We start from the raw sequence: 113,479 nt of genomic DNA, 5'->3' as shown, positions 1-113,479 counted from the left end.
AGAGGCAACGCCGTACCAGTAATTGTCCTTGGCAATGGTGAGCGTACCCACCGTTCCGAGGAGAATTTGGACAATCGGAGCGGCGATCAGGAACATGATCAGGCCCGGACGCGGCGGAGCAACGGCGCGGGCACCGGGGCCGTCGTGGCCAACGTGCACCAGGGAATCGGAGCCGAACTCCTCAACTTGGGCCTTGACGCCGGGGAGCAGTTCGTAATCCTTGCGGTTCATGATGCTGGCAACCCAGTAGGACAGGAAACCGAGGGGCACACAGATGATCAGCGAGATGAGCGTGATGAGTCCGATGTCGGCGCCGAATACGCCGGCGCCTGCGACGATGCCAGGATGCGGCGGGACTGCGACGTGGATCGAGAGCATGATGCCGGCCATGGGCAGGCCGAACTTGATCGGGTGGACCTTGGCAATCTTGGCGAAGGCGTAAACGATCGGGACCAGGACGATGACCCCGACCTCGAAGAACACCGGGATCGCAACGAGGAAGCCGACGGCGGTGAGGGCCACAGCTACCCGCTTGGCACCGAGCTTCTCGGTGAAGTGGGTCGCCAGCGACTGCACGCCACCGGAGACCTCAATCATGCGGCCCAGGATGGCGCCAAGGGCGATGAGCAAGGCCACTTTGCCCATGGTGCTGCCGACGCCGTTGGTGACCACGGTGAAGATGTCCTTGAGCGGGATCTGCGCGGCAACACCCACCAGGATACTGACGGCAAGCAAGGCAACAAATGCCTGGATTTTGAAGCGGATGATCAACACCAGCAACAAGGCGATGCCTGCAGCCGCGATGGTCAGGAGCAGCGGAGTACCCAGCTCCACTGCGGGCTTGATGGCGGGGGCATCGGCGGCCCCCACCAGAAGCGGGTTGACGAGGGGATTCATTGGGGCGGTGTCTCCTTTGACAGACCGGTCCACTGAGCAGACCGGCGGGAGGTGGCGGCGACGGCGAAGGGGGGATCGCCGTCGTCGCGCATTCTGGGGTGGGTGGAGTTTTTGTACAGCTAATGCCCTTAAGAGCGCCTCATAAGGGCGTTATCTGTACGAAAACTCCAAGGGGTTAGGCGGTGCGCTTGGCGGGCGCTACTACCTTGATGACGGCGGAGTCGTCAGCGGCGGCGAGGCCTTGGGCCTGCCCGAGGAGGTAAAGCTGTTCTGCGGCAGCGGCAACGGGTGCGGCGAGTCCGGCCGCGCGGGTTGCCTTGCCCACGATTCCCATGTCCTTGACGAAGATATCCAGGCGGCTGAGGACTTCTGCACCTTCCTCGTCGTAGGCCTCAAGGATACGAGGACCGCGGTTTGAGAGCATAAAGGATCCGGCGGCTCCGGCTTCGAGGGCGGCCAGGGTCTTGGCCTGGTCCAGTCCGAGGGCGTCAGCGAGCGCCAGGGCTTCAGCGGCAGCGGCGATGTGGACGCCGCACAGCAGCTGGTTGACGGTCTTGAGGGCTTGGCCGTCACCGGGCTTGTCCCCAACGATGGTCAGGGTGGAGGCCAGCAGTTCAAGGGCGGGACGGGCTTTTTCCAGGGCCTCCGGCTCGGCGCCCACGACGATCAGAAGGTCGCCTTCACCCGCGCGCTTGGGGCCGCCGGACAGCGGAGCGTCAACGAGTGAAACGCCATACTCGGCCAGTTTGGCGACCGTAGCCGGGATGGCTTCCGTACCCACGGTGCTTCCGAGAATCACGACGGCGCCCGGCTTCAGGACCGGGGCCACGCCGTTCTCACCGAAGAGGACGTCATTGAGCTGCTCGCCGTTGCGGACGGCCAGAAGCAGTGCGTCCGCATCCTGGGAGGCCTCGCGGGCCGACGCGAACGTCTTGATGCCGGCTGCGGAGGCGAGATCGAGGCGCGCCTCGGCGATATCGAAGCCGTGGACGGTGACTTCGGACGCGAGCCGCGTGGCCATGGGCAGTCCCATGGCGCCCAGGCCCAGGACGGTGACGGTGTAGTTGCTGCTGGTGGTCATGGTGTTCTCCGTTGAATCTAGAAAGTGGCGCTGAGTTTGCGGGTGACCTGGGTCAGTGATTGGTCGTCGCCGACGTTGCCGGCAAAGACGATGTAGGGAATGCCCTTTGCGGGCCCGTCGACCGGCTCCCACAGCGAGACGATGCCCGGCAGCATGGGTCCGCGGACAATCCCGTGCCGGATTTCCAGGCCGTGCGCTGCTACGTCCGAGGACGTGATGCCGCCCTTGGCAATGACGAACCGTGGCGGGAAGGTCTTGAGCGTACGGTTCACGACAGCGACGACGGCGGCGGAGACGCTGCGGGCGATCTTCAGGCTCGCTGCGGCGTCGTCGGTCTTGATGAGGAGGCGGCTGGTGTGGACGATGACGTCACCCTCGCGGAGGGCGTCGACGACGTCGGACACAACAGTTCCGATGTAGGCCTCGGCTTCCGTCTCGCCGGCCAGGAGCTTCTCGACGTCGATTTCGATGGTCCGGGCCGAGCCGTGCTGGGAGGTGAGGTCGTTGAGCTGGCGGGTGGTCACGCCAACGTGGGAGCCGACCACGATCAAGCCGCCGCCTGAGGACGGCGTGTTGCCTGCAAAGGCTTCCTCTCCCGTCAGGGCCTCGCGGATGTCTTGGCCGATGCGGCCCCGGACGAAGGGCGGACCCACGCGGTACAGGAGCTTCTTGCCGCGGCGTTCTGCCTCTTCCAAGCCGAGGGCAAGGGCCCGGAAGTCGTTTTCCGTGACGATGTCGGCCACGATCGGAGTGGAGTCGGTGGCGGATTCGATGGCGTCGGCGATTGCCTTGGCGGAGATGGCGGGGTCGCCTGCTGCGGCGCCGGCCCGAATGATGTTGAGGTCCAGGACGATGACGTCGCTTGCTGGGAAGCGTCCCTGCGACTTTTCTTCCACGTACAGAGCCAACTCGGAGTTGGCGAAGCCGAAGCTGGCATCCTTGGCGAATTCGGTTTCGGCCACTGGGGTGAGCGTGCCGGCGTCGCCACGCATGTAGTGCACGCCGCCGATGGTGACGCGGCCGGCGTCGGGGAACGCCGGAACGATCACGACGCCGTCGGTGCTTTCGCCGGTTTCAGCGGCCACGGTGGCGGCAATCGTGTCCGGTTCCAGGGGGTAGTGGCCGCGGAGGGTGGAATCGCTCCGGCTGACGAAACCCAGGCGCAGGCCATCCGCGGAAGCCGCGGCGGCAGCGAGCGCGTTGCGGACGATTTCCTCGTTCCGCGCTGCAGCCTCCGCGGGGTCAAGGCTGCGCGTGTTGGTCAGTACGTATACTGCGGGGTCGGTTTTGTTGTCCCGGATGTAGGTGAAGGCCCACGCGAAGTCGGCGACATCCCAACTGGTCAGGACAGCGAGATCGGCAACGGACTGGGTGCCCGTGGGGTCGTCGTCGAGGACCACCAGGATGCGGGGGCTGCTCGCCGAGGAGGCGGCAACGGCGTCGGCCACGAGCTGGGCGGGAATCCGGACTTCCGCCGGGAAGGCGGCCAGTACGTCGGCTTCAAGGATCACTGTGCACTCCATTGTGAAAATCTCTGCTGCGGGTTTGTGAATGTAAGATGTCAGACATCTAACATTTGAATCAGTGTGACACACGCTATGCAGGCCGCGCAAGGAGACCCCGGTCACTAGGCTGGAGGCATGGTTGAGGGCACGGTTCCGCGATTGTTCGTGGACATTCGCGAGCCACGTGTTTCCGCAGGGTCGCTCCCGGCGCTCCTCATCCATGGCTGGGCCTCCACCTCCGCATATTGGGAACCTCTGGCGGAAAAGCTGCTCGACGCCGGGTCGCCGGTATGGATCCCGGACCTGCCCGGGTACCACCCGGGGGAGATTCTGCCGCCGGAGTTTCGATGGAGCCTGGATTCAGCGGCCGCATCCCTGGCAGCGACCCTCGAAGTTAAACGCAGCGGCCCCGTCCATCTGGTGGGACACTCGTTGGGCGGCAGCGTAGCCCTGACGCTGGCTGCCAATCATCCGGAGCTGGCGGCAACGGTGACACTGGTAGGCATGGTCCCGGCGCCGCCCTACGAAGGCTTCCGGGCCATGCTGGAGTCGCAATGGAAACAGGGCTTTATTGATTCCGAAACCAAGGACCGCTGTATGAAGGCTTGGTACGGCACCCTGTCCGAACGCGACAAGAAGCTGCTGGGCCGCGGCTTCGACGTGCCGTTTGAGGTTCTGGGCCCCAGCGGCGAGGCTGCCATGGCCGGCGTCGACCCTTCAACGCCCGGGCGCGTCCACGCGCCGCTGCTGGTGCTGGCTGGAACGGAAGACCGCGTACGGTCGATGGACCAAATGTCCGCCTTTGTGGACGCCGCCCCGGGGCGGACCCTCAGGGCGATTGCGAACGCCGGGCACAGTGTCCACTGGGAGCAAGCCCAACAATGCGCCGAAGCGTTACTGGAGTTTTGGAGAACCAACCGGCCATTGCCAGCGTAAGATGTCTGACATCCATCCCGCCCCGGGCTACGCGGGCACATGATGGGCGGGAATACAGGAGTGGGGATACATGGCACGCAAGTCGCTGGTCGGCGTCGTAGCTGATGAGTTGCTGGACCGGATCATCGCGGGTGAATTTCCGCCCGGCACAGTTGTACCTGGAGAACTGGAGCTCAGCGCCAGGCACGAGGTGAGCCGGATGACGGTGCGTGAAGCCATGAAAACCCTGGAAGCGCAGCGGATCCTCAGTGTCGAGCGTGGCCGTGGAACGTTTGTGAACCCGCTGAACCAGTGGGCGTCGCTTGAAGCGGTGCTTCGCGCAGCATCGGAGGGCACCAAGGACGCCGCCGCGGCGGTCCAGTTGATCGAGCTTCGCCGGATGCTCGAGACCGGCGCGTGCGAACTGGCCGCGGAACGCATCTCGGACGACGAACTCCGCACGCTCAACGAGCACGTGGACAAGATGCAGTCCTCGCATGAAGTCAACGACCTCGCGGGCTTCGTGGAAGCGGACCTTGCCTTCCATGACGTGATTCTCCACGCGTCCGGCAATGTCTTCGTGGCGGTCCTCTTTGAGCCGCTGCACCGGGTGCTCGAAGCGCGCCGGGCGGAGACCTCCGCGTTCCCGGAGATCCAGGCGCACGCCATCGGGCACCACCGGAAGATCGCTGCGGCCCTTGAGTCCCGGAACGCCAACGAAGCACGGCTGGCAATGGACGCGCACATGCAGCAGACGCTGGACGACCTGAAAACGTACGTGCTGGAGGCGTAGCCGTTCCGAGTCACTTAATTGTTGGGGGCAGCGGATTTAAATCCTGCTCGGGGGCGAACGGACTAAAGTGCTGATTTTTAGGGCAGAATCAGCCCATGCACTTAATTGTTACCCACTGTCTCCGAAATTCTGCTCATGAGAACACTTGAGTTCCCAGAGTTCCCATTTAGCTCTCCGCTTGCAAAAGCCATCATCCAACTTGAACGGATTCGTGCAGATTTGGGAGAGGGAACCACCCCTCCGGAGGTCTTTGCGCAGCTCCGCACGCTGTTTCAGTTGCTGTCAACTATCATGAGCGCTCGGACCGCACTCCTGGTGCATACAGACTCGCCGATGTGACTATCAGCGGCTCGTCTCATCGACCTCCGCCGCCAGGGAGCGTGCATGGTGACATGACAGCTCTCCTCGACTTCATCAATGCAGATGTCGATCAGAACTACGAGCTCCTCAAGATTGCGCTCGCCCACCATCGGTTCGTGTGGATTCATCCTTTCGGGAATGGCAACGGTCGCGTTGGCAGACTACTGACATACGCGGCGATGCGACGGCAAGGGTTCTCCGATGTCGGCGGATACCGGGCCCTGAACCCAACGGCGGTTTTTGGCGAGAATCGCGATCTGTACTACGAACGACTTGAAGACGCCGACTCCCTCAAAACCGATTCCCTGATCCGCTGGTCGACGTATGTCCTGGAAGGACTGCTGACAGACCTCAGAAGGTTGGTGAAGCTCGGCAACAGGGATTTCGTCACGGAGGGTCTCCTAATCCCCGCAATCGAAAGAGGGCTCGCGTCATCACGCTTCACGAGCGAAGAAGCCCTTGCATTGAAAATCATTGCCCGGAAAGTTGAAGTGAAGGCCGCAGACCTCAGTTCAGCATTCACGGGTTCAGTCGCGACGCGCAGCCAGGATATCCGCAAACTCTTGGACCGCGGCGTGATTGAACCCGTGGCGGAGGGAAAGAGGTCATATCGGCTCCGGCTCGCACCCAGCGAACTTACACCGCTCTTGGTGCGTGAATTGGATCAGCTGGGATTCTTGCCTCGCATCCTTCGCGACTCAATATGAACTGCGGGTCGTCCAGGAGCATTGTTGTGCATTCAAACGCACAATAGTGCACCTCCACAGCGCCCCTCACCGCCGCAAGCTCTCCGACGGCAGCTCCCCGAAAGTCTTCAGGTACAGGGCCGAGAACCGCCCTTGGTGCGTGAAGCCGCATAACTCGGCGACCGCCGTCACGCTTTGCTCGCGGGGATTTGCTTCGAGCAGCATTTCCCGTGCCCGGTCCAGGCGGATGCTCCTGAGCAGGTCCGACGGCGTCGCTCCGGTTTCGGCCCGAAGCGCGGTTTGCAGGGTGCGGACCGAGACGCCGAGCCGTTCCGCGATATCCGGCACCGTCAGTTCTTCGGAGGCGTGCCGTTCCAGGAGCTCGCGGCACTCCCGGACCAGGCGGCTTTCCTTGTCCCCATCCGGCACCACCTCAGAGGCGGGTTCAAGTGCCATCAGGAGCCGCGACATCATGCTGTCCGCCAGCAAACCCTGAACGAAAGCCGGGGATTCGAACTGCGGCTGGCTGATGAGGTCGTCATGAAGTTCGACGACGGACCTCAGGAATGCGCGGCCGGCCACGGTTGAAAGGTTCATGCCGTAGCCCAACTCACCTGGAGCGGTTCCGTTGAGCTGGTAGGCGACACGCTCAAGCGCCTTCCTGCGGACGTAGACAATCAAGTGCGGGCTGCCGATGTCCCAGCTCATGGAAAACGGCCGGTCGATCGGCGGCACACTGGCAAGCGTCGGGGTGGACTCCACCGTGGTGGATCCCACCTGCATGGAAGCATGGCCGGCCAACGGAATTTGGACCAGGTGGAAGTCCTGCAAACCCTCCGGATTGATCCTGACGTCCCCGCCGTAATCCAGGAATTCGATGCCCACGTCCCCGCGGTGCATCGACCGGAGCTTCATGTTCACGGTTGAGGTGCGACTGCGGGGAGCCAACTCATGCCCGCAAAACAATTCAGCGATCCGGGCATGGGCTTCATCCACGTCGGTTGTGGCCGTAGTTGGGCGACCCCGCAGGACATCCCGGGGAAGAATCCGCATTATCAACCACCTGCTTTACCTGGGTTTTCGCAGCTTTTCGCCTTTCGGATGTTCCCCGCGCCAACTGGATATTCCGGAGTGCAGCGGCTGTCTAGAGTCGCTTTCAGGACCAGTATGACGCAGCTCACACCGCCGAAACAACGCGAAGGGAGGTGGGGACAAGTGAAGAACATCAAGCTCGTGCACGACCGCCAGGACGAATGGGACCGGAACCACTTCGAACTGTGGGCGGCAGAACTGCAGATGAAGGACACTCCGGTGACTCATTCGCCGTGGGCCGGCTGGCACCAGGAGGACGAGGACTCTGCGCACAACGGATAGGCGCTGCGCCAAGTGGATATTCCGGATGGCCTGGAATCCCTAGAGTCGCTTCCAGAGTAAATATGACGCACGTCATATTTACGTAACACACCCCCACGAAAGGAAGGTTTGACCATGTCAGGACTTCACGGCAGGACAGCAATCGTCACAGGCGGCGTCACCAAGGTCGGCCAGGGCGTGGTGACAGCGCTGCGCGACGCGGGTGCCGCCGTCGTTGTTGCCGACATAGACCCCGACGGCGGTTCCGTCACCGCCGGGCTGGGCGATCGCGTCACGTTCTCCCACACTGACATTACCGATGACGACGCAGTCAACGCGCTGATGACCCGTACCGTGGAGGAACACGGCGGCCTGGACATCCTGGTCAACCTGGCCTGCACCTACAAGGATGAAGGCGCAGCATCACCCCGGGCCGACTGGCTGGAGGCCCTCAACGTCAACCTGGTTAGCGCAGTCATGGCCAGCAACGCGGCCCGCCCGTACCTGGCAAAGTCCGGCCACGGCACCATCATCAACTTCACCTCGATCTCCAGCTCTGTAGCCCAAACGGGACGCTGGCTCTACCCCGCCAGCAAGGCCGCCCTGGTCCAGGTCACCCGGAGCATGGCCGTGGACTTCGCTGCCGACGGCATCCGGGTCAATTCGGTCAGCCCGGGCTGGGTCTGGAGCAACATCATGGACTCCCTCAGCAACGGAAACCTGGACAAAACGGACTCCGTCGCGGCTCCCTTCCATGCTTTGGGACGCGTCGGCCGCCCGCACGAGGTGGGTGACGTCGTCGCCTTCCTCGCCAGCGACCAGGCGAGTTTCGTGACGGGCGCCGATTGGGCGGTCGACGGCGGCTATTCCGCCTTGGGCCCGGAGCGCGCCGAAGAAACCATCCCCCTGCTCGCCGCCAACTGACCGCAACGCAACCCGAAAAGGAAAGAGACCACCATGACGCAACGCCACATCACGATCGTGGGCGCCGGGCAATCCGGCCTCCAGCTGGGAATCGGCCTGCTCGACGCGGGCTACCAGGTCACCACCATCTCCAACCGGACGCCGGAGGAAATTGCCGGGGGCAAAGTCGCCTCCAGCCAATGCATCTTCCACAACGCGTTGGAACATGAAAGGGCGCTGGGGCTGGACTTCTGGCCGGACGCACCCACCGTGGATGGCATTTCCTTCACCATCCCCCATCCCGAACTTCCTGGCGAGAAAGCCATCAGCTGGGCATCACGCCTGGACCACCACGCCAAGTCCATCGACCAGCGGGTGAAGTTTCCCCGGTTCATGGAAGAGTTCACCGCCCGTGGAGGCGAGTTGGTGTTCGAGGACGCGGGCGTCGAGGAGCTGGAGAAATACGCCCGCAACTCAGACCTCGTCATCGTTGCCGCCGGCAAGGGTGAAATTGCGCAGCTCTTTACTCGCGACGCCGAACGCAGCACCTATGACGCTCCCCAGCGCGCCCTGGCGCTGACGTATGTAAAGGGCCTCACGCCGCGCGAAGAATACTCGGCGGTCTCCTTCAACCTCATCCCCGGCGTAGGCGAGTACTTCGTCTTCCCCGCCCTGACCACCACCGGCCCCTGCGAGATCATGGTCTTCGAGGGCGTGCCCGGCGGCCCCATGGATTCCTGGAAGGGGCTCTCCCCCGAGGAACACCTGGAGAACTCCAAAAACATCCTCAAGACCTTCCTGCCATGGGAAGCAGAACGCGCCACAGACGTTGAGCTCACCGACCCCAACGGCGTTCTCCAGGGCCGGTTCGCCCCCACGGTCCGCCACCCCATCGCCACGCTGCCGAGCGGTGCCCGCGTACTTGGCCTGGCCGACGTCGTTGTGTTGAACGACCCCATCACCGGTCAGGGCTCGAACAACGCAAGCAAATGCGCGGCGTCGTACCTGGACAGCATCATCCAGCAGGGCGACCGCACCTACGACGCAGAGTTCATGCAGGCCACCTTTGAGCGCTATTGGGACTACGCGCAGCACGTTGCCCACTGGACGAACGCCCTGCTCGCACCGCCACCGCCCCACGTCCTCGAACTCCTGGGCGCTGCCGGAAGCGAGCCGGACATCGCCCACCGCTTCGCCAACGGTTTCAACCACCCACCGGAGTTCCAGGACTGGTTCATGTACCCGGACAAAGCTGCCAACTATCTGGCGGACCTGGCTGCGGCCAAGGTTTCCTAGCACAGCCCTGCTAAAAGGACCCATCATGCGAAAAATAGCAATCATCGGAGCCGGCGAATCCGGCGCCCAGCTGGCTTTGGGCCTGCACAGGGAAGGGTACGCGGTAACGCTGCTGTCCGACCGTTCCGCCGCCCAAATCCGCTCCGGGAAGGTCATGTCCAGCCAGTGCATGTTCTCCACGGCACTGGATGCCGAGGCCCAGCTGGGCACAGCACTCACGGAATACTACGAATCCGGATCGGTACCGGCCATTGGCTCCATCCGGCTTCGGGTGCAGGCCGAACAGCCCATTGAGTGGGAAGCACCACTCGATGGCCCCGCCCGCTCCATCGACCAACGGATCAAGAGCGCCTTGTGGATCGAGACCTTCGTTGCGGCCGGGGGCGACTTCCGCATCGAGAAGGTCACTGCGCGCATGCTTGAGGAACTCGCCCGGGACTACGAACTTGTCATCGTGAGCACCGGTAAGGGCGAAATCGGCCAGATCTTCCCGCGGGACAAGGCCAAGTCGCCGTTCGACCGCCCCCAACGCGTCCTGGCCCTGAACTACGTAAAGCCCGACGCCGCTGCTGCCGCCGGCACCGGCGCGGACGGCACTGCCGGTGACGCCATCCGCATGTCCATGGCCCCCGGCGTCGGCGAATTCTTTACCTTCCCCGGACTGACTGTGTCCGGCCCCTGCCGCATGATGGTGTTCGAGGGCGTGGTGCGCGGCCCCATGGACCGTTGGACCGACGTCGGAAGTCCGCAGGAGCAGCTCGAGCGTTCCTTGGAAATTCTGCGCGAGCATTTCCCGCACGAGGCGGAGAACTTCGCGGGGGCGGAACTGACCGACGACGGCGCCACGCTCCTGGGGCGCATCACGCCAACGGTGAGGTCCGCCGTCGGGGAGCTTGGCAACGGAAAACTGGTGTTCGGCCTGGGCGATGCCGTGGTCCTCAACGATCCGCTCACGGGGCAGGGCTCCAACAACGCAACCCTCGCAGCCAAGTACTACCTTGACTCGATTGTCCGCCGCGGCCAGCAACCGTTCGACCGCCAATGGATGGAGCGCACCTTCGACGAGTTCTGGCGCGGATGGGGGCAATGGGCAGTTGAGTGGACCAACGACTTGCTCAAGCCGCCTCGGGACCACCAGAAGACGCTCCTCAGCGAAGCCGTCGAACATCCCGCATTGGCGGCAAGCATCGTGAACGGGTTCGACGACCCGCGAACCTCGTACCCTTGGTGGTTCGACTCCACCGCAGCCGCCGACTTCATGCAGGCCCGGAAGGAAGAAGACACCTCCTCCTTTGACGTCCGTGATTTCAGGAGTGCCCTGGGTCAGTTCGCCACCGGAGTCACCGTGGTCACCACTGTCTCGGCAGACGGCAGGAAGGTGGGAATGACGGCGAACTCCTTCACCTCGGTGTCCATGGAACCGCCCCTGGTGCTGTGGTGCCCCAGCAAACGCGCACCAAGCCTGGGTGACTTCGAGGACGCCACGCACTTCGCCATCAACATCCTCGCGAGCGACCAGCACGTCCTGTCCCGGCAGTTCGCCACACCGGCAACGGACAAATTCGCCGGCGCCGACACCACCGAAGGCATCGCCGGTATTCCGCTGTTGGACGGCGCGGTCGCGACCTTCCAGTGCCGGACCGTCTCGCGACATGACGCCGGGGATCACGTCATCTACGTGGGTGAGGTGGAAAGCTACAAGCACGACGGCGGTGCTCCCCTGGTGTTCCACGGCGGCAAGTACCACGCCACTGCCAGCCACCCCGACTTCTGAAAGGAACAGCACCGCATGGACTCCGTTGACGTCGCAATCATCGGCTCGGGCATCAACTCGCTGGTCGCAGCAGCCGAGCTCGCCCTGAAGGGAAAGCGGGTGTGCCTCATTGAGCGTGCAGACCGTTTGGGTGGCTTCATCGAATCCTCGGAGCGGACCCTGCCGGGCTTCATCCACGACACCTTCTCTTCATGGCACCCATTGTTTGTATCCGGGGGCGCCTACGGGGTGTTGGGCAAGGAACTGCACGCGAGGGGCTTGGAATACTGCAATACCTCGGGCCCTGTAACCGCTGCGGTGTCGCTGGACCCGGCCACCGGAGAACAGCGTGTGGCCATTGCCCACCGGGATCCGGCGGAGACGGCGGCAGCATTCACTGCGCCCCGTGACCGGGCCGCGTACCTCGCCATGCTGGACGACCTGGGCAAGCATTCGGTAACTGTGTTCGGAGCCTTCGGAGCAGAGCTGCGTTCGTTCCCGGACCTTGCAAAGCTCGCTGCCGTCGCCCTGCGAACCGGCAAGATCAAGGCCAATGAAGCCTTCGTCCGGGACTCACTCATGAGCGGCCGCAACTACCTTCGCAGCCGCTTTGAGGGTTGGGAAACGGACCAGCTGTGGTCTGCGTGGCTCCTGCATGCGGGGTTGGGCCCTGACCAGGCGACAGGTGGCGTGATGCTGCCCGTGATGGCAATGAGCATGCACGGATTTGGGCTGCCCGTAGTGAAGGGTGGTGCCTCACGCTTTGTTGAGGCATTCCAATCCCTGCTGGAAGACAACGGCGCCCGGATCATGTTGGGCACCGAGGCACAGGAAATCCTCTCGGCGTCCGGTTCCGTGACGGGTGTCCGGACCTCCGGGGGCGTTGTTTCAGCGGCCACCGTCTTGGCCAACGTTTCACCCCAAGCCCTCTATACCAGGCTGCTCCCGGACGCTCCCGCACCTCTCGCCGAGGCAGCCCGCAGGTACCAGAACGGCCGCGGGGCAATGCAGATCCACCTCGCTTTGGACAAGCCCGTGGCGTGGTCGGATTCCCGCTTGGACCAGGTCCCGCTGATCCACATCAGCAACGGCTCGGACAGCACGGGCATCGCCTGCGCCCAGGCAGAGGCCGGGTTGCTGCCGGCCGAGCCAACGGTAGTAGTGGGGCAACAATACGTGCTGGATCCTTCCCGAGCTCCGGAGGGCAAAGCCACCCTATGGCTGCAGCTCCAGGAGGCGCCGTTCACGCCAGTGGGCGACGCCGCCGGAGAACTGGACGTGGCCAACGGCTGGGATGAGGCACTGAAAAAGGGCTATCTGAAACGGGTCCTGGCCCGGCTGGAGCAGTTCGCTCCCGGGACCCGCGCGAGTGTCCTGGCCTCTGACATCATCGCTCCGAGCGACCTGGCTTCAATCAATCCCAATGCTGTGAACGGCGATCCCTACGGAGGCTCTGCCGAGCTCTTCCAGAATCTGCTGTGGCGGCCCTTCCCGGAGGCCGCCGGTCATCAAACGGCCATCCAAGGGCTCTGGCACATTGGAGCTTCAACCCACCCGGGCCCCGGACTTTCCGGCGGTTCAGGGCATCTAGTGGCGCAGAGGCTCACAGCACCGCCTTCACGTTTTTCCCGTATTCAAGCAGCACTGACACCACGCAAGCGATAGGAGAACAATGTCTGTTCTGGCCGGGCTCACCGCAGCCCTTTCGAATGGTTCGGTGGAAATCATCGACCTCACCACTCCCCTCAGCTCCGAGACACCAATCCTGAACCTGCCGCAGCCGTTCGCGAACACCGTTGGGCTCTCCGTCTCTCCCGTGAGCAACTTCGACGACGCCGGCCCGGCCTGGGCGTGGAACGACGTCACCGTGGGCGAACACGCCGGGACGCACCTGGATGCCCCCGTGCACTGGATTACCGGCAAGGATGGTAAGTCAGTGGACCAGATCGAGCCACACCGTCTGGTGGGGCCGTTGGTGGTCATCGACAAGACAACCGAAGCCGCCGGGAACCCCGACTTCCTGTTGGAGCCTGATCACTTTGAGCAGTGGCAGGAAGAGCATGGCGCCTTTCCTGAGAACTGTTGGGTCATATTCCGGACTGGTTGGGCGGCCCGCGGCGCGGACGCTGCGGCTTTCGTCAACGCGGACGACGCCGGTCCCCACACTCCCGGGGTCTCTGCGGCAGGTGCCAAGTGGCTTGCCGGAAACGCCTCGATCAGCGGTTTCGGCGTCGAAACCGTGGGCATCGACGCAGGACAGGCTGGATCACTGGATCCCATGTTTCCTGTTCATTCGTTCCTGCTGGGAGCGGACAAGTATGGCGTGACATCGCTGCGGAACGTGGACCGGCTCCCCGTTACGGGTGCCACGCTGGTGGTGGCTCCCCTTCCCATCGTGGGCGGCACGGGCAGTCCAAGCCGCGTATATGCACTGGTGGAAAAGGACGCGGTGGAGGGTTCATGAGTGGGGAAGTGCGCGTTTCCACCCTGGTCGGCAGGACGTTGGCGAAGCTCGGCGTCGGGCATGTCTTTGGTGTGGTGGGATCGGGTAATTTCGATGTCACCGGCACTCTCATGTCAGAAGGCATTCCCTTCACCGCGGCCCGGCACGAGGGCGGCGCAGCAACCATGGCCGATGCCTACGGTCGGATGTCCGGCAGGGTCGGCGTGGTCACCACGCACCAGGGCTGCGGACTCACCAACGCCATCACCGGAGTTGGCGAAGCAGCGAAAAGCCGGACGCCCATGATCGTGCTGACCGCCGACACCCAGGCAGCCGCCACCAGGTCCAACTTCAAGATTGACCAGGACGCCTTGGCCCGCAGCGTGGGGGCAGTCGCAGAACGGATCCACTCGCCCGCGACAGCCATCGCCGACACCGTCCGTGCATTCCGGACGGCGGTGAACGAGCGGCGCACGGTGGTGCTTAGCCTGCCGTTGGACATCCAAGGTGCCACCGCCGCAGACGAGGTGGGGGCCGTCGTCGTGCCTCAACCGTCGGTGACGAGGCCTGATACCGCAGCGGTTGAAAAACTGGTGGCACTGCTGGCCGCAGCGGAGAGGCCCGTGTTCGTCGCTGGACGCGGTGGCCGCGGCGCGCGGGAGGAAATCCTCGCCCTGGCCGATCATGCCGGGGCGTTGGTCGCCACCTCCGCTGTGGCGAGTGGGCTGTTCAACGGAGACCCGCACAACCTCGGAATTTCGGGTGGTTTCTCGTCCCCGCTGACCGCTGAACTGATCAGCGGCGCGGACTTGATCGTGGGATGGGGGTGCACGCTGAACATGTGGACCATGCGGCAGGGGCGACTCATTTCCGCTGGCACAACAGTGGTCCAGGTGGATGTGGAGGACTCCTCGCTCGGTGCCAACCGGCCTATTGCGCTGGGTGTGCTGGGCGATGCGGGGCTGACCGCCGTCGACGCTTTGGCTGTTCTGCGCGGTTCACAGCCTGAGCCCGCGGAGAAGTACCGCACGGAAGCCAACGCCCTCGCCATCAAGGGAGGCTCGCGGTGGCGGGACGTCGAAACGCCCGACCTGTCCACGGCGGGGTCCATTGATCCGCGCGTGCTGACCCGTGAACTGGATACCCTGCTGCCGGCCGAGCGGATCGTGTCCGTCGATTCCGGGAACTTCATGGGTTACCCCAGCCAGTATCTTGCCGTGCCGGACGAATTCGGTTTCTGCTTCACGCAGGCTTTCCAGGCAATCGGGCTGGGGTTGTACACGGCGATCGGCGCCGCTGTTGCACAACCGGGCCGGTTGCCGGTGCTGGGTGCGGGTGATGGCGGGTTCCTCATGGGCATCAGCGAGCTCGAAACCGCCGTCCGGATGAAGCTGCCCCTGGTGTGCATTGTCTACAACGACGCCGCCTACGGAGCCGAAGTGCACCACTTCGCCGGGCAGGACCTCGCGAGCGTCGTCTTCCCGGATACCGACATCGCGGCGGTCGCCCGGGGATTCGGGGCCGATGGAGTGACTGTGCGTTCCGCGACCGACCTCGCCGCCATCAAACCTTGGCTCGAGGCCTACGACGCCGGAACCCAGGACCGCCCCTTGGTCATTGACGCAAAAATCGCCTCCGACGGCGGTTCGTGGTGGCTGGCTGAGGCGTTCCAGGGCCACTAAGTGCCGGGCCCCCCACTAGGGGACAGCACGTGTCGCTACGAGCACGCACTGCGACATGTGCTGTCCCCCAGTTGGGTTCTACGCGTCTACTTCGGTGTTCACGATGTAAACATCGCACGGGGCGCCGTGTGCCACGCTGTTGGCGATGCTGCCCAGTACACGGCCCAGGCCCTTCATGCGCTTGTTGCCCACGACGATCAGGGAGGCGTTGTTGGTCTCCGCGTAGTTGATCAGGGCGTTGGCCGGGTTGCCGCGGGCAGCGAAGTACTTAAGCTTGTCTGCCGGGACGTCGAGTTCTTCGGAGACCTTGCGGGCCACGTATTCCGCGGAGTCGGCCGAAGAGACCGTGATGCGGTCGCTGCCGCTGCCAAATTCCTCGATCCGGTCATCTGAGAAGCCACTGATGACGTGCAGTTCGGCGCCGAGGGCGGTGGCAAGCTTCGCAGCGGCAACGGCTGCCCGCTTGGCAGTTTCACTGTTGTCAACGCCGACGACAATAACTTCTGACATGAGTACTCCTGGTTGTGGGATTCGCTGGGTGGTGCTGCAAGAAATCTACACTCCATAGCCATCCACGGGGATGACCCTTTTGCGCCGGGAGTGTTTGCCGCGGCGACGTGAGGGTAGGGATAGATCATCGGAACCATCACGTCACTGAAAGGCAGGACCATGAGCGACGCACCATTTGCCCCGCAGACCGCCATCGTCACAGGCTCGGATTCAGGGATCGGGCGTGCCACGGCGGTGGCGTTGGCCCAGGCAGGCATGGATGTAGGGATCACCTGGTACTCGGACCAGCAGGGCGCCGAAAAGACGGCGGAGGAGGTCCGTTCCTTGGGCCGGAAGGCAGTTGTCCAGCAGCTGGATACCACTGACGCTCCCGGAACCGCAGCCGCGGTGGACAAGCTCGCCGAAGAGCTTGGCGGCGTGGACGTCTTCGTGAACAACTCCGGAACGGGCGACGGCACCAAGTTCCTGGATCTCGACTACGGGACATGGATGTCCACGTTGAACACCAACCTCAACGGCGCCTTCGTCGCCATGCAAACCGCTGCGAAGCGCATGGTCAAAGCGGGCCGCGGCGGGCGCATCATCGCCGTCACCAGCGTCCACGAATTCCAGCCGCGGGTTGGCGCCTCGGCCTACGACGCCTCCAAACACGGCCTCGGCGGACTCATCAAGACGATGGCCCTGGAACTCGCTGAACACGGCATCACCGCCAACAACGTGGCTCCCGGCGAGATCGCCACCCCGATGACCGGCCAGGAGGACGAGGACCCCACCACCAAAGACCGTCCGGGCGTGCCGTTGGGTCGCCCTGGAGATGCCCGGGAAATAGCCGCCGTCATCGCTTTCCTGGCATCCCCGGCTGCCAGCTACGTCAACGGAGCTTCCTGGCCCGTGGACGGCGGAATGCTGCAAATGGGACCCCAGGCCGGCTCGCATATCACCAGCAACGAGTGGCGCGAAAGCTAAGCCGCACCACCTCTGGCCGCGCGGTGATCCGTGGGCTAGTCTGCATGAACGGCCTGCCTGCGGGCCGGATTTTCCAGAGATTCGTATGACGTTGATGAGGAGCACCATGGCTGGCCACACATATAGCGTTTCCGAAATTGTAGGAACTTCCACAGAGGGCGTTGACGACGCAATCAAGAACGGCATAGCCACCGCGTCCCAAACACTGCGGAACCTCGACTGGTTTGAGGTCAAGGAAATCCGCGGGCACCTGGAGGACGGCGCGGTTGCCGACTGGCAGGTCACCATCAAGCTTGGCTTCCGGCTGGAGCGCTGACTCCCCTTACGCGAGTTGACAGTTAATGCCAATGTTTCAGGCGAACATTGGCATTAACTGTCATCCCGGCGGGCCGGTTCGGGTTGGGGAGCCACCGCTTCCACCGCGCCCAAGCTGAGCAGCATCAAAGCGTCCGACGACGGCGAACCGGCCTTCGCCGAATAGACCCGAAGGTGCTGGTCGGGATCGTCCGGGAGACTCAGTGTCTCGAAGTTCAGTTCCAGGTCCCCCACCACCGGGTGATGCAGCCTGACAGTGCCTGCGGCGCGCGTGGCAACCCTGTGCCCCGCCCACCATTGGCGGAATTGTTCGCTGTGGACTGCGAGCTCGCCTACCAACTGGTTCGTTTCGGGGTCGTTGGGGTGCCGGCCGACGTCCATGCGCAGCGCGCCCACGGCCTCGGCGGCAACAGTCTTCCAGTCACGGAACAATGTACCGGCTGCGGGGTCCAGGATCAGCCAGCGGGTGAGGTTGCGTTCAGCCGCCGGTAACAAGGAGAAGTCCGCGAACAGCAGGTGCGCCATGCGGTTTCCGGCCAGGACATCGGCGCGTCGGCCGAGGACCATGGCAGGAACATCACCCACCGCGTCCAGCAGCTGCCTCAACGCAGGCCGGACCTTCTGAACGGGACCTGGGTTACCGGCGGAACTGGCGCAGTGTTCCAGGAGATCCATCATGTGCGCCTGTTCCCCTGGGTCCAGGCGAAGTGCCCGTGCCACGGAGTCCAGGACAGCCCTGGAGGGGTGGATATTGCGGCCTTGTTCCAAGCGGGTGTAGTAGTCCGTACTCACGCCGGAGAGGCGCGCCACCTCTTCGCGTCGAAGCCCCGGAACCCTTCGTGAACCGCTGGACTCCTGCGCTCCGGCGTCCTCGGGCTGGAGGCGGGCACGCATGACTTTGAGGAATTTACCGAACTCGGCGCTTTGACCCATTCGTCCATTCTGCCGTTCAGGATGTGTGTAAGGCCACCGTTGTGGGTAGGACTACCAGACCTAGGAAAAACAGGATCAGGCTTTGGTGCTGACTCTGCCCCCAAAACTGCATAGGCTCAATACTGAGCCTCCGAAAACGCTTTCTGATGCCCCAGCCAGGCACAGGCGCAACACCGGAGCGCCACGGCCATAACCATCCCGTCGAAGGAGACCGTCATGCCAGAGCTGACACTGAACAACGGCGTCACCATCCCGCAGCTGGGATTTGGTGTCTTCCAAGTGCCCGCGGACGAAACGCAGAAGGTGGTGGAAGATGCCTTGGAAACCGGGTACCGCCACATAGACACCGCAGCCGCCTACCGGAACGAAGCCGGGGTTGGCGCCGCGATCAAGGCATCGGGGATTGCCCGGGAAGACCTCTTCATCACCACCAAGCTTCGCAACGGCGAGCAGGGAGAGGCCTATGACGCTTTCCAGCGCAGCCGCGATGCCTTGGACCTGGAAGTGATCGACCTGTACCTCATCCACTGGCCGGTCCCCTCGCAGGGGCTTTACACGCAGGCCTGGAAGGAGATGGAGAAGCTCTACCAGGACAAGCAGATCCGGGCGATCGGTGTCTCCAACTTCCTCGCCGAGCATGTGGACACGTTGCTGCGGGAAGCCGAAGTGGTTCCTGCCGTGAACCAGATCGAGCTGCACCCCACGTTCCAGCAGGGCGACCTCGCCAACAAGTGCCGCGACCTCACGATTGCCGTTGAGGCGTACAGCCCGCTGGGACAAGGCAAGGACCTCAACGCGGAGCAGGTGGCCCTCATCGCAGCGGCACACGATACTACTCCTGCGCAGGTGATCCTTGCCTGGCACTTGGCTCAGGGAACCATCGTGATCCCCAAATCCGCCGACTCGGCCCGGATGCGGGAGAACTTCGGCGCAGCCGACCTCACCCTCACGGAATCCGAACTCGCGGCCATCACCGCTCTGGAGGCCGGTGCCCGCATCGGTTCCGATCCCGCCGTCGCCGCTTTCACCCAGCTCTAAGACCAGACAAAAGGACCCAACAAATATGCAGTACACGCATCTGGGCCGTTCCGGCCTGAAGGTTTCACGTCTCTGCCTTGGAACCATGAACTTTGGCCCGCAGACCGACGAGGCAACCGCGCACTCCATCATGGATTCGGCGTTGGACTCGGGCATCAACTTCTTCGACACCGCCAATGTCTATGGCGGGGTGGAGCACCGCGGCTGGACCGAGGAAATCATCGGCCGCTGGTTCGCCAAGGGCGGCGAGCGCCGTGAGCGGACCGTGCTTGCCACCAAGCTTTATGGCACCATGACGGACCGTCCCAATGAATCCAAGCTGTCCGCCCTGAACATCCGCCGCGCCCTGGATGCGAGCCTCAAGCGGCTGCAAACGGACTACATCGATATCTACCAGTTCCACCACATCGACCGCGATACTCCGTGGGACGAGATTTGGCAGGCCATTGAGGTGGCCGTCCAGCAGGGGAAGATCCTCTACTCCGGCAGCAGCAACTTCGCGGGCTGGCACATCGCCCAGGCGCAGGAAGCAGCACGTCGGCGGAACTACACCGGCCTGGTGAGCGAGCAGTCCATCTACAACCTCTTCAAGCGTGAGCTGGAGCTTGAAGTCATCCCGGCCGCGCAGCAGTACGGCCTGGGCTTGATCCCGTGGTCACCGCTGCAGGGCGGCCTGTTGGGCGGCGTGCTCAAGAAGGAGGAGCAGGGTGTCCGGCGCACTGAGGGCCGCGCCCTGGAGACCCTCAAGAAGCAAGAGGACCAGATCCGCCAGTACGAGGATTTCGCTGACGAGCTGGGACAGAAGCCCGGCGACGTTGCGCTGGCCTGGCTGCTGCACCAGCCCGCGGTGACCGCACCGATTGTTGGCCCGCGCACGCAGGAGCAACTGGACGCGGCCATCCGCGCGCTGGACGTCTCCCTGAATGAGGACGCCCTCAAGCGGCTGGATGACATCTTCCCGGGTCACCGCCCGGCACCCGAAGACTACGCCTGGTGAGCAGCCTTCTCCCGGACAGCCTCGGCAAAGCGGCGGACACCGTTTCGCCGCGGAACATCCTGTTCATCGGCGGGACCGGGGTCATCAGCGCGGCGGCGGCCGAACGCGCCGTCGCTCTGGGACACCGGCTGACCATCCTCAACAGGGGACGGTCAGCCGGGCGGCCGGTGCCCGAGGGAGCCGAAGTCCTGCACGCGGACATCCGCGATCCCCAGGCCGTGCGTGAGGTACTTCAGGGAAGGGAGTACGACGCCGTAGCGGACTTCATCTCGTTCACCCCGGCTCACGCCCGGGCCGGGTTGGAAATGTTCCGCGGCCGGACAGGTCAGTACGTCTTCATCAGTTCCGCTTCGGCGTACCAAAAGCCGCCCACCACCCTTCCCATCCGTGAGTCCACACCGCTGAAGAACCCCTTCTGGAAGTACTCGCAGGACAAGATCGCCTGCGAGGAACTGCTGTTCGAGGCCTACCGTGAAGTGGATTTTCCGTTGACGGTGGTGCGGCCTTCCCACACCTATGACCGGACCAAGATTGCCATGGTGGGCGGGTGGACTGATATCCACAGGATGCGCGCCGGGATGCCGGTCATGGTGCACGGAGACGGGACCTCTCTTTGGACCCTGACGCACAGCCGTGATTTCGCTAAGGCCTTTGTTGGACTTCTTGGCCGCCCTCAGGCCGTGGGCGAGAGCTACACCATTACCTCGGACGAGTTCCTGCCGTGGAACCAGATCTACCGGCTGTTCGCCCGGGCGGCCGGCGTGGAGGAGCCGGAACTGTTCCACGTTTCCTCGGACACCATCGCCCGGCATAGCCCGGAGCTCGGTCCAAACCTGCTGGGCGACCGTTCGCATTCGGTGGTGTTCGACAACTCCAAGATCAAAGCCCTCGTTCCCGATTACCAGGCCACGATCCCGTTCGCGGATGGGGCCAGGGAAATCGTTGAGTGGCATGACCGGCATCCCGAACTGCAGGTGGTGGGCGGGGACTATATGGAGCTGAGCGACAGGCTCTTTGATTGGTCACGGCGGTAGCTGTTGCCAAGCAGCAAGCGGCCAGCGTAGAAACGTAGAAACCCAGAGGAGACCAGCCCATGGAACTTGCCCCGCTTATCGAACTCAACGATCACCACAAGATCCCGCAAATCGGCCTTGGGACCTGGCCACTGAATGATGCGGAAGTTGCCGATGCCGTCGCGGAAGCTGTTTCCTGCGGCTACCGGCACATTGATACCGCGGTGAAGTACGGCAACGAAAAGGGCGTGGGCAACGGGATCAGGGCGGCCGCAGTGGACCGTTCGGAGCTCTTCATCACCACCAAGCTCGACGGCGAATTCCAAGGTGCAGGCAGGGCGGTGGAAGGCTTGGACGGTTCGTTGGAGCGCCTGGGCCTGGAATACGTTAACTTGCTCCTCATCCACTGGCCCCTGCCCCGCCGGGGTGAGTTCATCTCCACGTGGAAAACCTTTGAGGAGCTCCAGGCATCGGGCAAGGTGCGCTCCATTGGAGTGTCCAACTTCAAACCGGCTCACTTGGACCAGTTGTTCCACGAAACCAATGTTGTTCCCGCTGTCAACCAAATCCAGGTCAGCCCTTCGATCCCCCGTCCCGCTGCACGGGCTTACAACGAGCGGCACGGCATTGTCACCGAGTCCTACAGTCCGTTGGGGGCCAGCAGCGACTTGCTGAACGCCCCGGTGCTGGCTTCCATTGGGGAAAAGTACGGAAAAACTCCGGGCCAAGTGGTGCTCCGCTGGCACGTGCAGCAGGGACTTGTCGCCATTCCCAAAACTGCGAATCCCCAGCGCATGAAGGAGAACCTGGACGTCTTCGACTTCGACCTGGACCAGGACGACCTCAGCAAACTGCAAACCCTCGACGCCGGCCCTGACGCAGGCGTCGACTCGGATGTTCAGGGACACTAGGGAGACTGCCATGGAAACTCTTATCTGGACCGGTTCCTACACCGCTGACCGGAACGCGAAGGGTGAGGGAATCGCTGCCCTCTCCGCCGACTCAGAAGGAAACCTCACTTCACTCGGACTGGCCATTGCCGCCGACTCGCCGTCGTTCCTCGCGGCGCACCCAACACTTCCGGTGCTGTACGCGGTGGCAGAAGAAGCGGGCCAAGTACAGGCGTACCGCCGGACGGGCGACGCCGAGCTGGAAGCCTTTGGCGAGCCATGGCCCACCGGAGAAGCGACCTGCCATGTCGCGGCGGATCCCCAGGGCCGCTTTCTCGTAGCCACCTGTTGGGGCGACGGCCAGGTCATCCTTTTTGAACTGGACGACGACGGCGCCATCACCTCGCGCGCGAGTGCGGCAGCCGCCGTCGACCCCCATGCCGGGACATCTCCGGACGCCAGGCCCAGCCGGGCGCATTCGAGCCTGATGCTTCCTGACGGCCGGGTGATGACGACGGACTTGGGCAATGACCTGGTGCGGGTGTGGCAGTACGTGCCCGGTGAGGGTTTGCAGGCAGATCACCAGCTGGTCCTGCCGATGGGTTCGGGGCCACGGCATATGGCCCGGCACAACAGCGGAACGGTCTTCGTGGACACCGAGTACTCCGTGGAAGTTGCAGCGGTGCGGATGGAACCTGACGGCACGTACGAACTGGCCTCGGTGGTGCCCGCGAGCAGCGCCGGTGCAAAAGATGGCGACGCCGGTGCGGAGATCGCGCTGTCCCCGGACGGTCGCTTCGCCTATGTGGGCGTGCGGGGTACCAACCGTATTTGCGTTCTGGAAGTTTCCCCCGACGGCTCCGGTCTCGAACCCGTTGGCGACGTGCCCTGCGGCGGCGAGTGGCCGCGCCACCACCTGGTCCGCGAGGGCTGGCTGTACGTCGCCAACGAAGGCTCGGACGACGTCGTAAGCCTCCGCCTGGACCCGGAGACCGGACTCCCCGACGGACCCGTGGGCCGCGTGGAAACAGGTGCGCCCAGCATGTTGCTCGTCGCCGGTTAAATGACACCGAGATGGCATCTAATGACAATGATCCGCTCAGACATTGTCATTATGTGCCATCTCGGCGAGCTTTTCAGGCGGACCAGACCTCGACGTCATCCGTGCCGCAGATGAGTTTCCGGCCGGTCGGTTCGAGGACCACCCAGAGCAGTTCCTGGTGCTTGGAGACATCGTCCACGCGGCCCTTGCCGGCGCCCCACGCGACGTCGTAAATCCACACAGGATCGCCGGCGCTGAGGTCTGCCCACTCGGAAGCAGGCACATGGCGGTAGTCGGCCGGGCGGTTCAGGATGGAGCTGGTCATGCCGATACTTCGGCGGAAGTGCGCCGCCTCCACAGAGTCGGGACACCGTTGTAGGCCGGCAGCACGTGGCCCTCAGCGAAAACCTGGACGGTATCCGGTTCGCAGTCCGGGCTCCACAGACCCGACGCCGGGCAGTGGGAACCAGTGGGCATGACGCGGGTGGCTCGTTCGCGCAGGAGGGCGATGCTCTTCATCGTTGAAACTCATCCTTGGGGTAGATCGGGGCACTGTGTGAAGTAGATCTCTCCAACCCTATGTAAGCCGCGGACGCTTCGTTATGGGCAGTTGCACAGCGTTTATCCACCGCGGTATGCAAAGGCACAGTGACCGCTTACCCGTCGCCCAACTTGGGTACAGGAAACGTCGCTCCGGGCTGCCGGAGCGACGTTTACTGATCCCTTGGACGGGCCTAGATGTAGTTGAGGCTGAGCAACATGGACTTCAGCTGGGCATACTGGGTAGTGCCCATCCAGGCCGTGGCAGCTGCCGGGGTGGCAAAGGTAGGCCGCTTCGCCGGGTCAAAGAGCACGTAGGCACTCATGACACCGTTGGGCATTGTGATCTGGTTGGTGCCCGAAGAGCTGATGCCGGCCTTGAGCTCCGAAGTGAGCCGGACATCCATGATGTACGTCGGAGGGCCTTCGACAGGTCCCGATTGGGGTGAGGGCATTCCCTCGTAGGGCGGCCCCTCGTAGGGGATGTACTGGGGCTGGATCGACGAGAAACCGAATTCCACCTGGCTGCCGTTCACGTCCCTCACTCCGGGGACCACGGCCCGGTCAAGGACTGTCCGGTCCACCAACCCGGCCGTACCGTCGCCGTAGAATCCGCTGTAGATGTAGGCAACGGGCGAGCCGGCACTGTCCATGACGGTGGCACCCTGCGAAGCCGCTTTCGTTTCCTCTGACAGGTATGGACCTTGCTCCGTCTTGACGCTCCATCCGACTGGGTAGCTGAAGGAGAGGTGTCCGTCGGGGAACGTGTAGCTCTGGACTTGGCCAGCATGCGGCAGCGTCGTTGTCGAAACGGGCGTTGGCGCCACCACCGGGACAGTAGCGACAGGCGTGGAAGTGGGCTGGGGCGTTGCAACTGCTGTGGGTGTCGCTGTCGGAGCAGGCGTTGGCGTGGCCGTTGTCGACGGCGTGGCGGACGCCGACGGCGCGGCCGTGGCTTCGGCTGAAGTGAACGTCGCCGCCGGGGCCGGGGTGGCACCGACCGGCCCGAAGTTGGCGGCCACCAGAACGCCAGCCGTTACCGCTGCAGCGCCGAGGAACAATCCACCGGCAATCTGGAACTTCCTTGCCCGGCGCTTTTCAAGGGAAGCCACGTTCGAGAGAGTATTCGCGTCGCTGAATACAGTTGTCCCGGACAGGATCCTATGGAGCGCTTCCTCACCCTTGGGTTCCGGAGCGTCATTCATATCCCACGGGTCAATTGCTGAAATCTGGTTCTTGATAGGATCCATGATCTTCAGGCCCCCAACTTCTGTGTAGTAAATTCGGCCGCCGGCATCTGTTTGCGGAAGGCCGTACGTGCGCGGTGCAAGCGGACTTTCGCCGCTGATTCGCTGCACTGGAGGACTCCGGAAATTTCGGCCGTGCCCAAACCGTCCCAATAGGCGAGCTGCAGGATTTCGCGGTCCTGTTCGCGCATCCGCATCAAAGCGTCCTGAACCACGACGTTCTCGGAGTCATCCCCAAAGCGCTGGACCGCCGTCGTCCGGAGCTTTTCCTGCAGGGCGAGTCGCCTGTCGCGGCTCCGGTACGCGTTCCCCACCAGGTTGCGGGCGACTGTCAGAAGGTATGGAAGTTCCGGGGTGGACTCGTCCGTCCACTTCTGCCAGACGACGCGGAAAACGTCCGCGGCGATCTCCTCGGCTATATCCGCCGATTCCACGCGTCGGCGAACAAACTTGAAGACGGACGGATAGCTGTCTTTATGAATGGCGATGAACGCCAATTCGCGCTCGGAAAGCACGATTTTCCCCCTGAAATATAGAGCCCGGACCTGCAGGATACTTGTCTAGTTTCCGGCTCGGGCCCGCCGGTTACAGGGAGCGGAAAATATTTGTGTGCCGTGGGCTACGCGGATCGCCGCAGCGCCCGTCCGCGCCAGGCAGACACACCCCACACGATCACGAACAATGCCACGAGGATCAAACCGGCATCGCCCAAGTCGATTCCGCCGAGCCAGGTTGTCAGAGGATCATTCAGTCCGAAAGCGGCGTTGAGGAAGCCACCCAGCGTAATCACGGAAATAAACAGTGCCGAAACTGCCGAGATGCCTGTAATGACGGCGTTGAAGCCGAGTTTCCGTCGGGGATTGTGAATGGCGGATTTGTACATTTTCATCATCGCAACCCCGTTGATGGAGTCGCACAGGGTCATGGCTGCCGTGAACGCCAGCGGCAGGGCCATCAGGGCGAGCGGCGAAACGCCGGCGAGTGACGCCGTCGTGGTGATGACCAGCAGCCCGATGGTGGTGGCGGTATCGAACCCCAGGCCGAACAGGAAACCGATCACGTAGATGTTCCTGGGCCGCTCCACTTTGGACAGGGGTTTCGCCAGCAGCCGCGCCACGAAACCTTTGGCCTCCAGATCCTCGGGGCGCAACTCACCGCCGGCCTGCACCTTCCGGTAAACCTGCGTGGCACGGATGAACGCCGAGCCGTTGAACAGGCCCATCGCCAACAGGAAGAGCCCGGACACCCCACTGCCGATCAGGCCCAGCACCATATTGCCGGTGGTGCCGTCCTCCATGAACTGCCCAATCAGCGTGGCACCGGCAACCACCAGCAGACCAGCCAGGATCACCACGGAACTGTGCCCCAGGCTGAATGCGAACCCAACGCTCACCGGGTCCTTCCGCTGGGCTACGAACTTGCGCGTCGAGTTGTCGATGGCCGCGATGTGGTCCCAGTCGTAGCTGTGCTTGATGCCCGCAACGTAAGCGGTGACCACCAGCCCGAGCGCCAGCGGTTGAGCGCCTCCCGCGCCTCCCGCAAGCAAAAGCACGACGGCGGCAAGATGCAATGCGGCGACGGCACCGAAGGTGAACAGCATGCGCGTCCGGAGGGACAGAGCGTCCCGTTCGCGGTACATCGTGGCGAACTCGGTCAACGCAGTCATCAGTATTTCCTCAGGTTCAGGGGCTCCTGCCCGTACCAGCGTCCGCGAAGGAAGTTGGTGCAGGCACCCAGCAGTGTGTTGAGTTCTTCGGTGCTGTTCGACAACGATCGCAGCACAAGCCCGGTGGTTCCGGCAATAGTCGCGGTCAAAGAAACTCCGGTGTACGCCTCAAATCCGCGGGTCAGTTCATGCAACTGGTCAGCGAGCCCTTGGTCCACCCGTGGATCCACCACCACCAGCGACCCCAGATGGCTGAAGCCCTCCATGAACCCCAGCCCCGTCACATCGTTGAGGGGAGGCCGGATCAGGAGGTTGTCCAGCGCCAGCAGCTGCGTGACGTTTTCGTCCTCGACCCGGATCTCGTTCCTGAGCCGCACTTCCTCAAAGCGGAACGCCGCACCGTCGGGCGACCAGCCGGGCGTGATGACTTCGGCCATCACGAAGCACGACGTCGGGTGGAGACTGATGTGAGAATTCTGCCGGTAGCTCGCCTCCCTGTAGGCGATCAACTGGTCGGGCACCAACTCCAACCTGGAGCCCTCCCCCAGCCGCAGGCTCATCCGCTGCTCGGCAAAGGACCCGGGCGTCCGATACACCTTGGTGGCCGACTGTGTAGTGAGGAGCAGGTCGGCCCCGTCCTCAACCTCCACATCGATGAGGAACAAATCCGCCCCCAGATACGCCCCACCCGGATTGACCATGACATAACAAACCTGCCCGGAGTCATCGAGATAGTGCGGCCTCAATACCCGCAAGGCCCCCTCATGAAACTGCCGCGAAGCCACAGACCTTCCGGATCTTTGGGCGATACGCAACCGGAGTTCACCCCTCGCCGCCGTCGCAACCAGACTCACGAGGCCAAGTCGAGCATCAGGACATCCCGCCGGATCCAGTTGAGGACGTCTTCCAACCCCTCGTCCGTCTTGAGGTTGGTGAAGCAGAACGGCTTATCACCGCGGAACTCCTTGGAGTCCCGTTCCATGATGGACAGGTCCGCACCGACGTGGGGCGCCAGGTCGGTCTTGTTGATGATGAAGAGGTCGGACTTGATCATGCCCTGCCCGGCCTTGCGGGGGATCTTTTCCCCTTGGGCGACGTCGATGATGTAGATGGAGAAGTCCACCAGTTCCGGGCTGAAAGTGGCTGAAAGATTGTCGCCACCGGATTCAACGAAGATGACCTGCAGATCGGGATGCCGGGCTTTCAACTCTTCGATGGCCGCAGTGTTCATGGAGGTGTCTTCGCGGATGGCAGTGTGGGGGCAGCCGCCCGTTTCGACGCCGATGATCCGGTCCTCGGGCAGGATGCCGTTGGCGGCGAGGATTTTTGCGTCTTCGATGGTGTAGATGTCGTTAGTGATGGCGGCCATTGAGATGTCACGGCTCATGTGCCGGGTGATCCGCTCCACGAGCTGGGTCTTTCCTGCTCCAACGGGTCCGCCGATGCCGATTTTGATGGGTTCAGACATGTGTCCTCCTGCTTTAGCTCATGAACATGCGGGCGCGTTGCCTCTCGTGCCGCATTTGTGAAATTTCCAGTCCAGGGCTGACCGCCCCGAAGTCGTCCCAGCACAGCTGTGCTACATCCTGGATGGCGGCAGCAACGGCGTCGTGCGCCTGGCGTAGTACCCGCTGCCCCGCGTTCTGCCCCAGCGGTATGGCGCGAACGGCATTCTGCGTCAGCGAAGTAACCGTGGCGAACAGATAGGCGCCAAGTGCCTCCTCGAAGGGAACCCCGAGCGACCGCGCAATGACCCCGAAAGCCAAGGGTTGATGCCCGGAAGCCACCCCCTCACGAACCAACCCCCGGTAGCCATCCAACTCCATCGACGGGAACACCTCCCCACCAATTTCAAGCAGTCGTCCGCCCATCTTCACGGAAGCCTCCCGCACCTCCCGGGCCAACAGCTGCCCCGAAAGAACAGAATCCAACAACCCAACATCCACCCCGTCATAAAGAAAGCGCAGAGCCAACCCATCGGAATACGTCAATTGCTGCCCCACAAAAGCGGACAGCCAAACCCCAAACGACCCCTCATCCCGAACAAGCCCACGCTCGATATAGCCCTCAAACCCCAAAGAATGAGCAAACGCCCCCGTAGGCAAAGCCGAATCAGTCAACTGTTGAAGAGCAAGCTGATATCCGGCGCTCAAGGAGTACCGCCCAAGGTGACGGCTGCGCGCTGGAGTGGAGCTGGGAAGGGGGCCGCGGCGTGGCGGGCATCGCGAAGCGGGCACGGCCCCCTTCCCAGCGAAGCGCAAGCGCGCGCACCCAACCTGACGCGGCGCTTGACTTTAGTGCGAGTGCTCAGCATGGCGGAACGGCACCGGCATGACCCGTTCTTGCCTGTCGTAGGGGACGCCGACGCTCTTCAGGTAGTCCTCGACCGTGTGATCGTACTGGCACACCATGACCTGGGCCCCGTACTCGGAATCGGAGCCGAAGAATTGCGCCTGCAGATGACGGTTGCCGAGTGAATGCGCCACGACGCCCATTTCGTGGATGCTTCGCGGCGCGATCACCAAGACGTCGGTGGGCAGCACGGAGATGACGATGACGTTGTGCTCGTCCGCGGCCAGGATGTCGCCGTCGCGAAGGTCCCCGGAACCACTGGGGAGGCGGATGCCGAGTTCCTTGCCGTGGTCCGTGGTGACGCGCTGGATCCGCTTGACCAGCAGCGCACTGGGAAGCACCACTTTTTCCTTGTGGTGGCCGGTGAAGTCCCCGGGTTGCTCGTGCAGGTTGCCCAGGATTTTTTCGATGATCATGCAGGCTCCTAAAACAGGAAGTAGCGCTGCGCCATGGGCAACACGTCGGACGGCTGGGAGGTGACTTCTTCGCCGTCGACCGTCACCTTGTAGGTTTCGGGGTCGACGGCGATGTCCGGCGTCTCACCGTTGAATTTGAGGTCCGCTTTGGTGAGGTCGCGGATGCCGGCTACAGGTTTGATCACGCGTTCGAGGCCGAGCTCGGCTGGAACACCGGCGTCGATGGCTGCCTTGGAGAGGAAGGTGATGGACGTCTGCTGGAGCGCCTTCCCGTAGGTGGCGAACATGGGCCGCATGGTGCGCGGTTGCGGCGTGGGGATGGAAGCGTTGGAGTCCCCCATCAGGGCGTAGGCGATCTGTCCACCCTTGATGACGAGTTCGGGTTTCACGCCGAAAAACGCGGGATCCCACAACACGAGGTCCGCGAATTTGCCTTCTTCCACGGAGCCGATCACGTCAGCCATACCTTGGGCGATGGCAGGGTTGATGGTGTATTTGGCCACGTACCGCTTGAGCCGGAAGTTGTCCGAGTCCGGCGAGCCATGCTCCGCTCCCGAGGGGTCCTGCAACACGCCACGCTGGCGTTTCATGGCGTCGGCTACCTGCCAGGTCCGGGTCACGACTTCGCCTACCCGCCCCATGGCCTGGGAGTCCGAGGACGTGATGGCGAAGATACCGAGGTCGTGCAGGACGTCTTCGGCGGCGATGGTTTCGGCACGGATCCGGGAATCGGCGAATGCCACGTCTTCCGGGATGTCCGGGTTGAGGTGGTGGCACACCATGAGCATGTCCAGGTGCTCTTCAATGGTGTTCTTCGTGTAGGGCAGCGTGGGGTTGGTGGAGGCAGGGAGGACGTTCGGCAGGCCGGCGATCTCGATGATGTCCGGGGCGTGGCCGCCGCCGGCACCTTCGGTGTGGAAGGTGTGGATGACCCGGCCGTCGATGGCCCGGATGGTGTCCTCCACGAAGCCGCACTCATTGAGGGTGTCTGTGTGGATGGCCACCTGGACGTCGTATTCGTCCGCCACGCGTAGGGACATGTCAATCGAGGATGTGGTTGAGCCCCAGTCCTCATGGACTTTCAGCCCTACCGCACCAGCGCGGATCTGCTCAGCGAGGGGCTCGACGGCGGACGCATGGCCCTTTCCGAACAGGCCGATGTTCACGGGCAGTCCCTCAGCAGCGAGCAGCATCCTGGAGATGTGCCACGCGCCGGGCGTGATGGTGGTGGCCTTGGTGCCCTCGGCAGGTCCGGTGCCGCCGCCCACCATGGTGGTGACACCGTTGCACAATGCGGCCGGCACCTGCTCGGGGGAAATGAAGTGGATGTGGGTGTCGATGCCCCCGGCTGTGAGGATCTTCCGTTCACCGGCGATGATCTCGGTGCTGGTGCCGATGATTATGTCCACGCCATCGGCGATCTGCGGATTTCCGGCCTTGCCGATCTTGAAGATGTGCCCGTCTTTCAGGGCAATGTCGGCCTTGTAGATCCCGGTGTAGTCCAGGACCACAACGTTGGTGATGACCGTATCCGGGATGTCCTCCGCGCGGGTCAGCTGGCCGTTCTGGCCCATGCCGTCGCGGATGACTTTGCCCCCGCCGAAGACCACTTCCTCGCCGTGGACCGTGTAGTCCTTCTCGATCTCAAGGAACAGCTCTGTGTCCGCCAGGCGGATGGCGTCACCGGTAGTCGGCCCGTAGAGCTCGGAGTATTGCCTGCGTGGGATGTCAAAGCTCATTGCGCGTCCCCTTCCTGGGCAGAACCGCCAAGGCCGGTGCCGCCGTCGAGCTTTCCGTTGACAGCATTGCTGAGGCCGAAGACTTCGCGGGACCCCGCAAGCTCAATCAGTTGGACCGTCTTCCTGTCCCCTGGTTCAAAGCGCGCGGCTGTGCCCGCCGGGATGTCCAGGCGGCGGCCGTAGGCGGCTTCACGGTCGAACTCCAGGGCACGGTTCGCTTCGGCGAAGTGGTAGTGCGAGCCGATCTGCACGGGACGGTCGCCGCGGTTTACGACCTCGACGGCGATCGCCTCGCGTCCGCTGTTGCAGGTGATGGAACCTGGCCGGAGCCTGTATTCACCGGGGATCATGGGGGCTCCTAACGGATGGGGTTGTGGACGGTGACGAGCTTGGTGCCGTCAGGGAACGTGGCCTCGATCTGGACATCGTGGATCATCTCCGGAACGCCCTCCATCACGTCTTCGCGGCTGAGCAGCGTGGTTCCGTAACTCATAAGTTCCGCCACGGTCTTGCCGTCGCGGGCACCCTCGATGAGCTCGTAGCTGATGATGGCTACGGCTTCGGGGTAGTTCAACTTGAGCCCGCGGCCCTGGCGGCGCCGTGCGAGGTCCGCGGCCACCACGATCATGAGTTTCTCCTGCTCACGCGGCAATAAGTGCACGACATCTCCTTAACGGTGGGCACAGCTGGGCCTGATGTCCCCAGAGTAAGGAGCGGAAGTTTCAAACACGTTTCCGATCTGTCTCAGGCGGCGTCCGGATGGGCCCGAATTGACCTCAACTAATGTTGAGGTTCTAGCATCGTTTACTGTGCGCCCAGCGGCGCCATCTTCGAGCAATTCCCATCAAAGGTATAGCGATGACCCACCACAATCCCCTGCCTTCCCCGGCCGTCGGCGAGCTCTTCAGGGCCGCCTTCCGTGCACACCCGGCGGGAGTCGCGATCGTCACTGCCTCAGGACCGGAGGGACCGGTGGGACTCACTGCTTCCTCGGTGGCCTCGGTGGCCGTGGATCCACCAACCCTTGCGTTCTCAGTAACAGGCGGCCGTTCGGCGTCGGTCGTTGCAGCGGCGGAGTCGATCGTGGTGCATCTCGTCGGGGCGGGGCAGCTCGGACTGGCCCGTACCTTTGCGGACCCCACAGCTCCCCGCTTCACGGAAGACATGGATTGGCAGTGGCTGCCCACCGGCGAACCCCTTCTCCCGGAGGCCCAGTGGGCGCTGCGGTGCACCATCATTCACCGCGCGCCGCTGGGAGGCTCGGTGCTGCTCGCGGCCACGGTTGAGGACATCCGGGCAGCAGATGGCGACTCAGCCCCGCTGGTGTACCACGACCGGGCGTTCCACACCCTGCTTGAGAGCGTGCCGGCTTAGCTGTTCCTGCCCCGCGCCGCCACGGCCCACGTGTCCACCACGGCACCATTGCGCACCACTGAAACCTCATCCACCAGGTTCATGGTGAGGCAGACGTGGTTGGGGATCACCCTGAGCCGGGTGCCCAAGGCCGGAAGCTCCTCCGAATCCGGCCAGACTACCGTGGCGTGGTGCTCCGACAGCGCCGTCACCCGGGCCTCCGGGAACTCAGGCAGCCGGGCGTAACCCGTGGCCCAGTCGGGACGATCGCCGCCCAGGACCTTGCTGCCGGCATCCACCACCACGCGCCGGACGTTGCCGCCGCGTGCTTCGTGGCGGCTGACCACCGTAGCGGCCACCGTAAGGGCGATGTCGTCCCAGGTGCACCGTTCAAGCTCCAGTTGCTGGGCGTCGCCAAAGACGTAGACGCCGGGGCGCAGCTCAGTTGCAGCCGTCGGCCCGTCGAGGAGTGCCGTGGGAGTGGACCCACCGCTGATGGTCCGTGCCTCGAAACCAGCCGAACCGAGGGCCGCAGCCGCCTGCCCCAGGGCCTCGTTTTCGTTGCCGGCCGCACCCGTTGGCATCCCGGGTTTGTAACTGTGGCCGGGGAAGGTGAAGACGCCGGCCACCCTGAGTCCTGCGGCGGCCGCAGCACGGGCCACGTCCACTGCCTCGTCCGGAAGGACACCACTGCGGTGGTGGCCGCTGTCCACCTCGATCAGAACCTCCACGGAACCGGCGTCCGGCCCCAATTGGTGACCCATCGCCGTCGCGCCTTCCGCTGAATCCACGCCGACAGCCAGGCGGGAAACCGCGGCCAGGGCCCGGAGCCGCTCAGCGTTCTCAGCTTCGACCCACAGCGGGTACGCGATGAAGATGTCCTTCACGCCGTCAGCCGAAAAAACCTCAGCCTCGCCGATAGTGGCAACCGTGATACCGACTGCCCCTGCGGCCAGCTGCTTGCGCGCAATCTCCAAGGTCTTGTGCGTCTTGACGTGCGGGCGCAGATTCAGCCCACGGCCCTGCATGCTGTCAGCCATCCGCTGGATGTTGCGGTCAAGGATATCGACGTCGATCATGACGGCGGGGGTACGGAGGGCGGCTGGAATTACGTTCATTCCTCAAAGACTAACCGGCCCGGCACCAACCTCTAAGGCGCGGAATCCCGGACCCTCACCTCGAAGGCGGCTTCCGGCTGGCGGACCCCGGAGGTTTCCTGGTCGCTTTCGATCCTCTCGATCAGGAGTTCGACGGCGCGCTCGGCAATTTCCGCCCGCCCCGGCGCCACGGTGGTCAGCGACGGCGACGCGAACCGCGCCTCCTCAATGTCGTCGAAACCGGCCACGGCGATCTCCTGCGGCACCTTCTTTCCACGGACCAGGAGCTCGTGAAGAGCTCCCAGGGCCAAGGCGTCGTTGAGGCCGAACACGGCGTCAAACTCTGCGCCACTGTCCAACAGCCTGGCGATGGCCCCTGCTCCCCCATCTCGTCGCCACTCACACCGCACCAGCAAGGTGGGGTCGTACTCAACGCCGGCGTCCGCGAGCGCAGCCTTGTACCCGCTGAGCCGCAGGCCGGCGCTGCCTGTTGTGTCGCCGTCGGCCGCCCCCAGGACAGCTATACGACGGCGGCCACCCGCCAGCAGGTGGGTGGTGATGGCGGCGGCGGCTTCCTGGTTCTGGATGAGGACCATGTCCAAGCGCGGGTCCTGCACATATTCCCCCAGGAGGACCAACGGCTTGGTGCCCGCCGCCTGGATAATCTCCTCGGCACCAAGGGCCAGGGGAATGAAAAGAAGGCCGTCGGTGAGGCTGCGGAATTGGCCCTGGATTGCTGCCTTCTCGTGTCCTGCCTCGTTGCCGGACTGTTCCACGAGGACCCGGTAGCCGCGACGCCAGGCTGCTTTCATGATGTCGGACGCCAGCTCCGCGTAATAGGGGATGGAAAGGTCGGCCAGGACGAGGCCCAGCATGTTGGTCTTCCCGGACCGGAGACTGCGGGCCGTGAGGTTGGTCTCATAGCCAAGCTCCTCGATGGCGTCCAGGACACGTTGCCGCGTGGTTGGCCGGATGAATTCGTAGTTGTTGATGACATTGGAAACTGTCTTCAACGAAACCCCTGCGGCTTTCGCGACGTCGTTCATGGTGACGGCCATGCGGGCACTCCTTCAGTGCTGGTGAAATACATCGGTGCAATTAAAGATGCGCACTGACGGCTGTATCTTGTTGCACGTCCTAAGCGTAGTGTCGAAGTATGAGATACCGGATGGTGATGCTCCGGAACTGATTTATCCGGGTTGTGCGCGAATACGAGTGCCCAACCGCCCAGCCGGAAATTCGTGCGGTCCGGCCACGCTGAATCGAGGCCACAATGGCCCGGAACCAAAAAGCGAAATATTCTGCAAAAAAGCAAAATCATCTTTCTGAAAACGTTCCATCCGCAGGATCCGGGCCAGACCTGACCAATTTTCTGGAGCGCATCCAGGATCTGCTGGTGGAAAACGCGGACATTCCCGGCTTTCTCGGCGACCTTGTGGAATTGACCGCGGACGAACTCACAACGTCGGCCAACGCGGTGTCCTGCGGAATGACGGTCATGCGGCAGAAAAAGCCGGTTGCCGTAGCGGACAGTGACCCGCTGGCCCGCCGCCTGGACAAGATTCAAAATGACCTGGGCGACGGCCCCTGCCTCAGCGCCCTCCGGACACGGACCATGACCCATGTCCCCGACATACGGCATGAAAGCCGTTGGCCGGACTACATGCAAGCCGTGGAGGACACGGATATTGGTGCCATCCTGGCGCTGCCCCTGGACTTGAACAGCACCTCTGCCGCCGTCGTCAATCTGTACTCGGCAAATCCACACAGCTTCGGCGAGGAGGACGTTCGTGCAGCCCAGCGGGTGACCACCACTGGAGCGAAGGCACTGCAGCTGGCCCTGAAGATGACCCAGCTGCAGGACGCACGCGCGAACTTGGCAGCGGCACTGGATTCCCGCACCACCATCGACACCGCCGTGGGCATCGTCATGGCGCAAAACAGATGTGGCCGCGATGCTGCCTTCCAGGTCCTGGCGGATGCTTCCAGTCATCGCAACATCAAGCTGCGCGCGGTGGCGGAGGCCGTCGTCGCCCATATCGCGGGAGACCGGCATCTTCCTGCATCCTTTGAAGACTAAGGGCCCCACACAGACTCCTTAAGCCGTCACACGTCGCTCATACCCCTGCAACGCGCCCGCAACATAGTTGCGCAAAGCTGGATCCAAGTAGATGGCGGAGCCAGCTGAGGAGGCAACCATGGGCATTGCAAACAGGGACCTGTTCCAGGCGCTGAAGACACAGGCCACCTTGGCCCAAGCATTCGGCGCAGTACCCGGCAGCCAGGAGGAACAGCACCCCCTGAAACAGGGCGATTACATTGAGGCGTGGCACAACGGCCGCCTCTACCACCAGGGCACCGTGGTCAAGACCGTGGCGGGCACCGACCTGTTCTGGCTCAACGACCAGACAGGGACCCGGCGCCTGCTGGACATGGAATCCATGGAGATCGTGACCGTTGACGGCCCGGCTCCGGAAGCTGCATCGCACCCACCAAAACCGGCCCCCGCCACCGTCACTCCCATCTCCGCCTACCCGACGTTCCACGACGGAACGCAGCAGATCGCTTAGCTGTCGTTGCCCGAATCCAGGGACAGCCTGATCATGGTCCAGCTCACGGCCGGAAGCTCCGCGGTGAGGTTGCCGCCGTCGAGCTTCACACTGACGTTCTCGGACGGCAGGACCGACGTCGAATCGTCGGCTGTCGCCTGCCAGTACGGGTCCTTGTTCGCGTAGGTCACGGCCTCGATAACCTTGCCGGCGTTCAAGCTTCCGACGGCGGCCTCCAGGGTCAGCGCGTCCGTCGCCGAACGGTTCACGGCGAATACGACGGCCTGGTTGGCATCGGCGTCGTAGGTCGCCACGGCCGACAGGGCGCTGAAGCCGGCTGTCTTTTCGCTGTCCAACTGCGGTGACTCGACGGCGAGATTGAGTACTGCGCCCGAGGCATGCTGGGACGTGAGGGCGAACGGGTGGAAGGTTGTCTGCTTCCACGCGCGGCCGCCGGGCTCGGTCATGATCGGCGCGATGACGTTGACCAGCTGGGCAAGGCTCGCTGAATGAACGCGATCGGTGTGGCGCAGCAGCGTGATCAGGAGATCGCCCACCACCACTGCGTCCGCCACCGTGTAACGGTCCTCCAGCAGAACCGGCGCAACCGGCCAGTCGTCACCCGTTGGCGTCTTGGACTCGTCGCGTGTCATGTGCCAGACATTCCACTCATCAAAGGAGATGTTGACCTGCTTCCCGGACTTGGTAGCCGACTTCACATGATCGATGTGGGAAACAATGTCCTTGATGAATGCTTCCATCCTGTGGCCTGCGGACAGGTGTTCCTGCAGGTCGCCGAAGTCCTCGAAGTACTGGTGCGCCGAGATCAGGTCCACCAGCTCATAGGTTTCGTTGAGGACCACGCGTTCCCATTCGCCGAACGTGGGTATGTTGGGCCCGGAACTTCCACAGGCAACGAGTTCCAGATCCGGGTTGACCATGCGCATCGCCCGGGCGGTTTCCGCGGCCAGGCGTCCGTACTCCGTGGCCGTCTTGTGGCCGATCTGCCAGAAGCCGTCCATCTCGTTGCCGAGGCACCACATGGTGATGTTGTGGGGTTCCACGGCACCGTTGGCCTTGCGCTGCTCGGACAACGCCGTGCCGCCCTTGATGTTGGAGTACTCCAGCAGGTCCAGTGCTTCCTGGGTTCCACGGGTGCCGAGGTTCACGGCCATCATGGGCTCCACCCCGGCATTCACGGACCACTTGGCGAACTCATCCACGCCCACCAGGTTGGGGTCGCTCGAGTGCCAGGCGAGGTCAAGACGCGTGGGACGGTTTTCCTTCGGGCCCACCCCGTCCTCCCAGCGGTAGCCGGAAACGAAGTTGCCGCCGGGATAGCGGACCGTGGAGACGCCGAGTTCCTTGGTCAGCTCCAGGACGTCTGTACGGAATCCGTCCTCATCAGCCTTGGGATGCTCCGGCTCGAAAATGCCGGTGTAGACACAGCGGCCGAGGTGCTCGACGAAAGCCCCGAAGGTCTTCCTCCTCACGGGGCCGATGACGAACGCGGGGTCGATGGTGATCTTGGCGGTGTTGTTCTGGGCTCCCAAAGCGTGGGTCCTTGTCTGCTGGTGTGCGGGGCGTACGAGTCAATTTACAACGTTATAGAAACCATGCTGTCGGTGGATGGGGTGGGAGTCAAGAGATTTTTTCGCGCGGCTCTACGCTGGGTTCATGCGATCGCACACCGTTCGTGCCGCCTACGCTGCCCGGGCTGCCGAGTACACGCGCCTTTTCGGGTCCATCAGCAGCATGCATCCTTCCGACAGGGCACTGGTCCGGGAATGGGCCGGCGAACTCGATGGAAAGGTCATCGATGCCGGCTGCGGCCCGGGGCAGTGGGCTAGCTTCCTTCACTCGCTGGGCACTGACGTCGAGGGGGTGGACCTGGTTCCGGAGTTCATCGCCACCGCCCGGGAGAACTACCCGGACATACATTTCTCCTTGGGTTCCCTGGAACAGCTGTCGACGCCGTACGGCTCGCTGGCAGGAATTCTCGCGTGGTACTCGGTGATCCACACGCCGCCGGAGGATCTGGGTGCGGTGTTTACCGAATTCGCCCGACGCCTCAGGCCAGGAGGGAGTCTGCTGCTCGGTTTCTTCGAAGCCGACGCGGTGGAGGAAATTCCCGCACGCCGTAATGCCCGCCTACTTTTGGCCTGCGGAGGAGATGTCCGCCCGGTTGGAGCGTGCAGGTTTCGCCCTGGTCAGCGCGGACTCGCGGACGGATCCCGGAGTCCGCCCCCATGCGGCGGTCGTGGCAGCACGTCGGTAAGACTTTCCGGAGGCCCCGATGCGCTTCAACGGTTTAGTAACTTTGATGGATTTTCAACTAAAATCACCGAATGATCCTTGCATCGGCGCGAGGCGGCAAGCTCTACTACATGGGTGCACTGATGGTGGGAGCAGTGGAAGCACGCGCGCTGGAAAAGAGTCTCGATGCAATTGTCGCAACGGTCACGCAGGACGTACCTGGGTTCGATCCCGCAACTGAGCTCCATGGCTATGAAGTTTTCCACCAAAAGGGAGCATGGGAAGGTGTGCCGGTCTGGCTGTCGGTCAGCGTCTGCAAGCAAGCCGCCGAGGCCATACGGGAGTCCGGGGCTGTCTTTGTCTTTCGAGGCATTGACATCGAGAAACTCAACGGCAACTATGCGGCTCCCCTTCCGGCTCATAGGCTCGCACTCTCTCACGTTCTCGAGTCCGTCCAGCGCGTCCTGAACCTTGATCACACAAACGAAAGCGTTCTGGTTCTCGCCGACGAGCACCACGCCGCGCCGGACAGCAGAACGCGATTTCGAGGGATGCGCGCCGCCGCGCAGTGGGGTTATACAACCATTCCCTTGAGCGACCTTATAGACACGATCTATTTCGGCCCGTCGAACCACAGCCGGCTGCTTCAAGCCGCAGACATGGCCACTTTCCTGACTAACCGCTTCCTCACAATTACGGAAGGCCATCCCGCAGCGAAAAAAGCGATGCGGGAAATCAGAAGCAATCTCGAGAAAGCTACCCGGTTCAGCCTTGTTTGGCCCGACCAGTAGGACTGCTGATTAAAACGCGAAACCCCGCGCTTCTGCATCGGGGTTTCGGTCTATGTGGGAGACGTTTCCGCGTCCTACGTTCACAACCGTAGCAATCGAAGGCAGCCCTCGCAAGAGCCGCCCATCGAAGATTCCGGGCGCCATCCAAAGGTGGCAAAATCCGCGCCGCCCTGAGACAAAAAATCCCCCGGAACCGTGAAGTTCCGGGGGATCTGGAGGGTGGGCCCTGTGGGGATCGAACCCACGACCCACGGATTAAAAGTCCGATGCTCTACCAACTGAGCTAAAGGCCCTCCAGCTGTTGAAACAGCCATAAATACTGTACCCCAAGGTCAAGGCAGGTAAGGAACCCGGGGTGGGGTGCGCCGTCGTGACCTTCTTTGGGCGGAAGCACGACGGCGACGCGCCGCTGAGGGCGGCGTGTCGGCCCACCGGCGGCGGCAAAGTGGGTCGTGGAGGCACGCCCCTCGGCCCCAAGCGCCCGAAACAAGCGTTACTCGACCCCGCCAGAGCACAGGAGTACGGTGAACTCATGAGCGAACAGCCAGGATCACGTGCGTACGGCGGAGCAAACAGGCACCACAAGCCCAAGCCCTTCGCTCCCATCGATTTCGAACCGTTCGCCGGCGGGGCCGATCCCGCAAGAGTTTCCGAGGCCGCCCACCTCGCCGCCCAGGCCTTGGTGAAGCGTGGCCGCGACAGCGACGACCCCAAAGTCACGCGCAGATTGGTGAAGCTAGCCGACGAGCAGGGCCTGGATGCGATCGCCGAGATGTGGGCCGAGAGCCCCGCCCGCAGCCTGCCCGGCGCGCTCTGGCGGCTGTACGCCCTTCGCGCCGCCACCATCCAGAACCCGGAGCGCATCTCGGTGTACTTCAGGGCCGGCCGGGACACGGCACAGGTTTCCAACGTGGTGGCAGGGGCGGCCGAGCCGCCTGGAGCCGAAGAAATGAAGACGATGGCGGACGCTATTTTGTCTGGTGCTTTCGACGGCGAGTTCGACGTCGCGCTGGAACGTTCGGCTGCATTCTGCCGCGTGGTGGCGCTCGGCCAGGCAACGATTGCCGACGGCGCCGAGCACACCAACGAGGGCCACGCCAGCAAGCTCACCCGCAACTCCCACCAGCTGGTGAAGACCGCCGAAGACCTCGAGCACGCGGCTAACGCGTGGCGGCTGGGCGAGCTGGACTAACGCGCAAAACGGGCGAAACGTACCCACGTCCGGCCCGGACTGTCAATGTTGACTTAGCCAGCCAGACGGTGAAAACTAAAACTGGTGTCGAACCGCGAAACCCCCGGGCTTCAACTTATAGCCGCTTCGAGCGGCCTACCGCCGAGAGGCGTATCCGGTTCGGCACCATTTTTATGCCCGAACGCAGTTTGCCCGGGCTCGTCCTGAGACGGCCCGGGCAAACGTGGCAAAGGAACTACTTCAGCGTGACCGTGGTTTCGGCGGTTTCCTTCTTGTCGTGATCGAGGTCGCCGGAGGCATCCTGGGGCGTCATCGTCGCCTTGATCTCCGTCTCCTTGCCAGCGGTATAGGCGAAGTTCTCAGCGATGTTGAACGACTCGCCCGGCTTCAGCACGAACGGGTCCTTCTCCTTCAGCTTGATGCCTGAGCTGGTGAGGCCATATTTCTTGAACCCGTCACTGCTGGAGTCGGACGGCATGCCGCCAAGGTACTTCCAGTCCGTGTACTTGGCGTTGGGCGTCACCAGCGAGTGACTCAGGGGGATGTCGGCCGATGACGTGTTGGTGACCACGTAGTTCACGTAGACGATCGGAGCGCCCTTCTTCAGCAGGTTCTCCTTGGTTTCCTTGTCCACGAACATGCTGTCCTTGGAAGCGACATCCGTGGCCACCTGGAAGACGTCGACGGAGAAGCTGTCACCCTTCATGCTGCCCAGCTTCTCCCCCTCGTCGGAGATGGGGAGCGCCCATGACGCCACCTTGTAGGAACCCGAGGAGGTGCCCTCGGAGGCAGCCGATGATGCTGCGGATGAGGCAGACGACGACGGCGAGGAGGACGAGGACGACGACGGCGATTCGGAACCGCCCGCCGTCGGGCCCGTCGCGGCCGGAGCGCAGGCACTCAGGGCAAGAAGCCCCGCGGCGGCCAGGCCGCTGATCTTCATAAGGTTATTGAGACGCATGGATCCCCCATTGATTGGATTAATTAGCAGACGTCCCAAGTGTTGCATGCATGTGAGGCGGCTTGCGATGGGGACAAGTTCCCGCAGCACTCCTGCTGACCGGTAAAGTTGGGAGCGAAACGGGACGCGTCAAGTCAAGCGGCCCGCGCCCACCCGTCCCCAGCCCGGAAGCGACATGAAGCTGCGCCTTTTCCCCCAGGAACCTGCCGGGCTCGTACTGCTGGCACAGATGGCCGGCGTCATAGTGGCCGCCACCGGAACGCTCTCCGAAATTCTTGGCGCCCCTGCCAGCGAGCACGAACGGCTCGCAGAAGAGCTCCACGAGCACGAGTCCAAGTCGCTGGACCTGCACTTCGCCCTCCTGACGCATATGCGCACCAGTTTCGTGAACCCCCTCCCCCGCGAGGACATGTACACCCTCTCCCGGCACCTCAACGAGGCCATGGAGAAGCTGGATGCCGCCGGTGACCTCGTGGCGATCTACAAGCTGGACCGGCTCCCCAAACGTGCGGCCGACCAGCTGGAGATCATCAGCCGCCAGGCCGAGCTGACGGTGGACGCCATGCGGAAACTCGAAGACCTCGACGAGCTGGAGGACTACTGGATCGAGATACTCCGCCTGGCGAAGCGTGCCGAGCGCACCCACCGGATCTGGGTAGCGGAGATGCTCAAGGACATGAAGTCGACACAGTACGCACGGCACCGGGACATCGCCAACCAGTTGGTGGAAGTAACCAAGGACATGCGGAAGGTCGCCACGCAGGTAGGCAGCATCATCGTCAAGGAATCATGACGTGACCATCGCCGTCCTGGTCCTGGTAGTTGCTTTGGCCTCGGGTTTTGCATTCCTGAACGGCTTCCGGGATGTCTCCAACGCCGTCGCGCTTTCAACGCGAACCCGAGCCCTCACGCCATCGGTCGCCGTGCTCCTGGCTGCTGTCTTCAACTTTGTGGGCGCCATGCTCAGCGGGACGTTCGTCCTGGCCTTCACGCAATCCTGGATCACACTGCCCCAGGGCACCGGGGGCCTCACCATGCTCGCCTCAGCCTTGGCGGCTTCCATACTGTGGGGAGTTTATGCGTGGTGGCGGGGCATTCCCTTGTCCTCCACGAACTCGTTGGTGGGTGGGCTCATAGGTGCGGGCGGCGCCAGCATCCTGGTGGGTGGAAACTCCCTCGGTGGCGTGGACGGCATCGTTCTCACCCAGGTGGTGCTGCCGCTGGTGCTTTCCCCGTTGATAGCTTTCGGCGCGGCGTATTTGCTGGTGTGGCCAGTGACGTGGGCCGCCCGCTACACCCAGCCGAATGTGGTGAACAGGCGCTTCCGGCGGGCCCAGGCCGTGTCCAGTGCGGCTGTCGCGTTCGGTCATGGCCTGCAGGACGGCCAGCGCACAGCAGCGGTCATTTTCCTGGCCGTTGTGGCCGCCGGGTTGTCAGGCGGTGACGAGCTACCCCTATGGATTCTGCTGCTCACGGCCGCCATGCTCACGGCGGGAACATTGCTGGGTGGCTGGAGAATCTCCCACACCCTGGGGCACAAACTGATCCGGGTGGATCCGTTACGGGGATTCGTGGCCCAGACCCTGACGTCCGTCATGCTGTTTGTGGGTGCAATTGGTTTCCAGCTGCCGCTCTCCACTACGCACACGCTCACAGCGTCCGTACTGGGCGGGGGCATCAACCAGCGGTTCCACACCGTGAACCGGCGCCTCGTTCGGAGGATCCTGATGTTCTGGGTAGCCACCCCGCTGATCACTGCGGCCGCGGCGTTCATCCTGGAACTCGCGTTCTCCCCCCTCACCCGCCTATAAACCCAACTGGGGGACAGATACGGGCCCACTGAGCGTTCAGTGGACCCTCACCTGTCCCCCAGTTGGGTAACAAAGAACGACGGCGGCCGTACCCCCAAGGCGACGGCCGCCGTCGTTATGTGCCGGCTCCCCCATGGAAGCCGGAACCCGCGGAACCCTTATCCGAAGCGGCCTGAGACGTAGTCTTCCGTGGCCTTCTGGGACGGGTTGTTGAAAATGGACGCGGTGTCAGCGAATTCGATGAGCTTGCCCGGCTTGCCGGTGCCTGCGATGTTGAAGAACGCGGTCTTGTCGGACACGCGGGCAGCCTGCTGCATGTTGTGGGTAACGATCACCACGGTGTACTGGTCCTTGAGCTCGTTGATGAGGTCTTCGACGGCCAGCGTGGAGATGGGGTCCAGAGCGGAGCACGGCTCGTCCATGAGGATCACCTGGGGTTCAACGGCGATGGCGCGGGCGATGCAGAGCCGCTGCTGCTGGCCACCGGAGAGGCCGGATCCCGGCTTGTCCAGGCGGTCCTTGACCTCGTTCCACAGGTTGGCGCCCACGAGGGACTTCTCCACCAGGGCATCAGCTGCGCCCTTGGAGATCTTCTTGTTGTTCAGCTTAACGCCGGCCAGCACGTTGTCGCGGATGGACATGGTGGGGAACGGGTTGGGGCGCTGGAAGACCATGCCCACCTGCGTGCGAACGGTTACGGGGTCCACGCCGGGACCGTACAGGTTGTCGCCGTCGAGCAGTACTTCGCCTTCGACGCGGGCGCCCGGGAGGACCTCGTGCATGCGGTTAAGGGTGCGGAGGAAGGTGGACTTGCCGCAGCCGGACGGGCCAATGAATGCCGTTACGGACTTGGCCTGGATGTTGATGTTGACGTCCTCGACGGCCAGGAAATTGCCGTAGTAGACATTCAGGTCTTTGACGTCGATGCGCTTGGACATGGTGTTCCTTTGTTCCTTGGGGGTTCTGGAAGTTTAGAGCCGGCGGCCGGCTAACGGCCCGTCTTGGGAGCGAAGATGCGGGCGATGAGGCGTGCTCCGAGGTTCAGGAGCATCACCAGGATGATCAGCACCAGTGCAGCGCCCCAGGCACGCTGGTCGGACGGACCAGGGTTGGACGGCGACGTCGGGTTGAGGATCTGCGTGTAGATGAACGTGGGCAGCGAAGCCATCCAGCCGCTGAACACGTTGTTGTTGATGGTGGTGGCGAAACCGGCGGTCACCAGGATGGGCGCGGTCTCACCGATCACGCGCGCGATCGCCAAGGTGACACCGGAAGCGATACCGGAGATCGCCGTCGGAATAACCACTTTGGTGATGGTGCGCCATTTGCGTACGCCCAGCGCGTAGGAGGCCTCGCGGAGCTCGTTCGGGACGATCTTCAGCATTTCCTCGCTGGAGCGGACCACCACCGGGATCATCAGGACGGAGAGCGCGACGGCGGCCACCGCACCGGTCTTGGTGCCGGGGCCCACGACGGCGAAGAAGAACGCTGCCGCGAAGAGGCCGGCCACGATCGACGGGATGCCGGTCATGACATCGACGAAGAAGGTGATGGCGCGGGCCAGCGGACGGTCGTTGCCGTATTCCACCAGGTAGATCGAGGTGAGCAGGCCAACGGGCACCGAGATGACGGTTGCAAGGAGGGTGATCTGGATGGTGCCGATCAGTGCGTGGTAGATGCCGCCGAGGACCTTCCCGCCCTCTTCGGCTGCCTTGTTGTCGAACGCGCCGGTGACGCCGTTCATGGAGGTGCCAAGGAATCCGGGGGTGATGAGTCCGGGGATGCCGTTGATCAGCACCGTGACGATCACCGAGATCAAAGGCAGCAAAGCGATCAGGAACGCACCCACAACGAGGCAGGTAGCCAGCTTGTCCTTGGCTTTGCGGGAACCCTCTACAACGCCGCTCCAGGAAACCAGGCCGACGGCGAAGAGGATCGCCGAAACGATGCCCCAGCCGAAGGCGTTGAAGCCGATCAATGCCAGGATGGCCGCGCCGACGATGAGCGCGACAGCCAGGACGATGTAGGGCGCGAACTTCGGCAGTTGGCCCTTGGTGAGCGCGGAGCGCTTGCGGACTGCGGTGGCGGTCATTTAGTTGGCTCCCGAGAATTCTTTGTGCTTGGTGATGATCCAGCGGGCGATCATGTTCACGCCAAGGGTGATGACGAACAGCACCAGGCCGGCGGCGATCAGAGTGTTCACCTTCAGGCCACTGGCTTCAGGGAAGTTCAGGGCGATTTCCGCGGCAATGGTCTGGTTGCCGGACTGGATCAGGCTGGCGGTGAGGACGCCGGAGGACAGCACCAGGGCCACGGCCATGGTTTCTCCGAGCGCGCGGCCCAGGCCAAGCATGACGGCGCTGATGATGCCGGGACGGCCAAAGGGCAGCACTGCCATTTTGATCATTTCCCAACGGGTGGCTCCCAGTGCCAGCGCGGCTTCTTCGTGCAGCTTGGGGGTCTGCAGGAAGATTTCGCGGGACAGGGAGGTGATGATGGGCAGGACCATGACTGACAGGACGATGCCCGCAGTGAGGATGGTCTTTCCGGTGGCGGAGGCCGGCCCCTGGAAGATCGGGATCCATCCGAGGTTGTTGGCCAGCCAGTCGTAGGCCGGGGAAATTTCCTTGGCCAGGAAAGCCGCACCCCACGCACCGTAGACAACGGAGGGGATGGCGGCCAGGAGGTCCACCACGTAACCGAGTCCGGCGGCGAGCCGGCGCGGTGCGTAGTGCGAGATGAACAGGGCCACGCCGATGGCCACTGGCGTTGCGATAACCAGTGCGATCACGGCGGCGATCAGGGTGCCCACCACGATCGGAGCAATGTAGGCGAAGAAGCCGTGTCCGCCTTGGATGTCGGCGGGCGCGGCGGTGAGGGCCGGGATGGCCTGCACTACGAGGAACAACGCGACTCCGAAGAGGACCGCGAGAATAAGGCACCCTGCGGCCATGGCGGCCCCGGAGAAAACCTTGTCCCCGGCGCGTCCTGCGCCTCGGGAGGTTGTCAGGGAGTTGGTGGTCACTTCACGATCCTTCAGTCTGGAGTGAACTGGTCTTACACGGCTAAATTCCCTGCCCCGCCCCGGTGGCGTTGCGGCCACCGGCGAGCGGGACAGGGAACTTCAGTGTTCAGCCGTGCTCTTGGCGAAAGCCCTTAGGACTTGGCCTTGATGGTTTCGATGGCGGCCTTGGCCTTGTCCTGCAGCGTCTTGGAGAGCGGTGCGGACTTCGCGGCGTCGGCAGCGGTCTTCTGGCCCTCGTCGGAAACGACGTAGGTCTCGAAGGCCTTGACCAGGTCGGCAACAGCCTTGGTCTCGTACGTGGTGCAGACAACGTGGTACGAGACGAGCACTACCGGGTAGGCGCCCGATGCGGTGGTCTTGCGGTCCAGCTTGATGGCGACGTCGTTGCTGGCGCGGCCGTCAACGGGCTTGCCGGCTTCAACAGCCTTGGCGGCAGCGTCGGCGGAGATCTTCACAAACTCGTCGCCGACCTTGATGGAAGCGGTGCCCAGCTTGCCGGAAACAGCGGAGTCATCGGCGTAAGTCACGGCACCGGGGGTGTCGGTGACGGTCTTGACGACGCCGGAGGTGCCCTTTGCGTTCTCGCCCTTCAGGGAGGCGGGCCAAACGCCGGCAGCCTTGTCGGTCCAGACCTCGGGAGCAGCGGATGCGAGGTAGTCCGTGAAGTTCGAGGTGGTGCCGGAGTCGTCAGAGCGGTTCACCGGGGTGACCTTGAGGTCCGGCAAGGTGACGCCGGAGTTCAGGGCAGCGATGGCGGGATCGTTCCAGTTGGCGATTTCACCGCGGAAGATCTTGGCAACCGTGGTGGCGTCGAGCTTCAGTTCCTTGACGTCGGGGATGTTGAAGGCGACGGCGATCGGGGAGATGTAGACCGGGATGTTGATGGCACCTTCAGGGCCGCACTTGGCCTTGGAGGCGGCAAGCTCGTCGTCCTTCAGGTAGGCGTCGGAACCGGCGAACTGTGCCGAACCGTCGATGATGGCCTTGCGGCCTGCGCCGGAGCCGTCCGGGGAGTACTGGACCGTGGCGCCCTGGTTTGCGGAGGCGAAACCGGCCTTCCAGGCGTCCATGGCTGCGCCGGTGGAGGAGGCGCCAATGCCGGTCAGGGTGCCCGTCACCTTGGTGCCGGCTGCTGCGGACTGGGATCCGCCAGTGGTGCCGGTTGCGTTGTCAGAACCGCAAGCCGTGAGCGCGAGTGCGCCTGCTGCGATGACCGCGAGTGCCGCGTTGCGGCCGAAGCGAGTTGCCTTCACTTGGATGTGCCCCTTCCAGGGATTTCTCAGATGCGTTCCGAACGGAGTTTTCGGCGTGCGCGAGCTGTGGACCGTTTTGTTCCTTTACTGAAGGTAAGGAGCGCAGGTAACGGGATCTGCGGTGGCAGGTGAACGGAAGGTGAACGACGGCGGACCATTGGGTTATGTGTCGCGTGCCACCTTGAGTGGTTCCCCCGTTACGCTCGTCGTTCCTCGGTGGAACGTGGCCGGGCAAATAGACTGAAAGGCATGGCTGCCGCTAAGGGACTCACTGCAAGCAAGAGGTTTCTGCGGGCCAGGGTACGGACCGGCCTGGTCCGAAGCCGGAACTCGTTGACCCCGGCCATCCAAATGACGGTGTGCGCAGTGGGTGCCTACGCTTTCGCCGAATACGTTCTGGGCCATCAAGGGCCCCTGTTCGCGGCCACGTCCTCACTGATTGCCCTTGGCTTCTCGCGCGATCCACGCCTTCGCCGGGTCATTGAGGTAGGGCTGGGCTGCACCCTCGGCATCGTGGTCGGCGACCTCCTGCTCCACTGGCTCGGCGCTGGAATCTGGCAGGCCGCCGTCGTCCTTCTTTTCTCCATCCTGCTGGCCAGGTTCCTGGACAGCGGAACCATCTTCACCACGCAGCTGGGACTGCAGTCGTTGCTGGTGGTGCTGCTTCCTGCGCCGGCCGGCGGGCCGTTCACGCGCAGCCTGGACGCAGTGGTGGGCGGTATTTGTGCGCTGTTGGTGACGATCCTGGTGCCGAAGGATCCGCGCAGGGAACCCCGCAAGGACGTCCAGAAGATCCTGCACGAACTCGCCGAGGTACTGCGGGAGTGTGCCACTGCGATGATCGAGAGCGACTCGACAGCTGCCTGGCACGCTTTGATCCGCGGCCGCAACTGCCAGCCGCTGGTTGACCGTATGCGGCAGACGCTGCGGGCATCCGGGGAGGTTGCCACCCTGGCACCCGCCCATCGCAGGCACCGCGAGGAGCTCGCCAGCCTGGAGCACTCCCTGGAATACATCGACCTCGCACTCCGTAACAGCCGGGTGTTTGCCCGGCGCCTCACCAGCGCCATCAACCACGCCGCGCTGTCCGACCAAGCGATCGACAGTATCTCGGAGGTCCTGCAGGAGACTGCTGCGGCCATCGACGAGTTGACCATAGGCCTCTCCGAGCAAAGCGAAGGCACCCGGAGGGTCCATTTGCGGCGCGCCAGGAACCACCTTTCCGACATCGCGGCCCGGCTGCACCCCAAGATGCTCGACGTGCAAAGGCTCGAGGGTGAAACCGTGGTGATGCTCTTCCGGCCACTCATGGTCGACCTGTTGGAGGCCAGCGGGATGGAGCCGGAGGAGGCCCGGGCAGTGCTTCCGGCCCTCTAGGGAGCATTCAGGATGTTCCCAGCGAAGTCCCATTCCCGCTGTGGATAATGGGCCGATGCTTTCTGCATCTTCACCACGGCTGTCTGTGCGCCCCCGGCCGGCCCCTGCCCTTCGCCTGCCTCAGCGGGTTTTGTTCCTCTGGGCAGGCGCGTTGTTTGTGGCCGGGGACGCGGTCTTCTGGTTGATGTTCGCCGCCGTTCTGTCCACGAGTGGCCTGGCTACCCTGGACGGCGCAGTTCACTCGTTCGTCGTCGACTCCCGCAGCGATCCTGCTACCGGCTTCCTGGCCGGCGTCTCGGCGGTTACCTCGCCGACTGTCATGTCGGTTGCCGGCGGACTGGTGGCGGTGGTGTGGGCCGCGTGGAAGAGGGAACTCTGGCGACCGGCCATTCTCATGGGTGCCATGGTGCTCTCCGTCGTTCTGGCTGCTGTCATCAAGCTGGAGGTTTCCAGATCCCGGCCGCCGTCGTCGGACTTCCTCCTTGGCCCCGACGATGCCCTGTCTTTCCCCTCCGGCCATACCCTCGGTGCCGCAGTCTTCGTTTCCGTCCTGGCTTACCTGCTGGTCTCGCGTTCCGGGACACGCACGACGGCGGTCCTCGCCTACGCCGGCGCTGCCTTGCTCACGTTGCTGGTCGCCTACAGCCGGCTCTACCTGGGCTACCACTGGCTCACTGACGTGGTGGCATCGATGGGGGTGGCGTTGGGAGTGTTCGGCCTGGCGGTGTTCGTCGATGCGGTGCGGTACGGGCGGGCCAATCCTGTCGGTCCCCCCGACTAATCTGGAACGCATGGCCTCAAAGACTTCCCGCGCATCCAAGACACCCGCCTACAAGTGTTCCGAATGTGGCTGGACGGCCATCAAGTGGGTGGGCCGATGCGGCGAATGCCAGGCGTGGGGAACCGTTGAGGAGTACGGCGCCACTGTTGCGCGTACGACGGCGGCCGCTACAGTTCTGGAGCCGGCCCGGCGGATCGCCGAGGTGGACGGGACCACCGCTGCCTTCCTGCCCACGGGAGTGGACGAGCTCGACCGCGTCCTCGGAGGAGGACTGGTTCCGGGTGCCGTCATCCTGCTCGCGGGGGAACCCGGCGTCGGAAAGTCCACGCTGCTGCTGGACGTCGCCGCGAAGTTCGCCCGCACCGGGCAGGACGTCCTGTACATCACGGGCGAGGAATCCGCCGCGCAGGTGAAGCTGCGCGCCGAACGGATCGACGCCGTCGCCCATACCCTTTACCTTTCCGCGGAGACAGACCTTGGCCAGGCCCTTGGCCAAGTGGAGAAGCTCGAGCCGAAACTCCTGATTGTGGACTCCGTGCAGACGCTGAGCAGTGCGGATGTCGAGGGCAGTGCCGGTGGTGTTTCCCAAGTGCGCGAGGTTGCTGCCTCCATCATTGCCGCAGCCAAGAGGCGCAACATGACCACGCTGCTGGTAGGCCATGTCACCAAGGAAGGCACCATCGCGGGCCCGCGCTTGCTGGAGCACCTGGTGGATGTCGTGTGCCAGTTCGAGGGCGAGCGCCACTCCCGGCTCCGTCTGCTGAGGGCGGTCAAGAACCGTTACGGCGCCACGGATGATGTGGGGTGCTTCGACCTCAACGAGGCCGGCATCGAAGGACTGGCCGATCCCAGCGGGCTGTTCGTTTCACGGACCCGGGAGCCGGTTTCGGGAACGTGCATCACGGTAACCATGGAAGGCCGCCGTCCCCTGCTGGCCGAGGTCCAATCACTTCTCGCCGAGAGCCCCAACTCCCAGCCGCGGCGGGCCACAAGCGGCCTGGAGAGCTCCCGTGTGGCCATGCTGCTGGCAGTTCTCCAACAGCGCGCCGGCTGCATGCTGCACAAGGATGACTCGTACGTGGCGACCGTGGGCGGGGTGAAGCTTACGGAACCGGCTACGGACCTCGCCGTTGCACTAGCTGTTGCCTCTGCCAAGTCCCGTAAAGCACTCCCCCAGCGTTTGATTGCCTTTGGTGAAGTGGGCCTCGCAGGCGAGGTCCGACCCGTGCCCGGGATCAACCAACGCATCCAGGAAGCCCACCGCCTCGGGTTCACGCATGCGATCGTTCCCGCCAGTCCGGCCGGAGCGGGAGTCATCCCCGACGGCTTCTCAGTGCGCGAAGTGGGACATTTGGCTGAGGCACTGGAACTGCTCATCACTTAACTCTTTCGGGGTGTCCGTCGGCACCCTGGCTCTGCTTCGGCGAAGATTGGCCCATGACCAAACGGAATGTGCTTATCGGGGGACGCTTCTTCTTTGGGCTTTTGACGTTGGTGGCGGTGGCGACTCAGCTGGCGGTCCACATCGGGCTCGGCTACGACGTCGGAAACTTCTTCAGCTACTTCACCAACCTGTCCAATATCTTTGCTGCCATCGTGCTGCTCATCAGCGGCTACAGGGTGCTGATCCGCAAACGCCCCAGTGAGGCGGACGATGTCACGCGCGGTACGGCCACCATCGCCATGGCAGTGGTGGGGCTGGTCTTCGGTGCCCTGCTTGCCGGCGAGGACCTGGGATCCATGGTTCCTTGGGTGAACTTCGTGGTGCACTACCTGATGCCGGTTGTGATGGTGGCGGACTGGCTGTTCCAACCCCCGCGGGCCACGCTTGAGCTCCGGCACATCTGGTACTGGCTGATCTATCCCATCGCCTACCTGGTCTACAGCCTCATCCGCGGATCCATCGTCAATTGGTATCCGTACTGGTTCATCAACCCCGATCGCGCAGGCGGCTGGGGCGGAGTGGTGATGTTCGCGCTGGCCATCTCCGTCGGGTTCCTCGTGGTCAGCCTGGCGATGCTCTGGCTGGGGAACAGGCTCAAGCGGCAGGTCGACTACTAGCCACTTTGAAGCACCTCCGAACATAACGAAATGGCCCACTTTGGGGCTTGCTGGTGCGGTTAACGGTGCAATGAAGCCCTATCATTGAGCTTGTCGTCACAAGGCCATTTTTGGATGCGCCCGCTGACGCCGGATTCAGCATGTTTGCGAGCCATGGCTTGCACCTTCGAAGGGAAACCCTATGGCCCGGAGCCCGGAAGAATCGCTTAAGGCGACTCTTGCCAGAGTCGCACCCGGAACTCCATTGCGCGACGGCCTTGAGCGCATCCTCCGCGGGCGCACCGGCGCACTGATTGTGTTGGGACACGACCGCACCATTGATTCCATCTGTTCGGGCGGCTTCGACATCGGCATCGACTTCTCCCCCACACGGCTCCGTGAATTGGCCAAAATGGATGGGGCCATCGTTTGCGACAAGGATGCCAGCAACATCATCAAAGCGGCCGTCCAACTCGTCCCGGATGCCAGTATTGAAACCCAGGAATCAGGCACCCGGCACCGCACGGCTGAACGCGTCGCCATCCAGACGGGCGTCCCGGTAATCTCCGTCAGCCAGTCGATGCAGATCATCGCGCTGTACGTGAACGGCCTGCGCCACGTCCTGGAGGGCTCCGAGAAAGTCCTGGCCCGCGCCAACCAGGCCTTGGCAACCCTGGAGCGCTACAGCGCCAGGCTGGACCAGGTCACCAGTTCCCTTTCTGCGCTGGAGATCGAGGCCTTGGTGACGGTGCGGGACGTGGCCGTCACGCTGCAACGCCAGGAAATGGTCCGCCGGATCTCCGAGGAAATTGCCCAATACGTTCTTGAACTCGGCGAGGACGGCCGCTTGCTGTCCCTCCAGGTGGAGGAACTCACCGTGGGGCGTGGTCCGGGCAGCGAAGTGATCATCCGCGATTACTCCGACCCCAACGCAACCCCCGAGGACATCGAGGAAGCCGTCCAGGCGCTGCTGAACCTCGGGCCTACGGAATTGATCGACCTCAGCCGCATTGCCCACATCATCGGCTTCGCCGGTGGAGTCGAGCAGTTGGACGCCGTAGTCCAGCCGCGCGGTTACCGCCTGTTGTCCGGCCTGAAGTCCGTACCGAAGGCTGTCGCCGACCGCTTGGTGGACTACTTCGGTGGGCTGCAGAACCTGATGGCGGCCACGATCGACGACCTCATGACCGTGGACGGCATTGGCGATCAGCGTGCCCGCACGGTCCGCGAAGGCCTGAGCCGCATGGCCGAGGCCAGCCTGCTGGACCGTTTCCTCTAAAGCCGGCCGCCGCCGTCGGGGCGTTGCCGCCCAAACCGGCCACGGCCGGGCGGTCAGTTCAGCTGGAAGACAGCCTTGGGGCTGGCTTTGTTCCCCAGCCGCGCCTCGAACGTGTAGTAGGCGCCGCCCCCGCCCGGTTTGGCGTTGATCACGCCGCAGCCTTCAAGCGACCTGTTGCGTTGCCACGGAAAGTTGGCGGTTTCGCTCTTGCCGGGCTGGATGGTCTTGACCAGGTCCACTCCGCCGGTCTGGCAGTCCTTGGACGAGAAAATGCGGTCCGAGCCACTCATGACCACGTATTCCATCTGGGATGTGCCTACGTTGACCTCGCAAGGGGCCGCATTGCCGTTGGTGATGGTCATGGTCAGCAGCGGCTTTTCGTCGGGACCGTAGGATGGTTTGTCCGTTTTCGCTGCGACGGTCATGAGGTTGAAGTCGCACACCGGAGTGGGCGAGGCCGACGGCGACGCCGCCACGGACGGCGCGCTCCCCTGTGTGGGCGCTGATGTTGGCGCCGTGGTGTTGACAGCTTGGGGCTCAGGAGAACCGGCGAACAGGCCAGTCAGTGCCAGCACACCCACCACGACCAGGGCGATCACCAGCAGCAGCCCTCCGAAAACGACCTGACGACGACGGCGGTACACGGCAGGGCTGGGCCGCCGCCTGTTCGCCGGGGTGCTGGAGGAGCCCCGTGCAGCGCTCTTTGCCGGCGCGGCGGGGCGCGCGCTCGAGTGCTGCTTACCGTTGGTGGCCATGCATCTAGGCTAGGCTCGTGGCCGACGGAGCACCTAACCTCCACGCCGCAGGGCAGCAATCCGGGCCTGTGTGACGTCGGCCATGAGCCGGCCTGTAGCTTGGTTCCACTACAGTTGATGGCAGTATGACACTCCCCGATTCCGATGAGCTTGCCCGGCTGCACGACGCCCTGGACCGCTGGTTCGCCGGGGCTGCCAGGGACCTGCCCTGGCGCCGGCCGGACTGCACCGCGTGGGGCATCCTGGTCAGCGAAATCATGCTCCAACAGACCCCCGTGGTGAGGGTGCTCCCGGTGTGGCTCGACTGGATGGAGCGGTGGCCGGCGCCCGCCCACTTGGCCGCGGAACCGTCCGGCGCGGCCGTACGTCACTGGGGACGGTTGGGGTATCCGCGCCGCGCCCTCCGGCTGCACGCCGCCGCCGTCGCCATTTGCGAAGAGCACGACGGCAAGGTTCCCGACACCTTTCCCGAGCTTCTTGGATTGCCGGGTGTCGGCAGCTACACCGCGGCCGCCGTCGCAGCTTTTGCTTACGGCCGCCGGGAAACAGTGGTGGACACCAACATCCGGCGCGTCCATGCACGGCTTGTCTCCGGGAATGCCTTGCCGGCTCCGGCGCTCACTGCTGCCGAAATGCGGCTTGCGGACGCCCTGCTGCCGGAGGACCACGCCCTTTCCGTGCGATGGAACGCCTCGGTCATGGAATTGGGAGCCATGGTCTGCACGGCCCGAAGTCCCAAGTGCGCGGAGTGTCCTGTCCGCGACAGCTGCGCCTGGCTCGCGGCCGGTGAGCCGCCGCCGTCGTACACCCCCAAGGGCCAGTCCTGGCACGGCACCGATCGCCAGGTCCGCGGTGCCGTGATGGCTGTCCTGCGCGAGGCCGCACACCCCGTCCCGCGCGACATGTTCGAGCGCGCGCCCGCCGACCTCGGCTTCGAGGCGTCGGGTATCGGCATTCCCTTGGCCGCCCTGCACCGGCTCAACTCCGCACCGGAGCAGCTCGAGCGGGCCTTGGACGGCCTGCTCGCCGACGGACTGGCCGAAATGCACGACGACGGGTTGCGGCTTCCGGCGTAGCGGCGAAGGGGTTGCCGTCCTACCCTGAGTCATGGGGAGAATCGGGCTGGCTTTGACCCTTGCCGGGACGGCGCTGCTATCCGCTTGCGCAGACGTGCCGGTTGCTTGCCCCGCGATCGGGCATATAGCGGCCGTCTCGTTGACCGTCACCGCCGACTACGCGGACCAAGTGGGCTCGCTGCGGTTGAAGGCCTGCCAGGACGGAGCCTGCACCGAGAAGGACCTCATGCTGAACCCGGGTGCCGTGACCTCGGATGAGAGGTGCACACCGGATGGCGTGTGCTCGGCAACCTCGTCTCCCGACGGTACCCTGCAGGGCTTCGTGGAATTGCCCACTCTCTCGGAGTCTCCGATGGAAGTGACGGTCACCGGCACGTCCAAGGCCGGTGTGGCACTGCCCGTGCGGACGGTGAGCTTTACACCCCGCGGCGCTTACCCGTACGGCGAACAGTGCGGCAGGTTCATTTCCGCCGGTGTGGTGCTGGCTGCGGATGGTTTACGGCCAAGCCCTTAGATTTCGCATTATGGAAACTTGATTCCGATATTAAACACAGCAAGCCCTTGGAATTAGCATCCCGGAAACAACCCTTCCATAGCGTCTTAGGTGATCCCGGACCGTGACCCTGCACGGCCATCGCACAGATAGGCGCCACTTTGAAGATCCCTGCACCCGCCTCCGCCATGAGCCCGGCGGCCAAGAAGCCCCTGTACAAATCCCTGTTCTTCCAGATCCTGGTGGCCGTGGTGCTGGGGATCAGCATCGGCTACCTCTGGCCCGACCTTGGTTCCGCGCTTCGCCCCTTGGGCGACGGCTTCATCCAGCTCATCAAGATGGTCATCGCCCCACTGATCTTCCTGGTCATCGTCACAGGGATCTCCGCATTGGGAGACGTCAAAGCTGTGGGCCGGGTGGGCGCGAAAGCCTTGATCTACTTCACCGCCGCCACGCTCTTCGCCCTGGCTTTCGGACTGGTAGTGGCCAACATCGTGCAGCCGGGCGCTGGCCTGAACATCGATCCCGCCACGTTGTCCGCGGATGCAGTGAATGCCAAGACCACCACCGCCCCACCCAAGGATGCGGGACAGTTCCTGCTGGGCATCATCCCTGCCAGCGTGGTGGGCGCATTCGCCTCCAACTCCTTGCTTCAGGTCCTGTGTTTCGCGGTCTTCTTCGGGGCTGCAATCGTGGTGGTGGGCCGGGAAAAGTGCAAGCCGGTTATCGACGTCATGGAGACCACCCTCGAGCTCTTCTTCAAGATCATGGCCTGGGTGATGCGGGTTGCCCCGGTGGGTGCCTTCGGCGCCATGGCCTTCATCATCGGCCAGTACGGTCTCAGCTCGCTCAGCACCTACGCACTCCTGATCGCCGCATGCTACGGCTCCGCCCTGGTCTTCATCGGACTGCTGTTCGTCGTCGCCTGGGTCTACCCGCGCGTCCCGCTGTGGCAGTTCATCAAGTACTCACGCGAAGAGTTCCTGTTGGCCCTGGGCACGGCCTCCACCGAATCCGTACTGCCACGGATCATGACCAAACTGACCAACGCCGGCTGCTCCAGGGCGACCACAGGCCTGGTGGTTCCCACCGGATACTCCTTCAACCTCGACGGCGCGGCGCTCTACCTCTCCATCTCCCTGCTTTTCCTCGCCCAGGCCTTCGGCCACAACCTGGACCTCGGGCAGCAATTGGCCGCACTCGGAGTGCTGATGCTGACGTCCAAAGGCATGGCCGGCGTGCCAGGCTCCGCCTTCCTCGCCCTGTCCGCCACGGCAGGAGCGCTGGGCATCTTCCCTGTCGCCGGGGTTGCACTGCTCCTCGGAGCGGACCGGCTCATGGACTCCATGCGCGTCGTGGTGAACCTGCTCGGCAACTGTGTAGCCACGTTTGTGGTGGCGAAATGGGAAGGCCAGTTCGACCGGGAGGCGATGCTTGCAGCCTTCGAGGGCAAAGTTGCGGCCTCGCCCGTCCCCGCAGCAGTTGCCGTCTCCTGATGAATGTGGGAACGGGCGGCCCTGTGCCCCATGGCCGCCCGTTCCGGCTCAGTCGATCCGCTGGCGGCCCAGGCGGGCGTAGATGTCGGGGCGCTTGGTCCGCAGGAAGAAGGCATAGACGATGCCGCCGAAGAAGAGCGCGAACGTGAAGGTCATGAAGATCAGGGTCAGGACCGCCGAACCGCCGATCAGTTCCGGGTAGTTGGCGATGGCCAGGTACGTGATGGCTCCAAGGAACAAAACACTGATGATGGGTGCGACGATGGTCTTCCACACCGATTCCGGCGCGAAGCCACGGCGGCGGATGAAGTAGACCAGGACGGCGAAGCTCGTGATGAACATCAGGAGCAGCACGGCAAAGGTGCCACTTCCGCTGGCGATGGGATACAGCGCCTCCGGTGCAACGCCCAGGACCGTAAAGAGTACGGTCGCCGCAGCCCAAATGATGCCCACAGCCAACGCCGAGACGTACGGCGACTTGTGCTTCGGGTGGACCCTGCCCAGGAACCTGGGAAGAGCGTGATCCGAGGCAAGGGCAAAACTGTACCTGGCAGCGATGTTCTGGATGGACAGCATGCAGGCCAGGACGGACGTGATGAGCAGGATGACGGCGACGTCCGCGAAAATTCGTCCCACGAGGCCCACGAGCGCGTCATTGAAGAGGTTCACCGTGTTGCTCGAAGCCTCGGCCTGGATCTTGTCCGCACCAAAGAATGCGATGTAGGCCCACGCTGCCACTGCGTAGAAGATGCCGATGCCCACGACGGCAAGATAGGTGGCCCGGGAGATGGTCTTGTCCGGGTTCTTGACCTCGTCCCGGTAGATCACGGTTGCCTCGAATCCGAAGAAGTTGCCCACTGCGAAAAGGAGTGCCAGTCCCAGGGTTGCGTCGGTGATCGACGGGAGGGCAAGTCCTGCGCCCTGCACTGCTTCCAGTCCGTTTGTGGAGAAGGACACCACATCGAACACAACGATCACCGCCACTTCCAGCAGCATGACAAGGGTCAGCAGCTTGGCCGATAGATCAATTCGGTTGTAGGCCAGCAGCGTAGTGACAGCGGTAATGGCCAGCGCGTACCAATACCAGGGGATGTCAGGCCCGCCCAGGGTGTTGACCACGAAGCCCTGGAGCGTCACGCCAAAGAAGGACGGCGCGAAGAAGCCGATGAAAATGTAGCCGAACAGCGCAAGGAAGGCACCTCCCAGGCCTGCGGGCTTGCCGAGCCCTGCGGTGACAAAGGAGTAGAAGCCACCAGGGCCTTGGACGCTGCGGCTCATCTTCACAAAACCGACGGAGAAGATCAGGAGCATGAGCGTGACCAGCAGGTAGATGGCCGGCGCTGTCTGCCCGCTGAACATCAGCAGGACCGGAAGGGTGCCCGCTACCGTGGCCAAGGGCGAAGAGAAGGCGAGCACGTTCATCACAAGCTCGCCCACTCCCATATTGCCGCTGAGCCGGTTCTCCTGGGTGTGACGCGACACCTCTGGTGCGTCAAGGGTGGTGTTATTCATGTAATCCTCATCACTGAATATTGAGTTCCATATCACAGTAGCGACGGGTTAAGGAGGGGCGTTGTGCCATGTTGGGACAGTGCCGACTACGTACCGACGCGGCTTCCGGCACTGACTTCGAGCAAGGAACGGGACAGGGCCACCCCGTGGTCCGCCAGGCTTTCCAACTGGGCAGCCGCGCCGTCCCAGCCGGACCAATGGGGAGCGCCGTCGAGCAGCGTAAAAATGGCCTGGATGGTTTGGTGGGATACCGCCAGCCCCATCTCCTCCGCTGCGGCCGCATACATCTGCTCGTGCAGGCGCTGCCAAAGGGACAACTCATGACGCAGGCCTTCCCCCAGGAAACCAGCCACCCTGTCCGAGGCAACCAGCAGGTTCCAGAGCTCCGCCTCGGGCCTGCTCACCTGCTGGATCACATGGAAGCGGACAAGGGCCGCCCACGAGTCACCCGCGCAGGGAATATGCTGAACGGCTTCCAGAAGCTCGCGGGCGAATCCATGGGTAAACCAAAGGAGCGACTCGGCCACAATCTGGTCCTTGCCCTGGGGAAAACTGGAGTAGAGGCTCGGCGCCTTTAGTCCCAACTCGCGGCCGAGCGTACGCATGCTCACCGAGTTGTAACCGTTGGTGGCAGCCAACCGAAGGAAAGCCAGGAGGATCCTCTTCCGGGCGTGCGTCTGGGCGGACCAGTCGCGTTTCGACAGGAATTCCAGGACAGCAGCGTTCGCCTGCTCACGCGGAGATGGACTCATTTCATCCTCAAAGGGCGGTAATGGAATGAGTCTAACTAACAGTCGTTAGCTTGAGAACACCGGAGCCACACCGAATCGCCTCGCCCAATGAGGCAATCGGCAAAACGCTCCCCTACCCGGCCTATTACGAGGTCGTCCGTGTAGCCGTCGCAGCTTGTGAGAGTGACGCCAAGGGCAGAGAGTATGAGGGAACCCTGGGGCACGGTCTTAACGCGCCTCCCTGCGTAGCCCATCTGATGCCAGTGACTCCCCCACGGCACCTCGATCAGGGCAGAGGCTGCAGGCGCCGCGAATGACCTGACCGTGTGCTTGGTCCGGCACAGGCGCCTGATCAACGTCCGCGGCGGCATGTCCAGAAGCAGGCACGCCGTCGCTAGGTCCGGCCCCGCGGAACCGCCGAAGTCGACCGGAATGATGAGGGTTGAGGGCGGGTCCCCCGGTGCTGGCCCTACCGGGGACGCGGTTGCCATCCCTCCGGATTCACGACTGTCCAACTCTGCCTCCTGGAACGAAGGAAGCGGCCGCAGCGCCTGAACACAGTGCCAGGGAACAAGCGCTACGGACCGCAGACTATGGGTGTCAGGAGCCAGGCGTTGGCCAGGGCGAGGCATCGCTGGTATCGCGGCCTTCTGCCATGTCCTGAAGGAGACGGTGAACGAGTTTCCCCGAGCGCTTCAGTTGAAGGTCGGTCCGTTCGCCGAGATCGGTTTCGTTGAAGTGTGCCGATGCCCGAAGCCACTCGACGTGCCGTCCGTGTGCGAGCTTCTTGTTCATCATCGAGATCAACTCTCAAATAGGTGGGTTATTGGGCTACTTCCAGCATCCGTCCCGGCGCCGCGGCCTAACCGTGTCAGTTTGGGACACGGTTGGGACACCCTCCGGACGCGGTCTGCATCGGCCGAAATCAGCCAATGCTGATGCCCGCAGCGACGATGAAAACACCGCTCGCAGCAACCAGGAAGGCGGCGGCTCCCACGGGAACCGCATGGACGCCCCGAAAGCTGGCCGCGGCCCGGGCTTCACGGGACGATCCAGCGAAATGCCCGCCCGCCAAGCGCAACCCGGCCGCCACGAGGATGAAGAAAATGCCGACGTACACCACTTAGTCCTCCGTCCATCGGGCATTCAGCGAGTCCAAGGCAATCGCCAGGTGTTTGCTGGAGCGATCGGGGTCAATCTGCGAAACCTGCATGGCACAGCTGAACCCGTCGGTGAGCACGAGCCCGTCACACCTGTCCAGCGCCGGCACAATGGAATGCTCGGCTACCTTCATGGACATGTCGAAGTGCTCCGCCTCAAAGCCAAAGTTTCCAGCCACTCCACAGCACGACGACGATTCCACGACGTTCGGCACTCCCCACGCCTCCAGGACCCGTTTCTGGGCACCCGAACCAAACACGGCGTGTTCGTGGCAGTGCGTTTGCAGGACAGCGGTTTCGGGCGGAACCGCTGACGGCTTCCAGCCACGCTTGATCGCTTCGTCGATGGCCACGGAAAACGAGCGGACCCGGGCGGCGACGCGCGCGGCAGCTGCACCGCCCACCATTTTTGGACCTTCGTCGCGGATGGCCGCCGCGCAACTGGGCTCCAACACCACAATGTCCCGGTCCGTGCCGTCGTCGAGCCTGCTGATCAGCCTGGCCAGCCGCCGTCGGGCACCGTCGCGCTGACCGGTGGAAATCCACGTCAGTCCGCAGCAGGCGTCCGGCGTGCACCCTACAGAACGACCAGAGTCGCGCAGCACCCGGGCTGCGGCGGGGACCACCTCGGGCCGGAACGCGCGGGTGAAGCTGTCAATGAACAGGAGAATATCCGCGTTGTCCGCGAATTGGGCTTCCCGGACCCGCCGCCGTATGCGAGTCGCCAGCGCGAAATCCGGGAGCCGTCGTCGTGCGCTGACGCCCAGCTTTTCGCCCACCCAACGGAGCGGACGGAAGCCGGTCCCCGCGTTGGCGAGGGGTGCGATGCGCGTCAACAGCGGCAGCCACCGCGGCAGCCAACCGATCGAATAATGGGTGAAGGGCCGGATCTTGCCGCGGTAGTGCTCATCCACCAATTCCGACTTGGCCTCCGCGATATCCACCCCCGTGGGGCAGTCAGCCGAGCAGGCCTTGCAGGATAGGCACAGATCCAGGGCTTCCCGCACCTCGGGGCTGGACCAGCCGCCGTGGCTCGTGCCTTTGGTCCGGGTAAGTTCCTGCAGGATCCTCGCCCTGCCCCGCGTCGAGTCCTTCTCGTCCTTCGTGGCACGGTAGCTGGGACACATGAAACCACCGGTGGTCGCCCGGCAGCGGCCCACACCGATGCACGCGTGGGTATTCCCAACGAACGGGCTCGCCACCGGGAGCAGGCTCCGGTTTCCGGAAGAAGGCACGACGGCGGTACTCGGCACCGCGGCCGCCTCGCCGTGGGCGGGGCCCGGCAGGGGCACGTCCTCAAGGGCCAGGGAGGCAGCGAAGCGCTCGGGATCCACGATGATTCCCGGATTCAGGATTCCGGCAGGATCCCAGAGGTGTTTGAACGCCCTGAAGATGCCCACCATGGCGGGCGAATACATCACGTCCAGCAGTTCGCTGCGTGCCCGGCCGTCCCCGTGTTCCCCGGAAAGGGAGCCGCCGTGAGCTACCACGAGGGCCGCTGCTTCGCGGGTGAAGTTCTCAAAGGACTCCCGGCCAGCATCGCTTCGGAGGTCATAGTCCAGGCGCATGTGCACGCAGCCCGCACCAAAATGCCCGTACATGAAGGCGGTGTAGCCGTACTTCTCCACGAGGGGCAGCAGTTCCGCGAGGTAGTCCGCCAAGCGCTCGGGAGCGACGGCGGAATCCTCCCAGCCGGGCCAGGTCTGGACACCGTCGATCCTGCGTGAGGAAAGCCCGGCGCCGTCTTCGCGGACCCGCCACAGCTTGGCCCGCTCTCCCGGCTCGGTGACGATCGCGTGGTCCACCACGCGGTCGTCAGCTTTGAGTTTCTCCAGCAGCCGGTCGCAGTCAGCGGCGGCTTGTTCCATGGTGTCCGCCGGGAACTCGACCATCAGGAACGCCTTGCCCTGCGGAAGGGAGTCCACGCTGGCGGCACCCCGGCGGTGGCGCATGATGTCCACAATCGAGGCATCCAGGCCTTCGATGGCGCTTGGCTTGGCCGCAAGGATGGTCATCACATCACGGGCCGAATCGATGGTGTTCGCGTAGCCGAGGCACAGGAGTGCCGTGGTCCGGGGCTTCGGCACCAATCCCACCTTGGCCCGGACCACCAGCGCGCACGTGCCTTCGCTTCCTGCCAGGGCGGCCGCCACATCCAGGCCGTTCTCGGGCAGGAGGTGTCCCAGGTGGTAGCCGGAGACCTGCCGGGGAATGTTTCCCAGCTCAACCCGGAGCGGGGCCAGGTTGGCTTGGGCCAACTCCTTCAGGGCCGCCAACAGTTCCGCGGCCCGGGCAACTGAGTGCTGGTCACCCGCGTCCACGGCCCGGAGGAAGTCGCGTCCCGCATGCAGGTGGGCTCCGTCCGCCGTCACCAGTTGTATTTCCTGCACGTGCTGGGTCATTCGTCCGTAGGCCACCGAGTGGTTTCCGCAGGCGTCATTGCCGATGGAGCCGCCAATGGTGGCCCGGGTCATGGACGAAGGGTCCGGGGCGAAGGTCAGCTCCCCGCCGCTCGCCTTCTCGACGTAGGAGCGCAGTTCGCCGAGGACGACGCCGGCGTCCGCCCAGACCGCCGCCGCGCCGCCGTCGAGCTCTCCCACGGAGGTCAAGCGGCGCGAAAGGTCGATCACCAAGGACTGGCCGATTGCGTTGCCTGCCATGGACGTCCCGCCGCCACGCGCGGTAACCGGGACGCCTAGCGTGGAACAAGCGTGCAACACCTTCCTGACGTCCTTGACGCTCGCGGGGAAGACGACGGCGGCGGGCCGGACACGGTAGTTGGAAGCATCGTAGGAGTACTCGGAGAGCCGTCGCGGGGAGTCATCCACCTCGATGCCTTGCCCGCGCAGGGCGGAAAGCAACTGCTCTACTTTCGTGTTTCCGTCGTCACCATGGGGCATGTTGGCCGTCTCCAATTCGTAGTGGTCCGCTGGAAGTTTAGGCAGGCCCGCACCCTGCTGGAATGTGCCAAAACAGAACGGGCACAGCGGAGGGATCCGCTGTGCCCGTTCTTTGTCCGGACGAGATTACTTCAGGAACTCGGACAGGTTGTCTTTGGTGATGAGCGTGAACGGCAGGGTGTAGCGGTTGTCCACGTTTCCGCCGTTCAGGAAGTCGGTGACCACCTCAACAGCTTTGACGCCCTGGCCCGCTGAGTCCTGGCGGACGGTAGCGGACATGGTGCCACCCTTGATGTCCTGCAGCGCCGGCTCGGTGCCGTCGACGCCTACCACGGCCTTGAACTCGGCAGTGCGGCCGGCGTCGGCAATGGCGGAGGCGGCACCGATGGCCATCTCATCGTTGTTGGCAACGACCGCGTCGATCTGGCCGGACGGGAAGCGCTGCAGGGTGTCCTCCATGTTGCGCTTGGCGTCATCGCGGCTGCCCTTGGCCTGGAATTCGGCCACGATCTTGAAGTTCTTATTGATGGTCTTGTCGAAGCCGTTCTTACGGCGATCGGTCCACGAGGCGCCGTAGATGCCGGCTGCGAACACGAGGTTTCCGCCGTTGGGCATCAGTTTGTTGAGGTAATCGGCCTGCATCTGGCCGGCCACCGTGTCATCCACGCCGATGTAGCTCTTGTAGCCAACATCCGAGCCCTCAGCGAACTCTGTGGACAGGATGAACAGGGGGATATTGGCCGCAATGACCCGCTTGGCCGCGTTCTGGCTGGCATCGCCATCCAGGGGCTGCATGATCACGGCATCCACTTGGCGGGTGAGGAGGTCCTCAACCTGGTTCAGTTCGCTGCCAACGTCCTTCTTGGAGTCGGTGATGTTGAGCTTGACGCCCTTTTCATCGGCCGTCTTCTTCATGGCGTCGGTCATGTGGGCCAGGTCCGGGTCCTGCAGGTCAAGGACCACAACGCCGATGTTGTAGGTCTTGGCCGCCCCGCCGCTGCTGGTCGCGTTGCTGCTTCCCGCGCAGCCGGTAAGGATGAGTGCCCCCGCTGCCATCATGGCGACCGCCGCGGCGATCTTACGTCGCATACCCATGGTTGTTCCTTTCAGTGGTTTTGTCTGTGCGTTGGGAGATTGTTGTAGTGCTTCGCCGGGTCAGTCGGACTTCCAGCGGTTCAGCAGGACGGCGAGCACCAGGATCACGCCCTGGACGCCTTGCTGGAAGTAGGAGGAAACGCCCATCAGGTTCATGCCGTTCATCACCACGCCCAGGAGGAGCACGCCGATGACGGTTCCGCGGATGGTGCCGACGCCGCCGAAGAGACTCGTTCCGCCAATAACGACGGCGGCAATCACCTGGAGCTCGTAACCGGTACCTGCCACCGGTGCGGCGCCGTCGAGACGGGCAGTGAGGACCAGGCCACCGAGTGCGGCAGTGACGCCGCCGATGAGGTAGACCATGAAGAGCACCCGGCCTGTTGAGATGCCGACCTTCTTGGCCGATTCCTCATTGCCGCCCACGGCGTAGACGTGGGAACCGAACTTGGTGCGGCTCAGCACGAACTCGCAGATGATGGCAGCCACCAGGAAGATGATCACGGGAACCGGGATGGGGCCCAGGAAGCCGGATCCGAGCCACTCAGCCGGTCCGCTGAGACCCGAGACGACCTGGCCGTCGGTGATCACGAGCGCCGCCGTGCGGGCTATGGCCATGGTGGCCAACGTTGCCAGGAAGGGAAGGATGGCTCCCCAAACCACCATCGCTGCACTGAGGAAGCCGACCAGGAGGCCGACGCCCAGGCCGGCGATCAGCGGCAGCCAGAAGGCGCCACCACTGGCGGGGGCTAGCAGGGCGAAGGTCATGCCGGCCAGGCCCACCACCGACCCCACGGACAGGTCGATTCCTGCCGTGATCATGATGAAGGTCATTCCCAGCGCGATCAGCCCGATGATGGAGGACTGCCTGACCACGTTCACGATGTTGTTCAGCGTGAGGAAGTTCGGGGCCGCTGCGGCTAGGAAGACGAGGATCACCACGAAAAGGATGATGATTCCGTAGTCCCCAATGAACCGCTTGACCTTGGTGGCGGTGAGGCCTTCCTTGAGGTCGGCGGGGCCCAGCTTGGTCTTGAGGTTGTCCATGGTGATGGTCATGAGTCGCTCCCGTTGGTGGTACCGCGTGCGGAGAAGGCATCAACGGTTTCCATGGATGAAGTGCTTCCGATCTTGCGGCGGTCCTCGGGAATGCCGCTCCCGGTGTCGACGTAGTCGTCCAGTGTGCCGTGGGAGATCAGGTGGGCCACCTGGGCCTCGGAAACCTCGCCCACGCGGAAGCGTCCCACTACCTGGCCCTGGCGCATGACGGCGAAGCGGTCCGCCACTGCGAAGGCTTCGTCGAGGCGGTGTGTGATGATGATGACCGCGATGCCCAGGTCCTTGAGCCGCTGGGTGACTTCAATGAGCTTGTCCACCTTGGCCACCGAAAGGTTCGCGGTGGGCTCGTCCATGATGATCAGGCGGGCGTCGAAGGCCAGGGCGCGTCCAATCGCCACAGCCTGCCGCTGGCCGCCGGAGAGTCGCTTCACCTTGAGCCGCGGGTTGATGGGAATGTCCAGGCGCTCCAGCACGCGCTTGGTCTCGGATTCCATCTTCTTCCTGTCGATGATCCGCAACAGCGGACCCAGGATGTTTTTCTGGGGCTCGCGGCCCAGGAAGATGTTGGTCCGGACATCGAGATTGTCGGCCAGGGCGAAGTCCTGGTAGACCATCTCGACGCCCTGGTCCCGGGACGCCGACGGGGTGGGGAAAGCGGTGGCCTTCCCGTCCAGTTCGATCGAGCCGCGATCGGGCTGGTAGACACCCGTCAGCACTTTCATGAGTGTTGATTTGCCGGCGGCGTTGTCTCCAAGAAGAGCGAAGGTTTCGCCGGGCATGACATCGATGCTGACGCCGCGCAGTGCGGACACCGCCCCGAATGTCTTGTGTATGTCCTTTAGGGCGACCAGTGGAGTTGTCGCCGGTGGTGCGTCGGTCATCTCATCCTCGTTTGATAGGGCCATGCAAATGAACCGGTGAAACACCTTTGGCGATGGACCATCAAACAACGCTGTTCGACTTTGCAGATTCCGGGGTAATTCAAGAAAGCCCCATAACTGCGTGACCTTCGCCACACTGTTTCACTTACTTGAACTTTGACGGATTGGATATCCCGGTATGTGTGCCACTTTGGAACACGGACCCGCCGGAATTGTTGCTGCAGGAAACAATTCTTGGCGGTTGAGTCTTTAAAAGGACAAAGCCCAGCCCAGGCACGGATTGTTGCGAAAGAATCCGTGCCCGAACCGGGCAGTCATGGGGCTACGCTGACAGCTCCACGGCTATGGCAGAGCCTGTCCGGGCGGACTTCTCCGCCGCGTCGGCCAGGATCAAGGCAGCACGGCCGTCCTCGAAGCCGGGACTCCGGGAAGGAAGGCCGCGGACGGCGCGGAGGAACTCGGCGACTTCAAGCCGGTACGCCTCCGCATAGCGCTCCAGGAAGAAGTTCTGGTAGGGGCCCACGCCCTCGACGGACCGGGTACCCCAGTGCCGCACCAGGCTGTCGTTCTTGTTGGCCACCTGGAGCAAGCCGGTGGACCCAAAGGCCTCAATGCGCTGGTCGTAGCCATACGCGGAATGCCTGGAATTGAAGATGGTCACGAGTTCATCCTCGGAACCCCTGAGGGTAACCACGGTGGAATCGAAGTCGCCCGCCTGCCGGATGCCGTCGCTGAAGACATTGGCACCCCGGGCCGAGACCTCCACGATGTCCGGGATGAAGTAGCGTGCCATATCCAGGTCATGGATGGTCATATCCCGGAAGATTCCGCCGGACTGGGGCAAGTAGGCCGCCGGGGGCTCCCCTGGATCCCGACTGGTGATGATTAATTGCTCCAGGGCACCGATTTCACCAGCACCCACACGCCGCCTGAGCTCCACGAAGTGCCTGTCGAAGCGTTTGTTGAAACCCAAGGCGATCGGTACATCCGTAGCAGCCGCCTTGGCCCGGAGGGCATCCACCCGCCCGATCTCCAGGTCGATGGGCTTCTCGCACAGCACCGGGATGCCGGCGTCGATCGATTGTTCGATCAAGTCCACGTGGGTGGCCGTTGGCGAGGCGACAATAACGGCATCGACTTCCCCGGAGGCAAACACTTCCTCCGGATCGTCGCTTACGCGGCCTCCGAATTCAGCGGCCGTGTTCTTGGCGCCCTCAATGAAGGGGTCGCACACCCAGGCCAACATTGCTTCTTCGAGCGTTGCAAGGCTCATGGCGTGCACTTGACCGATCCTGCCGGTCCCGAACAGGCCAACCCTGATCTGTTGCGTCATTGCAGGTCTCCAGATATTAAGGTGGTTTATTGCTCGATCTTTTGCCGGCCCAGGCGCGCATAAACATCCGGACGCTTCGAGCGCAGGAAATAGGCGTAGATTATTCCGCCAACGAACAAGGCGAAAGTGAAGGTCATGAAAATAGCCGTCATGACCATGGAGCCGCCGATCAGCTCAGGGTAATTCGCGATTGCCAGGTAGGTGATCAGGCCAAGGAAGATCACACTGACTATCGGCGCCACAATGGTCTTCCATACGGATTCCGGAGCGAAACTGCGGCGGCGGACAAAGTACACCAGCACGGCAAAGCTCGTAATGAACATCAGGAGCAGGACAGAGAACGTGCCGCTGCCGCTCGCGATCGGGTAAAGGGCTTCAGGAGCCACCCCTGCCAAGGTGAACACCACGGTGGCCACGGCCCAGAGCAAACCAACGCCCACGGCTGAAACGTACGGTGACTTGTGCCGGGGATGCACCCGGCCCAGGGCCTTCGGAAGCGCACCGTCGGCAGCCAGAGAGAAGCTGTACCGTGCAGCGATGTTCTGGATGGACAGCATGGAGGCCAGGATGGAGGTGATAAGCAGGACCACCCCGATGTCTGCAAAGATCTTGCCCACCAACGCAATGGCGCCGTCGTTGAACAGGTTCACAGTGTTGGCCTTGGCTTCTTCCTGGACGTTGTCCGCTCCCAGGAAGGCCGTGTACGCCCAGGCAGCAACTGCGTAGAACAAGCCGATTCCCACTACTGCCAAGTAAGTTGCGCGGGGAATGGTCCGGTCCGGATTCTTGACCTCGTCGCGGTAGATGACCGTCGCTTCGAAGCCGAAGAAATTGCCGACGGCAAACAACAGCGCGAGGCCCAAACCGGCGTCGGTAATCCACGGCATGGAGAAGCCGACGCCCTGGGACACGTCACCGGAGGCGAACGCCGCGACGTCGAAAATGATGACCACGGCGGACTCCAGCAGCATGACCACCGTAAGCACCTTCGCGGACAGATCGATCCGGTTGTAGGCCAGGAGTGTTGTGATGGCAATGATGCCCAGGCCGTACCAGTACCACGGGATGTCCGGGCCGCCCAGGGTATTCACCACGAAGCTCTGCAGCGTGAGGGCGAACAGGGAGGGCGCAAAGAAGCCGATGAAGATATACCCAACCAGGGCCAAGAGCGCCCCGCCGAGGCCAGCCGGCTTTCCAAGACCCGCTGTGACGAAGGAGTAGAAGCCGCCCGGCGCCTCAACGCTACGGCTCATCTTGACGAAACCTACCGAGAAGATCAGCAGCATCAACGTCACCAGGAGGTAGATTCCGGGAGCGGTGTGGCCGCTGAAGAGGAGCATCACGGGCAAGGTGCCCGCAACGGTGGTCAGCGGGGAGGAAAAGGCGAGCACGTTCATCACGAGCTCACCCACCCCCATGTTGCCGCTGAGCTTGTGTTCCTGGGTCTGGGTAGGCGTTATCGGCTTCCCTTTTGTTGAGCTAGACATGTAATCCTCGTCACGAAATTTAGAGTGCTGAATCACACTACCGACGCGGATTGTGGGAGCACTGTACCAGCTTGGGACACCGTATTTGGAGCGGTTCCGCCCAGCTTTTTCAGGTCAACCACATCGTTGAGGGGCTGGCCCGATTTCCACTGCTGGAGGTTCTTCACGAAGCAGTCCACAACCTTCCCGCGCCAGCCGATCAGGTCACCGGAAGCATGGGGTGAGACCAGGATGTTGTTGCGGCTCCACAGCGGGTTTTCGGCAGCCAGGGGCTCGTTCTCAAAGACGTCCAAAGCCGCAGCTCCCAAATGACCCGCGTCGATCGCATCGAGGAGGTCCTGCTCCACCACCACGGCCCCACGGCCCACGTTGACCAAGCGGGCGCCCGGACGCATCTTGTCGAAGCGGGCCGCGTTGAACAGCCCTCGGGTCTCCTCGGTGAGCGGAACCGTGAGCACCACGTCCTGGGCCTCTCCAAGGAGCGCGTCCAGATTGTCGAAGGAGGCAATGGCGCCCAACTCAGCATCCTCACGTGCGGTTCGGCCCACCACTGATACATCCATGCCCGCTGCGCGGAGCAACAGCACGGACTCCCGTCCCACCGGACCTGGCCCAACCACCAGCACCTTGCGGCCCAGCAGCGGCTCGGTCTCCCGGTGCTGCCACGTCCGCGCCTGCTGCAGCTCGATGGTACGGCGCAGGTCCTTGGTGAACATCAACAGCACACCCAGGACCCACTCCGCGATGGGGCGTTCGCAGACACCCCGGGAGTTGCTGACCACGATGTCGCTGTTGATGATCTCCTCGGTCATCAGGCTGTCCACGCCGATGCTGGACGTGTGGATCCAACGGAGGGCACCCGGGCCCACTTCGCGCAGCAGCTTGGTCCGGAAATCGTTGAGGAACAGGATCTCCGTCCCAGGCAGTGCAGCCCGGAACTCTTCGCCCGTCCGGACCACCACCACGTCGGCTTCGTCCTTCAACCGCTCCACGGGAGGCACCGGACGGCCCTCCTGGACAATAACAATCACTTTGGGTCGTGGCATATCTTCTCCTTTTTTGAAGGGCCGCTCCCACGGGAGCGGCCCTTGATGTCTGTATGGGGTGCCAGCGGCCTCCTACCAGCCGCCCTGCCATCCACTCATCAGGCCGTACGGCAACCGCTGGGGCTCCTCATCCGGCAGGCCCTTGAGGAAGTCGAAGTCGCAACCTTCATGCGCCTGGTTCACGTGGTCGATGAACAGGCGCCCGTAGCCGCGGCGGTACTTTGGCTCGGGCAGTTTGAGTTCCGCAAGCCTGGCTTCGATCTCTTCCTCGGGGAGGTCCAGGTCCAGCCGCTGGTTCTCGACATCCAGCACGATCGGATCGCCGTCGCGGACGATCGCCAGCGGACCACCCACCGCAGCTTCGGGCGAGACATGTAGCACGGTTGTGCCAAATGCGGTGCCGCTCATGCGGGCGTCGGAGATGCGCACAATGTCGCGGATGCCGCGGCGCAGCAGCTTCTGCGGGATGGGCAGCATGCCCCACTCCGGCATGCCGGGAGCGCCGACGGGACCGCTGTTGCGCAGCACCAGGACCGAGTCCTCAGTGATGTCCAGGTCAGGATCGTCGATCCGCCGTCCGAGATCGTAAATGTCGTCAAAGACAATCGCCGAGCCCTTGTGCTGCAGCAGGTCCTTGGAGGCGGCGCTGCGCTTGATCACGGCACCGTTGGGGGCCAGGGAACCACGCACGACGGCGATGCCTCCTGAGGCGTCAAAGGGCGTCTCGAGCTTACTGACGACGACGCCGTCGGGCTCGGGTGCGTTACGGTAGCCCTTTTCGAGGGACTCACCGGTGACCGTGATTGCATCCTTGTTCAACAGTGGCGTCAGTTCCTTGAGAACGGTGGAGATGCCGCCCACCTGAAAGAGCTGCTGCACCAGATACTCGCCGGATGGCCGGACATTCACGATCCGTGGGGTGCGCTGGGAAATCTCGTGGAAGCGGTCCAACTGCAGTTCGTAGCCGACCCTGCGGGCCAGAGCCAAAAGATGAACCACTGCGTTGGTCGAGCCACCCACAGCCATGAGCAAGGTGATGGCGTTGTCGAACGCCTCCTTGGTCAGGATCTCGCTGGGCTTCGGGCCCGACAAGGCCATTTCCACTGCCCGGCGGCCTGTGGCTTCCGCCGCCTGCCCGCGGCGTGAATCGACGGCGGGAATGGACGCAGTGCCGGGAAGGCACATACCCAGCGCTTCAACGAGCGATGTCATGGTGGAGGCCGTGCCCATTTCGCTGCAGTGGCCGGCGGAGGGCTTGGCAGAGGACTCAAGTTCATCGAAGTCCGCCTCGGTGATCTTGCCCGCGCGCAGTTCGTCCGCGTACTTCCACGTGTCCGTGCCAACGCCCAGCTGCTTGCCCCGGAAGTACGCCGGTTCCTGCGGGCCGCCCGTCAGCATGATGGTGGGAATGTCCGCGCTGGCCGCTCCCATGAGCTGTGCTGGAACCGTCTTGTCACAACCACCCAGCAGCACGATCGCATCCAGCGGGTACGCGCGGATGGACTCCTCAACGTCCATGGCCATCAGGTTGCGGAACTGCATGGCCGAGGGCTTCATCAGGCTTTCGCCCAAGGAGATGGTGGGGAACTCCAGCGGCAAACCGCCGGCCATCAGGACGCCGCGCTTCACGGCCTCGGCAAGCAGCTTAAAGTGGATGTTGCAGTTGACCAGCTCCGACCAGGAGTTTGCGATGCCAATGACCGGCCGGTTCTTGATGGCGAAGCGCGAGAAGCCTTCGGCCTGGATGGCAGTACGGTGCACGAATCCCGTGAGGTCGTGCGGCGCGAACCAGTGCGCACTGCGGAGATCGTTGTAGTTCGACTCAGGCATATCTTTCGGAACTCCTTGGTTTGTTCGTGTTGTGAAGTCTTGGGTGAGGCTGCTACGCGGCTGACGTGCCGCCGTCGAACGCCATGCTGGTGCCAGTGGCGAAGGTGCCGTCCACCGCCAGGAAGTAGATGGCTGCCGCTACTTCTTCCGGATCAGCGAGGCGGTTCAGCGGCACGGTGCTTTCCTTCTGCTGCAGGGCCAGGACGGGGTCCACTTCGGATTCCAGACCTGACCGCAACATGGGGGTGTCGATGGGGCCCGGACACACGGCGTTGACCCGGACATGGGGTGCTAATTCAACGGCAAGGGCTTTGGTGAGACCGACGACGCCAGCTTTGGCCGCGCAGTAGTGTGCCAGCCCGGCGACGCCCATGGTGGCAAGGTCCGAGGCGACGTTGACGATGGCCCCTTTCCCGGACCTGCGCATGTGCAGCCCCGCTTCCCGGGCGACGTAGAAGGTGCCGGAGAGGTTGGTGTCCAGCACTTCACGCCAGCGGCGATCATTCAGGTCCTCCAGTGCCGCGTAGCCGGCAACCCCCGCGGCGTTGACTGCCACGTCGAGTCCACCGAGGGCGTGGATGGCACCCCGGACCCCATTTCGGACCGATTCGACGTCAGCGACGTCCGTAAACACTTGGTGAGCACCGCCGTCGATCTCCTTCACGACGCGCTGCAGCTCTCCGGCGCGTCGTCCCAAAAGGGCCACCCGCGCACCCCGCGCTGCGAACAGCTTTGCGGTCGCTTCGCCGACGCCGGACGTCGCGCCTGTGACGAGTACCCGCAAGGGTTCCGTCCGATTCCACGTGCTGCGGTCCATCATCGTCGACGGGCTCCTCTTTCTTGGCGTTACTGGACTAGTACGTTCTACCTAAACAGCCGGAGGCCTTCGCAGGATGTCTCAGATTGAGACACAGCGCACACTCCTTGCGTTCATAGGCTGATCCGCAGATGCCGTCTTTCTGCGCGGCACAGCACCGCCGAAGAGCGGCACAAACTAAGGAGTCCACTTTGGAAGACCAGAACCGCATTGGCGTTGGCCTCATCTCGGTGGGGTGGATGGGGCGCCTGCATTCCCGCGCCTACCTCGCCACCAAACAGTTCTTCCCCGAACTGCCGCGCCACCCCGAGCTTGTCATCGCCGCAGACCCGGACGACGCCGGCCGTCACCATGCCGAGGACGCGCTCGGTTACAGGGAAACGGCTACCGACTACCGCAAAGTACTGGAGAACCCGGACGTCGATGTCGTCTCGATCTGCTCCCCCAACTTCCTGCATCACGAAATCGCTTTGGCCACCATCGAGGCCGGCAAGCACTTTTGGATCGAGAAGCCGATGGGCCGCAGCGCCCAGGAATCCCGCGAGATTGCCCAGGGCGCTGAGGGCGCCGGACTTATCACGTCGGTGGGCTTCAATTACCGGCATGCACCGGCCATCGCTGAGGCACGACGGTTGATCCGTTCCGGGGCGCTGGGCAAGGTGACCAACGTGCAGATCCGCCTGCTGACCAGCTACGCCTCGGACCCGACGCAGGTGTTCACCTGGCGGTACGAGCAAGCGCGCGCAGGGTCCGGCGTTTTGGGCGACATCCTGAGCCACGGTTTCGACCTGGCCCAGTTCCTGGTAGGCCGCATCACCTCGGTCAACGCGGTGACGGAAACGTTCATCAAGGAACGTCCGCTGCCAGCCGGAACGTCGTCGAATTCCTTCAACAAGGGTGAGGCCTCGGATGTGACCCGGGAGGTGGAGAACGAGGACTACACGGCCATGCTCGCCCGCTTCGAGGGCGGTGCAGTGGGCATGTTCGAGACAACCCGCGTCGCGATCGGCCCGCACGCTGAATACATCGTGGAGGTTTACGGCACCGAAGGATCCATCCGCTGGAACTTCGAGCGCATGAACCAGCTGGAAGTCGCAACGGACCGCAGTGGATACCGGACCGTCATGACCCCGCCCTCCTTCGGCGAATTTGGGCGCTTCCAGCCCAACGCCGGTCCCGGTATCGGCTTCAACGACCTCAAGACCATCGAGGCCGCGCTGTTTTTGCGTTCGGTGGCCGAAGGCAAGCAGCTTGGACCTTCTGTGGCCGACGGTTGGTCGGCATCGGAACTGGTGGATGCCTCCCTGCGCAGCGCAGAGTCTTCCGCCTGGGTGGAGGTCCCGGAAGTCACAGGGAACACCACGTACGGAGCCTAGGCTCCTGCGACAAAGATGGAGGCCGGATCGCGTGATCCGGCCTCCTTTTGCTGCGCTGCAACTTAGTCGCTGAAACCTACTTCGCGAAGCGGAACAGCTTCTTGTTGGCGAATTCCAGCATGCCCACCTTGCCCAGTTCGCGGCCGTAGCCGGACTTCTTGACGCCGCCGAAGGGCACGTCCGCACCGCTGAGGTCGTAGGCACCCACGAAGACCATGCCGACGTCGAGCTGGTTTCCGACGCGCTCGGCGCGCTCAACGTCGTCGCAAATCACTACCGAACCGAGGCCGTACGGCGAGGAATTGGCCAGCTTGATGGCTTCCTCGTCGCTGCTGACCTTGTACAGCTGCGCAACAGGGCCAAAGAGTTCCTCGCTGTAGACGTCCATGGCCGGCGTGATGTTCGTGATCACTGTGGGGGTGAACACGTTGCCCTGGGGCTCATTGTTGCCCACCAGGATCTCTGCGCCTTGGTCCAGGGCGCCCTGCACCTGGGAAGCCAGGAACTTTGTGGCCGAATCGGAGGACATCGGTCCGAAATCGCCGTTCTCGTAGGACTGTCCGGCGATGGCTGCCTTGAACTTCCCGGAGAACTCGTCGAAGTACTTGTCCAGCACCACGATCCTCTTGGAACCGTTGCAGGACTGGCCCGTGTTGCCCATGCGGCCCATGACGGCCTTCTTCACGGCGAGGTCCACGTTGTCCGTGTCCAGGACCAGGAACACATCGGCGCCGCCGAGCTCCAGCACGCACTTCTTCAGCGCACGTCCGGCCTGTTCAGCCACGATCGCTCCCACCTGCTCGGAGCCGGTGAGCGAGACACCCTGCACCCGGTCGTCCGCGATCATGGTGGAGATCTGCTGGTGGGTGGCGAACAGGTTGACGTAGGCACCCTCCGGGAAACCTGCATCGCGGAAGAGTTCCTCCAATGCCAACGCCGACTCCGGACACTGGCTGGCATGCCGGACAATGACCGTGTTGCCCAGGATGATGTTGGGAATCGCGAACCGTGCCACCTGGTAATACGGGTAGTTCCACGGCATGATGCCCAGGATCACGCCGAGGCCCTGGTAGCGGAAGAAGCTCCGCAGCCCGTCGGCTACCTCCAGTTGCTCATCGGCGAGCCATTCTTCGGCGTGCTCAGCAAAGGCAGCGGCAATGGAGCCGGAGAACTCGGCCTCGCCGGCGGCCTGCTGCAGCGGCTTGCCCATCTCGCGGTTGATGATGGCGGCCAGCTTATCCTTCCGCTCAACAAACAGATCCGCGAGGCGTTTAGCCAGGGCAGCGCGCTCGGCGACTGTGGTGGTGCGGGACCACTCCTGGTAGGTCTGCTGGGCGGCGCTGAGCCCGGCTTCCACCTCTGCGTCAGTGGCGGCGGGGTACTCGGCGTGGATGGTTCCGGTAGCCGGATCAGTAACGGCAAATGTGCTCATAATGATTGCTCCTTGGTCAGTAAATCCCGTAAAAGAAACGGGCGGGACCGCTGGATGGAGCGGTCCCGCCCGGTGCGCCTAGCGTGCGTCAGGTGCGGTGGTGGCAGCGTAGAAGCGCTGCCGCTCACGGCCCTTGAGGTGCTTGGCAGCACCCTCCAGGGTGGCGGGCCGCTCCGAGGTCATCGGAGCTCCAACGTCCCAGAAGGCGCCGTTGCCGGAAAGGTAGCGCCACGGCTCCACCCGGGCGACGATCACTGCTGGACCCTCGGCTTCCTGCGCCTCGGTGAGGGCGGCAGAGAACTCCTCGACCGTCGTCGTCGACCATGCCGCACAGCCCATGCTGGCCGCGTTGGCGGCGATGTCGAACTCGAGTACTGCCCCGTCCAAACGGCCGGACTCCATGCTGCGTTCCCGGTACTGGGTGCCGAATTCGCGGTCCGGACCGCCCTTGGCAACCTGCAGCGGCCAGATGCACTGGTGGCCGCGGTTGTCGATCACGATCGTGATGATCTTCTTGTGTTCCTGGACGGCCGTGACCAGTTCCGTGGGCTGCATGAAGTAGGTGCCGTCACCGATCAGGACGTACACCTCGCCCGGCGCGTCATCGCGGGCAATCCGGTAACCCAGGCCTGCGGGGATCTCGTGGCCCATGCAGGAGTTGGCGTACTCGAAGTGGATTTCGGTGCCGTTGGACGGGTCCCAGGCCTTGTGGATACCTTCAACCACGCCGCCGGAACCCAGGATCAGGGCGTCCTGGCTGGTGGTGCGCTTGTTGAGCACGTCGATCACCTGGGCCTGGCTCATCAGTTCGCCCGGGAAGGCCTGGAGGTCGTGCTTGCGCACTTCCAGCGTGGCCTTGCGTGCGTCCGCGATGTCGCTGCGGAACTCGTCCGACGTCGAGTACCCGACGGCGGTGAGCCGCTCACGCAGGCCGGCCAGGTTGAGCCTGGCATCGCCGATGACGGGGAACGAGCCCATCTTGTGGGCGTCGAACGAACCCACGTTGAGGTTCACGAACTTCACGTCCGGGTTCTGGAACAGCGAATGCGAGGCGGTGATGAAGTCCTGCAGGCGCGAGCCAACGGTAATGACGCAGTCCGCGCCGTCGGCGATCTCATTGGCACCCACGGTTCCGGTCACGCCCAGCGCACCGAGGTTGAGGTCGGTGATGGGTCCGCTTCCCTTGCCCGCGTAGGTCTCGGAGACCGGGATGCCGAACTCGGAGCTGAAGCGCGCCAGTTCTTCCTGTGCCTTGGAGTAGCGGACGCCGCCACCGGCGATCAGCAGCGGACGCTTGGCGTTGCGGATGATTTCCGCGGCGTCACGAAGCTCGTCCTCAACAGCCGGACGACGGCGGATGTGCCAGACGCGCGGGGTGAAGAAGGACTCCGGGAAGTCGAACTCCGCGCCCTGGATGTCCTGCGGCAGGCAAACCACCACGGCACCGGTTTCCACGGGATCGGTGAGGACGCGCATTGCCTCCGGGAGCGTGGACAGCAACTGGGCGGGGTGCGTGATGCGGTCGAAGTAGCGGCTGACAGGACGGAAGCAGTCGTTGGCGGACACGTCGCGTTCCACCGGGTGCTCGATCTGCTGCAGCACGGGATCGCCGAAGCGGTTGTTGATGATGTCCGCGGGGAAAAGCAGCACGGGCAGGCGGTTGGTGGTGGCTGTGGCGGCACCGGAAACCATGTTGGTGGATCCCGGACCGGCGGAAGCGGTGCAGGCCAGGGTGGCGGCACGGTTGGAGGCCTTGGCGAAGCCGATGGCCGCGTGGACCATGGACTGTTCGTTCTTGCCCTGGAAGTGCGGGAAGTCCACACCGTACTCGTCGATGCCCTGGGCCAGGCCCACGGAGTTGCCGTGCCCGAAGATGCCGTACATGCCGGCGATCAGGCGGCGTTCTTCGCCGTCGAGTTCGCTGTACTGGACCTGCAAATACTCGACGATCGCTTGTGCGACAGTGCGGCGGCGGACGGCCTTTTTATCGGCTGCGATATTGACCTCGGTGCCGATATCAGCAGCGGCTGTGCTAGTCATGCGTTCTCCTAAATTCGTAGGTGCGTCGGCATTTGCAAACCGATTCGCCCGAACATCAGGTTTTCACCGCGGGGAAGCAAAGTTGTGTCCCAGTTTGGGACGCGGGCCACGTGCCCGGACACGCAAACAGCAGCCGACGGCGGTAAGTGCGTACCGCCGTCGGCTGCTGTTTGTTTTCGCTTGTCTTAGTCGAAGCGGTAAGGCTCCTGCGGTCCCACGGAGGGCAGCGGCCGGGGCCGCTCGCAGGTGCTTTCGATCGCGATGTGCTTGCCCTGCTCCGAGGAGGCCTCGAAGGCGAGGAGGACTTCCAGCACGTGGTAGGCGAAGTCGCCGCCCGTCCGGGGTTCCACGCCGTTGCGGATGGCGTAGCCGAACTCGGCCAAGCCGATGCCGCGGTAGGCATCGTCGCGGTGGGTGATGGGCGTTTCGCGCCAGTCGCCGCCGCCCGGAGGCGTCATGTCCAGCGCGAGGTCGCCCGGCTCACCGCGCCGCAGCACGGGAGCGCCGGAGAAGTGGTCCGGGTTCGGTGCTGCCAAGGAACCACCGGTGCCGTAGATCTCCAGGTGCGGCAGGTTGTGGTTCCAGATGTCCCAGCTGACGATCACGGTGGCAGAGGCGCCGGACTCGAAGTCGAGTGTGCCCGTGACATGCGTGGGGGTCTGGATCTGGATGACTTCGCCGTCCTTGCCGGGGCGGGGACGGGTCTCGGACGAACGCGGCGTGGTTGCGGAGACACGGGAAACGGGGCCGAAGAAGTTCACCAGGTTGGTGATGAGGTATGGTCCGATGTCCAGCATGGGGCCCGCGCCGGGGCTGTAGAACGGGTCAACGTTCGGGTGCCAGTGTTCGTAGCCCCTGCACGCGAAGGAAGCGAAAGCTGCAACGGGCTCACCGATCCAGCCGTCGTCGATGAGCTTGCGGCTGGTCTGCATGCCGGAACCCAGGAAGGTGGTGGGCGCGGAGCCCACTTTGACACCGGCTTCCCGTGCCGCGTCCAGGATCTGCTTCGCTTCCTCAAGGGACGTGGCAAAGGGCTTCTCCGAAAGGACGTGTTTGCCGGCCGCGATCGCCTGGAGGGTGACCGGCGCGTGCAGCTTGGGCGGTGTGAGGTTCAGGACCAGCTCCACGTCCTCGTCCGCCAGCAACTCGTCCGGGGTGAGTGCTTTGGGAACGTCATACTCGGCGGCGCGCTTCCGCACGGCCTCCGGGTTCACATCCGCAAGCGCCACGATGTCGACGTCAGGGTGGACGCCGATCTTGTCCAGGTATTGGTTGAGGACGTTTCCGACGCCGATAATGCCGACTCGAATGGGTTCCATGTGAATCTCCGTTTAATGATTGTTGGAACATCCCGGGGCGAGGACTATACCCCGCCCCGGGATGGGTTGCGATAGCTGCGGTTTAGCCGGCCAGGCGTTCCTCGCGGGTCTTCGCCGTGGCTGCCTCGTCGATGGCACCGTCGGTGATGACCACGCCGTAGTGTGCGGCCGCGGCTTCGAGGGTCACGCGGGACTCGCGGTAGTCGTCGAGTACAGCCAGGACGTCGCGTTCCAGCGGGTCGCCGTAGCCGCCACCGCCGGGAGTGATGGAAACGACCTTCTCACCCGACTGCAGGTCGTAGCGGCCCACCACGGGAATTTCGCGGCGTTCGCCGGTCTTGAGGTCCTCCACCCACGCGGACGGTTCCGCTCCGTCGTGGCCACCGCGGACACCCTTCGGGGGGTTGATCTTGCCTTCGATGCCATAGGTAAGGGTGACGCTGTCGCCGCGGGGCTCCATGGTGACGCGTGTGGCGAGTCCGCCGCGCTGGCGGCCGGCTCCGCCGGAGTCGGCAACCAAGGTGCGCTCGTGGACCAGGATCGGGTACCGCTGCTCGTCCACTTCCACGCTGTCGTGGTACAACAGGGCGCCGCACACGGGACGCTGGTAGGTGGGCCAGCCGTCTACGTACGGTGTTGCCGGACCGCCGACGCCACCTACCAGGATCTGGTTGACGTAGGGATTGCCGTTTCGTTCGTCCGTTCCTGAGATGACCGACTTGGCGGGTGCCTGGCCGGCCGCGCCCTCGGCGGTGCCGTAGCCGTCGTCGATCTGGGAGAAAGCGGCCTGGACGATGTTGACCACGCGGTCAGCGAGGTTCGTGGTGCCGGAGGAGCAAGAGTACGGGTGCTTGGGAACACCGACGGCGCAGCCGTCCCGCAGCAGCACCTCGACGCGACGGAAGGTTCCCGCATTGCTCGGCAGGTTCTCCGGGATGCCGGAAAGGATGCCGGCCAGGGCGGCGCCGGTGGCAGTTGCCTTGGTGAGGTTCAGGCCGTTGGGCAGGTTGTCCGGGTTGTCGCGCAGGTCGATCACCACCTTGCCCTGCTTGGGCTTCACCTCGAGGGTTGCCTGCAGCTGCACGCCCTCCGGGCCGGTTCCGGGGAACGGATCGTGGGCGGAGGTGCCGTGCAGGACGTATTCGGGCAGCTTCTCGATCGCGCTGGCGGTGAGGCGCTCGGAGTAGTCGAACCAGGCGTCCACGAAGTCCACCAGGTCATCGACGCCGAACTTTTCAGCGAGTTCGTGGATGCGGCGCTCGGCGATGCGCGAGGCGCCGACGGAGGCCAGGTAGTCGCCGTACCACTGGTCTGGAACACGGATGCGGGACCGGCACATGCGGATGATGTCGTCGATGTCCGTGTAGTCGCGCTGGATCCGCACGCAGGGGAAGATCAATGCGCCTTCCTCGTACACGTCCCGCGCGGTGGCGAAGAATGTGGTGGGAAGGGAGTTGCCGCAGTCGGCCTGGTGGGCCTTGGTCACGGCGGTGAAGAGGTGGCGGCCCTGGATGAAGATGGGCACCAGGATCACGTGGTCTGCTGCGTGTGAGTTACCCATGTAGGGGTCGTTGTGCAGGAACGCGTCGCCTTCGCGGATGTCCTTGTGGAGTTCCACCATGTCCTCGCCCAGCGGGCCGGCACCGAAGACGTGCACGGGAACACCTTCAGCCGCGGCAAGCAACTGGTTGTCCGCGGTCAGCACGGCGCAGGAGAAGTCGCGGGCCGTGTTGATCACGGAAGAGCGGGCGGAGCGGAGCAGTCCGCTGGTCATCTCGCGGACAATGCCGTCGAATGCGTTGGCAAGGACCGAGAGCTTTACGGGATCGAATTCGCGGGTCACGGTTACGCCTCCTTACGGGTGAGGTAGATGTTGGATCGTTCATCGAGCGTCGCGTCCCATTCCGGTGGTACGACGATGGTGGTGGTGGGCTGGTCGATGACGGCCGGTCCCACGATCTTGTCGCGCGGAGCGAGCGTCACGCCGCGGTAGCGCTGGGTGCTGAAGGGTTCGCCGCCAAAGACAATGCTGTCAGTGCGGTGGATTTCCGCGGTGCGGCTGAGTTCGCCTTCGGACCTGGTGTGCTCCGGACGCGGGATTTCCACGCGGACGCCCCAGGTGATGATCTCCACGCGGCTGTCCGGATCGTGGGTGCCGTTGCGGCGGTCGTGCTCTTCGTGGAAGGCGCGTTCGATGATGCCTGCCGCGTCACCGGAGGTGTCCGGGGCGGCGTCGAGGTAGACGCGGAGGTCCCAGGCCTGGCCGGGGTAGCGGGCATCGACGAAGTAGGTGACCTTGGGCGCTTCGCCTACGCCGTCGAAGCGCTTCACGAAGAGCTCAGCCTTGGCTGTCAGGTCCTCCACGGCGCGGGAGGCCGAACCGGCGTCGAAACTGCGGGTGTCGTTGTGCAGCGGGGAGAGGAACTCGGTGGCGATTGGGGCGCGGTGGGCGCCGTAGGCGGCCAGGACGCCGGCGGTCGCCGGGATCAGGACGGTGTCCGCTTCCAGGAGCCTGCCAATGATCGCTGCGACCATGGCGCCTGCGCCGCCGCCGGCAACGATAAGCGCACCCCGGGGGTCAACGCCCTGTTCCAGGGCAGACTGCCGGATGGCGGTAGCCATGTGGTTGGCGGAGACATCCAGGATGGCCTGGGCGGCCTGCAGGGTGTCCATCTTCAAAGGCCCGGCGATGCGGGTATCGATGGCCTTGACGGCGGCCTCGCGGTTCAAGGTAAACCCGCCTTCGAAGCCCTCCGTGTCGAGGTAGCCAAGCGCCACGCAGGCGTCGGTGACGGTTGGTTCTTCGCCGCCGCGGCCGTACGCTGCGGGACCGGGAGTGCTGCGCGCACTCTGCGGGCCCACGCGAAGGAGGCCACCGCCGTCGATCCAGGCGATGCTGCCGCCACCGGCGCCGATGCTGGAAACCGCAACGGAAGACAAGCCGGTGAGGTGCCCGACGAACGGCTCCCCCAGCCAGGCTTCGCGGGTGTGGCGGACCACGCCGTTCTCCACCAGCGACACATCGAAGGTGGTGCCGCCCATGTCGCAGACAACCACGGTGTCGTGGTCCGGGGCTGCCGCCGCACCCACCAGCGGTGCCATGGACGGGCCGGAGTTCAGCAGCAGGACGGGACGGTCAAGGACATCGGCGACGTCGAGCACGGCACCTTCGGAGGTCACTACCAGGAGGTCGCCGGCGAAGCCGTATTCCTGCAGGTCCGAGCGCAGCTTACCCAGGTGGTCTGCCATGAGCGGCTTCAGGGAAGCGTCGATCGAGGCTGCCGAGGAGCGTCGGTATTCGCGGATGGTGGGGTTGGCCGCGTTGGAGAGCGTGTACGGAACGCCGGGAAGGATCTCCTGGATCAGCTCGGCAACCCGCTTCTCGTGGGCGTCGTTGATGATGGACCAAAGGAAGGAGACCGCAACGGCTTCGATGCCCTGTTCCTTAAAGGAACCGAGGACTTCGCGGACCTGCTCTTCGTCCAGCTCCACCAGGACGTCACCCTCGGCAGAGATGCGCTCGGTGATTTCAAAAGTCAGGTGACGGGGAATGTAAGGCGGTGGGTAGGCAGCCTTGGAATCGAAGGCGTCACGGCGGCCACCTTCGCGGAGCAGCAGCGTGTCGGCGAAACCGTCCGTGGTCAGCAGCGCCGTCTTGGCAACTTTGCCGGTGAGCACTGCGTTGGTGGCGTGGGTGGTGCCGTAGACGATGACGTCGGCATTGCGGAGAACATCGTCGCCGCTCCAGCCAACGGACTCGGCCGCGCGGCGGACCGAGGCTTCGAAGCCGGTGAACACGCGGTCGTAGGTGGTCAGCGCCTTGCCGACTGCCATGTCGCCGCTGTTGGAACCGACCACGACGTCGGTAAAGGTACCGCCGGTGTCGACGGCGATGCGGTACCGTGCCTCGCCTGGTTGTGTTTGTACATCACTCATGGTCTTCATTACTTTCGTAGAGCTTGCAGGGGGTTAGAGCTGGGGCTTGCCCACGGTGTTGCGGAGCAGACCTACCTTGTCGATTTCGATTTCCACGGTGTCTCCCGGTTCCAGCCAGACAGGCGGGTTCCGCTTGGCACCGATGCCCTGCGGGGTTCCTGTGGCAATGACGTCGCCGGGTTCCAGGGTGAGGAAGCTTGAGAGGTAGGAGATGATCCGCGCGATCGGGAAGATCTGGTAGCTCGTGTTGGAGCGCTGCACTTCGATGCCGTTCACGCGGGTTGCGAGGTCCAGGTTCTGGGGATCGCCCACTTCGTCCAGGGTGACCAGGGCAGGACCCCACGGGGTTGACCCGTCCACGGCTTTGCCTGCCAACCACTGGGTGCCGCGGTACTGCAGGTCGCGGGCCGTGACATCGTTCAGCGGGGCAAGTGCGGCCACATAGTTCAGCGCTTCTTCTTCCGTGACTTCACTGGCCTTGCGCCCGATGACTACTGCCAGTTCTCCCTCGAAGTCGAGGTTTTCGCTGACCTTTGCACCGCCGATTTCGTCCTCGGGCCCAACCATGGTGGAGGCGAACTTGGCGAAGACGTCAGGGTAATCCGGGAACGCGCGGCCGGTCTCGGCAACATGGTCCTTGTAGTTCAGGCCAATGCAGAGCACCTTGGAGGGATTGGGCACCGGAGTGGCCAGGCGGACATCGGCCCGGGCACCAACGTGTGCTTCCGGATCCTGTCCGGCCAAGACGCTGACCTCGGCGGAGATGGCCTCCAGCCGGTCGCCGTAAAGTTCCAGGAATTCCCGGACGGACGTGGTGGCTCCGTGCACTGCCTGGCGGGAACCCTGCAGGAGCAGTTCCAGGTCATAGACGGTGTCTTCGATCAGGACGCCGCCGCGGATACCGGATTCGTGTTCGTAGGAAACGATCTTCATGGTTACTTGGCACCTTCCGTAGTGGGAGCCTCCGAGGCGACTGCCAGGACAGCGTCGGCCAAGCGGTCGGTAATGTCGGCCACCACCTTTTCGTCCATGGGCGTGGACAGGGAGAGCAGGTTGGCCGGGGAGCCGAGCAGTCCGCGCTCGTAGGAGGCCCACCACAGCTTGTGCTGGGTGTGCTCGTCCACTTTCTCCGCACCGGCAGGAACCGCGCGGAGGAGCGAGCCGTGGCCACGGATCTCCCAGCCGGCGTCGGCAATCCTGGCGTTGACCGTTTCGCGGGCGGTGTCGCCCAGATGATTCAGTCGCTTGACCTCGTCCTCGGTGTAGAGGCGCAGGGCAACGGAACCGGCGGCCATGCTGACCGGGTTGCCGGAGAACGTTCCGCCGTGGGGCAGGCTGCCCGGACGGGTGGGGTCCACTTCAGCCATGAGCTCGGCCCTGCCGCAGACCGCACCGACGGGGAATCCGCCGCCGATGAGCTTTCCAGTGGTCAGCAAATCCGGGGAAACCCCGTACTCACCGCTGAAGCCGCTGTAGCCAAGTCGGAGGCTGATGACCTCGTCGATGATCAGCACAATGCCGTAGCGGGTAGCCAGCTCCCGGGCGGTCCGGACGAATTCCTCGTTGATGGTGAGCAGGCCGGCACGGTTGGGCAGCAGGTCCAGGATGATGGCGGCATAGGCGTCCGGAGCGGCTTCAACCGCCTGGCGCAGGAATTCGACGTCGTTCAGCGGCACCGCAGTGACGTCGTCGATCACGCCGCGGGTCACGCCGCGCTGGTAGGACGGCCCGCCCGGGACCAGGGCAACCTCGGACGTTCCGTGGTAACCACCTTTGGTGACGATAACGCGCTCGCGCCCCGTCGACGCACGGGCGATGCGGATCGCGGACATGACGGCCTCGGTGCCGGAATTCGCGAAGCGGACCTGGTCCAACTCCGGAAGGCGGCCGAGCAGGAGTTCGGCAAGTTCCCATTCGTTTAGGTTCGGGATGCCCCAGCTCGCCCCGGTGGTAAGGGCCTTGGTGGCGGCCTCGGTGATTTCCGGGTGGGCGTTGCCGTGGATCAGCGAGGTGAAGTTGTTGTTCGCGTCGATCAGTTCACGCCCGCGGTCGTCCCACACCCGGTAGCCCTCACCCTTGATGGCGTAGGGGCTCGGAGCGCCGGTGTAGTACGTTGAGCGGCCGTAGCCGCCGGGAAGCAGCGGGAAACCACGCGGTCCACGGCGCAGGTGCGGATCTTCTACAGGGTTCTGTAAAGCAGCGAGGTCTTCAAGATGATTGGTGGTTGCCAAGTCGGGTTTCTCCAGTCTCTTCAGTTCACAGGTCGTTTCAGTTCACGAGGTCGATGAGTGGCTGGCCGGTCAGCGCGAGGCGGACCCGCTCCACAGCGCCGTCCTGCAGGGCGCCCGTCGACCGGTTGGAACGCCAGGCAATGTGCGGGGTGAGGATGGCGTTGGGCGCCGTGCGCAGGGGGTGGTCAGCGGCGAGCGGTTCCTGGGCGAAGGTGTCGATGCCGGCGCCTGCGATGTGATCCGAGGTCAGGGCCTCGGCGAGCGCGGCCTCGTCGATGAGTCCGCCGCGGGATACGTTGACGATCACGGTACCTTTGCGCATCCTGGCGAGGACTCCGGTGGAAATGAGGTTCGCCGTCTCGTCGTTCAGCGGCAGGTGGAGGGAAACGACGTCGGAATTCTCCAGGATGTGTTCCAGCCCGGCCATCTCCACGAAGCTGTCCGTCACGAAGGGATCGTAGGCGCGGACCCGGGCGCCGACGGCCGAGTACATGCGGGCTACGTGCTGGCCGATGCGTCCCATGCCCAGGACGCCTACCTCCAGCTCGGAGAGGACAGGGGTGTCGTAGCCGATGGTTCCGGCCCAGCCGAGGTTGTTGATCGCTGCGTTGCCGGCGGGCAGGCGGCGGGCCAGCGCCAGGCCCATCGCGAAGGCGTGGGAGGCAACTTCCTCCGACGCCGTGCCGGGAACGATCGAGACCGGGATGCCCGCCTCGGTGGCCGCGGCGACGTCGATGTTGTCGTAGCCGATCCCGTACCGGATGACTGCACGGCACTTGGCCATCAGCGGGAAGTCCGCCGCAGTGAGCTTGGCGTAGGGAGTGATCATCACAATATCGGCTTCGGCCAGCCCGTCGCGGAAGGCGTCAGTGTCCGCCGCGGGGTTGAGTGTGTAACCGAACTCCTCCGCGAGCGCGTGCTCACGGTCCAGGTCCGGGAAATGGTGAGGGGCCACAAGAATGGTTCCCTGGGCATCGCGGGTCATAGTCAGTCGTCCTGTTCGTGTTGGTACCCTCGGTCCTGCCGGACACTCCTTGGGACGGGTGCCGGTGTCGGGTGATTTCCAGTACAACGCGATATCGGGGCGGCCATCCGTGCCAGATCGAGACACCTCGGTGGGACACTGTCCCAGCGCCTGGGTGTCTGGGCCCCGGACGCGCAAAGCGGCCACCCGCCGTCGGGCCTCTTCAGTTGGTGGGCAGCGCACAGCAGCCGACCCCTTGGGAGGTCGGCTGCTGCTGCGTTGAATCAGAGGTCGAAGCCCCGGCTGCGGAAGTAGTCCATGCGCCGGTACAGTGTGGAACGGCCGATCTGCAGGGTTTCGGCAGCAAGGCTGCGGTTGCCGCCCGCTTCCTGGAGCGCCGTACGCAGTTCGCTGAGTTCCGCGTCCTCCAGGCGGGACAGTCTGCCCTTGGTCAGCACGCGGTGGAAACCCTGCGGCAGGTCGTCCAGGGTGACCTCCGCACCTTCTGCACGTTCGACGGCGTTGGAAACCACCGCGCGCAGCTGGTCGATGTTTCGGGGCCAATCAGCGTGGGTCAGGGTGGTGATGAGCCGCCGGGACAGCTTCCGCTCCCCCAGCTCTTTCGCGATGGCGTTGGCCAGTTGGGGGATATCCTCGCGCCTGTTGCGCAAGGGCGCCACGGAAATCTCCAGGACATCGAAGGCTTCGGAAAGCAGGAGGGTGGCCTCCGTGGGGCGCGTGATGGTGAAAATCAGCCTGGTGGCGGCGATGCCCTGAAGGTTGCGGGCGATCTCGCTGGCTTCGTTCTGGGAGAGCTCATCGGCGTGCTCCACGATCAATGTTGAGGGAAGCTCGGTGGCCACCCTGTGCAGGATGTCCCGGAGCGAGGTGTTCCTGAGGTCTCCGTTGCGGGCGTCCACCACCATCTGCCCACCCCGCAGGGCGGCGATGGCACCGGCCAACCGCAACTTTCCGCTGCCGACTTCACCGAACATCACCACGGACCTGTCCTGGTCCACGGCTTTCTGGGCCAGGTTGAGGGTGCGCTTGAACTCAGTGCTGGTGCCATCCACGTGCTTCAACAACCGCTCCGCGGTCCCCTTTGGTGCTGACTCCAGCGCTATGGCAGCACCTGAGGCAGCATTCGACCGCTCTTTGGCGGGTGCGTGCGGCCGGACCACCACGATTGCTCCCACGTTGGCCGATGAAAGCGACACAGGCGCTATCTCCAAGGTCGAAAGCCCTGGCCCTTGCAGCATGACTTCGCAGTTCATGTCACGGCCGGAGGACATGACCGCCTTGGCGTAGCCGCAAACAACCGAAAAATCGCTGTCCACCAGCGTCGCCGTCGCCGAGGCGTTCTGAAGCGCGTTTTTACCGTCGACGGCGATGACCGCCCGGTTGCCCCTTCGGCGGGAGACCCTGAGGTACTCACTGAGCAATGCCCGCTCTTTCGAGGAGGTACGGACCTCGATGTCCCGCTCAATCCGCGAAGCAACACCTTCCAGCATGAGCAGTGTTGATGACGGTTCCAGTGTGCTGACCCTGTTTGCCGGGAGCGTCAATCCGATCACGGCCCTCACCCGGTTATGGAACGGGTCGCGTACCAAGGACGCAAAGCACCAATTGCCCCTCATGTCCTCACGGAAATGTTCTTCCGGGGCCAGCCACACACCACGCCCTTCTTCGAGCGCCAGACCTTCGCCGTTGCTGCCGCAGCTCTCCTCCAGCAGGGAGTAGCCGGCGGGGAATCCGTCGTCCCGGAGGAAACTGGCTTTGACAAGCACACCGTTGGGGGCGGTGATGTTCACATAACCGCCCAGGTCGGCGGCCACCTCATCCAGTTTCCGCAGGTGCGTGCCGGCCGCCGCGATGGTGTACTCGTCAACCCGCCCTTCGTCGTAGAACCCGCGGTCGGCAAACGCGTCGACGCCCGCTGCCCGGCTCCGGTACCACGAGCGGGCCACCATCGGACGGATACCACTGAGGTCGGCATGGGGTTGCATCAGGAAGATCTCCCGGAGGCGGTTGGTTTCGCGTGGTGTCTCGTAGGGCCACGATGACAATACTTCTGCTGACATGGGAGGTTCTCTCTGGGTATTCGGTTCAGGACGCCAATGCCGGGCCAGGTCCTTCAGGCGTGGTCCTTCGTGGCCGCCACCTCGGCAGCTTGGGACGGAACGCCCGTTCCGCACTCCAGTTCTTATCGTGTGAAGCGTCGTCCTCCAGCGCCCGTGCGGCGATATACGCGGCGACCATTCCCGAAAGACCGCTTCCGAGGATGACGTTGTTGTTCCGAGCGGCCCCCACGCTCGTGTTTTGGGTGACCATTGCGTGCTCTTCCGCTCAAACCATTCGGATGGCCGGTGCATGTGCTCCGTGCCACATTCAGAATACCTAACTAACAGACGTTAGGGAAGACTTCGGCTTCCATTTACCTAACGACTGTTAGGATGACCGATTATGAGCGTGACGTCCTATGAAGCTGCCACCCAGGCCTTCGAATCGCGGCTGGAGGAATGGAATTGGACAGGCCAGAAGGCTGGCCGCCAGAACATCCTTGAGGCCTTCCTGCAGCTCGCCATTGCCAACGGTTTCAACTCCGTCTCGATGCGGACCATTGCGAATGCCGTAAATATCAAGCCTCCCAGCCTCTACTCCCACTTCCCCGATGGCCGGGACGAAATCGTCGCCGAATCCCTGCGCTGGCACTTCCACAGGTTCGGCGTCGCCCTGCTCGAAGCCGTTGCACCGGCGCGCAATGCGGAAGAGTTCTGGGATGCGATGGTCAGGCTTCACTTCACACGCCAGGTGCGGCTTCCCGAAAGCAACCTCTGGGATTTGCTCGTCGCCACAGACAGGATGGCAGAGGTGCTGCCCAAGGATCTACGGGCACAGGTGGACGATTGGGTGGCACTACACGAGCAAATGTATGAGGCAGCCGCGCGTGACATGGGGTGCCCGGAGCCGGCGGAGCATGTGAGGGTGGTGGTCACGCTCCTCGAGGGAGCTACGCGCTGGGCTCCCACTGATTGCACCGACACCGAACTTGAGGTGTTGGCGGACCGTGCGGTCACTCTGTCCCGGGCGATTTTGGCGGTCGAGTTTCAAGACCGTTCTGCCCCTGGAGGTACATAGTAAGTCAGCTGTTGGTCGCGGCATCCAACAGCCACCCTGTCGCCCTCGTCACCGGCGCCTCCTCCGGCATCGGCTACGAGTTGGCCCGGCAATTCCTTAGCAACGGCTTCGATACCGTCATGGTCGGACATTGGAGTGGGTGGCCCGTTCATCGAGACGGACCTGGCGCAGGAACTGTGGATCATTGATCCTTAACGTCGCGTCCACGATCAGCATCGCCAAGTGTGTCGCCAGGGACATGGTGGCGCGGAATGCAGGCCGGATCCTGTTAACCTCGTCAGTCATTGCCCGCACTCCTGCGCCGCTCCAGGCAATCTATGGAGCGTGCAAGGCATTCCTTCAGTCGTTCGGACAGGCGCAGCGTAACGATCCGAAGGACACCGGCGTCAGACACCGCCTTCGGCAGGCACTTCAGCGAACCCGACTCCGGCGAACCCGAAGAGATCCGCTAGCCATCAACAATCCTCCGATACGTACTCGGCGTAAAGCCCAGGTACTTCCGGAAGTCGTTCGTCAGGTGCGCGTGGTCCGCGTAGCCAAGTTCGACGGCGATCGCCGCAAGGTCCGCTGTTGGATCGGACCTTGCGCGCTCGGCGGCGTCCTGCAGCCTTCGACGCCGGATGAGGGCAGAAGGGCTGAGCCCGACGTACTTCTTCGCAATCCGTTGCAGGGTCCTGGGCGATACCGCCAAGCGCCGTGCGGCATCCTCAAGCAGGAGTACGTCGGGGTCGGAAGCGATCACATCCACCATGCGGTTGGCGAGCAGCGCCTCTTCTGTGGGAACAACATCCCTGGAAGCCAGCCACGCAGCAAAGGCGGCCACTGCACGCTCCCGGCGGGCGCCGCCGACGGGCGTTGCCGCGTCGGGAAGCAGGTCCATGGCGGCAGCAACCGCGGCGTGAAGGCCATCCAGCGGTAAGGCGACTTCCTGGTCGCGCAAGGCCTCGGGGTCATCCGTGAACAGGGGCACCGCGGCGGGCCGGAGCAGGGCGCCCACGGCCCAACCTTTGCCGCTGAGGTCGCGGAAACCGGCACGGGTGGTTGGGCCGGAAAACGCGACGCCACCACCTTGGACCACCAGGTTGGAGGCAGGGTAGGCGATCACATGTTGCCGGGAAGAGCGGCCAGGCTCGATGTCCCATTCGGGAATCCAGAACCATTCCACGAGCTCCGCGACGGCGTCCGGGGCGGGCAGCCGATGGAAAGTGGGCAGCCGCGCCGGATACAGGATGCCCTTGAAGGAGCTCTCCAACGGACCTCCAAACCTGTCGCGAATCTGCAAGCGCCCCTGCGCGGCCGGAGCGTAGCGTCGTAGCCATGACCGATACTACAAGCACAGAATCAACCACGGCAGCCGATGGGCAGTACACCACCCGCGGCGTCCCCAACGGGCTGACCAGCCTCACGCCCTTCCTGGCCGTGCCCAACGCCCGGGAAGCCATTGCGTTCTACCGCGACGTCTTCGGAGCCCGCGTGGTGGGCCAGACCGACATGGGCGGAGTGGTGGTGCACGCGGAACTGGACTTCGGAAACGGCCACCTCCAGCTCGGCGAGCCGAACCCGGAGTATCACCTGGTACCGGCACCGGACGGTGAGGACGACTGCTACACCATGGGCCTGTACTGCGCGGACGCGGATGGTCTGGTCCGAAAGGCGGAGCAAGCCGGCGCCACTGTCCGCGAGCCGCTGACCACCTTTGTTTCAGGTGACCGCTACGCCAGCATCCGCGATCCCTTCGGCGTTCGCTGGTCCATCATGACCCGGGTTGAAGACCTTTCCGAGGAAGAAAGCAACCGCCGGGTGGAAGAGTGGGCAGCCCAGCAGGGCTGACCGGCCCAAGCGGGCCGGCCGGCCCAAGCGGCTAGCTGAGGCAGAGGCAGAAGGGGTGGCCGGCCGGGTCAAGGAAAACCCGGAATGTTTCGCCCGGCTGGTGGTCCGCCTTGGTCGCGCCAAGGGCCAGCACAGGCTCCTCGCCCTTGTCCAGGTCCTCCACCACCATGTCCAGGTGCATTTGCTGCGGGATGGTCTGCCCGGGCCATACAGGAGCCTGGTAAACCTCCACCTGCTGGAAGGAGATGCAGTTGCTGCCGTCACTGGGGCGGATCTCGTACCAGTCTTCCTTGCCTTTGACTTCCCAGCCGAAAAGCTCGCCGTAGAAGGCGGCCAATGCGGCCGCGTCGGGGCAATCAAGAACAACGTTGGGGAATTTGGCTATAGCCATGGTTCAGACCTCGTCAGCCGTCTTTTGCATGCGGGCCAGGGCACTCTTGGTGCCCCGCTGGGTGAGTACGTGAACCACTGCGCCGACAGCTGCGGACACGACGGCGAACACCAGGACACCTGGCAGGGAGTCATCGAGGTCCGTGCCGTCCTTGGGTGCGGGCTTGCCGGTTTTCTTCTCCCAGAGCCCCTCCAGCGTTTTGTTGGCGAGCGCACCGGCACCCAGGCTCACGGCGAGTCCAAACAGCTTTACCACTATGTTCACGACGATCCTCCATCAATCAGCGCACCGCTGGAGCGGCGCTTCGCACAAGAAGTTCATACAACGCGACAGGGCCGCTGCAAGCGCAGCGGCCCTGTCCACATTCCTAATCCTTCTTGAAGGCGTCCTTCACCTTTTCGCCGGCGTTCTTCAGGTCAGCCTTGACCTGGTCGCCTTTGCCTTCGGCTTCGAGGCCCTTGTCGTCCGTCAGCTTGCCTGCAGCTTCCTTGGCCTTGCCGCCAAGCTTCTCGCCGGTGTTCTCCAACTTGTCGTCAGCACCCATGTCGCACCTCTTTCGTCGTAGGAACCTTGTACCTCTACAACATCACTAATCAGTGTACTTAGCAATATTTCGGCCAAAATCCGCTGGAACTAAAGCTCACCGAAACCCTCCTTGACCAAGCGGCCCACGTACTCAACGGCCTTGGACGCGTCCTTGCCCCGGGCTTCGACATGGAGGCTGGAGCCCTGCCCGGCGGCGAGCGCCATGAGCGCCATGATGGACATGCCGTCGACGCCGTTCACCGTCACCTCAGCGTCCAGCCCGGACAGGCCACCGGCGATCTTTGCCGCTGGCCGTGCGTGCATCCCCATGGGGTTGATGAGTTCGAAGTCTCCGCTCGCGTCCGGCTCATCCTGTCCATACGGATCGGGCAGGTCAGTACGCTTGGCCGATTCGGAGTCCTTGGTTGAGCCGGCCGCCTCGGCCGCCTTGCGGACATCCTCGACGCCGGCTCCCCCTTGCGCGGACACAGCCGCCGCGACGAGCCCCTCCACCAATGGCGCGTCGGCCAGTCGCACGGCGTCCGGATTGCTGGCGAATTCCATCGCGGATTCAGCCGTCATTACTGCCGAGCCAAGGTCGGTCAGCACAACAACGCCGTCGCCACCGGAATCCACCAGGGACTGCTCGACGGCGGCCAGCACCTTCTCCAGGCTGGTCCCGATCCGGCCGTCGTCAGTGCCCCCGGCGGCGACCAATCCGACGTCGGGCGCCATCTGGGCGGCGAGTTCAACGGCTCCTTCAGCGATCTTGCTGCTGTGCGACACCACCACAATCCCAACCGTCATCCGGTCGCTCCCGTACTGCCGGATGCGGCGGCTGCCTCGGCAGCTGCCCGCAGCAGGAGCGCGGTTGATGCCGCTCCGGGGTCCCGGTGGCCGGCGCTGCGGTCGCCAAGGTAGCTGGCCCGGCCCTTTCGTGCCACCAGTGGATCCGTCGCCCCGGCACCTTCCTCCGCTGCCTTGGCGGCCGCTTCCAGCACGGCCGACGGTTCTGCGCCGTCGGCCGCCGCCTTCGCAGCAGCCTCGACTGCCGGCGTCCACGCATCGACCATTGTCTTGTCCCCAGGCTCGGCCTTTCCACGCGCCACAACCCCGTCCAGCGCTGCAGCGAGGGCCGCTGCGAGCGCCTCCGGGTCGACGTCGACCGTGTCGCCCAGCGAGGTGGCCGCGCGCAGGTAGGCCGTTCCGTAAAGCGGCCCGGCTGCTCCACCCACTTTGGACATGAGCGCCATGGCGGCGGCCTTCAACGCGGCACCAGGGGTTTCAGGCGGGCTTTCATCAAGCTTCTGCAGCACCGCCTGGAAACCGCGGTCCATGTTCTCTCCGTGGTCGGAATCCCCGATGGCCCGGTCCAGCTCAATCAGCTCGACCCTGTGCTCAGCCATCGCTTTGGCGGACAGCCTCAGCCAATCCTGCGCCCACTTGACGTCCAGCCCCATGCTCAGGCTCCCCATCGCAGCGCGGCAGTGTGGACGGGAGCGTCCCAGAGCCCTGTCATCTCGTCGTCCAGGCGCAGCACGGACACGGAGCACCCCTGCATCTCCAGGGACGTCACATAGTTCCCCACCAGGGAGCGCTCCACCGTGACGCCACGTTCAGCAAGAACCTGCGCGGCGTGCCGGTACACGATGTACAGCTCGCTCTGCGGAGTCCCTCCCATTCCGTTGACGAACAGCAGCACCTTGGAACTCAGGCCAAGGTCCTCCAGCACTGGTTCCAGGAGCCGGTCGGTGATGGCGTCGGCTCCTTCCATGGCGATCCTGTGGCGGCCCGGCTCGCCGTGGATTCCGATGCCGATCTCAATTTCGTCGTCGGCGAGCTCGAAACTCGGTGTTCCCGCGTGCGGCACGGTGCACCCGGACAGGGCCACGCCCATTGTCCGCACGTTGGCCACCACCCTTTCGGCGATGGCCGTGACGGCGTCAAGATCGTCTCCGCGCTCCGCCGCAGCACCTGCGATCTTCTCCACCAAGACGGTTCCGCCAACACCACGGCGCCCGGCCGTGTACAGCGAGTCCTCCACGGCGACGTCGTCGTTGACCAGGACCGAACGCACGTGAACGCCCTCGGCCTGCGCCATCTCGGCCGCGGTCTCGAAGTTCAGGACGTCGCCGGTGTAGTTCTTCACGATATGGACGACGCCGGCGCCTGAGTCGACCGCGACGGTGGCCGGAATGATCTGGTCAGGGGTGGGCGAGGTGAAGACGGCACCCGGGACAGCGGCGTCGAGCATGCCGAGCCCGACGAAGCCCGCGTGCAGGGGCTCGTGGCCGCTGCCTCCGCCGGAAACTAGGGCGACCTTGCCCTTTACCGGTGCACCTTTCCGGACGACGAACTTCGGCTCGGGGTGGACGTCCACGATGTCGGCATGCGCCATGCCGAACCCTTCGACGGACTCGTCCACCACGGCACGCGGATCATTGATGAGCTTTTTCATTGGATGCTCCTGGCGTGGTGTGGCTGGTGCTCTGACCCTACTACCGGGGCCGTGGCCCCGGTAGGCCTTGCGGGCTACTCCTCGCCGGACGGTTCCGTCACCTCACTGGCCTCCTGCCGCACCGGGAACTCCGGCCAGAAAGCCGAGTAGAGATCCGGGTCGCTGTGCCGGTCGCCGGACCAGGAAGCATCATGCGGCCACGGCCCGTTGGGGAGGTCGATCTGGAACGCCGAGAAATCGGGAAATGTGACCCTATGGTCCATTGTCCGCATCCCCTTCAGCTGTTCAGCACGGCGTCGCCGCCAGCGGTGGCAACGTCTTCGAGCAGGACGGTCTGATCGATGACCGGCAGCCCTACGACGTGCCCAAAACTGAACATATTCTGCGGATCCACTTCGGCCTTCGCCTTGCGGAGCCGTTCACGGACGCTTGGCCCCCACGGCCGTTCCCTGTCCTCGGCGTCCACAAAATGTCCGTGCAGGTTGACGAAAGTTCCGCCGCTGGAGGCCGGGCGCAGGTCCTCACGAACGGCGTCGAACACCCCCGGAAGCAGCTCCGCCACAGGCGGGACGGCCATGCCGGCCATAAAGAAGCTGAACGCAGCATCGCGCGCTCCCACCATGTCCTCGCCATCCGCGCAGGTGGCCAGGGCCCCGCCAAGGAGCCGGATTTCCGCCATGAGCACGGGGCTTGGGACACCAGGGCCGAAGTGCCGAAGGATGGCGTCCTTGGCCCCCTGGTCCAGACGATCCAGCAGGAAACCCCGCTCCCGCACGGGGACGGGCTGATCAGGGTCCTGATGCACCATATCCATTTGGGTGGAATCCAAGGGACCGGTTCCGTCCATCATGAAGGGAGCACTCCGGCGCATCGGCTCCAGCAGCTGGGTGGCCACCGCGGCGTCGCCCTGGTAGGCATACCGCAGGTGCACTACGAATCTTCCGCGCAGCGGTTCGGGGACGATGTCCATGTCCGGCAGGCGAAGGAAGGCCAACGACGCCGATGCCTCCTTGGGCAGCTCCGGCACCCATTCGCTGAACTGCTGGAGCACGGCCGGGGCGTGCTCGCCGTCGTAGTAGAGGCCGCCGGCGAAGAGGTCCGAGCTGGGAAACAGGTGGAATTCCATGGCCGTGACGATGCCGAGGTTCCCCTTTCCGCCCCGCAAGAGGTAGAACAATTCGGAGTTCTCGTCTTTGCTCACCCGGCGCTGGGTGCCGTCGGCGGTGACGAGTTCAAAGGCGATTACATGGTCCGAGGCGAAGCCGTACTTGCGGCCAAGTATGGGCAAACCGCCGCCAAGCGTGTAGCCCACCACGCCGACGTCGGTAGTTGAGCCGCAGAGGCCCATCAAACCGAAGGTGGCCGCGTGGTCCACCACTGCCCTCCACCGGACACCCGCTCCGACACGGGCGGTCTTCTCGACGGGATCGATACTGAGCTCCAGCATGCGGCGCGTACTGATGAGCAGGCCACCTTCAATGGCGTTGGTGGCACCGTGACCCGTGGATTGCACGGAAACAGGCATCCGACGTTCCGCAGCCCAACGGACCGCCGCCGTGACGTCCTCCGCATCGAGGGCGCCGAAGGCAAGGTCCGGCTGGTGCCGGGTGGATAGATTGAAAGCCGCTACTTCTGCGGCGAAGCCGGGATTGGCAGGCGTGAACACTGGCCCGCGCACGCTGAGTTGGAGTTCTGAAACATCTGAAATGGACGCGTGGGACTGCATGATCTTCTCTCACATTGACCGAGTAGTGGAAGCTTCCCCAGCAAGCCGTGATCAGTTTATCCATCAACTGGATATAAGAGAAGAGGTTTTAAATCACCCATAATCGGGCGGCGGTTGTCAAGGCCTAGAGCTGCTTGATCATGCGGGTGTTGCCCAAGGTGTTGGGCTTGACCCGGGCAAGGTCCAGGAACTCCGCCACACCCTCGTCATGCGAGCGCAGCAACTCCGAGTACACCTGCGGATCCACCGCGGACTGGTCCGCCATGACCTCGAATCCGTGGCGCTTGAAGAAGTCCACCTCGAAGGTCAGGCAGAAGACCCGGCTCACACCCAGGGCACGTGCTTCTTCCAGGAGATCTTCCACCAGGGTGTGCCCGACGCCGCGTCCGCGCCAGGAGTCTGCCGCCGCCAGCGTGCGGATTTCGGCCAGGTCTTCCCACATCACATGCAGTGCGCCGCAGCCGATAACCTCGCCGGCGTCGGATTCGGCGATCCGGAATTCCTGGAGGCTCTCGTAGTAGGCCACCGTCTCCTTCGCCATGAGAATCCGCTCCTCCGCCAGTGGAGCAACCAGCCTTTTAATGGCCGCCACGTCGCTGGTGCGGGCAGGGCGAAGGGTGAAGTAGGAAGTCACTCCCCCATCCTAGCGAGATGGGCGGAAGGGGCAGCTTCGTGAAGGCAGGTGGGCGACGATCCGACGGATGTCCGGAGGCTGATCCGCCAGCCTCCGGACACACCTACACTCCCAACTCTTCGGGCAGCGCCACATCCTTGCCCAGAACCTGCTTGGCCAGGAAGTGCTCCACGACGCCGTACCAAACCTTGGCGTGCTGCGGTTGCAGGATCCAGTGGTTCTCATCCGGGAAGTACAGGAAGCGGTGCGGGCTCTGGCCGTTGTCGTCAGCCGGCAGCTGGGAAGAGGACAGGAGCTCGTACCAAAGCCGCAAGCCCTCGCCGATCGGCACCCGGTAGTCCTTGTCACCGTGGATCACCAGCATGGGCGTCTTGATGTCGCCCACGTTCAGGTGCGGCGAATTCTCCATGGCCATCTCAGCGGTCATTTCCTTCAGCCAGTACTGGGCAGCATCCGTGGTAGGCCCGAACTGGTCCAGCGCCCACAGGCTGGCATGCGTGACGATGGCCTTGAAACGGTCCGTTTGCCCGGCCACCCAGTTCGCCATGTAGCCACCGAACGAGCCACCCATCGCGGCGGTCCGCGATTCGTCAATATCGGGTCGCGCCACCGCGGCATCGGTGATGGCCATAAGGTCCGTAAAGGGCTTCTTTCCCCATTCGCCCCATCCGCGCTGGATGAAGTCCTGCCCGTAGCCGGTGGACAGGGCTGGATCGGGCAGCAGGACGGCGTAGCCCTTGGCTACCAACAGCCACGGGTTCCAGCGCCAAGTCCAGGCATTCCACGAGCCCAGGGGCCCTCCATGGATCCACAGCAGGAGCGGCGCGGGATTGTCGGCCGAGGCATCATCCGGGAGGGCGAGGTACGCAGGGACCCGCGCGCCGTCGTCGGCTGTTGCCTCCACGCGTTCAAGCCGGCCCTTGTACACGGGGCGATCCGCCGGAGCCTGCAGGCGGACCACTTCTCCCGTGGCGAGGTCGATCCGCACTGCTTCGGCGGGGAATTCATAGGAGCTGCGCAGCGCATAGGCCACGCTTCCGTCGGGAGAAACCTCGACGTCGGTATAGGCCGCGCCGTCCCTCGTCACCTGCGTGACCCCACCGTCAGCGACGTCGATCCGGAAAACCGGCGACGCGCCGTCGTCGTCCGCCTTCGCCAGGATGGCAGTTCCGTCCGGGAGCCACGCCAGTGCGGTAGCCCATCGATCCCACTCATGAGCCAGGGGTTGCAGGTCAGTGGTTTCACCGCCGGCGACGTTCAGCAGGTGCAGCTTCACCTGGGGCGCCTGGGTGGGCGTTGTGTCACTCTCGCTCTCCACCACCAGCGTCCGGTTATCCGGGCTGACGGGACCCGGGAAGTAGCTCATTCCTGCGTGGTCGAGCAGCACCTTGACGGCACCGGTAGCCACGTCTATGGCGGCCAGGACCTGGCGGCTGTCGGCTTTGGCCAGCGCCTTGGCCATGCTGGTGTAGATGGTTTTGCCATCAGGGCTCACCACCGTTTTTGCTTCCCGAAGCGAACTTCCGACGCCGGATGTCAGGTTCCGCAGCTTCAGCGGCGCGGTGGCGTCCACCGTCGAGGGTTTGCCGGGTTCCTTCTCTTCACCAGGCTCCACCGCAAAGATCCGCGGCTCCGCAGGCCCGAGGTCGGCATCCCAATAGCGGACGGGGTAGCCGCTGTGCAGGATGGCCGAGACCTTGTTGTCCTTGCGGGCCTTCCTGCGTTCTTCATCGTTTTCCTCGTCGGTTGAGCCGGCAAGGACCTCTGCGTTGATGAACGTTGCGTCGGCGCTCTTGGCCGTCATGACCGAACTGATGCCCCCGGGACGCGAGTGAACCACGCGCGCTTCACCGCCGTCGGACGGGAGCAGCCACAGCGCGTTGACGGGGTCAGCGTCGGGGCTTTCAGGGTCCGGGCGGGCCGAAGTGAAGTAGAGGTCGCCGTTGGCCGCGAAGGCAGCACCGGTTTCGCCCTTGGAACTGCGGGTGATCCGGCGCGCACGGCTTTCGCCTGCTGGGTCCAGCTCCCACAGGGCGGTAGTAAACGCGGTTCCTTTGGAGTTCAACGTCGTCACGGTGGTGACCAGGCGACTGCCATCCGGGCTGAGCGCCAGGCCTCCTACCCGCGGGATTGCGAGGTAGTGGTCCAGGTCGCGAAAGGGGGTTTCGGGCTGCGCGCCCGAGGTATCAGCAGAGTCCATGCTCCGATTCAACACCGAATGTGTTCGTCATCACAGTCAGGTTCACTTAGAGTGAAACACTACTTTCAGATATTCCTTCCAGCTTCGATCCGCCGCAGTGCGTCAACGACCGGGGTGGTCCCGTCTTCTTCGGCGACGGCTGCCGCGATTTCCTTCGCCCGCAGACTGTACGACGGCGTGTGGGCGGCTTTCGCAATAGCCTCGCCGAGGCGCTCCGGAGTCAGCGTCTTGTGCGGAAGTGGGCGGGGACCAACCCCGAGCGCGGCAATCCTTGAGGCCCACAGTGGTTGGTCGGTGTACACCGGTACGGCTACCGCAGGGACACCGGCCCGGAAGCCGGCCGCCGTCGTTCCAGCCCCCGCGTGATGCACCACCGCGGCCATCCGCGGAAACAGCCACTCATGGGGAACATCCCCGACGCCGATTGCGTCATCGCCCAGGACTCCCTCCGCCCCTTGCACCACAGCCCTGGTGCCGGCCCGCCGAGTAGCCTCGAGGATGAAGTCGGGGTCAATGTGGGCACTGCTGCCAAAGCCAACGAAGACCGGCGGTGGTCCGTCCCCGAGGAAGTCCACCAGATCCCTCGTGGGCTCCCAGTCCTGCCTGCTTGCAGGCCACCAGTATCCGGCCATGACCAGTCCGTCGTGCCAATCTGAAGGACGCGGAAGCACCGTGGGGCTGATGCCGTGGAGCGTGGTTGCCCGGGCCTTCCTTCTACGCCTCTCGCCCGCGGCCCTGCTTTCTTTGGTCAGGCCCAGGGCCTTGCGAAGCCGCCTGCTGGGTCCGTCATAGGGGGCCGGCCCTGCTGCAGCACGCTCGCCAATAAGCTTGTTGCCCCAAGGGCCAAGGCTTCGCGCCGAGTTCATGATCACCGGCGGGTAGGCAGAGCTGGGTTCCGTGGGTTGCAGATGGGCCCCGATGGCTGGGATGCCGAAGGCTTCAGCAACGTCGTACGCGTAGGGCGCTACCGAGTTCGCCAGAATGACGTCGGCTCCGGCTTCGGCTGCGGCCAGCGTGCCGATCGCGGCATTCTCCATGTACTGCCCCAGCTGGCGCCAGAACTCCACGAGGTTGCCCGGTTCCGGCTTCGCCCCTGGAGCCGGCCGCCTGATGAGCCGGGCCAAGTCCCCCTGTAGTGGCCTGAATTCACAGCCGGACTCGAAAACCAGTGCAGCGTACGCAGGGTTGGCGGCAATAGCGACCTCATAGCCCAAGTGCTGCAGGCGGGATCCGAGGCCCGCCATGGGCGCAACGTCACCCCTGGTACCGGGAGCCACCATCAAAACGCGCATGCTTCCCTCCCCCACTGGAGTTTTTGTACAGATGCTGCCCTTATAAGGCCACGATAACGTCATTAGCTGTACAAAAACTCCACGGGCGGCAGAGCACGGGCGGTCGGGGGCACGGGAAAGCCCCGCCCACTCCTTTCGGAATGAACGGGGCTTTCGTTGGGCCAGGCCAGATAACTTACGCGGTAGGAGCAATCTCCGGGATGCGCGGCTTGGCGTTGCCTTCGAACGTGAACTTGGCGTCATCACCTTCACCCTCGACGTCCACCACAACGATGTCGCCGGTGTGGATGTCGCCGAACAGGATCTTCTCGGACAGTTGGTCCTCGATCTCGCGCTGGATGGTGCGGCGCAGCGGCCGGGCACCCATTGCGGGGTCGTAACCGCGGGTAGCGAGCAGGACCTTGGCGGCCTTGGTGAGCTCGATGCCCATGTCCTTGTCCTTGAGGCGACGCTCCAGGCGGGTGACGAACAGGTCCACGATCTCGATGATCTCGTCCTGCGTCAGCTGAGGGAACACCACGACGTCGTCAACGCGGTTGAGGAACTCGGGGCGGAAGTGCTGCTTGAGCTCTTCCGTGACCCGTGCACGCATCCGGTTGTAGCCGGTCTGGGTGTCCGTGCCGGACTGGAAGCCGGTCGCGACGCTCTTGGAGATGTCGCGGGTACCCAGGTTGGTGGTCATGATGATCACGGTGTTCTTGAAGTCCACCACGCGGCCCTGGGAGTCGGTCAGGCGGCCGTCTTCCAGAATCTGCAGCAGCGAGTTGAAGAGATCGGCGTGTGCCTTCTCAACTTCGTCGAACAGCACCACGGAGAACGGACGACGACGGACCTTCTCGGTCAGCTGGCCGCCCTCTTCGTAGCCGACGTAGCCCGGAGGTGCACCGAAGAGACGCGAAACCGTGTGCTTCTCGGAGTACTCGGACATGTCCAGCGTGATGAGGGCGTCCTCTTCACCGAACAGGAACTCGGCCAGCGCCTTGGCGAGCTCGGTCTTTCCGACGCCGGTGGGGCCGGCGAAGATGAACGAACCACCCGGACGCTTGGGGTCCTTCAGGCCTGCACGGGTACGGCGGATAGCCTGCGACAGGGCCTTGATGGCCTCGTCCTGGCCGACGACACGCTTGTGCAGTTCGTCTTCCATCTTGAGGAGCCGCGACGACTCTTCCTCGGTGAGCTTGAAGACCGGGATGCCGGTGGAGTTCGCGAGAACCTCCGCAATCAGGTCTTCGTCAACCTCGGAGATGTCGTCCATGCCGCCGGACTTCCAGGTGCGCTCCTTCTCCGCGCGTTCGGCAATGAGCTTCTGCTCCTTGTCGCGCAGCGAGGCAGCACCCTCGAAGTCTTGGGCGTCGATGGCGGATTCCTTCTCCATCTTGACGTCGGCAATGCGCTCGTCCATGGCCTTGAGCTCCGGCGGGGCGGTCATGCGCCGGATGCGCAGGCGTGCGCCGGCTTCATCGATGAGGTCGATGGCCTTGTCCGGCAGGAAGCGGTCCGAGATGTACCGTTCGGCGAGCTGCGCGGCGGAGGCCAGTGCGCCGTCGGTGATCGTGACGCGGTGGTGTGCCTCGTAACGGTCCCGCAGGCCCTTGAGGATCTCGATCGCGTGTGCAACAGAGGGTTCCTTGACCTGGATTGGCTGGAAGCGGCGCTCGAGGGCGGCATCCTTCTCGATGTGCTTGCGGTACTCGTCCAGGGTGGTGGCACCAATGGTCTGGAGTTCGCCACGGGCGAGCATCGGCTTCAGGATGGACGCAGCATCGATGGCACCTTCTGCGGCACCTGCACCGACGAGGGTGTGGATCTCGTCAATGAACAGGATGATGTCGCCACGGGTGCGGATCTCCTTGAGGACCTTCTTCAGGCGCTCTTCGAAGTCACCACGGTAACGGGAACCGGCAACCAGGGAACCAAGGTCCAGCGTGTAAAGCTGCTTGTCCTTGATGGTTTCCGGGACATCGCCGCGGACGATCGCCTGGGCGAGGCCTTCGACGACGGCGGTCTTGCCGACGCCGGGCTCGCCGATCAGCACGGGGTTGTTCTTGGTACGGCGGGAGAGGACCTGCATGACGCGTTCCATCTCCTGCTCGCGGCCGATCACGGGATCGAGCTTGTTTTCGCGGGCAGCCTGGGTGAGGTTGCGGCCGAACTGGTCCAGGACCACCGAGCCGGCAGGGGTACCTTCGGGCTGGCCCTGGCCGGAACCGCTTCCGGCGGTTTCCTTGCCCTGGTAGCCGGAGAGCAGCTGGATAACCTGCTGCCGGACCCGGTTCAGGTCCGCACCAAGCTTGACCAGCACCTGGGCGGCCACGCCTTCGCCTTCGCGAATGAGGCCGAGCAGGATGTGCTCGGTACCGATGTAGTTGTGGCCGAGCTGCAGTGCTTCGCGGAGCGAAAGCTCAAGCACCTTCTTGGCGCGCGGCGTGAAGGGGATGTGACCGGACGGGGCTTGCTGGCCCTGGCCGATGATCTCCTGCACTTGCTCGCGGACGCCATCGAGCGAAATGCTCAGGGACTCGAGCGCCTTGGCTGCAACGCCTTCACCCTCGTGGATCAGACCCAAGAGGATGTGCTCGGTACCGATGTAATTGTGGTTGAGCATCCTTGCCTCTTCTTGGGCAAGGACGACCACGCGACGGGCACGGTCCGTAAATCTCTCAAACATTTCGCCACACTCCTAGCTACGACGTACTTTGATGCTACGTGCCCGGAGAAGACTTTTGGAGCGTGTTCGCCACAGGGGAAACATGACGCTGTTGCGGAATAAATCCGTTTGGAACCCTTGACCGGGAACGACGGCGGTGACATCCTCCCCTCTGCCGGCCGGCGGTCCTCCAGGGCTCCCGCCGACCCCGCCGTGGGCGGATGCTCCGGCGGGGATTCACGGGATCAAAATGAAGCCCAGGTCACTTTCCAGTGCCGCGGATTCACAGAAAATTCCCAGCATGGATGCGCAGCGACCAAAAAGGGTTGCTTAAACAACGAATGCCCCGGCAGCGACTGCCGGGGCATTGAAGTGATGAATCAGGAATTTGCCTTTTGATAAGCTTCCTGAATTTCGGCCTGAATACGGCCGCGGCTGTTGACCGTGTAGCCGTTATCGCGGGCCCACTGGCGGATCTGTGCAGAATCCTGGTTGCGGACTGCAGCAGCACGGCCACGGGTTGCGCGACCGGAGGTCTTGCGGGCTTTGGCGACGTACGGTTCCAGGGCTTTCCGGAGGGAAGCTGCGTTAGCCGTGGACAGGTCCATCTCGTAGCTCACGCCATCGAGGCCAAAACGGACAGTTTCGTCCGCAGACCCTTCATCCAGGTCATCGACGAGGATGATTTTTACTTTCTGTGCCATGAGTTGCCTCTCATTCGGAGGGTTTGGATAATCAGAAATTCCCCGGGTTTCTTTCTTGATTATCTGTCACGGCAAGCACGCGCGTCAAAGCACAATTGGATTGCCCTGCTTAGGGGCACCCAATTCCGGGCCTATTTAGTGGCCGGACCTTCCGGAGTGGGACCCTGATTTCTCATATTGGCCTCCTCCTGGGCGCGGGCTTCTGCCTGGCGCTCGGATTTGTCCGCATTGAAGATGGACTTCATGGCAAACCAGAAAATCAAACCAACCACCACTGATGGCGCCAGGACTGCGATGTACTCCATGATCAGTGCCCTTCAGGCTTCAACAGGGGGAAAAGAATGGTTTCGCGGATACCGGCACCGGTAAACAACATGACCAAGCGGTCGATTCCGAGTCCGATTCCGCCCATGGGCGGCGCACCGTATTCGAGAGCGCGAAGGAAGTCCTCATCCAGCTGCATGGCTTCTTCATCACCGGCAGCGGACCTGCGGGATTGCTCCGTGAGGCGTTCGCGCTGAATAACAGGGTCAATCAACTCGGAGAATGCCGTTCCGCGCTCCATGCCGCCAATAATGAGGTCCCACGCCTCGATCAAACGGCCATCCTCGCGGTGCGGGCGGGCCAATGGCTGCGCCGACGGCGGGTAGTCGTACACAAAAGTGGGGTTGAGGAGCGTGGGCTCCACGATTTCACCGAAGAGTTCAACCACAATCTTCTCGGCGTCCCATTTCGGATCCACCTTGACGTCGTGCTTGGCGGCGATCGCCAACAACTCCTCCACAGTGGTGTCCGGGGTAATTTCCACGCCCACTGCTTCTGAAATACCGGGGTACACGGCGAGCCAGGCCCATTCGCCGTCGAGATTAATCTCACCGGCTTCCGTTTGGATGGTGCGTGTACCCACAACGTCGGCCACATTCAGGATGATTTCCTTCATGCGCTCCGCCATGACGAACTGGTCGGCCCACGCCTCGTAGCATTCAAGCGTGGTGAATTCGGGGCTGTGGGTGGAGTCCACACCTTCGTTGCGGAACACCCTGCCCATGTCGTAGACACGGTCAATTCCACCGACGACTGCGCGCTTAAGGAAAAGCTCGGTGGCAATGCGGAGCGTCATTTTCTGGTCGAAAGCATTCATGTGCGTTTCGAAAGGACGGGCCGTTGCACCGCCGTGGACCAGCTGCAGGATGGGCGTTTCCACCTCGACATAACCGTGACGGTCAAGGGTATCGCGGACCGAACGGGTAATGGCAGCGCGCTTGTAAACCATCTCGCGGGCTTCGTCGCGGACCATGAGATCCACATAGCGCTGGCGGACGCGGGTTTCCTCGTTGAGCTCCGCGTGCAGGACGGGGAGCGGACGCAGTGCCTTGGACGCCATGGACCAGGAATCGGCCATCACGGACAGTTCGCCGCGGCGGGAGGAAATTACCTCGCCCTTAATGAAGACGTGGTCGCCGAGGTCCACAAGGGCCTTCCAGTCGGCCAGGGCTTCCTCGCCGACGTTCGCCAGGCTCAGCATCGCCTGCAGGCGCACACCCTTGCCGTCCACGCCGCCCTCCTGGAGGGTGGCGAAGCAGAGCTTGCCGGTGTTGCGGACAAACACCACGCGTCCGGTGACGCCAACGACGTCGCCCGTCGTCTCATCGGCCTCGAGGTGCGCGTACTTTTCGCGGATTTCGCTGAGGGAGTGGGTCCGTTCCACGCCCACGGGATAGGCCTCCGTGCCGCGCTCGATCAGCTTCGCGCGCTTGTCCATGCGGATGCGCATCTGCTCGCTGGCGTCGATGGGTTCTGCGGGGGTGTTCGGGGCTGGGGTGTTTGCGGAAGTCACAGTCCTTAAGTTTACCGTTGATTACGGGCCTCCACTTCCGGACTTTGCCAGCGGGCCAAAGCATAGACTCGGACAGTGGAGACATGGATGGTTGAAACGTACGACGGCGGCGGGCAGCTTGAGGTGCACAGCTTCAGGCCGGCGGCGGCCGCCTCGCTTCCCGGCGCCCAAGCGCCTGCGGAACCGGCCGGCGTCGTGCTTGTCCATGGCACTCTGGTGACCGATTCCCTGTACTGGTCCTTCGCGCGGACCTTGAGCGTCCTGCTGGGGCGACCGGTCCACAGTTACAACCGGCGCGGCCGCGGCAATTCCGCCCCGCAACCCGCCGGATACTCCGTCGACACCGAGATCTCGGACCTCCAGGCGGTCATGGAGAAAAGCGGCTCCACCGACGTCGTTGCCCACAGCTATGGCGGGTTTGTGGCGCTTCAGGCTGCGCGGGAGACCGTGATCAACCGCCTGGTGACCTATGACGCCGCGGTGTCCTTGTCCGGCAACTTGAGCAGCCGGTGGCGACCGGAGCTGGAGGAGGCAGTCACCGCGGGCCAGCTGGACCACGCATGGGCGCATCTGGTGCAGGGCCTGGGAACTGCCGGCCCGATTTCCTACCTTCCGCTGCGCGCCCTGCGTACCTTGAGCGTGCTGTCGGCCCAAACCAGGCTGGGACTGGAGATGCGCTCCCTGCTGCCCACCGCCGTCGTGGAAATGCGGGCAGTCCTCAACGCTGATGCGCACCTGCACGACTTCATGAAGTTGTCCACGCCCACCCTCATGCTCAGCGGCGGATGGAGTCCGTCGTACTTCGGGGAGACGGGGCGGGCGCTGGCTGGCGCCGTTCCCGCCATCGAGTTCGCGGTGGTGCCGCGGCAATTCCACGAAGGTCCGCTGCGGCCTGGACGGCGCCTGGCGGCGCGGATCGCGCGCTTCCTTTCAACGAACCACCTCCCGGAAGAGCGGGCGGACGCCACCTAAGATGTTCCGGTGAAGGAACGTGGAATCAAGACGCACGACGGCGGCAGCCTCGCCTTGTACAGTTACGGCGCCGACAACGCACCCGGTGAGCGCAGGGTGGTGCTGATCGGCGGCGCGTTTCTCACGGCCCTTATCTACAGGCCGTTCTCCGTGGCCCTGGCGAAGGGTCTGGGCGACGGCTGGGCCGTGGACGTGTACGACCGTCGTGGCCGGGGAAATTCCACAGACCAGCCGGACGATTACTCCATGGCAACGGAAATAGAGGACGTCCGCACCATTATGGACGCCACCGGCGCCCGCAACATCCTTGGCCACAGCCTCGGCGGTTCCGTTGCCCTTAATGCCGCCCAGGCCTTCGCCGGCACCAGTCATGAGCCCGGCAAGCTCGCTGTCTACGATGCCGCGGTGAACATCGACGGAAGCATGGATACCGGCTGGGTGGATGGTTTTGCCGATGCCGTGGACAAGGGCGATTTCAACAGGGCGATGGCCCGGATGCGGCGTGGCATGGAACCCGGTACTGCGCTGGCGCGGGTGCCCGAGCCCATCCTGGCTGGTCTCATGGCCGTGGTTTCCCGGACCAAGGTGAACAAGTTGTTCCGGCAGCTGCTGCCCTCCGGAGTGGGCGAACTGAAGGCCGCGTTCGAGGACGCCGACACGCCCCAGGACTTTTCCGTGCTGCCCTCGAACACCCACTTCATGGTGGGCAAAAAGAGCCCGCAGTTCTACAAAGTCGCCGCGGCGCGGCTGAACAGGGCGGTTCCGGGGAGCACCCTGGAAGTCTCACCCAAGGGTTTCCACGGCTCGGTCCCCGCGGCAGTCAACGAACTCGTGACGGACATATCGGACTACTTCAAAGGCTGACTCTTACCCGCATCCACGGTTTATTCACATACGGGACCGGTATGCGGCGTGCTGTCAGGTGGCTCGGCTAGGCTCATGACATGACGCGCGACATCATCATGACCCACGACGGCGGACACCTCGAAGTATTCACCACAGGCGGTGGGCAGGCATCGAAAGGCTCTGGTGTCGTGGTGGTTCCTGCCTCGATGGTCACGGCTTCGGACTACACGCGCTTCGCCCAGAAGCTCAGCGACGCCCTCGGCCGGCCAGTCCACACGTTCAACAGGCGCGGACGCGGCGATTCATCGCCCCAGGCCGAGGACTACACCTTGGAAGCCGATATCCGGGATCTCCAGACCGTTATGGAGCACACGTCCAGCACGGACGTGTTCGGGCACAGTTTCGGCGGCGCAGTGGCCTTGCACGCAGCGCGCACGCTTCCCGTAGAGCGCCTCGCGGTCTACGACCCCGCGGTTTCGGTCAACCACAGCGTCAAGGCCGAGTGGACGGACGACTATGAACGCGCGACGGCGGCAGGAGACTACGATCGCGCCCTCGCCGTTCTTATCAAGGGAGTAGAGACGGGCGGCGCCTTCGCGAGGATGCCGCTGTCCATGCTGACACTGGCCAACAAGCTCGCAGCGGGAACTCCCCTGGGCAAGCAGCTGCGGGAGCTTATGACCTGTGGTGTCCGTGAAATCAAGGCGGTCATCGCCGCTGACATGCCTGCCGAGCCGTTCCTGGCACTCCCCCTTGAGACGTTGATCGTGGTTGGGGAAAAGAGCCCTGCATACTTCGGTGTGGCCTGCGGACAGATCCACGACGTCCTCTCCGGATCCAGCTACACCATTCTGCCCGGCTTCGGCCATGATGGCCCGAACAAAGCGCCGGACAAGCTGATCTCGGAATTGTCGGAGTTCTTCTCGGGCTAGCGGCGCTTTAACGGCTGAAGGCCCCTGACCGGTGTGGTGGGGGGCCTTGTGCGTGTTTGTGGTCTTTTATGTGGGAGACCCCCCAACCGTGGGTTGGGGGGTCTCGACCTAATGGTTGTCCGGCGGTGTCCTACTCTCCCACACCCTCCCGGGTGCAGTACCATCGGCGCTGTGGGTCTTAGCTTCCGGGTTCGGAATGGGACCGGGCGTTTCCCCCACGCTATGACCGCCGTAACCTTGTTACCCGTTCCCCCGCTCTTGTGTGGTGGGGGTGGGAAGACTGTTGGTTACAACTGTGGTGTTGTTATTTAGTTGTGTGTTCCTGACAACTGGTGGGTTGTTGGTTGGGAACCACATAGTGGACGCGTGCAGTGTGTTGTGTGTGGTGTAAGTTGTTGGCCTATTAGTACCGGTCAGCTTCACGAGTCGTTAGTCCTCGCTTCCACATCCGGCCTATCAACCCAGTGGTCTGGCTGGGGGCCTCTCACACAAATTGTGTATGGAAATCTCATCTTGAAGCGAGCTTCCCGCTTAGATGCTTTCAGCGGTTATCCCATCCGAACGTAGCTAATCAGCGGTGCACTTGGCAGTACAACTGACACACCAGAGGTTCGTCCGTCCCGGTCCTCTCGTACTAAGGACAGCCCTTCTCAAATTTCCTGCGCGCGCAGCGGATAGGGACCGAACTGTCTCACGACGTTCTAAACCCAGCTCGCGTACCGCTTTAATGGGCGAACAGCCCAACCCTTGGGACCTACTCCAGCCCCAGGATGCGACGAGCCGACATCGAGGTGCCAAACCATGCCGTCGATATGGACTCTTGGGCAAGATCAGCCTGTTATCCCCGAGGTACCTTTTATCCGTTGAGCGACGGCCATTCCACAATGTACCGCCGGATCACTAGTCCCGACTTTCGTCCCTGCTCGAGATGTCTCTCTCACAGTCAAGCTCCCTTGTGCACTTACACTCGACACCTGATTGCCAACCAGGCTGAGGGAACCTTTGGGCGCCTCCGTTACTTTTTAGGAGGCAACCGCCCCAGTTAAACTACCCATCAGGCACTGTCCCTGACCCGGATCACGGGCCGAAGTTAGATGTCCAAAGTGACCAGAGTGGTATTTCAACGATGACTCCACCCGAACTGGCGTCCGGGCTTCAACGTCTCCCACCTATCCTACACAAGCCACTCCGAACACCAATACCAAACTATAGTAAAGGTCTCGGGGTCTTTCCGTCCTGCTGCGCGTAACGAGCATCTTTACTCGTACTGCAATTTCGCCGAGTTTATGGTTGAGACAGCGGGGAAGTCGTTACTCCATTCGTGCAGGTCGGAACTTACCCGACAAGGAATTTCGCTACCTTAGGATGGTTATAGTTACCACCGCCGTTTACTGGGGCTTAAATTCTCAGCTTCGCTCCGAAGAGCTAACCGGTCCTCTTAACCTTCCAGCACCGGGCAGGAGTCAGTCCGTATACATCGTCTTGCGACTTCGCACGGACCTGTGTTTTTAGTAAACAGTCGCTTCCCCCTGGTCTCTGCGGCCCACACCCGCTCACGGAGAGCAAGTCTCCATCACGGGGCAGGCCCCCTTCTCCCGAAGTTACGGGGGCATTTTGCCGAGTTCCTTAACCATAATTCTCTCGATCGCCTTGGTATTCTCTACCTGATCACCTGTGTCGGTTTGGGGTACGGGCGGCTAAAACCTCGCGTCGATGCTTTTCTAGGCAGCATAGGATCACCGGATCCCCCCGAACGGGGGTCCCATCAGATCTCAGGATCGTGCTCGCTCGAAACACACAGGAACGGATTTGCCTATCCCTGACCCTACATCCTTAGACCGGGGCAACCATCGCCCGGCCCGGCTACCTTCCTGCGTCACACCTGTTAATACGCTTACCTCCCGGGATCAGGTCCCGCGCTCGGCCAAAACCCACAACACCACAAGGGTGAGCGGGCAGGCTCCGGGCGGTTAGTATCCCCCGCTTGGCATGGGCGGTTTTTCGCCGGTACGGGAATATCAACCCGTTGTCCATCGACTACGCCTGTCGGCCTCGCCTTAGGTCCCGACTTACCCAGGGCAGATTAGCTTGACCCTGGAACCCTTGATCATTCGGCGGACGGGTTTCTCACCCGTCTTTCGCTACTCATGCCTGCATTCTCACTCGTGTAGGCTCCACCGCTGGTTTCCACCGCGACTTCACTGCCCACACGACGCTCCCCTACCACTCCACACCCCTGAACCACGAAGGCTAGGGTACTGTGTGAAATCCACAACTTCGGCGGTGTACTTGAGCCCCGCTACATTGTCGGCGCGGAATCACTTGACCAGTGAGCTATTACGCACTCTTTCAAGGATGGCTGCTTCTAAGCCAACCTCCTGGTTGTCTTCGCAACTCCACATCCTTTCCCACTTAGCACACGCTTAGGGGCCTTAGTTGGTGGTCTGGGCTGTTTCCCTCTCGACTATGAAGCTTATCCCCCACAGTCTCACTGCTGCGCTCTGACTTACCGGCATTCGGAGTTTGGCTGACGTCAGTAACCTTGTAGGGCCCATCGGCCATCCAGTAGCTCTACCTCCGGCAAGAAACACGCAACGCTGCACCTAAATGCATTTCGGGGAGAACCAGCTATCACGGAGTTTGATTGGCCTTTCACCCCTACCCACAGCTCATCCCCTCCATTTTCAACTGAAGTGGGTTCGGTCCTCCACGACGTCTTACCGTCGCTTCAACCTGGCCATGGGTAGATCACTCCGCTTCGGGTCTAGATCACGCCACTACACTCGCCCTGTTCAGACTCGCTTTCGCTACGGCTACCCCACACGGGTTAACCTCGCGACGTAACACTAACTCGCAGGCTCATTCTTCAAAAGGCACGCCGTCACAACTACAAAGGCTGCTCCGACGGATTGTAAGCACACGGTTTCAGGTACTGTTTCACTCCCCTCCCGGGGTACTTTTCACCTTTCCCTCACGGTACTGGTCCGCTATCGGTCATTAGGAAGTATTTAGGCTTATCAGGTGGTCCTGACAGATTCGCACGGGATTTCTCGGGCCCCGTGCTACTTGGGATACTCTCCAGGCGGCACACAACATTACGGTTACGGGGCTCACACCCTCTCTGGCCGGCCTTTCAAGACCGTTCACCTATGCACGCACTCTCACCTCACTGGCCCGGCAGAACCAGAACGGAAAGTCCCACAACCCCGCCCATGCAACGCCCGCCGGCTATCACACATGGAAACGGTTTAGCCTGATCCGCGTTCGCTCGCCACTACTAACGGAATCACTCTTGTTTTCTCTTCCTGCGGGTACTGAGATGTTTCACTTCCCCGCGTTCCCCCCACGCACCCTATGTGTTCAGATGCGGGTCACACAATCACCTTGCAGCGTTGTGCGGGGTTTCCCCATTCGGACATCCTGGGATCAACGCTCGGTTATCAACTCCCCCAGGCTTATCGCAGATTCCTACGTCCTTCTTCGGCTCCTAATGCCAAGGCATCCACCGTGTGCCCTTAAAAAACTTGACCACACACATCGAACAAAACGCCCGATCATGATGCATCAACTACTCGAGAGAACCACGACCACAAAAGGCCAGGTTCATCAAAAAGAAATTGCTGTAGAAACACACACACAAGTGCGTGTGTCTCAGATGCTCGCGTCCACTATGTAGTTCTCAAACAACAACCCCATCAACCAGACCACCACACCCCCAACAAGGGAACACGGCAGTACCGGAAGCAGGAACAAAAGAAACACCAGTCTCCAATGCATTGCTGCAAAAAGGTCCTGTTGCCTCAGGACCCAACAGTGCGCCAAACACAACCCCCACAACCAACACCCCGGACACGTTCCCAACAACCCCGAAGGACCGCCGTACTAGCACCAGGACACCACCGCAAAGGCCATGCCAAAAAAATGATTCGTTGATATTCCACCCATGAGCACCCACCGCAGAACAAACGCCTGCGCAATGGGCAACACTGACAACCACACCCCCACCCATGCAGGCAGGGACAACAGATTGTAAGCAGCTCCTTAGAAAGGAGGTGATCCAGCCGCACCTTCCGGTACGGCTACCTTGTTACGACTTAGTCCCAATCGCCGGTCCCACCTTCGACGGCTCCCCCACAAGGGTTAGGCCACCGGCTTCGGGTGTTACCAACTTTCGTGACTTGACGGGCGGTGTGTACAAGGCCCGGGAACGTATTCACCGCAGCGTTGCTGATCTGCGATTACTAGCGACTCCGACTTCATGGGGTCGAGTTGCAGACCCCAATCCGAACTGAGACCGGCTTTTTGGGATTAGCTCCACCTCACAGTATCGCAACCCTTTGTACCGGCCATTGTAGCATGCGTGAAGCCCAAGACATAAGGGGCATGATGATTTGACGTCGTCCCCACCTTCCTCCGAGTTGACCCCGGCAGTCTCCTATGAGTCCCCGGCCGAACCGCTGGCAACATAGAACGAGGGTTGCGCTCGTTGCGGGACTTAACCCAACATCTCACGACACGAGCTGACGACAACCATGCACCACCTGTAAACCGACCGCAAGCGGGGCACCTGTTTCCAGGTATTACCGGTTCATGTCAAGCCTTGGTAAGGTTCTTCGCGTTGCATCGAATTAATCCGCATGCTCCGCCGCTTGTGCGGGCCCCCGTCAATTCCTTTGAGTTTTAGCCTTGCGGCCGTACTCCCCAGGCGGGGCACTTAATGCGTTAGCTACGGCGCGGAAAACGTGGAATGTCCCCCACACCTAGTGCCCAACGTTTACGGCATGGACTACCAGGGTATCTAATCCTGTTCGCTCCCCATGCTTTCGCTCCTCAGCGTCAGTTACAGCCCAGAGACCTGCCTTCGCCATCGGTGTTCCTCCTGATATCTGCGCATTTCACCGCTACACCAGGAATTCCAGTCTCCCCTACTGCACTCTAGTCTGCCCGTACCCACTGCAGAACCGGAGTTGAGCCCCGGTCTTTCACAGCAGACGCGACAAACCGCCTACGAGCTCTTTACGCCCAATAATTCCGGATAACGCTTGCGCCCTACGTATTACCGCGGCTGCTGGCACGTAGTTAGCCGGCGCTTCTTCTGCAGGTACCGTCACTTACGCTTCTTCCCTACTGAAAGAGGTTTACAACCCGAAGGCCGTCATCCCTCACGCGGCGTCGCTGCATCAGGCTTTCGCCCATTGTGCAATATTCCCCACTGCTGCCTCCCGTAGGAGTCTGGGCCGTGTCTCAGTCCCAGTGTGGCCGGTCACCCTCTCAGGCCGGCT

107 protein-coding genes, 1 tRNA gene, 3 rRNA genes and 1 pseudogene (2 of these 112 running past the window's edge) are annotated in these 113,479 nt (G+C 63.4%); 41 read left to right on the top strand and 71 right to left on the bottom strand.

The window, feature by feature from the left end:
* The 3 genes from N5P29_RS01385 to N5P29_RS01375 all read right to left on the bottom strand — a co-directional run.
* Window positions 1-897: the 5' portion of a GntP family transporter gene (locus tag N5P29_RS01385; protein WP_144661675.1), read on the bottom strand. Its footprint begins 570 nt before the window's first position; only the first 897 of its 1,467 coding nucleotides appear in the window; it begins with the start codon at window positions 895-897; its stop codon lies off the left edge, out of view.
* 175 nt (window positions 898-1,072) lie between these two features.
* On the bottom strand, window positions 1,073-1,978 hold the full coding sequence (locus tag N5P29_RS01380) for an NAD(P)-dependent oxidoreductase (RefSeq protein ID WP_262276911.1): 906 nt from the start codon (window positions 1,976-1,978) through the stop codon (window positions 1,073-1,075).
* Between the two features lie 17 nt (window positions 1,979-1,995).
* Window positions 1,996-3,489: a four-carbon acid sugar kinase family protein gene (locus N5P29_RS01375; protein WP_262276910.1), complete on the bottom strand. Its 1,494-nt coding sequence runs from the start codon at window positions 3,487-3,489 to the stop codon at window positions 1,996-1,998.
* Window positions 3,490-3,618: 129 nt separating this feature from the next.
* On the opposite strand from N5P29_RS01375, the gene N5P29_RS01370 reads away from it, so the two are divergent.
* The 3 genes from N5P29_RS01370 (at window position 3,619) to N5P29_RS01360 (ending at window position 6,258) form a co-directional block, all read left to right on the top strand.
* A complete protein-coding gene (locus tag N5P29_RS01370; RefSeq protein WP_262276909.1) occupies window positions 3,619-4,419 on the top strand; it encodes an alpha/beta fold hydrolase in 801 nt (266 codons plus the stop codon).
* Between the two features lie 70 nt (window positions 4,420-4,489).
* Complete coding sequence (locus N5P29_RS01365) at window positions 4,490-5,191, top strand: FadR/GntR family transcriptional regulator (protein WP_262276908.1); 702 nt, start codon at window positions 4,490-4,492, stop codon at window positions 5,189-5,191.
* A gap of 335 nt (window positions 5,192-5,526) precedes the next feature.
* Window positions 5,527-6,258 (top strand): Fic family protein, encoded by a 732-nt coding sequence (locus N5P29_RS01360; protein ID WP_262276907.1) that lies wholly within the window; start codon window positions 5,527-5,529, stop codon window positions 6,256-6,258.
* A gap of 66 nt (window positions 6,259-6,324) precedes the next feature.
* Here N5P29_RS01360 and N5P29_RS01355 read toward each other — a convergent pair whose 3' ends face one another.
* The gene (locus N5P29_RS01355) at window positions 6,325-7,290 is read right to left on the bottom strand and encodes an AraC family transcriptional regulator (RefSeq protein WP_262276906.1); all 966 of its coding nucleotides are present in this window, start codon (window positions 7,288-7,290) and stop codon (window positions 6,325-6,327) included.
* Window positions 7,291-7,452: 162 nt separating this feature from the next.
* Between N5P29_RS01355 and N5P29_RS01350 the strand changes: the two genes are divergently transcribed.
* The 7 genes from N5P29_RS01350 to N5P29_RS01320 all read left to right on the top strand — a co-directional run bounded on the left by N5P29_RS01350 (window position 7,453) and on the right by N5P29_RS01320 (window position 15,667).
* Window positions 7,453-7,611 (top strand): hypothetical protein, encoded by a 159-nt coding sequence (locus N5P29_RS01350; protein WP_262276905.1) that lies wholly within the window; start codon window positions 7,453-7,455, stop codon window positions 7,609-7,611.
* Window positions 7,612-7,725: 114 nt separating this feature from the next.
* On the top strand, window positions 7,726-8,514 hold the full coding sequence (locus N5P29_RS01345) for an SDR family oxidoreductase (RefSeq protein WP_262276904.1): 789 nt from the start codon (window positions 7,726-7,728) through the stop codon (window positions 8,512-8,514).
* A gap of 33 nt (window positions 8,515-8,547) precedes the next feature.
* Entirely contained in the window at window positions 8,548-9,789 is a 1,242-nt protein-coding gene (locus N5P29_RS01340; RefSeq protein ID WP_262276903.1) for a styrene monooxygenase/indole monooxygenase family protein, read from the top strand.
* Between the two features lie 25 nt (window positions 9,790-9,814).
* Window positions 9,815-11,563 (top strand): flavin reductase, encoded by a 1,749-nt coding sequence (locus tag N5P29_RS01335; RefSeq protein WP_262276902.1) that lies wholly within the window; start codon window positions 9,815-9,817, stop codon window positions 11,561-11,563.
* A 15-nt stretch (window positions 11,564-11,578) separates the two neighbouring features.
* Window positions 11,579-13,207: a phytoene desaturase family protein gene (locus N5P29_RS01330; RefSeq protein WP_262276901.1), complete on the top strand. Its 1,629-nt coding sequence runs from the start codon at window positions 11,579-11,581 to the stop codon at window positions 13,205-13,207.
* Window positions 13,208-13,214: 7 nt separating this feature from the next.
* Entirely contained in the window at window positions 13,215-14,006 is a 792-nt protein-coding gene (locus tag N5P29_RS01325) for a cyclase family protein (protein WP_262276900.1), read from the top strand.
* Complete coding sequence (locus N5P29_RS01320) at window positions 14,003-15,667, top strand: thiamine pyrophosphate-binding protein (protein WP_262276899.1); 1,665 nt, start codon at window positions 14,003-14,005, stop codon at window positions 15,665-15,667. The genes N5P29_RS01325 and N5P29_RS01320 overlap by 4 nt, the downstream gene beginning before the upstream one ends.
* A gap of 78 nt (window positions 15,668-15,745) precedes the next feature.
* Here N5P29_RS01320 and N5P29_RS01315 read toward each other — a convergent pair whose 3' ends face one another.
* The gene (locus N5P29_RS01315; RefSeq protein WP_262276898.1) at window positions 15,746-16,177 is read right to left on the bottom strand and encodes a universal stress protein; all 432 of its coding nucleotides are present in this window, start codon (window positions 16,175-16,177) and stop codon (window positions 15,746-15,748) included.
* A 159-nt stretch (window positions 16,178-16,336) separates the two neighbouring features.
* Here N5P29_RS01315 and N5P29_RS01310 point away from each other — a divergent pair, with 159 nt between their 5' ends.
* Together N5P29_RS01310 and N5P29_RS01305 are read left to right on the top strand one after the other, a co-directional pair.
* Window positions 16,337-17,143, top strand: coding sequence for an SDR family oxidoreductase (locus tag N5P29_RS01310; RefSeq protein ID WP_262276897.1), 807 nt, complete (start codon window positions 16,337-16,339; stop codon window positions 17,141-17,143).
* A 106-nt stretch (window positions 17,144-17,249) separates the two neighbouring features.
* Window positions 17,250-17,459 carry a dodecin gene (locus N5P29_RS01305; protein ID WP_011773002.1) on the top strand — a complete coding sequence of 70 codons (210 nt, stop codon included), beginning with the start codon at window positions 17,250-17,252 and terminating at the stop codon, window positions 17,457-17,459.
* 53 nt (window positions 17,460-17,512) lie between these two features.
* On the opposite strand, the gene N5P29_RS01300 is transcribed toward N5P29_RS01305, so the two are convergent.
* Window positions 17,513-18,391, bottom strand: coding sequence for a helix-turn-helix transcriptional regulator (locus tag N5P29_RS01300; protein WP_262276896.1), 879 nt, complete (start codon window positions 18,389-18,391; stop codon window positions 17,513-17,515).
* Window positions 18,392-18,607: 216 nt separating this feature from the next.
* Here N5P29_RS01300 and N5P29_RS01295 point away from each other — a divergent pair, with 216 nt between their 5' ends.
* The 5 genes from N5P29_RS01295 to N5P29_RS01275 are packed head-to-tail and all read left to right on the top strand — an operon-like array spanning window position 18,608 to window position 23,392.
* Complete coding sequence (locus N5P29_RS01295; RefSeq protein ID WP_262276895.1) at window positions 18,608-19,429, top strand: aldo/keto reductase; 822 nt, start codon at window positions 18,608-18,610, stop codon at window positions 19,427-19,429.
* Window positions 19,430-19,454: 25 nt separating this feature from the next.
* Complete coding sequence (locus N5P29_RS01290; RefSeq protein WP_262276894.1) at window positions 19,455-20,426, top strand: aldo/keto reductase; 972 nt, start codon at window positions 19,455-19,457, stop codon at window positions 20,424-20,426.
* A complete protein-coding gene (locus N5P29_RS01285; RefSeq protein ID WP_262276893.1) occupies window positions 20,423-21,460 on the top strand; it encodes an NAD-dependent epimerase/dehydratase family protein in 1,038 nt (345 codons plus the stop codon). Before N5P29_RS01290 ends, N5P29_RS01285 begins: the two co-directional genes overlap by 4 nt.
* A gap of 59 nt (window positions 21,461-21,519) precedes the next feature.
* The gene (locus N5P29_RS01280; protein ID WP_262276892.1) at window positions 21,520-22,350 is read left to right on the top strand and encodes an aldo/keto reductase; all 831 of its coding nucleotides are present in this window, start codon (window positions 21,520-21,522) and stop codon (window positions 22,348-22,350) included.
* A gap of 10 nt (window positions 22,351-22,360) precedes the next feature.
* A complete protein-coding gene (locus N5P29_RS01275) occupies window positions 22,361-23,392 on the top strand; it encodes a lactonase family protein (protein ID WP_262276891.1) in 1,032 nt (343 codons plus the stop codon).
* Window positions 23,393-23,465: 73 nt separating this feature from the next.
* On the opposite strand, the gene N5P29_RS01270 is transcribed toward N5P29_RS01275, so the two are convergent.
* The 12 genes from N5P29_RS01270 to N5P29_RS01215 all read right to left on the bottom strand — a co-directional run bounded on the left by N5P29_RS01270 (window position 23,466) and on the right by N5P29_RS01215 (window position 31,992).
* On the bottom strand, window positions 23,466-23,696 hold the full coding sequence (locus N5P29_RS01270) for a hypothetical protein (RefSeq protein WP_262276890.1): 231 nt from the start codon (window positions 23,694-23,696) through the stop codon (window positions 23,466-23,468).
* Window positions 23,693-23,890, bottom strand: coding sequence for a hypothetical protein (locus tag N5P29_RS01265; RefSeq protein WP_144663110.1), 198 nt, complete (start codon window positions 23,888-23,890; stop codon window positions 23,693-23,695). The genes N5P29_RS01270 and N5P29_RS01265 overlap by 4 nt, the downstream gene beginning before the upstream one ends.
* A 215-nt stretch (window positions 23,891-24,105) precedes the next feature.
* Window positions 24,106-25,161, bottom strand: a complete 1,056-nt coding sequence (locus N5P29_RS01260) for a hypothetical protein (RefSeq protein ID WP_262276889.1) — start codon at window positions 25,159-25,161, stop codon at window positions 24,106-24,108.
* Between the two features lie 5 nt (window positions 25,162-25,166).
* On the bottom strand, window positions 25,167-25,673 hold the full coding sequence (locus N5P29_RS01255) for an RNA polymerase sigma factor (protein WP_262276888.1): 507 nt from the start codon (window positions 25,671-25,673) through the stop codon (window positions 25,167-25,169).
* A gap of 104 nt (window positions 25,674-25,777) precedes the next feature.
* Window positions 25,778-26,824: a HoxN/HupN/NixA family nickel/cobalt transporter gene (locus N5P29_RS01250; RefSeq protein ID WP_262276887.1), complete on the bottom strand. Its 1,047-nt coding sequence runs from the start codon at window positions 26,822-26,824 to the stop codon at window positions 25,778-25,780.
* Window positions 26,824-27,678, bottom strand: coding sequence for an urease accessory protein UreD (locus tag N5P29_RS01245; protein WP_262276886.1), 855 nt, complete (start codon window positions 27,676-27,678; stop codon window positions 26,824-26,826). The genes N5P29_RS01250 and N5P29_RS01245 overlap by 1 nt, the downstream gene beginning before the upstream one ends.
* The gene (gene ureG, locus N5P29_RS01240; RefSeq protein WP_262276885.1) at window positions 27,675-28,292 is read right to left on the bottom strand and encodes an urease accessory protein UreG; all 618 of its coding nucleotides are present in this window, start codon (window positions 28,290-28,292) and stop codon (window positions 27,675-27,677) included. The genes N5P29_RS01245 and ureG overlap by 4 nt, the downstream gene beginning before the upstream one ends.
* 13 nt (window positions 28,293-28,305) lie before the next feature.
* Window positions 28,306-28,977, bottom strand: a complete 672-nt coding sequence (locus tag N5P29_RS01235) for an urease accessory protein UreF (RefSeq protein ID WP_262276884.1) — start codon at window positions 28,975-28,977, stop codon at window positions 28,306-28,308.
* 141 nt (window positions 28,978-29,118) lie between these two features.
* Window positions 29,119-29,592 (bottom strand): urease accessory protein UreE, encoded by a 474-nt coding sequence (gene ureE, locus N5P29_RS01230; RefSeq protein WP_262276883.1) that lies wholly within the window; start codon window positions 29,590-29,592, stop codon window positions 29,119-29,121.
* An 8-nt stretch (window positions 29,593-29,600) separates the two neighbouring features.
* Window positions 29,601-31,331 (bottom strand): urease subunit alpha, encoded by a 1,731-nt coding sequence (ureC, locus tag N5P29_RS01225; RefSeq protein ID WP_262276882.1) that lies wholly within the window; start codon window positions 31,329-31,331, stop codon window positions 29,601-29,603.
* Window positions 31,328-31,681, bottom strand: coding sequence for an urease subunit beta (locus N5P29_RS01220; protein ID WP_262276881.1), 354 nt, complete (start codon window positions 31,679-31,681; stop codon window positions 31,328-31,330). The genes ureC and N5P29_RS01220 overlap by 4 nt, the downstream gene beginning before the upstream one ends.
* Window positions 31,682-31,689: 8 nt before the next feature.
* The gene (locus tag N5P29_RS01215; protein ID WP_262276880.1) at window positions 31,690-31,992 is read right to left on the bottom strand and encodes an urease subunit gamma; all 303 of its coding nucleotides are present in this window, start codon (window positions 31,990-31,992) and stop codon (window positions 31,690-31,692) included.
* Between the two features lie 197 nt (window positions 31,993-32,189).
* Between N5P29_RS01215 and N5P29_RS01210 the strand changes: the two genes are divergently transcribed.
* On the top strand, window positions 32,190-32,705 hold the full coding sequence (locus N5P29_RS01210) for a flavin reductase family protein (RefSeq protein WP_262276879.1): 516 nt from the start codon (window positions 32,190-32,192) through the stop codon (window positions 32,703-32,705).
* Here the strand turns inward: N5P29_RS01210 and N5P29_RS01205 are convergent.
* Window positions 32,702-33,802 (bottom strand): D-TA family PLP-dependent enzyme, encoded by a 1,101-nt coding sequence (locus N5P29_RS01205; RefSeq protein WP_262276878.1) that lies wholly within the window; start codon window positions 33,800-33,802, stop codon window positions 32,702-32,704. The two genes, N5P29_RS01210 and N5P29_RS01205, sit on opposite strands and share 4 nt — an antisense overlap.
* A 32-nt stretch (window positions 33,803-33,834) precedes the next feature.
* Window positions 33,835-34,839 (bottom strand): LacI family DNA-binding transcriptional regulator, encoded by a 1,005-nt coding sequence (locus tag N5P29_RS01200; RefSeq protein WP_262276877.1) that lies wholly within the window; start codon window positions 34,837-34,839, stop codon window positions 33,835-33,837.
* Between the two features lie 338 nt (window positions 34,840-35,177).
* On the opposite strand from N5P29_RS01200, the gene N5P29_RS01195 reads away from it, so the two are divergent.
* Window positions 35,178-35,861: a GAF and ANTAR domain-containing protein gene (locus N5P29_RS01195; protein WP_262276876.1), complete on the top strand. Its 684-nt coding sequence runs from the start codon at window positions 35,178-35,180 to the stop codon at window positions 35,859-35,861.
* Between the two features lie 118 nt (window positions 35,862-35,979).
* The gene (locus tag N5P29_RS01190) at window positions 35,980-36,351 is read left to right on the top strand and encodes a hypothetical protein (RefSeq protein ID WP_262276875.1); all 372 of its coding nucleotides are present in this window, start codon (window positions 35,980-35,982) and stop codon (window positions 36,349-36,351) included.
* Here the strand turns inward: N5P29_RS01190 and N5P29_RS01185 are convergent.
* A complete protein-coding gene (locus tag N5P29_RS01185; RefSeq protein ID WP_262276874.1) occupies window positions 36,348-37,883 on the bottom strand; it encodes an arabinosylfuranosidase ArfA in 1,536 nt (511 codons plus the stop codon). The two genes, N5P29_RS01190 and N5P29_RS01185, sit on opposite strands and share 4 nt — an antisense overlap.
* 124 nt (window positions 37,884-38,007) lie before the next feature.
* Between N5P29_RS01185 and N5P29_RS01180 the strand changes: the two genes are divergently transcribed.
* Window positions 38,008-38,682, top strand: a complete 675-nt coding sequence (locus N5P29_RS01180; protein ID WP_262276873.1) for a class I SAM-dependent methyltransferase — start codon at window positions 38,008-38,010, stop codon at window positions 38,680-38,682.
* Complete coding sequence (locus N5P29_RS01175; protein WP_262276872.1) at window positions 38,679-39,377, top strand: DUF3800 domain-containing protein; 699 nt, start codon at window positions 38,679-38,681, stop codon at window positions 39,375-39,377. Before N5P29_RS01180 ends, N5P29_RS01175 begins: the two co-directional genes overlap by 4 nt.
* Window positions 39,378-39,597: 220 nt before the next feature.
* Here N5P29_RS01175 and N5P29_RS01170 read toward each other — a convergent pair.
* A tRNA-Lys gene (locus N5P29_RS01170) sits at window positions 39,598-39,670 on the bottom strand.
* A gap of 239 nt (window positions 39,671-39,909) precedes the next feature.
* Here N5P29_RS01170 and N5P29_RS01165 point away from each other — a divergent pair.
* Window positions 39,910-40,569 (top strand): hypothetical protein, encoded by a 660-nt coding sequence (locus tag N5P29_RS01165; protein WP_144663129.1) that lies wholly within the window; start codon window positions 39,910-39,912, stop codon window positions 40,567-40,569.
* 235 nt (window positions 40,570-40,804) lie between these two features.
* On the opposite strand, the gene N5P29_RS01160 is transcribed toward N5P29_RS01165, so the two are convergent.
* Window positions 40,805-41,530 carry a hypothetical protein gene (locus N5P29_RS01160; protein ID WP_262276871.1) on the bottom strand — a complete coding sequence of 242 codons (726 nt, stop codon included), beginning with the start codon at window positions 41,528-41,530 and terminating at the stop codon, window positions 40,805-40,807.
* A gap of 175 nt (window positions 41,531-41,705) precedes the next feature.
* On the opposite strand from N5P29_RS01160, the gene N5P29_RS01155 reads away from it, so the two are divergent.
* Together N5P29_RS01155 and N5P29_RS01150 are read left to right on the top strand one after the other, a co-directional pair.
* Complete coding sequence (locus tag N5P29_RS01155; protein ID WP_144663131.1) at window positions 41,706-42,323, top strand: DUF47 domain-containing protein; 618 nt, start codon at window positions 41,706-41,708, stop codon at window positions 42,321-42,323.
* Between the two features lies 1 nt (window position 42,324).
* Entirely contained in the window at window positions 42,325-43,341 is a 1,017-nt protein-coding gene (locus tag N5P29_RS01150; protein ID WP_262276870.1) for an inorganic phosphate transporter, read from the top strand.
* A gap of 158 nt (window positions 43,342-43,499) precedes the next feature.
* Here the strand turns inward: N5P29_RS01150 and pstB are convergent, their stop codons facing one another.
* The 4 genes from pstB to pstS all read right to left on the bottom strand — a co-directional run bounded on the left by pstB (window position 43,500) and on the right by pstS (window position 47,619).
* A complete protein-coding gene (pstB, locus tag N5P29_RS01145) occupies window positions 43,500-44,279 on the bottom strand; it encodes a phosphate ABC transporter ATP-binding protein PstB (RefSeq protein WP_144663133.1) in 780 nt (259 codons plus the stop codon).
* Between the two features lie 50 nt (window positions 44,280-44,329).
* Window positions 44,330-45,433 carry a phosphate ABC transporter permease PstA gene (gene pstA / locus N5P29_RS01140; protein WP_144663134.1) on the bottom strand — a complete coding sequence of 368 codons (1,104 nt, stop codon included), beginning with the start codon at window positions 45,431-45,433 and terminating at the stop codon, window positions 44,330-44,332.
* Window positions 45,434-46,366, bottom strand: a complete 933-nt coding sequence (pstC, locus tag N5P29_RS01135; RefSeq protein WP_262276869.1) for a phosphate ABC transporter permease subunit PstC — start codon at window positions 46,364-46,366, stop codon at window positions 45,434-45,436. It abuts the gene before it with no gap.
* A gap of 131 nt (window positions 46,367-46,497) precedes the next feature.
* On the bottom strand, window positions 46,498-47,619 hold the full coding sequence (pstS, locus tag N5P29_RS01130) for a phosphate ABC transporter substrate-binding protein PstS (RefSeq protein WP_262276868.1): 1,122 nt from the start codon (window positions 47,617-47,619) through the stop codon (window positions 46,498-46,500).
* A 249-nt stretch (window positions 47,620-47,868) separates the two neighbouring features.
* Between pstS and N5P29_RS01125 the strand changes: the two genes are divergently transcribed.
* The 5 genes from N5P29_RS01125 to disA all read left to right on the top strand — a co-directional run bounded on the left by N5P29_RS01125 (window position 47,869) and on the right by disA (window position 53,096).
* Window positions 47,869-48,996 carry an FUSC family protein gene (locus N5P29_RS01125; protein WP_262276867.1) on the top strand — a complete coding sequence of 376 codons (1,128 nt, stop codon included), beginning with the start codon at window positions 47,869-47,871 and terminating at the stop codon, window positions 48,994-48,996.
* Window positions 48,997-49,051: 55 nt separating this feature from the next.
* Window positions 49,052-49,777, top strand: coding sequence for a phosphatase PAP2 family protein (locus N5P29_RS01120; protein WP_262276866.1), 726 nt, complete (start codon window positions 49,052-49,054; stop codon window positions 49,775-49,777).
* Window positions 49,778-49,787: 10 nt separating this feature from the next.
* Entirely contained in the window at window positions 49,788-51,161 is a 1,374-nt protein-coding gene (gene radA, locus N5P29_RS01115) for a DNA repair protein RadA (RefSeq protein ID WP_262276865.1), read from the top strand.
* Between the two features lie 53 nt (window positions 51,162-51,214).
* On the top strand, window positions 51,215-51,838 hold the full coding sequence (locus N5P29_RS01110) for a Pr6Pr family membrane protein (RefSeq protein ID WP_262276864.1): 624 nt from the start codon (window positions 51,215-51,217) through the stop codon (window positions 51,836-51,838).
* A 181-nt stretch (window positions 51,839-52,019) separates the two neighbouring features.
* Window positions 52,020-53,096, top strand: a complete 1,077-nt coding sequence (disA, locus tag N5P29_RS01105; RefSeq protein WP_262276863.1) for a DNA integrity scanning diadenylate cyclase DisA — start codon at window positions 52,020-52,022, stop codon at window positions 53,094-53,096.
* 53 nt (window positions 53,097-53,149) lie between these two features.
* Here disA and N5P29_RS01100 read toward each other — a convergent pair whose 3' ends face one another.
* Complete coding sequence (locus N5P29_RS01100; protein ID WP_262276862.1) at window positions 53,150-53,851, bottom strand: hypothetical protein; 702 nt, start codon at window positions 53,849-53,851, stop codon at window positions 53,150-53,152.
* Between the two features lie 125 nt (window positions 53,852-53,976).
* On the opposite strand from N5P29_RS01100, the gene N5P29_RS01095 reads away from it, so the two are divergent.
* From N5P29_RS01095 to N5P29_RS01085, 3 genes are all read left to right on the top strand, one after another.
* A complete protein-coding gene (locus N5P29_RS01095; protein WP_262276861.1) occupies window positions 53,977-54,927 on the top strand; it encodes an iron-sulfur binding domain-containing protein in 951 nt (316 codons plus the stop codon).
* 31 nt (window positions 54,928-54,958) lie between these two features.
* Window positions 54,959-55,441 carry a hypothetical protein gene (locus tag N5P29_RS01090; protein WP_262276860.1) on the top strand — a complete coding sequence of 161 codons (483 nt, stop codon included), beginning with the start codon at window positions 54,959-54,961 and terminating at the stop codon, window positions 55,439-55,441.
* Between the two features lie 140 nt (window positions 55,442-55,581).
* The gene (locus N5P29_RS01085; RefSeq protein WP_262276859.1) at window positions 55,582-56,916 is read left to right on the top strand and encodes a cation:dicarboxylate symporter family transporter; all 1,335 of its coding nucleotides are present in this window, start codon (window positions 55,582-55,584) and stop codon (window positions 56,914-56,916) included.
* A gap of 48 nt (window positions 56,917-56,964) precedes the next feature.
* Here N5P29_RS01085 and N5P29_RS01080 read toward each other — a convergent pair whose 3' ends face one another.
* The 13 genes from N5P29_RS01080 to N5P29_RS01020 all read right to left on the bottom strand — a co-directional run bounded on the left by N5P29_RS01080 (window position 56,965) and on the right by N5P29_RS01020 (window position 72,770).
* Window positions 56,965-58,428 (bottom strand): APC family permease, encoded by a 1,464-nt coding sequence (locus N5P29_RS01080; protein WP_262276858.1) that lies wholly within the window; start codon window positions 58,426-58,428, stop codon window positions 56,965-56,967.
* 86 nt (window positions 58,429-58,514) lie between these two features.
* Complete coding sequence (locus N5P29_RS01075) at window positions 58,515-59,180, bottom strand: TetR/AcrR family transcriptional regulator (protein WP_262276857.1); 666 nt, start codon at window positions 59,178-59,180, stop codon at window positions 58,515-58,517.
* A gap of 579 nt (window positions 59,181-59,759) precedes the next feature.
* Entirely contained in the window at window positions 59,760-59,957 is a 198-nt protein-coding gene (locus tag N5P29_RS01070; protein ID WP_144663148.1) for a hypothetical protein, read from the bottom strand.
* 127 nt (window positions 59,958-60,084) lie between these two features.
* On the bottom strand, window positions 60,085-60,279 hold the full coding sequence (locus tag N5P29_RS01065) for a hypothetical protein (protein WP_260842538.1): 195 nt from the start codon (window positions 60,277-60,279) through the stop codon (window positions 60,085-60,087).
* A gap of 3 nt (window positions 60,280-60,282) precedes the next feature.
* Entirely contained in the window at window positions 60,283-63,219 is a 2,937-nt protein-coding gene (locus N5P29_RS01060; RefSeq protein ID WP_262276856.1) for an FAD-binding and (Fe-S)-binding domain-containing protein, read from the bottom strand.
* 126 nt (window positions 63,220-63,345) lie between these two features.
* Window positions 63,346-64,314 (bottom strand): sugar ABC transporter substrate-binding protein, encoded by a 969-nt coding sequence (locus N5P29_RS01055; protein ID WP_262276855.1) that lies wholly within the window; start codon window positions 64,312-64,314, stop codon window positions 63,346-63,348.
* Between the two features lie 60 nt (window positions 64,315-64,374).
* Window positions 64,375-65,373: an ABC transporter permease gene (locus tag N5P29_RS01050; protein WP_262276854.1), complete on the bottom strand. Its 999-nt coding sequence runs from the start codon at window positions 65,371-65,373 to the stop codon at window positions 64,375-64,377.
* Entirely contained in the window at window positions 65,370-66,254 is an 885-nt protein-coding gene (locus N5P29_RS01045; protein ID WP_186313717.1) for an ATP-binding cassette domain-containing protein, read from the bottom strand. Before N5P29_RS01045 ends, N5P29_RS01050 begins: the two co-directional genes overlap by 4 nt.
* Window positions 66,255-66,576: 322 nt before the next feature.
* On the bottom strand, window positions 66,577-67,587 hold the full coding sequence (gene iolG, locus N5P29_RS01040; RefSeq protein ID WP_262276853.1) for an inositol 2-dehydrogenase: 1,011 nt from the start codon (window positions 67,585-67,587) through the stop codon (window positions 66,577-66,579).
* A 26-nt stretch (window positions 67,588-67,613) separates the two neighbouring features.
* A complete protein-coding gene (locus N5P29_RS01035; protein ID WP_144663154.1) occupies window positions 67,614-69,074 on the bottom strand; it encodes an APC family permease in 1,461 nt (486 codons plus the stop codon).
* 32 nt (window positions 69,075-69,106) lie between these two features.
* On the bottom strand, window positions 69,107-70,120 hold the full coding sequence (locus N5P29_RS01030) for a D-2-hydroxyacid dehydrogenase (RefSeq protein ID WP_262276852.1): 1,014 nt from the start codon (window positions 70,118-70,120) through the stop codon (window positions 69,107-69,109).
* A gap of 72 nt (window positions 70,121-70,192) precedes the next feature.
* Window positions 70,193-71,950, bottom strand: coding sequence for an IlvD/Edd family dehydratase (locus N5P29_RS01025; protein ID WP_262276851.1), 1,758 nt, complete (start codon window positions 71,948-71,950; stop codon window positions 70,193-70,195).
* A gap of 52 nt (window positions 71,951-72,002) precedes the next feature.
* Window positions 72,003-72,770, bottom strand: a complete 768-nt coding sequence (locus N5P29_RS01020) for an SDR family NAD(P)-dependent oxidoreductase (RefSeq protein WP_262276850.1) — start codon at window positions 72,768-72,770, stop codon at window positions 72,003-72,005.
* 188 nt (window positions 72,771-72,958) lie between these two features.
* Here N5P29_RS01020 and N5P29_RS01015 point away from each other — a divergent pair, with 188 nt between their 5' ends.
* Complete coding sequence (locus N5P29_RS01015; protein ID WP_262276849.1) at window positions 72,959-74,143, top strand: Gfo/Idh/MocA family protein; 1,185 nt, start codon at window positions 72,959-72,961, stop codon at window positions 74,141-74,143.
* A gap of 76 nt (window positions 74,144-74,219) precedes the next feature.
* Here the strand turns inward: N5P29_RS01015 and N5P29_RS01010 are convergent, their stop codons facing one another.
* The 10 genes from N5P29_RS01010 to N5P29_RS00965 form a co-directional block, all read right to left on the bottom strand.
* On the bottom strand, window positions 74,220-75,575 hold the full coding sequence (locus N5P29_RS01010; RefSeq protein WP_262276848.1) for an aldehyde dehydrogenase family protein: 1,356 nt from the start codon (window positions 75,573-75,575) through the stop codon (window positions 74,220-74,222).
* 78 nt (window positions 75,576-75,653) lie between these two features.
* Window positions 75,654-77,615, bottom strand: a complete 1,962-nt coding sequence (iolD, locus tag N5P29_RS01005) for a 3D-(3,5/4)-trihydroxycyclohexane-1,2-dione acylhydrolase (decyclizing) (RefSeq protein ID WP_262276847.1) — start codon at window positions 77,613-77,615, stop codon at window positions 75,654-75,656.
* A 185-nt stretch (window positions 77,616-77,800) separates the two neighbouring features.
* Window positions 77,801-78,934, bottom strand: coding sequence for a Gfo/Idh/MocA family protein (locus N5P29_RS01000; RefSeq protein WP_262276846.1), 1,134 nt, complete (start codon window positions 78,932-78,934; stop codon window positions 77,801-77,803).
* An 82-nt stretch (window positions 78,935-79,016) separates the two neighbouring features.
* Window positions 79,017-80,777, bottom strand: coding sequence for a hydantoinase B/oxoprolinase family protein (locus N5P29_RS00995; RefSeq protein ID WP_262276845.1), 1,761 nt, complete (start codon window positions 80,775-80,777; stop codon window positions 79,017-79,019).
* 2 nt (window positions 80,778-80,779) lie between these two features.
* Window positions 80,780-82,870, bottom strand: a complete 2,091-nt coding sequence (locus N5P29_RS00990) for a hydantoinase/oxoprolinase family protein (RefSeq protein ID WP_262276844.1) — start codon at window positions 82,868-82,870, stop codon at window positions 80,780-80,782.
* A gap of 33 nt (window positions 82,871-82,903) precedes the next feature.
* A complete protein-coding gene (locus tag N5P29_RS00985) occupies window positions 82,904-83,803 on the bottom strand; it encodes a fumarylacetoacetate hydrolase family protein (RefSeq protein WP_144663164.1) in 900 nt (299 codons plus the stop codon).
* A gap of 2 nt (window positions 83,804-83,805) precedes the next feature.
* Window positions 83,806-85,101 (bottom strand): aspartate aminotransferase family protein, encoded by a 1,296-nt coding sequence (locus N5P29_RS00980; RefSeq protein WP_144663165.1) that lies wholly within the window; start codon window positions 85,099-85,101, stop codon window positions 83,806-83,808.
* 37 nt (window positions 85,102-85,138) lie between these two features.
* Window positions 85,139-86,086, bottom strand: a complete 948-nt coding sequence (locus tag N5P29_RS00975; protein ID WP_144663166.1) for a C-terminal binding protein — start codon at window positions 86,084-86,086, stop codon at window positions 85,139-85,141.
* Between the two features lie 263 nt (window positions 86,087-86,349).
* The gene (locus N5P29_RS00970; RefSeq protein ID WP_262276843.1) at window positions 86,350-88,146 is read right to left on the bottom strand and encodes a sigma-54-dependent Fis family transcriptional regulator; all 1,797 of its coding nucleotides are present in this window, start codon (window positions 88,144-88,146) and stop codon (window positions 86,350-86,352) included.
* A 25-nt stretch (window positions 88,147-88,171) separates the two neighbouring features.
* Window positions 88,172-88,396, bottom strand: a complete 225-nt coding sequence (locus N5P29_RS00965; protein WP_186313718.1) for an NAD(P)/FAD-dependent oxidoreductase — start codon at window positions 88,394-88,396, stop codon at window positions 88,172-88,174.
* A 132-nt stretch (window positions 88,397-88,528) separates the two neighbouring features.
* On the opposite strand from N5P29_RS00965, the gene N5P29_RS00960 reads away from it, so the two are divergent.
* Together N5P29_RS00960 and N5P29_RS21050 are read left to right on the top strand one after the other, a co-directional pair.
* Window positions 88,529-89,203, top strand: a complete 675-nt coding sequence (locus N5P29_RS00960; protein WP_262276842.1) for a TetR/AcrR family transcriptional regulator — start codon at window positions 88,529-88,531, stop codon at window positions 89,201-89,203.
* A gap of 11 nt (window positions 89,204-89,214) precedes the next feature.
* Window positions 89,215-89,391, top strand: a complete 177-nt coding sequence (locus tag N5P29_RS21050) for an SDR family NAD(P)-dependent oxidoreductase (protein ID WP_400372342.1) — start codon at window positions 89,215-89,217, stop codon at window positions 89,389-89,391.
* Here N5P29_RS21050 and N5P29_RS00955 read toward each other — a convergent pair.
* Window positions 89,321-89,488 (bottom strand): hypothetical protein, encoded by a 168-nt coding sequence (locus N5P29_RS00955; RefSeq protein WP_262276841.1) that lies wholly within the window; start codon window positions 89,486-89,488, stop codon window positions 89,321-89,323. The genes N5P29_RS21050 and N5P29_RS00955 overlap by 71 nt on opposite strands.
* Between N5P29_RS00955 and N5P29_RS21045 the strand changes: the two are divergent.
* Window positions 89,445-89,534: pseudogene (locus N5P29_RS21045) on the top strand (hypothetical protein); the annotation flags it as partial. The gene N5P29_RS00955 and the pseudogene N5P29_RS21045 overlap by 44 nt on opposite strands.
* Window positions 89,535-89,651: 117 nt before the next feature.
* Here N5P29_RS21045 and N5P29_RS00950 read toward each other — a convergent pair.
* On the bottom strand, window positions 89,652-90,455 hold the full coding sequence (locus tag N5P29_RS00950; protein WP_262276840.1) for an AraC family transcriptional regulator: 804 nt from the start codon (window positions 90,453-90,455) through the stop codon (window positions 89,652-89,654).
* Between the two features lie 65 nt (window positions 90,456-90,520).
* On the opposite strand from N5P29_RS00950, the gene N5P29_RS00945 reads away from it, so the two are divergent.
* Entirely contained in the window at window positions 90,521-91,033 is a 513-nt protein-coding gene (locus N5P29_RS00945) for a VOC family protein (RefSeq protein ID WP_262276839.1), read from the top strand.
* A gap of 31 nt (window positions 91,034-91,064) precedes the next feature.
* On the opposite strand, the gene N5P29_RS00940 is transcribed toward N5P29_RS00945, so the two are convergent.
* From N5P29_RS00940 to lysS, 15 genes are all read right to left on the bottom strand, one after another.
* A complete protein-coding gene (locus N5P29_RS00940; RefSeq protein ID WP_262276838.1) occupies window positions 91,065-91,424 on the bottom strand; it encodes a VOC family protein in 360 nt (119 codons plus the stop codon).
* Between the two features lie 3 nt (window positions 91,425-91,427).
* Window positions 91,428-91,688, bottom strand: a complete 261-nt coding sequence (locus N5P29_RS00935; RefSeq protein WP_144663171.1) for a DUF4235 domain-containing protein — start codon at window positions 91,686-91,688, stop codon at window positions 91,428-91,430.
* Window positions 91,689-91,791: 103 nt separating this feature from the next.
* Entirely contained in the window at window positions 91,792-91,968 is a 177-nt protein-coding gene (locus N5P29_RS00930) for a CsbD family protein (protein WP_144663172.1), read from the bottom strand.
* Between the two features lie 89 nt (window positions 91,969-92,057).
* Window positions 92,058-92,756, bottom strand: a complete 699-nt coding sequence (gene dhaM / locus N5P29_RS00925) for a dihydroxyacetone kinase phosphoryl donor subunit DhaM (RefSeq protein WP_262276837.1) — start codon at window positions 92,754-92,756, stop codon at window positions 92,058-92,060.
* Complete coding sequence (gene dhaL / locus N5P29_RS00920; protein WP_262276836.1) at window positions 92,753-93,409, bottom strand: dihydroxyacetone kinase subunit DhaL; 657 nt, start codon at window positions 93,407-93,409, stop codon at window positions 92,753-92,755. The genes dhaM and dhaL overlap by 4 nt, the downstream gene beginning before the upstream one ends.
* 2 nt (window positions 93,410-93,411) lie before the next feature.
* Window positions 93,412-94,407 (bottom strand): dihydroxyacetone kinase subunit DhaK, encoded by a 996-nt coding sequence (gene dhaK / locus N5P29_RS00915; RefSeq protein WP_262276835.1) that lies wholly within the window; start codon window positions 94,405-94,407, stop codon window positions 93,412-93,414.
* A 74-nt stretch (window positions 94,408-94,481) separates the two neighbouring features.
* Window positions 94,482-94,670, bottom strand: coding sequence for a hypothetical protein (locus N5P29_RS00910; RefSeq protein ID WP_262276834.1), 189 nt, complete (start codon window positions 94,668-94,670; stop codon window positions 94,482-94,484).
* A 14-nt stretch (window positions 94,671-94,684) separates the two neighbouring features.
* Entirely contained in the window at window positions 94,685-96,133 is a 1,449-nt protein-coding gene (locus N5P29_RS00905; RefSeq protein WP_262276833.1) for an FAD-binding oxidoreductase, read from the bottom strand.
* Between the two features lie 124 nt (window positions 96,134-96,257).
* Window positions 96,258-96,767 carry an amino-acid N-acetyltransferase gene (locus tag N5P29_RS00900; protein WP_262276832.1) on the bottom strand — a complete coding sequence of 170 codons (510 nt, stop codon included), beginning with the start codon at window positions 96,765-96,767 and terminating at the stop codon, window positions 96,258-96,260.
* A 103-nt stretch (window positions 96,768-96,870) separates the two neighbouring features.
* Window positions 96,871-98,967 (bottom strand): S9 family peptidase, encoded by a 2,097-nt coding sequence (locus tag N5P29_RS00895; RefSeq protein ID WP_262276831.1) that lies wholly within the window; start codon window positions 98,965-98,967, stop codon window positions 96,871-96,873.
* Between the two features lie 65 nt (window positions 98,968-99,032).
* On the bottom strand, window positions 99,033-100,259 hold the full coding sequence (locus N5P29_RS00890; protein WP_262276830.1) for a glycosyltransferase: 1,227 nt from the start codon (window positions 100,257-100,259) through the stop codon (window positions 99,033-99,035).
* Window positions 100,260-100,434: 175 nt separating this feature from the next.
* On the bottom strand, window positions 100,435-102,927 hold the full coding sequence (locus N5P29_RS00885; RefSeq protein WP_144663184.1) for an ATP-dependent Clp protease ATP-binding subunit: 2,493 nt from the start codon (window positions 102,925-102,927) through the stop codon (window positions 100,435-100,437).
* Between the two features lie 359 nt (window positions 102,928-103,286).
* Complete coding sequence (locus N5P29_RS00880; RefSeq protein ID WP_262276829.1) at window positions 103,287-103,610, bottom strand: histone-like nucleoid-structuring protein Lsr2; 324 nt, start codon at window positions 103,608-103,610, stop codon at window positions 103,287-103,289.
* A 131-nt stretch (window positions 103,611-103,741) separates the two neighbouring features.
* The gene (locus N5P29_RS00875) at window positions 103,742-103,915 is read right to left on the bottom strand and encodes a hypothetical protein (RefSeq protein WP_262276828.1); all 174 of its coding nucleotides are present in this window, start codon (window positions 103,913-103,915) and stop codon (window positions 103,742-103,744) included.
* 2 nt (window positions 103,916-103,917) lie between these two features.
* Window positions 103,918-105,447: a lysine--tRNA ligase gene (lysS, locus tag N5P29_RS00870; protein WP_262276827.1), complete on the bottom strand. Its 1,530-nt coding sequence runs from the start codon at window positions 105,445-105,447 to the stop codon at window positions 103,918-103,920.
* Window positions 105,448-105,522: 75 nt separating this feature from the next.
* Here lysS and N5P29_RS00865 point away from each other — a divergent pair, with 75 nt between their 5' ends.
* The 3 genes from N5P29_RS00865 to N5P29_RS00855 all read left to right on the top strand — a co-directional run bounded on the left by N5P29_RS00865 (window position 105,523) and on the right by N5P29_RS00855 (window position 108,197).
* Window positions 105,523-106,419 (top strand): alpha/beta fold hydrolase, encoded by an 897-nt coding sequence (locus N5P29_RS00865; RefSeq protein WP_262276826.1) that lies wholly within the window; start codon window positions 105,523-105,525, stop codon window positions 106,417-106,419.
* A 9-nt stretch (window positions 106,420-106,428) separates the two neighbouring features.
* Window positions 106,429-107,283 carry an alpha/beta fold hydrolase gene (locus N5P29_RS00860; protein ID WP_262276825.1) on the top strand — a complete coding sequence of 285 codons (855 nt, stop codon included), beginning with the start codon at window positions 106,429-106,431 and terminating at the stop codon, window positions 107,281-107,283.
* Between the two features lie 80 nt (window positions 107,284-107,363).
* Window positions 107,364-108,197, top strand: a complete 834-nt coding sequence (locus N5P29_RS00855) for an alpha/beta fold hydrolase (protein WP_262276824.1) — start codon at window positions 107,364-107,366, stop codon at window positions 108,195-108,197.
* 117 nt (window positions 108,198-108,314) lie between these two features.
* Here the strand turns inward: N5P29_RS00855 and rrf are convergent.
* The 3 genes from rrf to N5P29_RS00840 form a co-directional block, all read right to left on the bottom strand.
* Window positions 108,315-108,431 (bottom strand): 5S ribosomal RNA (gene rrf, locus N5P29_RS00850).
* Window positions 108,432-108,579: 148 nt separating this feature from the next.
* Window positions 108,580-111,727, bottom strand: a 23S ribosomal RNA gene (locus N5P29_RS00845).
* Between the two features lie 515 nt (window positions 111,728-112,242).
* Window positions 112,243-113,479 (bottom strand): 16S ribosomal RNA (locus tag N5P29_RS00840); it runs 283 nt beyond the window's last position.
* Together the 16S, 23S and 5S rRNA genes form the textbook arrangement of a ribosomal RNA operon.

Origin of the sequence: Paenarthrobacter sp. JL.01a (genome assembly GCF_025452095.1) — a bacterium.
Classification (GTDB): Bacteria; Actinomycetota; Actinomycetes; order Actinomycetales; family Micrococcaceae; genus Arthrobacter.
Note: the sequence above shows the minus strand (reverse complement) of the source record. Positions and strands in the feature narration are given on the sequence as shown.

Excerpts from the sequence above, each read along its gene's own strand:
- N5P29_RS01080 (WP_262276858.1), bottom strand. The coding sequence starts at position 58,428 with ATGAATAACACCACCCTTGACGCACCAGAGGTGTCGCGTCACACCCAG.
- dhaM (WP_262276837.1), bottom strand. The coding sequence starts at position 92,756 with ATGACGGTTGGGATTGTGGTGGTGTCGCACAGCAGCAAGATCGCTGAA.
- N5P29_RS01315 (WP_262276898.1), bottom strand. The coding sequence starts at position 16,177 with ATGTCAGAAGTTATTGTCGTCGGCGTTGACAACAGTGAAACTGCCAAG.
- radA (WP_262276865.1), top strand. The coding sequence starts at position 49,788 with ATGGCCTCAAAGACTTCCCGCGCATCCAAGACACCCGCCTACAAGTGT.
- disA (WP_262276863.1), top strand. The coding sequence starts at position 52,020 with ATGGCCCGGAGCCCGGAAGAATCGCTTAAGGCGACTCTTGCCAGAGTC.
- N5P29_RS00975 (WP_144663166.1), bottom strand. The coding sequence starts at position 86,086 with ATGACCCGCGATGCCCAGGGAACCATTCTTGTGGCCCCTCACCATTTC.
- N5P29_RS00945 (WP_262276839.1), top strand. The coding sequence starts at position 90,521 with ATGACCGATACTACAAGCACAGAATCAACCACGGCAGCCGATGGGCAG.
- N5P29_RS01295 (WP_262276895.1), top strand. The coding sequence starts at position 18,608 with ATGCCAGAGCTGACACTGAACAACGGCGTCACCATCCCGCAGCTGGGA.
- N5P29_RS01380 (WP_262276911.1), bottom strand. The coding sequence starts at position 1,978 with ATGACCACCAGCAGCAACTACACCGTCACCGTCCTGGGCCTGGGCGCC.
- N5P29_RS01110 (WP_262276864.1), top strand. The coding sequence starts at position 51,215 with ATGACCAAACGGAATGTGCTTATCGGGGGACGCTTCTTCTTTGGGCTT.
- N5P29_RS00910 (WP_262276834.1), bottom strand. The coding sequence starts at position 94,670 with ATGGACCATAGGGTCACATTTCCCGATTTCTCGGCGTTCCAGATCGAC.
- N5P29_RS01180 (WP_262276873.1), top strand. The coding sequence starts at position 38,008 with ATGCGATCGCACACCGTTCGTGCCGCCTACGCTGCCCGGGCTGCCGAG.
- pstB (WP_144663133.1), bottom strand. The coding sequence starts at position 44,279 with ATGTCCAAGCGCATCGACGTCAAAGACCTGAATGTCTACTACGGCAAT.
- N5P29_RS01330 (WP_262276901.1), top strand. The coding sequence starts at position 11,579 with ATGGACTCCGTTGACGTCGCAATCATCGGCTCGGGCATCAACTCGCTG.
- N5P29_RS01050 (WP_262276854.1), bottom strand. The coding sequence starts at position 65,373 with ATGACCATCACCATGGACAACCTCAAGACCAAGCTGGGCCCCGCCGAC.
- iolG (WP_262276853.1), bottom strand. The coding sequence starts at position 67,587 with ATGACGCAACAGATCAGGGTTGGCCTGTTCGGGACCGGCAGGATCGGT.
- N5P29_RS01340 (WP_262276903.1), top strand. The coding sequence starts at position 8,548 with ATGACGCAACGCCACATCACGATCGTGGGCGCCGGGCAATCCGGCCTC.
- N5P29_RS00895 (WP_262276831.1), bottom strand. The coding sequence starts at position 98,967 with ATGGACTCTGCTGATACCTCGGGCGCGCAGCCCGAAACCCCCTTTCGC.
- N5P29_RS01290 (WP_262276894.1), top strand. The coding sequence starts at position 19,455 with ATGCAGTACACGCATCTGGGCCGTTCCGGCCTGAAGGTTTCACGTCTC.
- N5P29_RS01025 (WP_262276851.1), bottom strand. The coding sequence starts at position 71,950 with ATGCCTGAGTCGAACTACAACGATCTCCGCAGTGCGCACTGGTTCGCG.
- N5P29_RS00970 (WP_262276843.1), bottom strand. The coding sequence starts at position 88,146 with ATGTCAGCAGAAGTATTGTCATCGTGGCCCTACGAGACACCACGCGAA.
- N5P29_RS01280 (WP_262276892.1), top strand. The coding sequence starts at position 21,520 with ATGGAACTTGCCCCGCTTATCGAACTCAACGATCACCACAAGATCCCG.
- iolD (WP_262276847.1), bottom strand. The coding sequence starts at position 77,615 with ATGACTAGCACAGCCGCTGCTGATATCGGCACCGAGGTCAATATCGCA.
- pstA (WP_144663134.1), bottom strand. The coding sequence starts at position 45,433 with ATGACCGCCACCGCAGTCCGCAAGCGCTCCGCGCTCACCAAGGGCCAA.
- N5P29_RS00880 (WP_262276829.1), bottom strand. The coding sequence starts at position 103,610 with ATGGCACAGAAAGTAAAAATCATCCTCGTCGATGACCTGGATGAAGGG.
- N5P29_RS01100 (WP_262276862.1), bottom strand. The coding sequence starts at position 53,851 with ATGGCCACCAACGGTAAGCAGCACTCGAGCGCGCGCCCCGCCGCGCCG.
- N5P29_RS01220 (WP_262276881.1), bottom strand. The coding sequence starts at position 31,681 with ATGATCCCCGGTGAATACAGGCTCCGGCCAGGTTCCATCACCTGCAAC.
- N5P29_RS01265 (WP_144663110.1), bottom strand. The coding sequence starts at position 23,890 with ATGAAGAGCATCGCCCTCCTGCGCGAACGAGCCACCCGCGTCATGCCC.
- N5P29_RS01190 (WP_262276875.1), top strand. The coding sequence starts at position 35,980 with ATGGGCATTGCAAACAGGGACCTGTTCCAGGCGCTGAAGACACAGGCC.
- dhaL (WP_262276836.1), bottom strand. The coding sequence starts at position 93,409 with ATGGGGCTGGACGTCAAGTGGGCGCAGGATTGGCTGAGGCTGTCCGCC.
- N5P29_RS01175 (WP_262276872.1), top strand. The coding sequence starts at position 38,679 with ATGATCCTTGCATCGGCGCGAGGCGGCAAGCTCTACTACATGGGTGCA.
- N5P29_RS01325 (WP_262276900.1), top strand. The coding sequence starts at position 13,215 with ATGTCTGTTCTGGCCGGGCTCACCGCAGCCCTTTCGAATGGTTCGGTG.
- N5P29_RS01095 (WP_262276861.1), top strand. The coding sequence starts at position 53,977 with ATGACACTCCCCGATTCCGATGAGCTTGCCCGGCTGCACGACGCCCTG.
- N5P29_RS00930 (WP_144663172.1), bottom strand. The coding sequence starts at position 91,968 with ATGGGTGCTGACGACAAGTTGGAGAACACCGGCGAGAAGCTTGGCGGC.
- ureE (WP_262276883.1), bottom strand. The coding sequence starts at position 29,592 with ATGATCATCGAAAAAATCCTGGGCAACCTGCACGAGCAACCCGGGGAC.
- N5P29_RS00890 (WP_262276830.1), bottom strand. The coding sequence starts at position 100,259 with ATGCGCGTTTTGATGGTGGCTCCCGGTACCAGGGGTGACGTTGCGCCC.
- N5P29_RS01320 (WP_262276899.1), top strand. The coding sequence starts at position 14,003 with ATGAGTGGGGAAGTGCGCGTTTCCACCCTGGTCGGCAGGACGTTGGCG.
- N5P29_RS01355 (WP_262276906.1), bottom strand. The coding sequence starts at position 7,290 with ATGCGGATTCTTCCCCGGGATGTCCTGCGGGGTCGCCCAACTACGGCC.
- ureG (WP_262276885.1), bottom strand. The coding sequence starts at position 28,292 with ATGTCTGAACCCATCAAAATCGGCATCGGCGGACCCGTTGGAGCAGGA.
- N5P29_RS01075 (WP_262276857.1), bottom strand. The coding sequence starts at position 59,180 with ATGAGTCCATCTCCGCGTGAGCAGGCGAACGCTGCTGTCCTGGAATTC.
- N5P29_RS01165 (WP_144663129.1), top strand. The coding sequence starts at position 39,910 with ATGAGCGAACAGCCAGGATCACGTGCGTACGGCGGAGCAAACAGGCAC.
- N5P29_RS00875 (WP_262276828.1), bottom strand. The coding sequence starts at position 103,915 with ATGGAGTACATCGCAGTCCTGGCGCCATCAGTGGTGGTTGGTTTGATT.
- N5P29_RS00940 (WP_262276838.1), bottom strand. The coding sequence starts at position 91,424 with ATGGCTATAGCCAAATTCCCCAACGTTGTTCTTGATTGCCCCGACGCG.
- dhaK (WP_262276835.1), bottom strand. The coding sequence starts at position 94,407 with ATGAAAAAGCTCATCAATGATCCGCGTGCCGTGGTGGACGAGTCCGTC.
- N5P29_RS01155 (WP_144663131.1), top strand. The coding sequence starts at position 41,706 with ATGAAGCTGCGCCTTTTCCCCCAGGAACCTGCCGGGCTCGTACTGCTG.
- N5P29_RS01045 (WP_186313717.1), bottom strand. The coding sequence starts at position 66,254 with ATGACCGACGCACCACCGGCGACAACTCCACTGGTCGCCCTAAAGGAC.
- N5P29_RS00955 (WP_262276841.1), bottom strand. The coding sequence starts at position 89,488 with ATGACTGACGAGGTTAACAGGATCCGGCCTGCATTCCGCGCCACCATG.
- N5P29_RS01020 (WP_262276850.1), bottom strand. The coding sequence starts at position 72,770 with ATGATGGACCGCAGCACGTGGAATCGGACGGAACCCTTGCGGGTACTC.
- N5P29_RS00985 (WP_144663164.1), bottom strand. The coding sequence starts at position 83,803 with ATGAAGATCGTTTCCTACGAACACGAATCCGGTATCCGCGGCGGCGTC.
- N5P29_RS00965 (WP_186313718.1), bottom strand. The coding sequence starts at position 88,396 with ATGGTCACCCAAAACACGAGCGTGGGGGCCGCTCGGAACAACAACGTC.
- N5P29_RS01160 (WP_262276871.1), bottom strand. The coding sequence starts at position 41,530 with ATGCGTCTCAATAACCTTATGAAGATCAGCGGCCTGGCCGCCGCGGGG.
- N5P29_RS01055 (WP_262276855.1), bottom strand. The coding sequence starts at position 64,314 with ATGGGTATGCGACGTAAGATCGCCGCGGCGGTCGCCATGATGGCAGCG.
- N5P29_RS01200 (WP_262276877.1), bottom strand. The coding sequence starts at position 34,839 with ATGGCCGTCACCATGAACGACGTCGCGAAAGCCGCAGGGGTTTCGTTG.
- N5P29_RS01205 (WP_262276878.1), bottom strand. The coding sequence starts at position 33,802 with ATGAACGTAATTCCAGCCGCCCTCCGTACCCCCGCCGTCATGATCGAC.
- N5P29_RS01270 (WP_262276890.1), bottom strand. The coding sequence starts at position 23,696 with ATGACCAGCTCCATCCTGAACCGCCCGGCCGACTACCGCCATGTGCCT.
- N5P29_RS01210 (WP_262276879.1), top strand. The coding sequence starts at position 32,190 with ATGACCCACCACAATCCCCTGCCTTCCCCGGCCGTCGGCGAGCTCTTC.
- N5P29_RS01300 (WP_262276896.1), bottom strand. The coding sequence starts at position 18,391 with ATGGGTCAAAGCGCCGAGTTCGGTAAATTCCTCAAAGTCATGCGTGCC.
- N5P29_RS00960 (WP_262276842.1), top strand. The coding sequence starts at position 88,529 with ATGAGCGTGACGTCCTATGAAGCTGCCACCCAGGCCTTCGAATCGCGG.
- N5P29_RS01250 (WP_262276887.1), bottom strand. The coding sequence starts at position 26,824 with ATGACTGCGTTGACCGAGTTCGCCACGATGTACCGCGAACGGGACGCT.
- N5P29_RS01010 (WP_262276848.1), bottom strand. The coding sequence starts at position 75,575 with ATGAGCACATTTGCCGTTACTGATCCGGCTACCGGAACCATCCACGCC.
- N5P29_RS01120 (WP_262276866.1), top strand. The coding sequence starts at position 49,052 with ATGCTTTCTGCATCTTCACCACGGCTGTCTGTGCGCCCCCGGCCGGCC.
- N5P29_RS01070 (WP_144663148.1), bottom strand. The coding sequence starts at position 59,957 with ATGATGAACAAGAAGCTCGCACACGGACGGCACGTCGAGTGGCTTCGG.
- N5P29_RS01305 (WP_011773002.1), top strand. The coding sequence starts at position 17,250 with ATGGCTGGCCACACATATAGCGTTTCCGAAATTGTAGGAACTTCCACA.
- N5P29_RS01310 (WP_262276897.1), top strand. The coding sequence starts at position 16,337 with ATGAGCGACGCACCATTTGCCCCGCAGACCGCCATCGTCACAGGCTCG.
- ureC (WP_262276882.1), bottom strand. The coding sequence starts at position 31,331 with ATGAGCTTTGACATCCCACGCAGGCAATACTCCGAGCTCTACGGGCCG.
- N5P29_RS01000 (WP_262276846.1), bottom strand. The coding sequence starts at position 78,934 with ATGGAACCCATTCGAGTCGGCATTATCGGCGTCGGAAACGTCCTCAAC.
- N5P29_RS00885 (WP_144663184.1), bottom strand. The coding sequence starts at position 102,927 with ATGTTTGAGAGATTTACGGACCGTGCCCGTCGCGTGGTCGTCCTTGCC.
- N5P29_RS00905 (WP_262276833.1), bottom strand. The coding sequence starts at position 96,133 with ATGCAGTCCCACGCGTCCATTTCAGATGTTTCAGAACTCCAACTCAGC.
- N5P29_RS01365 (WP_262276908.1), top strand. The coding sequence starts at position 4,490 with ATGGCACGCAAGTCGCTGGTCGGCGTCGTAGCTGATGAGTTGCTGGAC.
- N5P29_RS01335 (WP_262276902.1), top strand. The coding sequence starts at position 9,815 with ATGCGAAAAATAGCAATCATCGGAGCCGGCGAATCCGGCGCCCAGCTG.
- N5P29_RS01060 (WP_262276856.1), bottom strand. The coding sequence starts at position 63,219 with ATGCCCCATGGTGACGACGGAAACACGAAAGTAGAGCAGTTGCTTTCC.
- N5P29_RS01275 (WP_262276891.1), top strand. The coding sequence starts at position 22,361 with ATGGAAACTCTTATCTGGACCGGTTCCTACACCGCTGACCGGAACGCG.
- N5P29_RS01370 (WP_262276909.1), top strand. The coding sequence starts at position 3,619 with ATGGTTGAGGGCACGGTTCCGCGATTGTTCGTGGACATTCGCGAGCCA.
- N5P29_RS01260 (WP_262276889.1), bottom strand. The coding sequence starts at position 25,161 with ATGGATCCTATCAAGAACCAGATTTCAGCAATTGACCCGTGGGATATG.
- N5P29_RS00990 (WP_262276844.1), bottom strand. The coding sequence starts at position 82,870 with ATGAGTGATGTACAAACACAACCAGGCGAGGCACGGTACCGCATCGCC.
- N5P29_RS01125 (WP_262276867.1), top strand. The coding sequence starts at position 47,869 with ATGGCTGCCGCTAAGGGACTCACTGCAAGCAAGAGGTTTCTGCGGGCC.
- N5P29_RS01090 (WP_262276860.1), top strand. The coding sequence starts at position 54,959 with ATGGGGAGAATCGGGCTGGCTTTGACCCTTGCCGGGACGGCGCTGCTA.
- N5P29_RS01030 (WP_262276852.1), bottom strand. The coding sequence starts at position 70,120 with ATGCCACGACCCAAAGTGATTGTTATTGTCCAGGAGGGCCGTCCGGTG.
- N5P29_RS01035 (WP_144663154.1), bottom strand. The coding sequence starts at position 69,074 with ATGTCTAGCTCAACAAAAGGGAAGCCGATAACGCCTACCCAGACCCAG.
- N5P29_RS01345 (WP_262276904.1), top strand. The coding sequence starts at position 7,726 with ATGTCAGGACTTCACGGCAGGACAGCAATCGTCACAGGCGGCGTCACC.
- N5P29_RS00855 (WP_262276824.1), top strand. The coding sequence starts at position 107,364 with ATGACGCGCGACATCATCATGACCCACGACGGCGGACACCTCGAAGTA.